Here is a 114396-nt window from a genome sequence, read left to right on the forward strand (position 1 = left end):
CAATCAATTGGTCGGCGCCATTTCCTCCAATCAGCACATCGCCAAGCGCGCCGCCGGTAATGATGTTGTCCAAGGCGTTGCCGCGGCCGACGAAACTGCTTGTACCGGTGTACGTCAAGCGCTCGACTTCTGCCGCCAGGGTCACGTTGATCTGGTCGGTACGCACCTCATCGTCACCACCACCGGCAAACTCGCGTACGACCTGGGTGGCCGTGCCTTTGATGATGTAAACGTCGTTGCCATCGCCACCGTAGAATTCGGTTGTGCCCGCGGATGCGCTGAAGACATCGGCATGGTTGGAGCCGTTGATTCTTTCGAAGCTGCTGAACGTATCGCCTTGCGCGTCACCACCCGACCCCGTCCCCGTAGTGGCCGAAGTCATCGTGATGTTGACGCCCTGCTCCGACTGCGCATAAGAGAGTGCGTCGGTGCCTGTATAACCATCGAGATTATCGGCAGTCGCGCTGGCAAAGAAGGTGTCGCTGGATACTGAACCACGGAATGCTTCAATACCGTCGAAGGTATCGCCCGCCGCAAACCCGGTGTGTACGCCGGTTTTCAGGTTCAGGGTCACACCGCTTGCGTCCTCGTAACTGACGGTGTCAATGCCGGCACCACCAATCAATTGGTCGGCGCCATTTCCTCCAATCAGCACATCGCCCAGCGCGCCGCCGGTAATGATGTTGTCCAAGGCGTTGCCGCGGCCGACGAAACTGCTTGTACCGGTGTACGTCAAGCGCTCGACGTTAGCCGCCAGCGTCAGGTCCCCGAGCGTTGTACGTACTTCATCGTTTCCGAAGCCAGCAGCCTCGTAGACCGTGACCCCCGCCCCGCCGACGATGTACACATCATCACCGGCCCCGCCTTGAAGCGAATGCCCACTGGTCTGAGCGGTCAGCGTGTCGTTGAAGGACGAGCCCACCACCGTTTCGATGGCCGTTAATGTATCGCCTTGAGCATCCCCGCCCAGGCCAGTCCCTGTGATCAGGTTGACTGTCACCCCGGCGGTCGAATTCGCGTAGGACGCCGTATCAATACCTGTCCCACCATTGAGGGTGTCCGCACCGGCCCCACCCTCCAACCAATCATTGCCGTCCCCACCGCTCAGCGAGTCATTCCCTTCCAACCCATACAACTGATCCGCACTCGCGGTACCAACCAGAGTGTCCGTACCCGATGTCCCATTAATCACTGCCATTTTTTCTTCCTTGCCCTATTGATGATTTGGTTGCGCGTCGTTGAATCAGCAGAGCCTCATCCTTCCCGGAAGGCCCGCTGGGCGTGGTCACTGATCGGTTTAAGCAAATAAGACATGACGTTCCTGGAACCGGTCTGGATCATCGACTCCACGGGCATTCCCGGCACCAGCGCAAGCCCTTGCAGCTTTGCCAATTCGCTTTGAGGAATCTTGATACCTGCCCGATAGAACCCCACTCCGGTGCGCTCGTCCTGGATCAGATCCGCTGACAACCTCACCACGGTGCCGGTCAATTCGGGCGTGGTATTGCGGTTGAACGCGCTCAAGCGCAAGGTCGCGGATTGCCCGACCGTTAGCTGGTCAATGTCCTGGGCACTGATTTTCGCCTCCACCAGCAGTTCATCGTCGGCGGGTACGATCTGCATGAGCCCCTCGGCCGGTGAGATGACGCCACCGATTGTGTGCACTGCCAATTGCTGCACGCGTCCGGCAATAGGCGAGGTGATGTCGATGCGTTTGAGCTGATCGCTGGCAGTGATTTCCCGCTCGATCAATTCGCCCTGGCGGGCTAGCAAATCCCTCAGCTCCTGGGACACTTCACTGCGGAAAGTCTGGTCAACCTGGAGTCGTTGCAACTCGGTTTCGGCGATCTTGCCCCGGGCCTCGGCAATGGAGGCCATGAGTTGTCCACGCTCTCCGCGCAGCCGAGCGATACCCCGAGCCAGGGCATTGACCCTGTCGAGGGTCATCATGCCTTTATCGAACAGTTTCTTGACGGCCTGGTATTCGCTATCGATCAGTTCGATTTCTTCCTGTTTGGTTTTCTGCTGGATGTCGTGGCCGGCAATGGTTTCGGTGAGTTGCTGGACGCGCTCGCGCAGCTGTTTCTTCTGGCCTTCGCGGGAAGCGCGTCGATCAATAAACAACTGCTGCTCGATGGCCATGACCGACTTGGCCTCCTCCAGACTCATGCGGGTCAGCAACTCTTTGGGGACCGCTACTTCGCTGGCATTGTCCCGCTCGGCCTCCAGGCGAGCCAGACGCGCCCAAGCCTGGCTCAAGGATTTACTGACGATGGCTTGGCTGGCGGCGGGCAATGTGGCGTCGAGGCGCAACAACACGTCACCCGCGGCGACTGTCTGCCCTTCCTTGACCAAAAGTTCGGCTACTACGCCGCCGGTAGGATGCTGGACGGTCTTGACGCTGCCTTCCACAGCGACCACGCCGGTGGCGATGACGGCGCCGGACAGGTTGGTGCACACCGCCCAGGTCAACCCTCCACCGAGCAACACCACCAATGAGATCGCCCCCCAGCGCAGATGACGGGACAAGGAATCGGTCAGGGTGATTTCTTGATCGCTATGCATCAGTTGGATGCTCCCAGTTCCACGACATTATTGGAGGGCCGTGGGGGCGCTACAGGAGGTCGTTTAAGGACGACATCCCTGGGGCCGTAAGCGGCTTGCACGCCGTTCTCGAGGATCAGTACCTGATCGATCACCGATAAGATATTGGTGCGATGGGCAATCACCACCACGATTGCGCCACGGGCCTTGAGCGCCAGGATGGCCTTGGCCAACGCCTGTTCGCCCTCGGCATCGAGGTTTGAATTCGGCTCATCCAGCACCACCAGGAACGGATCACCAAACAATGCCCTGGCCAGGGCTACCCGTTGGCGTTGGCCGGCCGAGAGGTTGATGCCTCCCTCGCCCACTTGAGTCTCATAACCTTGGGGCAGTTGCAGAATCAGCTCATGAACCCCAGCCAGTTGCGCAGCGCTGACAATCGCGCTGTCCTGTGCCGAAGGGTCTAGCCGGGCAATGTTCTGGGCGACGGTTCCAGTGAACAAACCAACGCTTTGCGGCAGATAACCGATCAACTTGCCTCGGGCCTGCTCGGTCAGCAGATCCAGCGGCGCGCCATCGAGCCGGACATGCCCGCGAGCCGGTGCCCAGGCGTTGACCAGCACACGCGCCAATGACGACTTGCCGGATGCGCTCGGCCCCACCACACCCACGGCGGTGCCCGCGGCGACCATGAACTTGATATTTTGCAAGGTCAGGCGCTGCGCGCCGGGCGGCGCGGCAAACACACTTTCGACCTGCAAACTGCGATGGGCAGTGGGCAGCTCGGTCTTGCTCTGGGCATCCGGAAACAGCGAGAACACTTCCAGCAGCTTCTTCCAGGCGATCTGGGCGCCCAACAGGCTGCGCCACGAGGCAATGACCTGCTCCGCCGGTGCCAGGGTCCGTGCCACAATAATCGAGGCGGCGATCATCGTGCCGCCGCTCAAGTCACCTTTGATCACCAGCCACGCCCCCAGGGCCAGGGCCGCCGATTGAACGACCTGGCGCAGGGTTTTGGAAATGCCGCCGTAAAAGCCGCCAATGTCGATCGAGCGTCGCTGCAGAGTGATGAAGATGCTGTGATTGTTCTGCCAGATATTCGACGTGTTGGCCAACATGCCCATGGCCATCAGCGCTTCGGCGTTCTGGTGAGCTTGCTGACCCAGGTGATTGCGCTTGTTCAACGCATCGGCCGAAGCCTGCATCAGTTTACGGGTTTGCCGGTCAGTGATCAGGGTCAGACCGATGAGGATGATCATCAGGCCGGCGGCCAAAAGGCCGAACAACGGATGAATGTAAAAGCAGACCGCGAGGTAAACCGGCATCCAGGGCAAATCGAAAAAAGCCACCAGGCCCGGTCCGCCAATAAAACCGCGAATCTGATCCAGTTCCTGGGCCGGCTTCAAGGCATCGCCGGTAATGGGCGTTTTCAGCGACGCACCGGCAATGACATTGAAGACCTTGGCGGACAACGCCAGATCCAGCGAAGAAGCAATTCGCACCATGACCCGGGAGCGAATGATATCCAGCAGGCCTGAAAGCGCATAAACCCCCAGCGCCAACAGCCCCAGGGCGACCAGGGTCGGGACACTCTGGCTGGGGATAACCCGGTCATAGACTTCCAGCATGAAAAGCGGGCCAATCAGCGCCAGAATATTGATCACACCGGAGAACAGCGCAGCGCCCAGCAGCCCCCGACGCAGTACCGATTTCAATGAAGGCGCGACAATAGGCGCACTGACAGCGTTATGGGGTTTCAACTGGTATCCGTCCCTTGGTTTTCGTGACATCCCTGTCGTCAGTCAATACAGACTCGATGACAGTCGTATGGAAACTTGACGCTCGTTGAGCGATTAGGACTGAAGTGCAAGTTCCGCACCAGCCAGCCGACAAACGGTCGTTATCCGTGAAGAATTTCGTGCATAAAAAAACCGACGCCTCTGGACGTCGGTTTTTTGAAAACAGCCAGCTATCAAGCCATCTGAATGATGGTCTGCATGATGGTGCTCTGGGTGGAAATGGTCTTGGCGTTCGCCTGGTAGTTGCTCTGCGCCTTGATCAGCTCGACCAGTTCGTTGGTCAGGTTGACGTTGGACTCTTCCAGGGAGTTGGAGACGATCGAACCCAGGGTGCCGGTTTCCGGGGCATCGTAGCCCGGGATGCCCGACGCGAAGGTTTCTTTCCAGCTGGTGCCGCCTACCGGCTGCAAGCCTTGCTCGTTGGTGAAGCTGGCGAGCGCGAGCTGGCCGATCGGCTTGGTCTGGTTGTTGCTGAAGTTGGCCAGCAATACACCGCTGCCGTCGATGGTCAGGTTGGTGATCTGGCCGGTGGCGTAACCGTTCTGGGCCGGAATCGAGCGGGCGGTGTCGGCGTTGAATTGTGTGGTGTTGGCCATGGAAATCGTGATGGTTGGCGCACTCGCGGCACCGTTGGCGGCCCATACGCCGTTAGTCACGGTACCAGGAACCCAGCCGGTCAGAACCAAATCGCTGCTGGTGGACGACGGAGGGGTGGTGACCGTGGTCAACTTGCCGTTCGAATCGAAGTTCATGGTCGAAGGGACCGGCGCAGTAGCGCCCGTCGTGGTCGGCAAGGTGCCGTTCAGGTTACGACCATCGATCAAGGTATAGACGTTCCAGGTGTTGCCGGCAGTCTTGACCATGTACTGGTCCATGGAATGCTGGTTGCCCTGGGTGTCATAGACCGGGGTAGTGAATTGCTTGGTGAACGTGGCCGTGTCGGTCGGATTGAACGCAACGGTGATCGGCGTCGCCGTCGAATTCAGGTTGATCGTCGAGGAAACCAGGCTGGTGGCTTGCGGCGGTAGATTCGAGGTGTCGATGCGCAGGTCGGTCAGGATACCGTTCTGGATCTTGCCGTTGGCATCCACGCCATAGCCCTGCAGGCGCGAAGTGCCGTCGCTGTTGGTAATGAAGCCTTCCTTGTCGGTCTTGAAGGTACCGGCACGGGTGTAGCTCAGGGAGCCGTCGTTGCTCAGGACAAAGAAGCCCTGGCCCTGGATACCCATGTCCAGCACGTTGCCGGTATTGTTCACGTCACCCTGGCCAAACTGCTGGGAAACGTTGGCCAGGCGCACGCCGTTGCCGACGGTCTTGCTGCCCGAACCCAGCTTGGTGGCCGAGTAGACGTCTTCGAATTCCGCGCGGGACGATTTGAAACCGGTGGTCGCCACGTTGGCGATGTTGTTGCCGGTCACGTCCAGCTGTTTGTTGGCTGCATAGAGACCGCTAAGGCCGATGTTGAAAGACATGTTGACTCCTTTTGCCGGTTAGTCGGCTCTACATACCAATAGTTTGTACTTTGGACAGGGCAATGCTGCCCAGCCCGGCCAGGTTGAGCATCAGCTCACCGCCCGTCTGGCTGATCGTCACGCTGCTGACCGTGGCCGGCAGGTTGGTGATCAGCGACGTGGCCTTGCCGTCGATGGTGGTCGAGGCCGCGAAGGTGTAAGTGCCCGATTCAACGACCGCGCCCGCATCGTTCTTGCCGTCCCAGATGAACGCGGAGTTGCCGGCGTTCTGGCTGCCCAAGTCAATGGTGCGAACGGTCTTGCCGTCCTTGTCCACGATCTTGACCGCGACGGAGGACACCGATGTTGGTACCACCACCGTGCCGTTGAGGCTCTTGGAGGTATCGACCACAGCCTTGTCGCCCGGGGCAATGACCGAGCGACCGACCAGCGACGAGGCTTGCAGGGCCTGGGACGAGTTGTAGTTGCCGGCGATGCCGCTCACGGTCTCGTTGAGGGTGGTGATGCCTTCCAGGCTGCTGAACTGCGCCAGTTGGGCAACGAACTCGCCGTTATCCTGTGGCTCCAGCGGGTTCTGGTTTTTCAGCTGGGTGACCAGCAACTGCAGGAACGCATCCTTGCCCAATTCCTTCTTGCCGGTGGCCGCACCGGTCGCCGCGCCCAGGGCATCGGTGGTGGTGCTGGTCTTGACCGAGGAGTTGGCCAGAATCTCGTTGAGGCTCAAACCACTTGTTGTACTGGTAACGCTCATGTGACTCGCCCCTTATCACTGACCGAGGGTCAGGACCTTCTGCATCATGGTTTTGGCGGTGTTCATCATTTCGGCGTTGGTCTGGAACGAACGACTGGCGGAAATCATGTCGGCCATTTCTTCGACGACGTTGACGTTCGGGTAGTAGACATACCCCTTGGCATCAGCGGCCGGATGGTTTGGCTCATAACGGGCTTCGAGGTTGCTCTGGTCTTCGACCACGCCAAGCACCTGCACGCCCTGCCCGGCCGCGTCCTGCTCCTGGAACAGCGAGTCGCTACCGCCGGACTGGCCACCCTGGAACATGGTGGCGAATACCGGGTGGCGGGCGCGGTAGGTCTGGTCGATGCTCGACGAAACGGTCTCGGCGTTGGCGATGTTACTGGCGACGGTGTTCAGGCGAGTGGTCTGGGCACTCATGGCACTGCCGGCAATGTTGAATACGCTAGCAATCGACATGGCTTACTCTCCGCGCAGGGCCGATACCAGCCCTTTGAACTTGCTGTTGAGCAGGGTGAAGCTGGCCTGGAAGTTCACGGAGTTTTCCGCGTAGTTGGACTGTTCCAGTTGAGCGTCTACGGTGTTCTGGTCGATCGAAGGCTGCATCGGCGTGCGATACATCAGCGATTCGTCGCCATTGCCCAGGCCTTCGGCTTCGATATGACGGCTGTTGGTCATGTTCAAGGCGAAGTGGCCGTTCTTGGTCTTCTCGTTCTGCTCGGCGAGCACTTTGGAAAAGTCCAGGTCACGCGCCTTGTAGTTCGGGGTGTCGGCGTTGGCGATGTTGTTGGCCAGGACTTCGGCACGCTGGGCGCGGAAGCTCAGGGCCTGTTCGTGGATACCGAGCGCTTTATCGAAGCTGATGCTCATGTCGGAAACCTTTGGGTGACCAGAATGTACGTACGATGAACTTAGCAAGCAGCGTGCCACTTTGGAAAACCCCATAAACCGGGGCTTTGCGGGCATCGGCAAAGCGGCAATGCCAGAAAAGCGGCAACTGGCTTCCGCTGGCTGCCGCTTTTCTGCCGCTTCTCAAGGGCAAATGACATTCGAACTGTGGGAGCGGGATTAGTGGTGACCGGCAGGCATAAAAAAACGGGAGCCCGTGGGGACTCCCGTTTTTTGACAGTTCAAGCCAATCACTTTGCCTGGTAGATGATCCCCGGACTGCACTGGACCATCTGGTAATGATCCGGCAAACCGTTCAACGCCTCGGAGGCACCGAGGAACAGGTAGCCGCCCGGCTTGAGCGTGCTGTGGATGCGCAGCAGGATGTCTTTCTTCACTTCGGCGGAGAAGTAGATCAGTACGTTGCGGCAGAACACGATGTCGAACTTGCCCAGGCTGGCATAGCTATCCAGCAGGTTGAACGAGCGGAACTCCACCCGGCTCTTGATCGGCGCCTTGACCACCCATTTACCCGGCCCTTTCGGATCGAAGTAACGTTGCAGGCGATCCGGCGACAGGCCCCGGCCGATAGCCAGGCTGTCGTACTCGCCGGTCTTGCAGTTATTGAGCATGGTCCCGGACAGGTCGGTGGCGACAATCTGCACGCCGCCTTTCAACTGGCCGAGGTTGGACCGCTCGAACTCATCGATGGACATCGACAGCGAATAGGGTTCCTGCCCCGACGAACAGGCCGCCGACCAGATCCGCAGACGCTGGCCCGGGCTGGCCTTGATGGCCGCCGGCAGCACTTTGTTCTTCAACACCTCGAACGGATAGGTGTCACGAAACCACAAGGTTTCGTTGGTGGTCATCGCGTCCACCACCATTTCGCGCAAGCCACTGCGCGGTTGGGTCTGGATACGCTGCACCAGTTCGCCCAATGACTTGAGGCCCTGCTGTTCCATCAATTTATTGAGACGGCTCGACACCAGGTATTGCTTGTTTTCACCAAGCAAGATGCCACAGGCTTTTTCCAGGAAGACCCGGAACTGTTCGAAATCCAAATTACCCGTAGACAAGATACCGCCTCTTTCATCGTGTTGACTTGCCGGGCGCACAACGCGCCCGACCTTTTATTCTGCTGCCTTGATCCGCTCGACGACCCGGGAAGCCAGGTCATCTGGACGGAATTTCGCCAGGAAATCGTCGGCGCCGACCTTCTTGACCATCGCCTGGTTGAAAACCCCGGACAACGAAGTATGCAAGATGATGTGCAGCTTTTGCATGCGCGGATCGCTGCGGATTTCCGACGTCAGGGTGTACCCATCCATCTCCGGCATTTCAATGTCGGAGATCATCATCAGGAACTCTTCCTCAGGCTTCTTGCCCTCGTCGACCAGCTTGCGCAGGTAATCGAGCGCCTGTCGCCCGTCGTTCAACGCCACCACCTCGACACCGACCGTTTGCAGGCAACGGGTCACCTGCTTGCGGGCCACTGAAGAGTCGTCGACGGTCAACACCCGCAGCGAAATCGCCTTGTGCTGGGTTTCGGCATCCACCACTCCCACGGAGATCGCTTCCGGCGTGGGCGCTACTTCGGCGAGGATCTTCTCCACGTCGATGATTTCCACCAACTGGTTATCGACCCGGGTCACTGCCGTGAGGTAGTGATCGCGGCCGGTGCCCTTGGGCGGTGGATGGATCTCTTCCCAGTTCATGTTGACGATGCGCTCCACCGAGCGAACCAGGAACCCCTGGGTCTTGGTGTTGTACTCGGTGATGATCACAAACGGATTGCTCTGGTCCAGCAGCCGGCCGGAACCGGTCGCCATCGCCAGGTCGAGAATCGGGATGGTCGCACCCCGGATATTGGCCACACCGCACACGACGGGGCTGGATTTGGGCATCAGGGTCAGCTTGGGGCATTGCAGCACCTCGCGGACCTTGAATACGTTGATCCCATACATTTGTTGGCCGTCGAGACGGAACAACAACAGCTCCAGGCGATTCTGACCGACCAGCTGAGTGCGCTGGTTTACCGAATCCATTACTCCCGCCATGCCCTGACTCCTACCTAACGCTAATGTGTCCGACGCGCATTCATCACTAAACGGCACGGGGCTTGCTATTGAACCGGCATGAACGCACAAACGACATTTTCTCGACGCCTGACCACTCACTGCCGCCACTGGCTCGGTGCACTGCTGGCTGTCTGCCTGTTCACTTCGGGCGGTCCTGCCCTTGCTGCTGTTCCGGTTACCTTGCCTGATCTCCTTATCGGCGTCACTCAGGGCTTTCTTGAATTCACCGTAGAAGACTATCTGGCTACCAGTCAAACGGAAGGTCGCTACGAAATCGAAGTCAACCAACTCGACCCGCGCCTGCGCATGCCGATGTGCGACAAGGAACTGACTGCTTCGCTGGAGAGCCCGGCCCGGCCCCTGGGACGCGTCACGGTGAAGGTTCGTTGCGACAGCGCCGCGCCCTGGACAGTGTTCGTGCCCGCTCAAGTGCGCCTGTTTCGGGAAATTGTCACCACCACTCGTCCGCTCAAGCGGGCCGGGATCGTCGAGCCCCAGGACGTGATGTTGCGTGAACGGGACATCAGCCAGATCACCCAGGGCTTCCTGACCTCCGTCGATCAGGCCATCGGGCAGAAACTTGTCCGACCAATGGTCGCCGATCAGGTCGTGACGCTGGTGCATCTGGAGCAGGCCGAAGTAGTCCGCAAGGGCGACCAGGTTGTGATCACCGCCCGTACCGGTTCCCTGGCCGTGCGGATGCCTGGCGAGGCCCTGTCCAACGGCGGTATGCGTGAACAGATACGGGTAAAAAACCTCAATTCCCAGCGCGTGATCAAGGCGCAGGTGATGGCCCCGGGCCAAGTGGAAGTGGCGATGTAGTGATCTGGTAGAGGAGGTAGAAAGCTGGCGCTTGATCCCGGTGTTCCCTAGACTGTGCCTTACGCAAAGGCAAGCGCAGACGTGCGCACGTTCATTTCATAAATGAGCCTAAAGTTTTTTTGGGGATGGCCGAAAACATGGCAAGCGTCCAAATACCCAGAGGTTTTTTACCATGGTCATCGATTTCAATCGTTTAAACAGCTCTTCACCGCTGACAGGCACTACGCGTACCAGCGCCACCAAGGAAACCGCCGAAGCCGGCAAATCCGCGCCGCTGCCTACACCAGCCGAACAGGTCAGCAACGGGGAGTCGGTACACCTCAGCAATGAGGCTCAGCAGTTGCAGAAGGTCACTGACAAGCTGCGCGATCAACCTGTCGTCGACAACGCCCGCGTGGCCGAGTTGAAAGCAGCAATCGCCGATGGCAGCTACAAAGTCGACAGCAACCGCGTAGCCAGCAAACTGCTCAACTTCGAAGCCCAGCGCTAGGCCGCCGCCTGCGCCAGGCTTTTGGACGCTAAGACCCAAGGCCAGCCATGCACGACACTCATTTGTTGCAATTGATCATCGACGACTTTGTTCCAGCGCAACAGCTACTGGAATTGTTGCAGGCCGAATCCGTGGCATTGCACGGTCGTGACATGCCTCTGCTGGAGAATATCCTGGCGCAGAAACAGGCCTTGATCATCCTGCTTGACCAGCATGGCCGCAAACGCAGCGAGATCCTCGCCAGCCTCAACCTGCCCGCCAGCCATGAAGGCCTCGAGCAACTGGCCAGCCAGTCGACGATCGGCGATCAGCTGCTGTCCCAGAGCAAAGTACTCAACGACCTGCTCGCTCAATGCCAGGCAACCAACGCTCGCAACGGCCAGTCGATCCTGATGCAGCAGGCCGCCACTGCCAACCAGTTACGCATTCTCAACGGTGGCGAGATCCCGACGCTGTATGACGCTAGCGGTTCAACGGCCAGAATGGTCAAGCATCGCCCGCTCAGCCAGGCATGAAACGAACAATGCCTTCGCTCTATCAACGCGCGATACATGCTGGCAAAATGCCCGCCATTCGTAGTCGTATTTTGCCTGGAGACTGACTCACCGTGTTCAATGCCTCAAACCCGGATGATGCTCCGCAGCCACCCAAGGTCCTCACCACGCCCCTGGAAATCTCCGGCAACCTGCGGATGCTGCAAGAGAGCCACGACCCACTGATCATTACCTTCCACGAACGTAGCCAGCGTTTCCAGAGCTATCTGGTCAACGTCGATCGCGAGACCAACTCCATCGCCCTGGATGAAATGATTCCCCGGGACGGCGAGCGTTTCCTGCTGGCCGGCGAGCCTTTTCGTGTCGAGGGTTTTCATGACGGCGTGCGTATCGCATGGGATGGCAAGGGCCCACTGACCATCGATGAATCCAGCGACGGTCGCTGCTATCGCGGCGCCCTGCCCGACGAAGTGGTCTACCACCAACGTCGCAATGCCTTCCGCGCCGCCCTGAAACTGGCACAACTGGTGAGCGTTGAACTGGGCGGTGACAAGCTCAAGTCCCCGGTGGACGGCAAGCTGCTGGACATCTCCGCCACCGGTTGCAAGTTGCGGTTTGACGGCGACATCACGGAGCGACTGCAATTGGGCCAGGTGTACGAGCGCTTCATTGCGGCCCTGCCGTTTGGCAACATGACCGCGCCAGTCGAGCTGCGTTACCTGCATTTCGAAGAAAGGATCAATACCACGTTCGCCGGCGTACGCTTCCACAACATCAGTGGCCTGGTGCAACGGCAGGTCGAGCGGTTCGTCTACCAGCTCCAACGAGAAGCCCGGCGCTTCGATAAAGACGACCTCTGATTTTCGAGGCAAAAAAACGGGCAGTCCCTTGCGGCGACTGCCCGTTTTTTCATGCCTGCTTCAAGGCCTGGCCTGGGTAAAACTCGGTGTCTCAGGCTCCTCAGGCCCAGTCTCGGCCTCGGTCGCGGTCTCAGTGGCCGGCTCAGGCTCCACGTCCGGATTGGCCGGCGCCTGCATCTGCTCCTGCACCACCTGCTCATCCACTCGCGGATCAAGACACGCCACCAAAGGCGAACTCGACATGCTGTCCGGCATCGCCACGTGATGCAGCGGTGCGTCATCGACCTGATGCAGGTTGGTCACCGCTTTCGGCCGGATCCGCCACACCAGCACCAAGGCGAAGAAAGCGAAAAAGCCGTAGAGCATCTGGCTGCCGAACATTTTCATCAGCACGCCGGCCACCAGCGGCCCGATACTGGCCCCCACGCCGTAGGTCACCAGCAGCATCGCGGTCAGGGACACCCTTCGATCAGCTTCGACGTGGTCGTTGGAAAACGCTACCGCCAGCGGATACAGGCAGAACTGCACCAGCGAACAGAAGAACCCCGCGACGAACAGCACCTCCAGCGGCACCGTCGGAAGAATCGCCAATGGCAGCGCACAGATCGTCAGGACCAGCGCAAAGCAGCGGATCAGCAGCGCCCGGTCATATCGATCGGACAGCCAGCCCAGGGGCCACTGCACCAGCAGTCCGGCGAAGATGCAGCTACCCATGAACAGACCGACCTGCTCGGTCGACAGGCCCTGCTGAGAGGCATACAGGGGCGCCAGGCCATAGAACGAGCCGACGATCAATCCGGAGCCCAGCACCGTACTCAATGACTGCGGCACACGCTTGATGAAGAAGCGCGGCTCCATGGGCGCCGGATGCAGCGCCGCCGGGTGAATTCGCCGGGTCAGCGTCACCGGCACCAGGCACAAGGCGAAGCACAGCGCCACCAGCATCAACAGCTCAGGCCCCAGGGCCGGATGCATGACCAGGATCAACTGACCCAGCACCAACCCCAGGTACGAGGCAATCATGTAGCCACTGAACACCACGCCACGCTGCTTGGCATCGGCTTGCTCGTTGAGCCAGCTCTCGATGACCATGTACTGGCACATCATCCCGAGGCCGACAATCATCCGCAGCACGATCCAGGCCGGCAGCCAGTTCACCAGGCCATGGCCCAGCACTGCCGCCCCGACGATCCCGGCGCAGGCCGAATAGGCGCGGATGTGGCCGACGCGGGCGATCAGCCGGTGGCCGATCTTGCCACCCAGCACCAGGCCGAAATAGTTGGCGGCCATCAGCGCACCGACCCAGAGGCTGTCCACATGGTCGGCGGCCAGGCGCAAGGCCAGGTAAGTACTCAAGAGGCCCGAGCCGATCAACATCATCAGCGAGGCGAAATAAAGCGCTCGAAAAGGTTTCCAGATTTGGCGCATCGGCGTTCCGAGCGGCTCCTTGAGGTGAGTAAGGGCTACCTGTTGAAGATAGCCCGAATGCGACGGTTCGTTAGGCCTGGGCCGCTAGGACACGCCGCTCCCAGGGCGTGATTTCATCGAAGAAGCTGGTCAGCTCCAGGGTCTTGGAGGCGATGTAGCCTTCGATGAACTCCGTACCGAACAGTTCCTTCGCCAGATGACTACGCTTCAGACGCTCCAAGGCGGCATGCAAGGTACATGGCAACGACAGATTATCCGGCACTTCGAATTCGCCCTGGATCGCCGCGCTCGGCTCCAGCCGATGCTCAATCCCATACAGTCCGGCGGCCAGGCTGGCGGCAATCGCCAGGTAGGGGTTGGCATCGGCCCCCGGCAAGCGGTTCTCGACCCGCCGGGCCACCGGCGAACTGGCAGGAATCCGCAACCCGGCCGAACGGTTGTCATGGGACCAACAGGCATTGTTCGGCGAGGCGAACGGGTGGCACAGGCGCTGGTAGGAATTCACGTTCGGCGCGAACAACGCGGTGAAGTCCGCCAGGCACGCCTGTTGCCCACCGATGAAATGCCGGAAGGTCGCCGTCGGTTCGCCCGCTTCATCGCTGAAAACGTTACGACCGCTGTCTGCCTCGACGACGCTCTGATGGATGTGCATCGAACTGCCCGGCGTGTGGGCCAGGGGCTTGGCCATGCAGACCACGGTCAGGCCGTGCTTGAGCGCCACTTCCTTGAGCAGGTGCTTGAACAGGAAGGTCTGGTCGGCCAGCAACAGCGGGTCGCCGTGCAGCAGATTGATCTCGAACTGGCTCACGCCCATTTCATGCATGAAGGTGTCGCGAGGCAGGCCCAGCGCCGCCATGCATGCATAGACTTCACTGAAGAACGGGCGCAGGCCATTGTTGGAGCTGACGCTGAACGCCGAATGGCCATCTTCGCGACGTCCATCCATGCCCATCGGCGGCTGGAACGGCTGGGTCGGGTTCGGATTGGGGGCGAACACGAAGAATTCCAGTTCGGTCGCCACCACCGGCGCCAGGCCCAAGGCTGCATAGCGAGCGACAACGGCCTTGAGCTGGCCGCGCGTCGAGAGCCGGGAGCCTTCACCGGTCAACTCGTCGGCATCGCAGATCGCCAGGGCCCGGGGCTGCTGGCTCCAGGGCAGGCGGTGGATCTGTTTCGGATCGGCCACCAGCGCCAGGTCGCCGTCGTCGCTGCCGTAGAAACGCGACGGCGGATAACCGCCCATGATGCATTGCAGCAGCACGCCCCGCGCCAGTTGCAGCCGCCGGCCTTCGAGGAAACCCTCAGCAGTCATTACCTTGCCCCGCGGCACGCCATTCAAATCCGGCGTGACACATTCAATCTCATCAATGCCCGTCAGTCGCTGCGCGAGTGAACGCTGGCCATCGGTCGTCATGACGCAATCCTTGTTATGTGCGAGCCGCGAACGGCAACCCGTACAAAATAGGCTTCGGCTGTTCGGAATATCAAGCACCCGCAGACAATTAAAATCTTGTGCAATACGAGTGTGGGAGCGAGCTTGCTCGCGATGGCGTCGGCTCAGTCAATATTGAGCTGACTGATACATCGCTATCGCGAGCAAGCTCGCTCCCACAGGGGATTTGTGCTGCTTTTTATAAAGCGCACGCTCAGGGCAGGTAAAGCCGGAACACCCCACCACCCAACACACCGCCATTGGCGATTTCGGTACGCCCGCTCACGCCGCCGCGCTGGTGCAGTCCGGCGATCCGCGCGGCGAAGTACAGGCCCAGCCCGGTGCTGCCGCTGCTGTGGTTGATGCCCTGCACGTACTCGGCCTGACGCTCGATCATCTCTGGCGGGTAACCTTCGCCGTCGTCATTGATGGTCAGCACCAGTTGCCCGGCCTCGTCGCTGACACTGATCAGCAGCGCCTGGCGCGCATGGCGAATGGCGTTGTTGATGCAGTTGTCGAGCACCGAAGCAATCAGTTCACGGTCGAAAAAGCCCAAGGGGCTGAGCGGATCGACTTCATAGGTGACCATGATCCCGCGACTGCGGAACACGTCCTGATGGCCGGCCAGTTGCGCCTCGATGAAGTCATCCAGCTCATGGTAGGCCGGGTGCAGCGGCAACTGGTTGACACCGAGCTTGTACAGCCCCAGCAGTTGCACCAGCAAACCATTGAGATGGGCAAATTCGAACTCGATGACACCTTGCTCCGAGGTCTGGCGCTCGGCGTCGGGCAAGCGCTCGAGCCATTGCGTATGCGTCTGCATGAGCAAGGTCAGGGAGTTTTTCATGTCGTGCACGGTAGACGCGATCACCGTGGAAAAATCGAGGGCCTGTTCGCTGTCATTCATCGCCAAATGCCTTGCTTCGCAGTTTTTGATAACGCGCAAAACGCGCATCGGTGTCGGGCATCATGCCCACCAGTTTCAGGCAGGCGCGGCACTCCTGCAGCAGTTCCGACTCCACGCTGGTGTCGGTGCCATGCAGCAGCGATTGCGCCATGTTCAGGGCAATACTGATGTTCTTCGGTTGCATCTTCAGGGCGCGGCGGAACAGCTCCCGCGCCTGCGGCAATGCACCGGTCTTGTAGACCCGCACGCCTTCGCGGTTCAACTCGGCGGCGGCATTGCCCTGGTTGAGAATGTTCGGGTCGTCGGTCAGCTTGGCGATGCCTTGCATCACCGTCGGGTCATCCCCGTAGATTTCCGCGCAGTTCTTGAGCATCGACTCGCCGGCGCTGGTCTGGCCAAGCATTTGCAGCTGCTTGGCCACCAGCAACGCGGCCTCGGCGCTCATGAATTGCTCCATGCCATCGAGGCGCTGCAAGGCCTGTTCTGTGAGCTTTTCGGCGGTTTCGGCATCGTTTAGCAACAGGCTGGTGGCCTTCATCAGCCGCGCCCGGACCTGCAGCCCCGGGTCGTTGAGGTTCTCCTTCGCCACGGCGCTGAGCGTCGTGTTGATCTCCAGCCGGGTGCGGGTGTCGAGGCCTTTTTCGCTGCCCTTGCTGATCAGCGCATGGGCCAGGCCGAGGTTGCTTTCCGGGTCCTTGAAGCGCGACTGCGCGCCCTGCCCTACCGCCTGGCGATAGGCCCGGGAAGCCGTGTCGTAGTCTTCGTTGGTCATCGCCAGCTTGCCCAACAACGATTGGCGGCGCACCGCCAGCGGCGACAGGCGCACCGCCTCTTCCAGCACGTGCTGCGCCTGTTTGGTGTCACCTTCGGCCACCAGCACGTCGGCCATGCCGTCGTACAAGGCCGGCATCATCGGAAAGACTTTCAGGGCCTTTTCATAGACAGCCTTGGCCTGCCCCACCTGGCCGCGCTTGAACATCAACTTGCCCAGCCCCGCATAGGCCCACGGCAACGGGCGATCCGCGATGATGGAGTTGTACAGTCGTTCAAGAGCCTCGTTCTGATTCAGGTCGCGCAACGCATCGGCCCGATAACGCAGGCACAACGGCCCGTAGCGCGGATCCTGCTTGCACAAGGCGATGCAGGCATTGAGCACTTCCATCGGCTTGCCACGATCGAGGGCTTGCAGGATCGGCTTGAGCAGGGTCTTGCGCTGCTCGAGCCGCTCCAGCCGCTGGGCCAGGCCGGAGCGGTTGAACGGTTTGGTCAGGTACGCATCCGGCTCATGCTCCAGGGCACTGAGCACCATCGCCTGGCTGGTCTCGGCGGTCACCATGAGGAAAACACTTTCATGGCTGATCAGCTTTTCAACCATCAGGTCTTCAAGCACCTGCTGGCCATTCTTGCGCCCGTCGCCCAGGTGATAATCCTGCAAGATGAAGTCATAGCGCTTCTGCGAGCACATGCGCAGCGCCACTTCACCGGTGTCGGCGGTGTCCACGTCCTTGACGCCCAGCTCACGCAGCATGGAGCGGATCGAACTGCGGAAATCCGAGAAATCATCGACGATCAGAAAACTTTTTTGGTGGTACGCCAGCATCGAGGATGTCCAGGCAAGTAAGAAAATAACCCAATGGCATAACAACGAAACACCGTGTCACCGCCCCGAGGCGCGCAGATGATAGCCACCAGCCAGCAACGTTCAAGGGATTTCAGCAATCGCTTGGCCTGGCTGTGTCGTGACGCACATCGCGAGCCGAAACGTTGGAGAGAAACGGGCTCATCGGGTTATCGGCAGGAGATGGCGTTCCGTTAAGGGGAACATGGGGAGAAACCAAGTACGGAGGACTGGTCGAACACCCGTGGCGAGGGAGCTTGCTCCCGCTGGGCCGCGCAGCGGACCTGTTTGTTTGGCGGCGGCTGCGCACCCGAGCGGGAGCAAGCTCCCTCGCCACGATCAGCAGATAACTTCACCCTCGCCATTCACACCTTCGAACAACATTCCAGAGAGGTCCGCTCGCTCCAGCCGAAGCTTCACCTCCTCGCTAACGATCAATGCCCCCGAGTGTTTCTTGACGCGGAAAATATGCTTTCCCTGAACCCTGGCAGGATCAATGACGAGACTCAGAAAGACGCTGTATTCGCCGGCTCGATCTGGTCGTACGGGATCATTGACCTCATATTTTTTGAAAGCGGAACGTGATTCGTCTACGCAATCCAATTGGGTCTCAACGATCATTACATAGTGACGATCATGAGCGTGCTCCCCCGCAACCGTCACGGGCTCAAGCACGACATTCATATAGGGTTCATCAACGTCGGGAATGCCCACCAACGCGTCCCTGGCTTTTTCGCTCAGGATCGGCACAGAGGCATATCCAGCCAAGGAAAAATCCAGACTCACACCTTCCTCACGAACCTCGAGGGCGTAGGTACACGGCTCCATGTACTCAGAAGGGGGGTCGATGAAGAGCCAGTTGTTACAGTGTTTGATATCGCCCAGGTACCAGCGCTCAGGAAACTGCACGTCTTCCCGCAATAAGTAATACTTCATTTCAGCTCACCGCATGTCATTGCTTAACTGAAAAAAGGGTCGCGCCTGCGTCTAAAGCCCGAAGAAACGCTCGTAGGCCGTTTCCACTCGGACAGCAAGTTGATCAGGAACGGTGACCAGGTTTTCTAGCGCAGCCGTCTCTGCGGACAACAACGGACTCGACACCGCTGGAGCAGTCAAACCCAGTTGCTGTCGGACCTGGAAAATCGCGTGGATCTCTAAAGGCAACAGATCGAAAGGCGCATGCTTGAACTCAGGATCCCAGGCCCCACCGTTGTCTTCAGCGTTGGATAAGTGATACCGACAAAGCGCTTCCAACGCATCAGCTAGCCCTCGCTCATTTGTCCATTCGTCTATCACGTTTTGATAAATCCCCAGATCCATCGACTTGATCTCCGGAAGCGCAGCACCTTGCGAATAGACTGAATAAAGCCAGAGCATGAAAGGTTCAAATCGACGCCGTTCAAGATAGCTCGAATCGACGGCGCCTTTGACGGACAGCATTCCGGCAAGCACATCGGCCACGGATGCAACCAGATCACGACGATCCACAGCTATCAACCCGGCCAGCAAGCACCCAGCAATGCTCAACTGGTTAGTCAGGTTGGGGACGGTTTGGATGCCCTGAAGAAAACTCGTTTTGGAGAAAGCCTTGGCCTTGAGCATCAGCGCCCAATAACGGTACATCATCGAGCGCGAGACCTGTTCCCAGCCAGTAGCCTCTCCGTCACTGATCGCGACTTCGCCCCGAATGCCGTAATAAGCCGCCAGCATCCCCAACGAGTCAGCCACATTGTCCAATCCGCTTAATGAGTCGCTGGCCAGATCCTCATCGATAAAATCAAGCTCTTGAGCCGTCAGGCCTTCCGACTGTGACAGCCAGCGCCGGTGTTGGTGAAGCCGGACGTTGATTTCATCCATTTCGATATGCTCCTTTTACACCAGTACAACGCCCTTCCGCTTACTGTGCCCACTCAGGAACGCATCTGTCGAAGGCTCGTTAAGTGAATCTCTAAATTGCACTTAACCAACTGATCCAGCGAAGCCGTCCCTCCAACAAACAATGCTGGCTCAAAACCGTAGACCTCATGCTCGTCAAGTGCACCCAACTTTTTCTAGGGCTCGCTCAAATAAAAACTCACCTTGACTATCCTCCAGATCATAACGTTCCTTATCAGACATAGCGAAAAATGTCTGAATAGCTAGATCTGGATCTTTATTAGGTACATTCAGTTTATTCATCAACGCGACGATAGACCCCGTCGGACATGAAACAACAATTTTCTGATTGTATTTCTCGCCCCAAGCATACAGCGTTCCAAAAGCACTCCGGGCAATAACGTGGTAATTATCTATTTGCGAAAATTCAGTATCGGCTAACCACGTATCGAGCAGGTGTTTGTAATCGTCCGGATCCACCGTCCAGAAAAGTCCATTGGCATACCCACACCAACCTTCTTTCTGCCAATAGGTGAGCAACACGTCCGGCAGTACCCCCCGATATTTCGCAACCTGGGAATCAAGCACCGGTCGATGTGATGTAGCGTCACCCATTACACCAATGAAGCACTCAAAATCTTCGTCTCGCACCCTGTGCCTCCCGTAGCTCAACGCCAAATTTCATTTACTGACCTGGCCGCCTTATTCCTGGTTAGCCACTAAGAAGCCGCTTTCGGTGAGAGCACACCTTCCGCCAGCCCGCCAGAATTTAAAATAGGACGCCAAATCAATATCAAACTTAAACAACGGCTGCCCAATATACCAAGCAAGATAGTAGTCCGTAGCCAACCCATAGAGCGCCTCAAACAGCGCATACACCTGCTCGCTCTCAGATACCCTACTCCCCCTGATTGCATCCCCGATCTCATCAAACAACCAGTAATGAGGAATATCTTTCTGAAACGCACCTTGCATACATTGCGCATCAACAAAAAGCACCTGGGCATTATGGCAAATTTCGAAAATTTCGGAATCACCAAGCACACCACATACCCTTTCCTGCTCCTTTAACCACTCCCGACCTAACTGAATCAACTGGTTTTTCTCCGCCCTACATTTAGGTAAGAGATAAAGAGAGTTTTCCATCTCTCCAGCGGTGAGAACGCGCCCTGTTCTAACAATCAACTCTTCCGCAAAAGGAAAGTAACTAAATATTCGCTTAAGCTCCTCAGCACTACCGTGCACCTTCAACAGACCCAGAAAATGAGACTTATCAAAAAGTGTTTCACCTTCACAGAAGGCACACCATTCCGACAACAAAGAGTTCATACCTGACCTCCTCCATTTTTTGACAGAGGCAGCAACGAGTTCCCGCAAGCATAGCTCCCACCCACTTATTGTAAATATATAAACTCGACACCAACTTTTCTTTCAACCAAGTCAATCATTACTTCGCAGCCACTCCAAGCAGACATACCTGCCGTCAGCTTATTCTGGAAATACCAATGTCTGAGCTCCACCAACAGCTTCAACATATCCGTATTTACACGCCCTCCAGCGGTAAACCATGACACATTACCTTGCTCATCTACGAAATCATATTCATGCTCGCAGCTGTCCAGTTCCGGCGCCAACTGTGCGCGCATCACAACCTTACACGCCCCCTTTGGAGCGACATCGAATAAAATCGCACCAATATCATTGTAAATATCATTATCGCCACGCACCAAACACCTCTTGGAGAATCATTAAATAAATTTCTTCAGGACAACCACCAAGCAAAAAAAAGGGGACAAATTCATTTAAGCACCGAGCCATTAAATAAATCCCTCCCCTTTCCCGCTTTTCCCAGATATGCCCGCTAGACCAGCCCCAAGATCGGCTTGATCTGTTCATTCATTTCCACAAAGGTTTCATAGGACATGTCCGGGTCATCATTGAGAACTAAATAAACCCCATCCATCATCCGAACCGCCATACGACATTTGCCTTGCAGTCGCGCAATGACTTCATCAGGGCCGTAGCCTAGAGCACGCTGACAAAGGGCTGCATCCCAGAACTGGGCAGGAAATAGCGTATAAATATTGTTACGCCCATCAACATCTATAGTTTTATCCTCACGCAACCGATTGCAAGCCAAGTTATCATCATTCAACCCTCCTTGATAATACAGACCATACAAATCATAGGACACATGAGCCTTATACCCCTTAAACGCCTCAATCACTTTTGGCAAATACTCATTCACAACAAGCTTATAATCAACAGCCTTGTTTGATATTTTAAATCCAAAACGCAAGTGCTCGTCATAGGAGGCCCTATCCTCATATATGTATCGATCACCACGATACGCATAGTCCCCCACAAACCGAAGCCCTCTGATGGGAAGCTTAACAGTATAGGTAGCAATCAACCCGTCGCCGCAACTCGGGACGGCAGGAAGCTCAAGACCTGCGAACCCTAAAGGAGCACCAATACGAGACATCCTATCCATGACTTCAGCATGCCGCTGATCTATAGATAAAGCTCTGTTAGGACACGCATAAAAACATAGCTCTATATCTGCTGCACTCATGGGATTCTTGCCCTAGCATTAGAAAAAAGGGGATGGTTTTATTTAAGAAGCGATTAAATAAATCCGTTCCCTTTTCTCCTTTCCAACAAATAAATCTATCCCCTTTCCCCAAAAATAATCACCAACTTCATCCTTGCTACAAACCCAGCCCTGCTCACTCAAGACTGAAACAATATCTTTTTCTTCCATTACTTCTCCCGAGAAAAACCCATAATCTTAAAGGAATGCCGTTAGGATACCCTTGATCCTTTCACGCCTCCTGGGAGAAAAGGGGCAGATAAACTTAAGAGCCGAGCAATTAAGTAAACCACTCCCTTTTTTTTGCGGTTCTTTCCTATCAATAAAAACCTAACACTCTAAGATCACCTACAAGCTCTGCAGCTTCATCAGGAGGCAGCTCCTCCAAAACAGAAGAAAGATCAATCTTCCTTAGCAATTCAGAGATAGCATCCTGATGATATTTCTGAACTTTCTCCGAGGATCGGCCTGCCGAAAGAATAAGAGACAGGACCTCCAGCATTAATTTTTCAATAGGCAAATCAAAGGAGTTTTCAAGCTCACTATAGGCATAGCCTACTTCACTTTCACCTTCAATCCATGGGTATTGGTGGCTGAGCTTGACTCTGCAATAGTTATAATAACTACCCAGAAACCAAGCCCGAATCTCACCATAAGTTACTCTCTCTTCCATTAGGGCGTTTTCCTCGGTGGGCGCAGCATAACACCCTGATTATCCAGAATATTAACGGTGATAATGGGGTACTTCGCCTTGAACTGCTCAGCTACATTTAGACAGCTTGTACCAGCCGCTTTCTCCGTAAGAATATTCACGGCCCCTCTGACGGAGGTATTCCCCCCAACTGGTCAGCGATATTATCTAGAATTTTGTATTCCGTCTCTGTCCCCCGGCAAACCAAATCTCCTGCCTTATTGAAAAGAAAAGCTAACACCGATAAAACAACACCGGCGCAAGGCCGGTATTGTGGATCAGCAATGATCAAGAAAACTCTATTTTGCAATCTGACAAAGGGATTGAGCGGCCATCGGAAATAACCAATTGATCACCTTTGATTTGGGCGAGTAATAGACCAAGGCCAATTGCGCCTGCCTCAATATCTTTTCTCCAACCGTCAAGATCACCATGATAGGAAATCGCATGAAAAATAGGTCCCTCGGGCGGTGTGACTCTGCACCCGCGATCATTTACCCCTCCACGAACAGCATTCGGAGGCTCAGAAAAGCAGGTAATGTTATTAAATTGTTTCCGTAGTTTGTTTTTCCCATCGTCCGAAAAATAAACAACTTGCTGCCCGTCCACAACCGTAACACCAGGTACATTTCGAGCGTTCGACTGCTCAATTTTCCCACCCAGAACTTTTTCTAACGTTTCCCGATCACTACTCATCTCACACCTCACTTTGTTGCCGGGGTAATTACAAATTTAAAATTTGTGACGCCGGCACCGGTAAATACCTTCGAATAATAACTAGCTAGCTCTCGGCTGTTCGTATGATAAATAACACCGCCATCGAAAGCAGATGAGTATTTCTTCGCCTGATCTACCATTTTCGTCTGTTCAGCTACTGACCACGGCTTCAAGCCAGCCAGGCTTTCTGGGTTCCGAATAGAACTAGCCCAGTCATCGACAAATTTTGCTTCAATAGCTGTGGGTTTCCCGCCGATCACTGCCACTTCATCAGCGACACCGTTGACACGTTGCCCATCGACAATTGCCGTGTATTTACGTTCAGCAAATGCAGTATCCCCATACATCCCACGCACACCACTTTCGTAACTCTGTGCCTTATCGATGGCCCGGCTACCACTCACAGCAACCGGATTGGTTGTTTCCAGCGTGGTACCTGCCCCTTTGGCACCGACATTGTACTCCCCCGCATTCTCGACAACCTTCCCATTAACCGTCGTCGTGCCAGGGCTATATCCCCCCTCAAGTTTCTTGCTATACGCCCCCTCCACGCTGCTCCACTGCATCGGCTTACCAGCAGCGGCTTCAGCTTTAGCAATGTTGGCCATATCGGCCATTTTTTCAAGCTCTTTGGCCCCCACCTTGATCCCGGTTTTCGCCAGCGCCACGCCGCCCTTGGCCGCCGTGCCCACGCCCGTGGCGATGGTGCCGACTTGCCAGACCAGTTCGCCAATATCCTCGCCCAGTTGCACGGCACGTTCGTCGCCGCCGTGTTCCAGCGCGTCTTCGATACGTGCGATTTTGGCTTTGGCGTCATCGACCATGGCGTTGCCTAATCTCTGGCGCGCCTCGGGATCCTCGATCAAGGCTTTGATACCTTTGATCCCTTCAACCGGATTAAGGAGGAATTGCGCCAGCCCTTCGACGTCGCTCCAACCCGCCTGCGCCAAGCCCTTGCCGATGCCGAATCGGGTCAGTACTTCTTGTTTTTGGTAAATGTACGCCCACTTGGCAACCACCTTAGCTTTGCCCACCAGGTCAGCCTCGCTGTACTCCTTCTCCGCCTGAACCAACTGCTGGGTCGCCAGCCAGTTGTTGTCCACCGCAGCGCCGGCCGCGCTGGTGGCGGTAGCCGGGTCGAGCGAGGAGCTGGTGGCGGCCAGCCCGGTGACGATGCTGACGATCAGGTTGCGCTTGGCCTCACGCTGGGCTTCGCTTTCATCGGGGCTGGCTTCGGAGAACAGGCCGGTGAGCAGGCTCGACGCCGCCGCGCCTGCGGCACCGCTGCCACAGCTCTGGCTGCTGGCGGCGGCGCCCGCGCAGGCGACGATGCCGTGCAGGGCGGCGTGCAGCGGCGAGCCTTCGGTGAGTTTGCCGTCCGCCACCAGGTCGCCGATGTAGCCGGCACCTTGCTGCTGCACGTAATTGACCACCAGCCCTTGAACGAAGGCACTGTTGTCGCCGCTGATGTTGCCGCTGGCCGCGCCCACCAGGGCGGTGGTGATTTGTCGGTAGGTACCGCCCGCGCCCCACTTGTCGGCGATGCCGCTGGCTTCGGCGTTCAGGCGCTGAGCGTTGCCGAGCAGCGCCAGGCGTTCGGTGTCGGTGAGTTTGGCGTTGGGGTCCAGGGCCGCTGTCTGAGCCGCCTCGGCCTGTTTGCGCTTGAGGTCGACTTCCTTGGCCTTGTTGGCGAGCAAGGTGCTGGCTTCGTTGGCGAACGCCCCGACGATCTCGAAACCGGCACGGATTTCGTCTTCGTCGAAGATCGGCTTGAGCGTGTTGGTGGTGTCGCGGTCGCTGGAGACATCGCGGTTGAGGCTGGCGATAGTTTGCTCGCCGTTCTTGCCGGTGCGCTTCTGTTGCTCGGCGTCGTTGCTGATGACGATGGTGCCGCCACTGATGCCGCTGCGGGTGACGCTGCTGGCGTCGTCGCTGGCACTGATGGCGATCGGCATCGTGGCGCTGAGGTCGTTGTCGTTCTTCGGCAGGTCGGTGCCAGGGGTTTGCGTGCCGCCGCTGGTGGCGTTGCCCTGCTGGTCCTTGCCGACTTCGCGATAGCCGCCGCCGACGCTGACGGTGCTGGCGTCGTACTCGGCCTTGTTCTTGATGTCGCGACTGGTGAGGCTGGCGGTGACCAGGCGATTCTTGCCGTCCTGCACGGCCTTGTCGCTGCTGGCGATGACAGCGCCGACCAGGTCGGTGTTGCCACCCACCCGAATGTCGAACCCGTCGTCCCCGGCCTTGATGCCCGATTGCTCGGTGACGCTGGCGTAATTGGAGTCGATATCGGTGGCACCGAAGCTGCCGCTGGCACCGCTGACCGAACTCATGCCTAAGCAGAACGGCGGAATGCACAGGCTGATGCCAACGCCCAGGCTCTTCTCATCGACCACGTAGGTGTTGGTGTCTTGCAGGCTTTCGATGTTCAGGTCGCCGCCGATATCGGCCAACACCTGTTTGCCGCTCGCCACCGCGCCTTTGAGGTTGGTGTCACCGCCCGAGGACAGCAACAACTGGTTGCCCGCCTGGACATGGGTATTGGTGTGGGTGAGCCCATCGCCATCCGCCTGGCCGCGGCTGCCGGAGGCACCCAGGTCCAGGGTGAAGCCGTTGCGTGCACCGAGGGAAAAGCCGATGCCGATGCTCGCGCTGCTGCCTTTGCTGTCGGTTTCCTGCTTGTCGATATTGCGCGCGGCGAGCAGGTTGATATCGCCGTCCGCCAGCAGGCTGGCGTTGCGGCCAGCCTTGATATCGCTGCCTTGCACGGTGATGTCGCTCGCGGCGCCAGCTCCCGTGGCGCGCAGGCGAACGTCGTTGCCAGCGGTCATGGTCGAGCCAGCCGCGCTGTCGCTGGTGTAGGTGGTGGTGCTTTCGTTCTTCTTGGTGCCCAGCGACAGGCTGATGTTGATCCCGCCCACCGCGCCCGGGTCCATCGCCACGGCAGTGGCGGCATTGTTGGCCGCCAGCACGGCAGTGGCGGCAGCCAGGGCCTTCATGCGCCCGTCGTCGGTTTTCTCCGACGCCCGTTTCATTTGCTGGGACGTCTGGATCGCACTGATCACCGGGTTGGTCACGGTGAGGGTGAACCCGGTCTGCTTGAACAGGGTTTCACGCTCGCGCTCGCGGGTGTTGCGCGCCTCGACGACGTCGATGGTCTGCGCCGTGACGTCGATGTTGCCTTGTGGCGCCGACACCTGGCTGCCCACCTGACGGTAGCCCTTGCCCGCTTCGATCAACACATCGCCAGCGGTCGAGCCGACGGTGCTGGCCACGGCCGTGTGCTCGGTGGTGAGGTCCTTGACGCTTTGTTGCTGGCTGCCCAGGGTGACGGCGATGCCACCGCCGCTGAACAGGCCGCTTTTCTTCACGGACTTGTCATGGCGTTCGCTGCTGCTGGCGGTGTCGGCTTCGATGTTGACGTTGTTGTCCGCCACCAGCACCGTCTGGGTCGTGGACACCACGTTGCTGCCCTTGAGGTTGATGTCGCGACCGGCCTGCACATAGCTCTGCTCGCCACTCAGGGTGGAGCCTTCGACCGAGGTCTGGCTGATGGTGTCGCGGGTGGTGGTGGTCTTGCTGGAGAACATCCCGTTGCTGCCCTTGACCTTGTGGGCTTCATCGGCGAACTGGTAGTTCTGGCCGGCGGTCAGGTTGACGTCGCGCCTGGCCTCGGCAAACACCGCGCCTTGTTCGCTGGTGACATGGGCGGCGCGGGCGTTGAGGTCTTGGCCGGCGCTCAAGCGCACGTCGCCCTGTCCTTGGACCTGTGAGCCGACTTCGGTCTGGCTGGCGTCCTTGCGCCAGTTGCTGCTGTTCCAGGTCAGCGCTTGTTCGTGCGCTTCGCCGACCGTGGCCAGGTTGATGTTCTTGCCCGCCTCCAGCAACGTACTGCCGCCTTTGCCGGCATTGACCACCTGGGCCCCGGTGAGGTTGAGGTCGTTGCCGGCGCTCACCCCCATCGTGCCCTGGGCACCGCTGACGAACAGCCCGGCCACCCGCGACAGGTTGGTGCGGGTGCCTTGGGCGCTGCTGCTGTCCCGGCTGCTGGAGATGACGTTGATGTCCTGCCCGGCCTTGACCGACAGGCTGTCCACGGCACCGATCAGGCCGCCGAGGTTGTTGAGGTTGTTGAGGTTTTCCCGCGCGGCGAGCGATACCTTGTCGGCCTGGATGCGCCCACCGAGGTTCTCGATGTTCTGCGCGGTGATCGCCATGACACTGCGCCCGGCCAGGCTGCCACTGTTGACCAGGTCGCCGGCGATGTTCAGGCTCAACTGCTGCCCGGCAATCAGGGCACCGGAGCCGTTGAGGTCGCCTTCCTGGACCCGTACGTACACCTGCGGCACCAGCACGTTGCGGGTGTCACCATTGGCGAGGGTGACTTGCTTCTGCACCAGCCAGACGATGTCACTGGTCAACTGAGCCATCTGCTCGGAGGTCAGGGCCACGCCGGGCACCAGTTGCCATTGGCTGGCGACGGTCACGGCGTTGTCGATCAGGGCACGATATTGCGCTTCGTCATTGGCGTAGCCGTCAAGGAAACGTCGGCCGGTGAGTTGCGCGATCTGTTCACGAATCAATTTCTGTTCGTAGAAGCCGTCGCCCAGACGTTGTTGCGTCAGGGCTGGGTCGACTTGCAAGCGCTGCAACATGTAGTCCGACGACAGCCAGGTGCGATAGCTGGCAAAACGCGGGTCGGTTTCGATCAGGTAGCTGCTGGTGTTCTGCGGATTGGTGGTGAACAGGCTGTTGTTCGGCAAGGCCAGGGATGGCCCGCCACTGCGAATCTGCTCGGCCACGCCCTTGTTGTTGAGGGTGGTCTGGGCCGCGACCTGAACGATAGGCGCCACTTGATAGGTTCTGCCGACCGGGGCGCTGACCGTGCCCGTGGCGGCTATCTGCTCGCCGACGCCCTGTGTGGCGCGGGCGCTGATCTGGGTGCCGGTACCGTTGCCGGCGGCGTTCTGGGCGAACACGGTCGGCTGCAGGGTGATGTCCTGGATCAAGGGGGCTGGCGTGTAGGCCGTGACGGCCGTTCCCTGACGGTCCCGGCCCTTGCGCTGGATGCGATAGAAATTGCTGACGGTGCCGCTGTCGGTAGTGGTGCGCTGGCCGGTCAGTTCGGTGTTGGTCAGGCTGGTAATGTTGGCCTGCAACAACCCACCGGCAATGATGCGGCTCTTGTCGTTGAGCACATCCCCTGCGTTGATCTGCATCGTCCCACCAGACAGGATCTGCGCCGGTGCCGAGGTGGCGATCTGGGTCTCCTGCACCACGCGGGTGTAGTCGTAGCGGTTCCAGTTGTCTTTGCGCCCCTCTGGGGTGGTCAGGTGAAGGACCTCGTCGTTGTTCACGGAGATCTGGTCGCCCTGGTAGCGGTTCGGCGAACCGCTGAGCTGGAATTCCTGCAAGGCGGTGCGGCTGACTTCCACTTGCTGGGTGCTGAAATGTTCGTTGGTGTTGCGCACGTTTTGCACATCGAGCGACAGGTTGCCGAGGGCTTCGATGGTCGCACTGGCGTTGGTCAGCAGTTGAGCACGGTCCTGGGCCTTGTCAGTCGCACTCAGCGCACCACCGATGGCGAGGTCCCCGGCACTGAAGATCAGCGCCTGCTCGCGGTTATCCAGGGTGCCGGTACCAATGTCCAGCGACTCACGGGCGGCGATGGTCGCGGCGCTGCCGTTCTCATCACGGTTGCTCAGCGCCGAAGTGGCGATCGCCAGTCGATCACCATACAGACGTCCGGTGCCCAGGTTGTTGAGCGACAGCGCTTGCACACGCACTTGCTGGCCGTCGATCAGGCCACGGTTGGTCAGGCTGTCGTTTATGCTCAGGCGAACCTGGCCGGCGCTGATCTCGCCGCTGGCGGCGTTGTCCAGCGTCTGCGAGCGCACCAGCAGGAGATTGCCTGCCAACAGTTTTCCGCTGTTGTTGAAAGCGCCCTCGGTGCTCAGGTCGATCTTGTTATTGGCCTGGATCTGTCCACTCAGGTCCAGGCCACTTTGCAGGCTGAACGTCAGGTCGCCCAGGCTCAGGGCTCGACCGGTGCCTGCGTAATAGGCCGCGTTAAGGGACAACAGGCTGCCAGCGAGCAAGGTCCCGTCGAGGTTGTGCACTGCCTGGCGACGCTGCGCCGGATCGCGATCAGTGATGGTCAGGCCGGCTCCCGCGGAAATCAGGCCGCCCTGGTTATCCAGCGTTTGGCTGACGCCGATGGACAATCCTTGGTCGGCGCGCACGGCACCGGCCTGGTTGCCGAAGGTGTCGAGCGCCAGGCTCATGGCACGCCCTTCAAGGCCCTGGTTGGCACCTTGGGTGGCGCTGTTGTCGAGCACGCCGGCAATCACGCCCAGCGTTCCCGCGCTGCGCACCAGTCCGCCCTGGTTGTTGAGCGTATCCCCCAGTACCAACTGGACATCGCCGAGGCCTTGCAATTGACCGCCGCGGTTATCCACCCGGGCACCTTCGACCCGTACGGTTTTCTCGCCAATGATCTGGCCGCCGCTGCCGTTGGTAAGGTCGGTGGCCTTGAGCACCAGCGCGCCTTTGGCGCCGAGGAAGCCGCCACTGTTGTTGAAATGGGCGCTGTGGATTTCCACCGCACCCTGGCCGCTGATGCCTTGGGTGGTGCCGGACTGAAGGTTGTTCAGCGCCTGGCTGTCGGTGTCGATGAACAGCTTGCCCTTGGCCTGGATCAGGCCCGCCGCGTTGCGCAGTTCACCGCTGCGCAGATCGAGGGTCGCACCGGCATTCAACGTGCCCTGGCTGTTGTCCATCAGCAGGCCGTGGCTGTCCAGGTCCAGGGCCTGGCCACTGATCACCCCGCCCTGGTTATTCAGGCCCTGGGCCGACAGATCGATATCGCCCAGCGCTTCAAGACGCCCGCCGCTGTTGTTCAATGCATCGGCCGAGACGCTGACCAGCAAGCCGGACTTCACCGAGCCCAGCACGCCGTTGGTGTTGTTCAACTGCCCGGCGATGATTTCCATGCGCTGGGTGGCGGCGAGCGTGCCGCCGATATTGTTCAAGCGGTCGAACGTCGCGTACAGCTCACCGCCAGCACTCACGGTGCCTTGGGTGTTATCCAGCGCCTCGCCGCTGACCTTTGTCGTCCCGCTGGCGGCCAGCGTCCCGCCGTCGTTATTGACCTCTTTGTCGGCCGTGACGGTCAACGCACCGTTATCGGTGGCGAGGACTTTGCCGTCCTGGTTGTTAAACGTCCCGACCTTCAGGACCACCGCCCCTGGACTGCTGACTTGTCCGGCCTGATTGTCGAAGCGTTCACGGGCGGTGACCTGCAAGGGCTGCGCGCCGGTCTGGAGAATGCGTCCGCACTGGTTGGACAGGGTCGTGGTGTCGAGCGTGATCTGTTGGCCTTGGGTCAGGCCATCATCGACCACCACCTCGCGGGCCTTGACGCTCAATGTGCCATTGCTCGCCAGGGTGCCTTTGCTGCCAGCCAACTGGGTGGCCTGGATGTCCAAGGTACCTTTGCCGGCGTGCTCGACCTTGCCCTTGCTGTTGTCGAGGCGATCGGCGCCAAGCTTCAGGTTGTTGCCGTTGGAGGCAATACGGCCACCGCTGTTGTCGAGCGTGGCAGTGGCTTTGATCGACGCGTCGGCGGTGCCGGTCTGCACCAGCTCACCGCCGACATTGGCAACATCCCGCGCGCCCAATTGCAGGTTGCCAGCGGTGACCTTGGCCCCATTGGTGCGCAGGGTATTGGTCGCTTTGGCAGTCAGCACCTGGGTCGCATCGACTTGACTGCCACTGAGGTTGGCATCGCCGCCGCTGGCCGTCAGGGTGACGTTTTGACCCAGGGTCTGGCTGCTGCTCAGGTCCAGGTCAGCGGCCTCGACGCTGACATCGCCGCCGGCAAGGTTCTGGCATTGCGCCTTGACCGTGGTGGCCCGTAACGCGAGGTTGCCGCTGCTGCCCAACTTGCCGTCCGCCCCGACGCCCGCCGCCAGGCTCGAGGCCGTGGTGCTGCGAATGTTCTTGGCGGTCAGTGTCGTGTGGTTCTGGCTGGCAACGGTGCCGCTGTTGTCGATGTCACCGGTACTGTCGAGGCCCAGGTCGCCCTTGGCGTAGAGTGTGCCGCTGTTTTCAACACTGGCGGCATTGATTCGGGTCGCTGTAGCACTGCTGATCGCACCCTGGTTTTGCAATTTGCCGTCGGCGCTGATCACGACCTCGCCAGCCATGGCACCGATCTGCCCGGCGTTGCGCACACCCACGCCGGATTCGGTGCCCACCAGCATGATCTTCCCGGCATACATGCCGCCGAGCTTGGCAACGTCGATGGCAACGGTGGGTTTGTCTCCCTCGGTGCCTGGCAGCAGCGTGGCCTGGGTGTTGTCGGCATTGACCTGATTACGTCCGGCGGTGACCTTCAAGTCGTTGGCTCACACCCCGGCGTTGACCTGCACCGAGCGGGCAATCAGGTCCGTGTAGTCGGTCTCGCGGGCATCCAGGCCTTTGCCTTCGATATTGATGGTGCCGCCCTGCACGGTGTAGCCGGTGATGCGACCGTTCTCCAACTGCGCCCGGCCGGTGCTGAGGGTGGCCCGGTCGGCGTTGATGAAGCCGCAACCGTTGCAGGTGATGCCGGCCGGGTTGGCGATCACCACTTCGGCGCGCTGGCCGGCGACTTCGACGTAACCGCGCAGTTGACTGGGATTGCTGGCGTTGACTTCGTTGAGGATGACCCGCGCGCCGCCATTGCCCAACATCGGGTTGCCTTCGATCCAACCGCCCAGTTTCGTCTGGCTATTGCCCGTGCCGTTGTTGAGGATCACCCCCCGGCTATCGACGTCGAACTGGTTGTAAGTGTTGCGCGAGACACCGCCGGCGCTGGGGGGCTGGATATTGACCTGCGGCGTGCCGTTGGCGCTTTGTATCACCATGGGTTGCTGGCCGGCCGGAGCGCCAGGATCGGCGACGATGGTTCCAGCCCAGGCCGGCGCCACGCTCAAGGACACCAGGCCAATCGCGGTCATCAAGGCAAAGCGCAACGCCCCGAGTGTCGCCGTGCAAGCCGCTGCGCTCGTCGTCGGCCCGGAGCGGGTCCCCGGCGCCTTGACTTGGCTGGTGACGTTCTCGGCCACGACCATCAGCAGTACGCGGGCCTTGTTGAAAACGATTCGGTACAGATGCTTGTTCATAGCAATTCCATTTGCGGAGCCAGCCCGCACGACCAGTGGTTGGAGTTACGCTTCGATTGCCAGTGGGTGGGCGGCGAACCAGGCCTGGGCCTGTTCGGGAATGACCCCGATCCCTTGGAATGTCTTGACCCGCAGGCCGCGCTCATCGCCTCGGTGATAGAGCGCACGGGCGCAGCGATCGATGAAAAGGTGACGTTGCAACAAGCGGCTCAATGCCGCCGTGTGACCAAAGGGAGCGACCCAGTCGTTGAGCCAGAGGCGCTCGCCGCTGTTCCAGTCGTCTTGGGTCAGCGCCAGCGGCGACTGGCGCAGGTAACGTTGCTCTGCCGCCTCGTCGAGGTTGAGCCAGGACAGGTAGAACACCGGCTTGCCGTGCTCGGAGCCGAGCACGAATTGGCGATGCTTGAGGGCCGGCAGCAGCAGCGTCGGCAAGGTGTGCAACGGCGCATCGCGATGGGCCTTGGAATGCATCCACAACCAAGTGGCAGAGCCGAACACCGCGGCTTCGCTCCAGGGTTCATCGATCAGGCCGGGGGCGATAATGTCTAGCGTCTCGAACAGCATGGGATCACCTCAGAATGACCAGATGACGGTGAAGGCGCTGGTCACGTTGGCCGTCTCGAAACCATCGGGTTTCTTCAACGGCGTGCCCACCGACCAGTCATAGGACAGGCCCTTGTAACCACCGCGAATGCCCACCACGGCCCCTGCCAGGCGCTAGCCGATCAGGAACTCACTGGATTGACCGCTGACTTCGCCATAGTCGATACCGGTGTAGAGCTCCTGGCCGGCCTGCCCCAAGGACAGGCCGACCTCGTTGCGCAGGGTCCAGCCACGGTCGGCGGAAAGAATGTTTTCACCATCGAAGCCCCGCACGCTGTAGCGCCCGCCAATCGAGAAACGATCCTGGGGCACCAACGGCGTCCGGTTCCATTGCGCACGCCAGCCGCCGATGTAGCGCAGTCGCTGATCGCCAAGCTGAAATGGCACCTGCAGTTGGGCGTCGGCGGTGATGATTTGCGAGCGCGACGTGCCGGCATCAAAATCTTCCTCGGGTGCCCTGAGCGAGTCGTGGGCACCGGTGCCGCGACGATAGGCGACACCCAGGTCAAGAATCGAAGCGCCAATGAACTCTCGATGATCCAACCCCAACTGCCAGCCGGCCATGCGGCGTTTCTGGTTGCCGACTTCGGTGTCGTCGATGAAGTTCTCCGACGAACGCGTCCAGAGGCTGCCCCAGGCGGTGGTCTTGCGAACAGCGTCGCGGTACAGCAGGCGGGACAGACGCAACTCGTTGTTACGACTCTCGCCCCGGTACTGATAGGTCTGGTTGGTGCCGGCGACGGACTGTTCGTAGTTGTATTCACTGCTGGTGAACCCCACCTGCCAGTAGCCGAACGGCAGCGAATAATGCAGCGTGCGGCCATCGGAGCCACGGTGCCCGGACTCGCCCCCGCCCAAGTCATGGTTGACGCTGGCGTAGAGCAAATCGTTGAGCGAGAGCAGGTTGTCCAATGACAGCGACACGTTGCCCTGGTATTTACCGGTGGTCTTGCTGCCCGAATTGTCCACCGACAGGCTCACACGGGCGGGGAACCGCTGGCTCCAGGCGATCACCACGTCGCTCTCACCGGGTTTGGCGTCGACGGCACGGGCCGGCGCGATCTTGATATCGGCTTCGGCGGTCGGCACACGTTTGAAGTTTTCCAGCGCCTGCTCGATGTCGCGCAAGTTGAGCAGATCGCCAGGATTGGCCGGCATCGCGTTCCAGGCATTGGCGCGGGAGCTGGTGCCCTCTTCGAAACGAATCTCGCGAATGCGCCCCGGCACCAGGGTCAAGACCAGAACCCCGCTGTTCAAGTCCTGGGCTTCGGCGAGCACGCGAGTGGTGACGTAGCCGGCCTCGATGATCGCGTTCTGCATGCGCTTCATCGTCAGATTGATCCCGCCACCGCCGAGGCAACGACCGATGGCAGGGTCATCCTTGGGGTTGGCAGCGCGCAACGCCCACTGGAATTTCTCCGACGCCTCGCCAATCAGACGGATGTCATTGATGGCAAAGCAGGGACTTTCCTTGGCGGGCAAGCGATCGACACCCTCAGCCACAGGGGCCGCCTGCAGGCGCACATCCGGCCGGGGTTCCAACTGCTCCCTCAACACCCGTTCGCGCTCTTGCTGGCGCAGCAGTTCTTCTTCAGGCCCAGCCGCCTGCGCAGCGCTCCACGCACCCGTCATCCACGCTGTCATCAACAGCAGCGCGAGAGACTTGGCGTTTTGTGCAGATGAACGGGTTCCGTCAACACAACGGCGAGTATTGCTCGGTTTACGCGTTCGGCAGGGTGCGGCTGGGTGCATGTCACATCCTTGTGGCCTGAATCAAAGACACGGTGGGTCACGCCCGCCGGACGCGGCATTGGCGCTGACATAGATAAAAGAGGTACGAACTCCATCGAAAACGAAGGAAAAGTCCTACAACGTACCGAGACGGTCAGATAGCCGAGGGGAAAGAAAGTTTCGCATTACCGAAATATCCTCGATACAAATGGCTAGAAATGGGGAATCGGTCACAGCATTGAGGGGTGAAATGGCCGTGCAAGGCCTGAACGGCGCGCTCAGACCGGAGTTGATCGTTCGGGGATGGGGATGGGGATGGAAGCAGGAAAAGTCAGCGGCAATTTCGCTAACCCATTGTTTATAATGGTGTCCCAGGGCAGGTTCGAACTGCCAACCTTCCCCTTAGGAGGGGGATGCTCTATCCAATTGAGCTACTGAGACACGAGTCGACCACGAGATACGCGGTGCGCGGGACGGCGTGCATGTTAACGACCTGCCCTGCGTTTGTCATGTCGCCCATGGCTTTTTAAGTGTAGGCAAATAGTACTCCCTGTAAGGCTGGCAGATCCCGGATGCCGAGTTTTGGCCGCCATTCATCCGCCCTGGTTCGCTTATCCTAGTAAATCGGCAATTTGCCACTATCCTGTACAAGACAGGGACGGCACACGTTTTTGTCCATTTCCGTTATCCGCCAGACGGTATGGCACATAGACACAATCCGACGGTCACAGATGCGAACCTGTTGTTTTTTACCAACCAGTCCGCATTTTTTGATGAAGGGTACTGGCAGAACGCCTTTACCCGGATCAGAATTTGTCACAGAATTGGCGCCAATGATCTGGCAATTTTGAGGCATGATGCGGGCCTCTTAACAATTCAGGTTGAACATTTGGCAATGGAGCTTGTCTTATCGACATCCTGCGGCCAATCCCGAGAACCGCTCCCCTGAACTAACCGGTTAAATATATGCGCCCATTGAAACAGGCAATTTATTCCAGCCGTACGGCTGACAAGTTCGTCGTACGTCTGCCAGACGGAATGCGGGAACGCATTGCCGAAGTGGCTCGCAATCATCACCGCAGCATGAACTCTGAAATCATCGCGCGTCTTGAACAAAGCCTTATTCAGGAAGGCGCGTTGGGTGAAGAGTTGAGCATGCGCCTGGACAGCCCAGAGCTGTCATTGCATGAGCGCGAACTGCTTCAACGCTTCCGACAACTCTCCCATCGCCAGCAGAACGCCCTCGTTTCGCTGATTGCCCATGACGCAGAAATGGCCGCAGACGCGACCTGATAGTCCCCAAAATACTCAAGCCAGCCTCGTGCTGGCTTTTTTTTGCCTGGCATTTGGCCCAAGCCTGCTTTTCAAGCACTCATCAGCGAACCAACACCACTGCTGCCCCATGGCAGTAATGCTAAATTGATCCGCTAAAAAGTATGGGCATGGAGGCCTGCATGACAGGTCACGCATTCAAGATCCAAAGAATCCCAGGGCTGGGCGTGGAAATCGTCGAGGCCGATTCAGATCGAACGTTCGTCCGGCATATGCACGAACATTTTGGCATTGGCTTGCTTGTGCGCGGGGCGCAACGTTCAACCAGCGGCCGAGGCCAGGTAGAAGCGACGGCCGGCGACCTTATTTCGGTCAATCCGGCCGAAGTGCATGATGGCGCGCCCATCGGAAACGGGACACGTCGTTGGCAGATGCTGTATTTCGACCCGCCACTGATTGCGCAGGCATTCAAGGATATGGCGAACGATGGGGGCATCTGTGCCCAGGAATTCGCTTATCCGGTACTGCCGCGCCCGCGCGCGGCAGAATTGTTCCGCACTTTGTACCAAGCCGTCGCTCAAGCCGAGGAGCTTGGCGATCACCTCAAGATCGAAGAAACGCTCGCGCTTTTGCTCGAACATTTGCTGGATCGCTCCATACCGGTATCGTCTTTGCCGGAGGTCGCGGCAAACCGTGCAAAAGCCCTGATCGACGACGATCCGCAGTCGTCCATGTCGCTTGCCCTGCTCGCCAGGGAGGCCGATTTAAGCCGTTTTCAACTGGTACGCGCCTTCACCCGCCTGACCGGTTTGACACCCCACGCCTATCTGCTGCAACGACGTATCCACCGGGCACGACAACTGATCGCTGCTGGCATGCCGCTGGCCGATGCGTCCCTGGCCAGCGGTTTCGCCGATCAGAGCCATATGACCCGATGCTTCGTGCGCAGCTTTGGATTCTCACCCGGCATGTACGCCCGGCAAGGGCACCCGTAGCGACCCGCAATTTCGTTCAAGATGCTCCTCCTCATCACAGGCAGGCTGGAGACTCCATAACTGCCAAGGTCGGCGTCGCATGAACCTCGAATTTTTTGTCACTTCCCTGATCGTGGCGGCTTCGCCTGGTACTGGCGTGGTCTATACGGTTGCAGCCGGCCTGGCCCGGGGCTGGCGCGCGAGTGTGGTAGCGGCATTGAGTTGTACCCTGGGGATCGTGCCGCACATGCTGGCAGCCATCACGGGCCTCGCGGCACTGCTGCACACCAGCCCACTGGCTTTCGAGATCACCAAGTACCTGGGCGTCGCTTACCTGCTGTGGATGGCATGGAGCACGCTCCAGAGCCACGGGGCATTGCATATTGATCCGCACAAGACTCCGCGCTCGAATGACGCGGTGATTTTTTCGGGCATTTTGCTCAACCTGCTGAATCCAAAGCTGTCGATTTTTTTCCTGGCCTTTCTACCGCAATTTCTCGCGCCAGGAGAAACGGATGCCATGTGGCGCATGCTGCAACTGAGCTTCATCTTCATGGCGATCACCTTTGCCGTCTTCGTCATCTATGGCGTGCTCTGCGCATCGATGCGCCGCCATGTTCTGGAACGTCCATCCGTGTTGCAGTGGTTGCGCCGCCTGTTCTCGGCAGCCTTTGTGTTACTGGCTGTACGACTGGCGTTGATGCAGTGATGCGTGGGGGATTTTGTGAAGAGCAGGGTTGGTGTGTATATCCATTGCTGCGGTAACGGGGCGCCGAAATCAACGTCCACCGCGAGGCGGCCTTGTAGCCGACCTGGCTCTTTGGTGATCGCGTTTCTCCTGTGGGAGCGAGCTTGCTCGCACGATAGCGGAGGGTCAGTTTGTGGTGATGTTGGATGTGCCGGCGTCATCGCGAGCAAGCTCGCTCCCACAGATTTTGCGGTGCACACGGATTTTGTGCCTGCCAAAGATCCAATGTGGGAGATCCAATGTGGGAGCGAGCTTGCTCGCGATAGCGGTGGTGCAGTTGCATAGAGGCTGGACCTGCCAGCTGCTCTTGTCTTTAGTCTTGACGCCCCGCAATCCAAAAGAAGCGCAAAAAAAACGGCGCTTCCCATTTCTGAAAGAAGCGCCGTTTTTTCTATGTGGACAGTATTACGCCAAACAGGCGGTTTTTTCGATGAGCGACTTCAGAGCAGGAAAATCGTCGCCAACCCCAGGAAGATGAAAAACCCACCACTGTCAGTCACGGCAGTGATCATGACACTGGCGCCCATGGCAGGGTCACGCCCCATGCGGGCCAGGGTCATGGGGATCAGGACCCCCATCAATGCCGCCAACAACAGATTGAGCGTCATCGCGGCCGTCATGACCACCCCCAGCGACCAGCTGCCATAGAGCAGATAAGCCACCACGCCAATCACACCACCCCAAATCACACCGTTGATCAAGGACACAGCCAGTTCCTTGCGCATCAATCGCGATGTATTGCCGGTACTGACCTGGTCCAGCGCCATGGCACGGACGATCATGGTGATGGTCTGGTTGCCAGAGTTGCCACCGATACCGGCGACGATGGGCATCAGCGCCGCGAGTGCCACCAGCTTCTCGATGGAGCCTTCGAACAGCCCGATGACCCGGGAAGCAACAAACGCCGTGATCAGATTGATCGCCAACCAGGCCCAGCGGTTACGCAGGGATTTCCAGACCGAGGCGAAGATGTCTTCTTCTTCGCGCAGACCGGCCATGTTGAGGACTTCGCTTTCGCTTTCCTCACGAATCAAGTCGACCATTTCATCGATGGTCAGACGACCGATCAGCTTGCCGTTCTTGTCGACCACCGGCGCCGAAATCAAGTCATAACGTTCGAACGCCTGGGCCGCATCATAGGCGTCTTCGTCCGGGTGAAAGCTCACCGGATCGCTGGCCATGACCTCGGCCACCTGTTTTTCCGGATCGTTGACGAGCAAACGCTTGATGGGCAGAACGCCCTTGAGTACGCCGTCGTAGTCGACCACGAAAAGCTTGTCGGTATGCCCCGGCAGCTCCTTGAGGCGACGCAGGTAGCGCAATACCACTTCAAGGCTGACGTCCTCTCGGATCGTCACCATCTCGAAGTCCATCAGCGCACCGACCTGCTCCTCGTCGTAGGACAACGCCGAGCGCACACGCTCACGCTGCTGGCCGTCGAGGGCTTCCATCAGTTCGTGGACAACGTCCCGCGGCAGTTCGGGCGCAAGGTCGGCGAGTTCGTCGGCGTCCATTTCCTTGGCCGCCGCCAGCAACTCGTGATCATCCATGTCGGCGATCAGGGTTTCCCGAACCGAGTCCGACACTTCGAGCAGGATGTCACCGTCGCGATCAGCCTTGACCAACTGCCAGACCGTCAGACGCTCTTCCAGTGGCAAGGCTTCAAGAATGTAGGCGACGTCGGCGGAGTGCAGATCATCGAGCTTGCGTTGCAGCTCAACGAGATTCTGCCGGTGGACCAGGTTCTCGACCCGGTCATGATGCGGACCTTCCTGGCGATGCGTCAGGTCTTCGACGACCCGCTGGCGCTGCAGCAGCTCAACAACTTGAGCGAGGCGATCCTGAAGGCTTTCCTGCGTTTTTTTTACATCTACTTGGGTCATAGGCGAACTCCACTCCCAGCAGTGGAGCACGCCGGAAGGATCAATCAGTCAATTCATGATTGGCAAAACTAAATATTGAGTAACTACTGGGTAAGTCCATGGAGATATTCCAAAGCCCCGGCGGGGCTGACGGGCGCAATCATACACCGCTTGACGCTTTAAAACGCTAAAAAATCATGGCAAGAACAAGCGCTTGCGAGACAAACCTGAACACAGGCTGAACCTGTTCCTTTACGACGACTTATCCAGAAAAGAAAACACACGCCGCGGCGCAAATGCAGCGACTACCCTTCTCTTCTGCACCGTCAAGGAGGACGATCGGATGCATCCAAACCACTGCCTGTTCCTGCTCGCCTGCTTGCCCTGCCTGCCTTTGTGGGCTGCCGGGCAGACCGTGCATCGCTGCGAAAACATCGCAGGGCACGTGACATTCACCACCCTGAGCTGCGGCCCGGGAGAAGCCCTGTCGCTACAACAGATCCATCCGTACCGCCCAGGTTCGACCGAACCGACAATCAAACCGACGACCGAGGCAATGCTGCCTGAAGCGGAGCGCGGGCAAACATCCGGCAATAAAACCACGCGCAAGGAACCGACCGTGGTTGGCCAGTTCCAGGACCGCTGCGGGAACCTAATCGACGCCAGGCAACGCCGCGACGCCATCCTGGACCGACGCATCATCACCGGCATGAGCCAACAGGACGTAGAGAGCGCCCTGGGCAAGCCAGACTCGATCAAAGTTCGGAATTCGAGCACGCGGTATACCTACAAGGCGAGGAAAGGTCGCAGCGCAGAGGTCGTGTTCGATGAGAGGGGATGCGTGAAAGGCAAATCGTAGACAGCAAAAAGCCCGCGTTAAACGCGGGCTTTTTGGTGTTTGGTGCACTCGACAGGATTCGAACCTGTGACCGCTCGGTTCGTAGCCGAGTACTCTATCCAGCTGAGCTACGAGTGCAGATTGTGGTTTTATACCAGATCACAACTGGTTGAAGCCAAGTTATTTGCATTGCTGCAAACAACTCTTAAATGGTGCACTCGACAGGATTCGAACCTGTGACCGCTCGGTTCGTAGCCGAGTACTCTATCCAGCTGAGCTACGAGTGCATTTGTTGCCGCGCATTATAGGTCGTCAATTCCTTTTGTAAAGCGCTTTTTTCAGTAATTTCAATCACTTACTGAACAAGCCAGGTTTTGACGCACTAAACGAATAATGGCGGAGAACGGGGGATTCGAACCCCCGACACCCTTTTGAGGTGTACTCCCTTAGCAGGGGAGCGCCTTCGGCCACTCGGCCAGCTCTCCGCAACACGGGGCGTATATTAACCACCTTCATCCCCGTTTGCAAACATAAAAATCGATAAAAATTAATGGCTTGGTTCGTCGTCCTTCTCTTTCTTGATACGCAGGTAAATTTCCTCGCGGTGTACAGCAACCTCTTTCGGGGCATTGACGCCGATACGCACTTGGTTTCCTTTGACGCCGAGCACGGTCACGGTGATTTCGCCATCGCCAATAATCAGGCTTTCTGCACACCGACGGGTCAGAATCAGCATACCTTTCTCCTCACGCAATTCACTTAAGGGACAACAGTCTGCAAAAAAAAGGCGTTGGACCTACAACCGAAACGGTCGAAGCCTACAGGCCTAGTATTGACCAGCGCGGGCAAAAGAACAGTTTTGGGACGCGCCATTCAGAAAAACAAAGGGCGCGGTCCAGCCGCGCCCTCCAGACAACGCTTTATTCGCCCGGCTGGGCAGGAGCGTCGAGTTCGAAAGCCGTGTGCAGGGCGCGCACGGCCAGTTCCAGGTATTTCTCTTCGATCACCACGGAAACCTTGATTTCCGAGGTAGAGATCATCTGGATGTTGATGCTTTCCTTGGCCAGGGATTCGAACATGCGGCTGGCCACGCCTGCGTGGGAGCGCATGCCGACACCGACGATCGAGACCTTGGCGATCTTGGTATCGCCCACCACTTCACGGGCACCGATCTCGCCAGCGGTTTTTTTCAGTATCGCTTCGGCAGACTGGTAGTCGTTGCGGTGCACGGTGAAGGTGAAGTCTGTGGTGTTATCGTGCGAGACGTTCTGCACGATCATGTCGACTTCGATGTTCGCGGCACTGATCGGGCCGAGAATCTTGAACGCCACGCCGGGGGTGTCTGGCACGCCACGGATGGTCAGCTTGGCTTCATCGCGGTTGAAAGCGATGCCGGAAATGATCGGCTGTTCCATGGATTCCTCTTCATCAATAGTAATGAGGGTGCCCGGACCCTCTTTGAAGCTGTGCAGAACGCGCAGCGGAACGTTGTACTTGCCGGCGAATTCGACCGCCCGGATCTGCAACACCTTCGAACCGAGGCTGGCCATTTCCAGCATCTCTTCGAACGTGATCTTGTCCAGGCGCTGGGCCACAGGCACCACGCGTGGATCAGTGGTGTAGACACCATCCACATCGGTGTAAATCTGGCATTCGTCAGCCTTGAGGGCTGCTGCCAGCGCTACGCCCGTGGTGTCGGAACCACCACGGCCGAGGGTGGTGATGTTGCCCTGCTCGTCCACACCCTGGAAACCGGCGACCACCACGACACGGCCAGCCTTCAGGTCGCCGCGAATCTTCTGGTCGTCGATCTGCAGAATACGCGCTTTGTTGTGCGCGCTGTCCGTCAGGATACGCACCTGGTTGCCGGTGTAGGACACCGCTGGCACGCCACGCTTGATCAGCGCCATGGCCAGCAAGGCGATGGTCACCTGCTCGCCGGTGGAAACGATCACGTCCAGTTCCCGCGGAACCGGTTGCTGATCGCCGCTGATTTGCTTGGCCAGATCGATCAGACGGTTGGTCTCGCCGCTCATTGCCGACAGCACAACCACCAGGTCATCGCCCGCCTCGCGGAATTTCTTAACCTTGTCGGCGACTTGTTCGATTCTCTCGACAGTGCCGACCGAGGTGCCTCCAAATTTCTGTACGATCAAAGCCATTTCAAAGCCGCCTCTGCCCATGAAGGGCGCCCAATAATCACTCAACAGCGGTCGGGCCCGTGACTAGACCACGAGCCCGCGACGCTGCCTTAAATACCCTGCTCTACAAATGCAACGGTCTGGGCCAGTGCTGCGTCCAGTGCGCCGACGTCGGTACCACCGCCTTGCGCCATGTCCGGACGACCACCGCCCTTGCCGCCCACTGCCGCAGCGGCTTGCTTCATCAAATCACCGGCTTTGAGTTGGCCAGTCAGGTCTTTGGTCACGCCTGCGACGAGAACGACCTTTTCCTCATGGACACTGCCGAGCAGGATCACTGCGCGGCCGAGTTTGTTTTTCAGTTGATCGACCAGCGCCAGCAGCGCCTTGCCATCCTGGCCGTCCAGACGCACGGCCAGCACTTTCACGCCCTTGACGTCCACGGCCTGGGCCGACAGATCGTCGCCCGCGGCGCTGGCGGCCTTGGCCTGCAACTGCTCGAGCTGCTTCTCCAGCAGGCGGTTGCGCTCCAGCACAGCCGACAGCTTGTCGATCAGGTTGTCGCGGCTGCCCTTGATCAGGGTTGCCGCTTCCTTGAGTTGTTCTTCGGCCGCGTTGAGGTAGGCCAAGGCCGCCGCGCCGGTGACCGCTTCGATCCGGCGCACGCCGGATGCCACGCCACCTTCGCTGATGATTTTCATCAGTCCGATGTCACCGGTGCGGTTGGCGTGGATGCCACCGCACAGTTCAACGGAGAAGTCGCCCATGCTCAGCACACGCACGCTGTCGCCGTATTTCTCGCCGAACAACGCCATCGCGCCCTTGCGCTTGGCAGTCTCGATGTCGGTTTCTTCGGTTTCCACCGGGGAGTTCTTGCGAATCTCGGCGTTGACGATCTCTTCCAGCGCCTTGAGCTGCTCAGGCTTGATGGCTTCGAAATGGCTGAAGTCGAAGCGCAGGCGCTGACTGTCCACCAACGAACCCTTCTGCTGGACATGCTCGCCCAGCACCTGGCGCAACGCGGCGTGCAGCAAGTGCGTGGCGGAGTGGTTCAGCGACGTGGCATGTCGAACATCGGCGTCGACATGGGCGGCCACCGGGGCGGCGATCATCAGGCTGCCCGAAGCCAGCACGCCGTGGTGCAGGAAGGCACCGCCGGTCTTGGTGGTGTCACGCACGTCGAAACGCGAACTGCCGGCCTGCAGGTAACCGCTGTCGCCGATCTGGCCGCCGGATTCGGCGTAGAACGGGGTCTTGTCCAGCACGATCACGCCTTCCTGGCCTTCGCTCAGGATGTCGACCGATTGCCCGTCCTTATAAATGGCAACGATCTTGGCCGAACCGGTGGTGCCTGCATAACCGGTGAACTCGGTGGCCACGTCAACCTTGACCAGGCTGTTGTAGTCCATGCCGAAGGAACTGGCGGAACGCGCACGCACCCGCTGGGCGTCCATCTCGCGCTCGAAACCTTCCTCGTCGAGGGTCAGGTTGCGCTCGCGGGCGATGTCGCCAGTCAGGTCCATCGGGAAACCGTAGGTGTCGTACAGCTTGAACACCACATCGCCCGGGACCACGTTGCCCTTGAGCTCGGCCAGGTCCTGCTCGAGGATCTTCAGGCCTTGCTCCAGGGTCTTGGCGAATTGTTCTTCTTCAGCCTTGAGCACGCGCTCGATGTGCGCCTGCTGGGATTTGAGCTCCGGGAAGGCTTCGCCCATCTCGGCCGCCAATGCCGCGACGATCTGATAGAAGAAGCTGCCCTTGGCGCCCAGCTTGTTGCCGTGACGGCAGGCGCGACGGATGATCCGACGTAGCACATAACCGCGACCTTCGTTGGAAGGCAGCACACCGTCGGCAATCAGGAAACCGCAGGAACGGATGTGGTCGGCCACCACTTTGAGCGACGCCTGGTTGTCGTTGGTGCAACCGATGGCCTGGGCCGACGCGCTCAGCAGGCTCTGGAACAGGTCGATTTCGTAGTTGGAGTGAACGTGCTGCAGCACCGCACTGATCCGCTCCAGGCCCATGCCGGTGTCGACCGACGGCGCTGGCAGCGGATGCAACACGCCATCGGCGGTGCGGTTGAACTGCATGAACACGTTGTTCCAGATCTCGATGTAGCGGTCGCCATCTTCTTCCGGCGAGCCGGGTGGGCCGCCCCAGATGTCGGCGCCGTGATCGTAGAAAATCTCGGTGCACGGGCCGCATGGGCCGGTGTCACCCATGGTCCAGAAGTTATCGGAGGCGTAAGGCGCGCCTTTGTTGTCGCCGATGCGCACCATGCGCTCAGCCGGGACACCGACCTCTTTGGTCCAGATGTCATAGGCTTCGTCGTCAGTGGCGTAGACCGTTACCCAGAGCTTCTCCTTGGGCAGGTTCAGCCACTTGTCGGAGGTCAGGAAGGTCCAGGCGAAGGTGATGGCGTCGCGCTTGAAATAGTCACCGAAGCTGAAGTTACCCAGCATTTCGAAGAAGGTGTGGTGACGAGCGGTATAACCGACGTTCTCCAGGTCGTTGTGCTTGCCGCCTGCACGCACGCACTTCTGGCTGCTCACCGCACGGGTGTAGGCACGTTTTTCCTGGCCCAGGAAGCAGTCCTTGAACTGGTTCATCCCCGCGTTGGTGAACAGCAGGGTCGGGTCGTTGCCCGGAATCAAAGAGCTGGAGGCTACTCGGGTGTGGCCTTGCTCTTCGAAGAAGCGAAGGAAGGCTTCACGGATTTCTGCGCTTTTCATTAGGTTCTTCCACGGAGGCTGCGGCCAAAGGCCTGTGCAAAACGTCAACAGACGAAGCAACGGCAAAGGGCCGCATTATATCGGCCCTTCGCGTGGGGTACAGCGTGTTTATGCGATAGAAACTGTCAATTGGCCCGGTTGACGGGTCAGTGGCGGGAAAATTCGACGAAAGTGGCGACCACCTGGTCGATTTGCGCCGCGCTCACGTCCATGTGCGTCACCATTCGCAGGCGTGGCGCCGCGCTGAGCTTGACGCCCCGTTCATCGGCAAATGCCTTGATCGCCTCGGCCCGCTCGCCCATTTGCACGTAGACCATGTTGGTCTGCACCGGCTCGACTTCATAACCCGCCGCACGCAAGCCCTCGGCGAGCCGCTGGGCATTGGCGTGGTCATCGGCCAGGCGCTGGACCTGATGTTCCAGGGCGTACAGCCCCGCCGCCGCGAGAATCCCCGCCTGGCGCATGCCGCCACCGACCATCTTGCGCAGCCGGCGGGCCTTGCCGATCAGTTCGGCGCTGCCACACAAGACCGAGCCCACCGGCGCGCCGAGGCCCTTGGACAAGCACACCGACACCGAATCGAAGTACTGCGTGATCTCATGGGCATCGACATTCAGCTTGACCGCAGCGTTGTACAACCGCGCCCCGTCCAAGTGCAGGGCCAGGCCATGTTCCTGGGTGAAACGCCGGGCCCGGGCCAGGTATTCCAGTGGCAGCACCTTGCCCTGCATGGTGTTTTCCAAGGCCAGCAGGCGGGTGCGGGCAAAGTGGAAATCATCGGGTTTGATCGCCGCGGCGACATGCGCCAGGTCCAGGGAACCGTCCGCCTGCACTTCAAGGGGCTGGGGCTGGATCGAACCGAGCACGGCCGCACCGCCGCCTTCGTATTTGTAGGTGTGGGCCTGCTGGCCGACGATGTATTCGTCGCCGCGCTCGCAGTGGGCCATCAAGCCCAACAGGTTGCTCATGGTCCCCGTGGGCACGAACAGCGCTGCGGCAAACCCCAGGCGCGCGGCCAGTTCGGCCTCGAGGCGATTGACGGTCGGGTCTTCCCCATACACATCGTCGCCGGTAGGCGCGCTGGCCATGGCATCCAGCATGCCGGCGGTAGGTTGGGTGACCGTATCGCTGCGAAGATCGATAACACTCATGAATCTGGCCTCGGGCTCAAGTGGAGGGAAATCCCTTTCGAAGGGCAATTACTGCGGTCATGGCGAGGAATAATCAAGCCCAGGACGACACGAACCAACAGATTATTCAAAACCCCTGTTGGAGCGAGCTTGCTCGCGATGACGGCGGCACATTCAGCAGCGATGCAAGCTGATCCACCGCCATCGCGAGCAAGCTCGCTCCCACAAGGGGTTATGTGTTAAAAATTGCCCGCCGTCACAAAGCGTGGCGGCAAAACGTTCTCAGGGCGGGGTGTAATTCCCCACCGGCGGTAATTGCACGCAACGTGCATAGCCCGCGAGCGCTTGGTGGTGCACCAGTTTTTGGGGTGTAGCGACAAGGTCAGCAGACCCGGTGTGATTCCGGGGCCGACGGTCATAGTCCGGATGAAGAGAGAACGGGATTGATACCCAAGGGCCGACTGCGACTGTCCGTGCGCGGCGTACCCTCGAATCCCCTTCGATTCATGACGCCCTGTTTTTCACACAAACAGGAACCAGAATATGCAACCCACTGCAATCGACAGCAAAAGCAAAAGTCATCCGGGCGAGCGCGTCGCGTTCATCCAGGCCTGCTGGCACAAGGAAATCGTCGACCAGAGCCGTAAAGGTTTCGTCGCCGAAATGATCATCCAGGGTTACCAGGAAAGTGATATCGACTTCTTCGAAGTCGGCGGTGCCTTCGAGATTCCGCTGCACGCCAAGCTGCTGGCCAAGTCAGGCCGCTACGCCGGCATCGTCGCCGCTGGCCTGGTGGTGGACGGTGGCATCTACCGTCACGAGTTCGTCGCCCAATCCGTGATCAGCGGCCTGATGCAGGTCCAGCTGGAAACCGAAGTGCCGGTGTTCTCGGTGGTGCTCACGCCCCATCACTTTCATGCAGGGGAAGAACATCAGAAGTTCTTCTTCGAGCATTTCGTGCACAAGGGCCAGGAAGCAGCGAAGACCTGTGCCGATACGTTGCACAAGACCCGGGCGTTGCGCCGTAGTGAGCAGCGGGCGGTAGCGGTCTAAAAGCCGCTAAAAACCTGTGGGAGCGAGCTTGCTCGCGATGGCGGTGGTTCAGCCTGCATTAATGTTGACTGATACATCGCTATCGCGAGCAAGCTCGCTCCCACAATAGTTCGGTGTGGGTTTTAGATCAGGTTTTCATCGGTCGCCGGCACGATCAGGATGCCAGCCCGCAAGCCATTCTTGACCTTGGGGTTCGGAAAGATGATCCGGGCACCCTCTTCTTCGATCACCCAGCGGGTCTGGGCGATGTCTTCGGCCAGCACGTAGCCTTTCCCCAATTCCGAGAAGTTCTCGATGTCCGCTGGCAGGTTCAGGCGGAAACTGTCGCTGTGCTTGATGATTTCCCGGGCCACGCTGAACAGCTGCAGGCCATCGAGCCCCTCATCCAGCTCCGGCTCGTTGCCCTCGATGATCTGTTGCAGGCGGGTTTCCAGCAGGCTGACGTTGACGCCGTCGTTCTGCCCGAATGGCCGGGCCTTGCCCAGTTCCAGGGTGAAGGACTCGGCACCGAGCTGGTCGTAGGTGTAGGCGCTGAACACAATGGACGGCTTGTTCTGCAGCAGCACCGCCTCCATGCCCCCGGCACGCAGGCGTGCCAGCTCACGGCGTGAATGCTGGCGACCTTCTTTCCACGGGTAGAGGGCGAATTGCTCGATCTTCGAGCCGCGGATGGCGGTGTGCAGGTCGTAATGCAAGCGACTGCGTTCTGGCCGGCTGAAGAAACTGGCGGCCAATCGCTCCAGCTCGCAGGCCCGCAGCGCCTCGGGGCCGCCGCTCAGCTCGTGGCGGCCATTGAACAGGCGGTTGACGTCCTGTTCGACGAAACGCTCACCGCGCCGGATGGCCTCGGGGTTGCCGAACAGGAACAGAATGCGTGCCCGCGGCTTCAAATGGCCACGGGCGATGTCATGCAGCAAGCGGTCGAGCAGCTCGATAGGCGCGGTTTCATTGCCGTGGATACCGGCCGACAGCAGCAGGTCCAGGCCGTTGTCCCGGGCTTCGGGCGGCTTGACCTCCAGCGCGCCCTCGCTCAACCAGCGCATCCGTACGCCTTCGACAGTCAGTTGAGTCTTCTCCGCCGGTTCACGGCCGGCGAGGGTCAGTTCAAGCAGTTTGCCGAGGGCGAGCATAGCGCGGTTTCCTTAATGGTCGTGGCCGCAATCCGGGCCATGGACATGGTCATCGTCGCCGACGTCCGCTGGTTCCATTTCCAGTTGCAGGCTGACCAGGTTGGTCGCCAATGGACGCAACAACAGGTTGGCGTATTCCTCGTCCCCTTCCTCGACATCGACGCCGATCAGCAACTGACCGCGGCCATCCTGCTGGATCCACAATTCCTTGCCTTGCCACATCACCGCGACGCGGGTGCAGGAAGTTTCCAGTTGAGTGCCGTCGGTGTCTTCAAGGATCAGCTGCAGGGTATCGCTCATGTCTTTACATTCTCGTCTGGGGATAAGGCAACGCGCCCTGCTTTGACTGTAGTCAGGTCGCGCGCGCTTTCAATTGATCTGGAAAGGATAAACCGCGCCAAGTTTAAGGATTTGTGTCAGTTCATCCAGTGCCGCACGGCATTCGAGCAGCAACTGCGGGTCTGCCAGATCGTTTTCGGTCATGCGGTCGCGGTAGTGCCGCTCGACCCATTGGGTCAGCGAATCGTACAGCGGCGCGGTCATGATAACCCCTGGGTTGACGGCCGCCAGCTCGGTTTCATTGAGCGCCACGCGCAACCTCAAGCAAGCCGGGCCACCACCGTTCTGCATGCTTTGCTTGAGGTCGAAGACCTTCACTTCGCGAATCACCCCGCCAGTGCCCGTCAGGCCCTGCAGGTATTGCCAGACACGTTCGTTGCTACGGCATTCTTCCGGCACGATCAACAGCATCGAACCGTCGGGACGCGACAGTAACTGGCTATTGAACAGGTAGGAACGTACCGCATCATCGACGGTGACCGCCGAACGCGGCACGCACACCGATTGAAATTTCCCACCGACCTTGGCGAGTTTACCGCTCAATTCGGCCAGCATCTTGTCGGTCTCGAGAAACGCGTCCTCGTGATAGAACAGCACTTCGCCATTGCCCACCGCGATCACGTCGTTGTGGAACACACCCTGGTCGATCACCGATGGGTTCTGTTGGGCGTACACCACGCCCTCCTCCCTCAGCCCGTGCAGACGGGCAACGGCCTGGGAAGCTTCGAGGGTCTGGCGCGCCGGGTATTTCTGCGGCGCGGGATAGCGGGTGTCAAAAGCACTGCGACCGAACACGAAGAATTCAACACCAGCCTCGCCGTAGGCGCGGCAGAAACGGGTGTGGTTGGCCGCGCCTTCGTCACCGAACTGCGCCACCGCCGGCAAGGCGGCGTGGTGGGCGAAGTGTTGCTGGTTGGCGAACATCGCCCCCAGCACTCGACTGGTGGTCGGATGTTCGATGCTGCGGTGGTATTTGCAGTTCAGGTTGGCGGCGGTGAAATGCACGCGGCCATCGGCCGTGTCGGCGCTCGGGCTGACTGTGGCGGCATTGGCCACCCACATGCTGGAGGCCGAGCAACTGGCAACCAGCAACGGCATCGCTTCTTTCGCGGCCTGCTGGATGACCTGGGCATCGCTACCGGCAAAGCCCAACCGACGCAGGGCCGCCACGTCCGGGCGTTCCTGTGGCGCCAGCACACCTTGCTGGAAACCCATGTCCATCAACGCTTTCATTTTCGCCAGGCCCTGCAACGCCGCTTCCTTGGGGTTGGAGGACTGCTGGCTGTTGCTCTGGGACGCGACGTTGCCGTACGAGAGCCCGCCGTAGTTATGGGTCGGCCCCACTAGACCGTCAAAGTTGACTTCATAGGATTTCATCAGCGAGGCTCCACGAGGATCTGTTTTTTTATAGGCATCAATAACAACCGAGTCGCGGCTATCGCGGGCAAGCCTTGCTCCCACAGGTTCTGCATAGTTCCTGTGGGAGCAAGGCTTGCTCTCACAGATTTGGCATAACTCCTGTGGGAGCAAGGCTTGCCCGCGATGGCGGTCTCAAGACATGCGCACGCCGGGGGTCAGGGCAGCCGGCATCACAAGGCTTGGTGTCTCCAGGGAAGCCACCGGATACGCGCAATAATCGGCCGCGTAATAAGCGCTGGCGCGATGGTTGCCCGAGGCGCCGACACCGCCGAACGGCGCGCTGCTGGCGGCACCGGTCAGCTGTTTGTTCCAGTTGACGATACCGGCGCGGCTTTGCAGCCAGAACTGCTGGTAACGCTCCAGGGAATCGGACAGCAACCCGGCGGCCAGGCCATATTGCGTATTGTTGGCCTCGGCGATTGCCGCTGCGAAATCTTTGTAGCGGATCACTTGCAGCAACGGCCCGAACAGCTCTTCATCGGGACGCTCGGCCACGGCCGTCACGTCCAGGATACCCGGCGTCAGCAATGCGGCCTGGGCCTGCGGTTGGGTCATGCTCAACAGCGGCACGGCGCCTTTGCCCAGCAAATGGTTTTGCGCATCCATCAGCGCCTTCGCCGCGGCCAGGGAAATCACCGAACCCATGAACGGCGCCGGTTGCTGGTCGAAGGCACCGACTTCAAGGGTCGAGCTGACCGCCACCAGGCGCGCCAGCAAGGCATCGCCCCAGGCGCCTTCCGGCACCAGCAGGCGGCGCGCACAGGTGCAGCGCTGCCCGGCGGAAATGAAAGCGGACTGGATAATGGTGTAGACCGCCGCATCGACGTCGGCCACCTCATCCACCACCAGCGGGTTGTTACCGCCCATTTCCAGCGCGAGGATCTTGTCCGGACGCCCGGAAAATTGTTGATGCAACAGATTGCCGGTGCGGCTGGAGCCGGTGAAGAACAGCCCGTCGATGCCTGGGTTCGCCGCCAGGGCGATACCCGTCTCCCGCGCGCCTTGCAGCAGGTTCAGTACGCCCGCCGGCAGACCGGCCTCGACCCAGCACTTGACCGTCAGCTCGGCAACTTTCGGCGTCAGTTCGCTCGGCTTGAACAATACGCTGTTGCCGGCCAGCAGGGCTGGCACGATGTGGCCGTTGGGCAAATGACCAGGGAAGTTGTAGGGGCCGAACACCGCCACCACACCGTGGGGCTTGTGGCGCAGCACAGCGGTGGCGTCGCCCAGGGGGCCGCTCTTCTCGCCAGTCCGCTCGCGGTAGCTCTGCACCGAAATGGCGACTTTGTTGACCATGCTGGTCACTTCGGTCGCCGCTTCCCACAACGGCTTGCCGGTTTCTTCACCGATGCAATGGGCCAGTTCGTCCGCGTGGCTTTTCAGGGCAGCGGCAAAGGCTTCCAGCACCTGGATGCGTTCATCCAGCGAGCGCCGAGCCCAGTCCGGGAACGCCTGGCGCGCGGCCTGCACCGCCGACTCCACTTGTGCCGCCGTGGCGCCGTTGCCCGACCACAATACCTGCTGGGTCACCGGGTTCAACGACTCAAAGAGATCACCCTGGCCTTCCAGCCAGCTTCCTGCGATGTACAGCGAGTTCATTATTTCGACTCCCGGGCAGCAGACAGCGCGACGGCACGTACCTGATCGCCGGCGTTGAGTTGAAGACGTTTGGCGGTCAGCGGATCGACCACCAGCGTGCCGGCGGCAAAGCGCGCCGGTGCAGCGGTGATGCGGCAGTCTTCGCGCTTGCGGTTATGGATGAGGAACGGCGTGGCGTCATCGCCCGGCGTACCGATGGCCAGCACCAGCGCCTGGCTGTCGCGAATCGCGCGGATCTTGCCGGTTTCGCATTCCACCGCTGGGCCGGCGTCGAAGATGTCGACGTAACCCTGGTAGCTGAAACCTTCGCTCTTGAGCATCGACAATGCAGGTTCGGTATCCGGATGAACCTGGCCGATCACGGCCCGGGCATCTTCGGACAAGAAACAGGTGTACAGCGGAAACTTGGGCATCAGCTCGGCGATGAACGCCTTGTTGCCCACCCCGGTGAGGTAATCGGCCTGGCTGAATTCCATCTTGAAGAAGTGCCGGCCCAGGCTTTCCCAGAACGGTGAACGCCCCTTGTCGTCGGACATGCCGCGCATCTCGGCGATGATCTTGTTGCCGAACAACTGTGGGAATTCGGCAATGAACAACAGCCGCGCCTTGGCCAGCATGCGGCCATTGAGACCACTGCGGAAATCGGCATGGAGGAACAGCGAGCACAGCTCGGAATTGCCGGTCAGGTCGTTGGCCAGGAACAGGGTCGGGATTTCCCGATAGATGTTCAATTCCTGGGACGCGCTGACCGTCAGGCCAACCCGGAAGTTGTACCAGGGCTCACGCAGCCCAACGGCACCGGCGATAGCGGAAATGCCCACCACGCGACCGTCGTCGTCTTCGAGCACGAACAGGTAGTCCGCGTCACCGCGCCCGGCTTCACCGCGAAAGGTCTTCTCGGCCCAGCCGACCCGATGGGCCAGGCGCTCTTCGTTGGCCGGCAGGGTGGTCAGGCCGGTGCCCGTGCTGCGGGCCAGGGCGATCAGAGCGGGTAAATCGCTGCTGCGTACGGGACGAACGATCATGCTATCTCCTCAAACGGGTCGCTCACGCCACCCGCGAAACTCAGCTGTAAAGCGTTATACGGCTACCAGACGCACGCTGGCGCCTTCGCCGACGCCCAAGGCTTCGGCCGCTTCCATGTCCAGCGTCACGGGTTTGCCCGGCGCGTAATCGAGCTCGAGCAGCACGGCGCGGTAATCCTGCAATTGGGCATTGGCCACCAGGTATTGGCGGCCGGCCCCCTTGACCGGTTCGCCGATCTTGACCGGCACCACGCGGCTCTGGGCAATCGAGCGGATGCCCGAGACACGAGCATGCAGGGTCGGACCACCGTCGAAGATGTCGATGTAGTGATCGGTCTCGAAACCCTCACGCATCAGGATGTCGAAGGTGATCTGCGCCCGCGGATGGACCTGGCCCATGGCTTCCTGGGCGGCGTCCGGCAACAGCGGCACGTAGATCGGGTAATGGGGCATCAACTCGGCGAGGAAAGTACGGCTTTTCAGCCCGCACAAGCGCTCGGCGGCGGCGTAGTTGAGGTCGAAGAAGTTGCGACCGATGGCATCCCAGAACGGCGAGTCGCCATTCTCATCGCTGTAGCCGACGATCTCGGTCACCACCGAATCGGCGAACCGTTCCGGGTGGCTGGCGACGAACAGCAGGCGCCCGCGGGAATTGAGTTCCGACCATGGCGAACCCACCAGCTCCGGCACCACGTAGAAACTGGTCAGCAGGCTGTTGCCAGTCAGGTCGTGACACTGGGAGAGCACGTGGATCTTGTTGTGGATCTTCAGCTCACGAGAGGCGTGAACGAAGGTCTCGTTGCGAAAGCTGTAGAACGGTTCGGAATAGCCGGCCGAAGCGACGATGGCCGAACAGCCCACCAGCTTGCCGGTCGCGGTGTCTTCAAGGACGAAGAAGTAGCTCTCTTCACCATTGAAGCTGACTTCGGCGGCGAACGAGGCTTCGCTTGCGGCGATCTTGTCGCTCAGGCGTTCCACGTCATCCGGCAAGGAAGTGACACCGATCGGACTGTCCGCAGCCAGACGCTGTACCTCGCCCAGATCAGCCATTTGCGCGGGGCGCATCACCAGCATGGTGTCACTCCTTAACTTGAAATAAAGGGTTCGACCGTCAGGTCGATACACAGAAAAAAACTAAACGAACACCCTGGCCCGCATTGCATCTGCGGCGGTCTTCGATTTTTCAACCGCTGCAAGACTCCTGTGGGAGCGAGCTTGCTCGCGATAGCGCAGTGTCAGCCAACATTCATTTCACTGAGGCACCGCTATCGCGAGCAAGCTCGCTCCCACAAGGGGTCCGACTCAGCCTTAGGCTTGCGTCAACTTCGCCACGGCCCGCTCGAAGCGGTCCAGGCCTTCGTCGATATCGGCGTCTTCCACCACCAGGCTCGGAGCAAAGCGAATCACGTCCGGGCCGGCTTGCAGGATCATCAGGCCTTCCTGTTCGGCGGCGTTGAAGATGTCCTTGGCCTTGCCTTTCCAAGAGTCGTTCAGCACGCAGCCGATCAGCAGGCCCAGGCCGCGCACTTGAGTGAACAGGCCATACTTCTCGCCGATCTGCTCCAGGCGCGCCTTGAACTTGGCGTGCTTGGCTTTGACACCCGCCAGCACTTCAGGGGTATTGACCACATCGATCACCGCCTCGGCCACCGCGCAGGCCAGCGGGTTACCGCCATAAGTGGTGCCGTGGGTGCCGACGACCAGGTGCTTGGCCAGCGCTTCGGTGGTGAGCATCGCCGCGATCGGGAAACCACCGCCCAGGCTCTTGGCGCTGGTGAGGATGTCCGGGACCACGCCGTAATGCATGTAGGCGAACAGGTGGCCGCTGCGGCCCATGCCGGTCTGCACTTCATCGAACACCAACAGCGCGTCGTGGGCATCGCACAGGTCGCGGGCGCCTTGCAGGTAGGCCTGCTCGGCTGGCAGTACACCGCCCTCGCCCTGGATCGGTTCCAGCACCACGGCGCAGGTCTTGTCCGAAATAGCGGCTTTCAAAGCAGCCAGGTCGTTGTAAGGAACGTGGGTGATGCCAGTAATTTTAGGACCAAAGCCGTCGGAGTACTTCGACTGCCCGCCGACGTTGACGGTGAACAGGGTACGACCGTGGAAGCTATTGAGCGCGGCGATGATTTCGTACTTTTCGCTGCCGAAACGATCGAACGCGACGCGACGGGCCAGCTTGAAGGCGGCCTCGTTGGCTTCGGCGCCGGAGTTGCAGAAAAACGCGCGCTCGGCAAAGGTCGCGTTGACCAACTTATGGGCCAGGCGCAGGGCCGGCTCGTTGGTGAATACGTTGGACACGTGCCACAGCTTGTTGGCCTGTTCGGTCAGTGCACCGACCAGTGCCGGGTGGGCATGGCCCAGTACGTTGACTGCGATACCGCCAGCAAAGTCGATCAACTCACGACCGGATTGGTCCCATACGCGGGAACCGGCGCCACGCACAGGTATGAAGGCAGCAGGTGCATAGTTGGGAACCATAACCTGGTCGAAATCGGCGCGTTGTACCGCGGCTTGCTCAACGGACATCGGAGTCTCCTGATGAGGAACACCCGCCTGGAACTGGCGGGCTTGGTAAGGATTGTAAGGACAGTTTTCAGCCCGGCCTTGCCGCCAAGCGACAACTTCTTATAGCGCCAACCCACGTTTTTCGCGGGTTTACGGCAATGCGACAAATAGCGTCGCAAAGGCGCAGTTTAAACGTTGTGGCGGGATTTGAGGTGTCGGCATCTACGTGCGGCGAGGAATATATCTGTGGGAGCAAAGCTTGCTCGCGATGCAGGCACCTCGGTTCACCAAGGACCGCGTCGCCTGTATCGCGGGCAAGCCTTGCTCCCACAAGTCCAGCCCCCCCCCCCCACAAGTCCTGTTCCCACAGATCTTGCTCCCACAATAAATCCCCTCGCCACAGAGAGGTTGTGCCTGCCCTACCCGCGCTCGGACGGCACCGAGGACAATTCGAACGGGCTGCTGCTGCGTCGCTGGTTGCGGTCTTCCCGCGGTGTGGCGCCGAAGAAGTTGCGGTAGGCGCTGGAGAAGTGTGGCCCTGAGGAGAAGCCGCAGGACAGGCCGATCTGGATGATGGATTTGCTGGTCTGCATCAGCATCTGCCGGGCCTTGTTCAGGCGCAGCTCCAGGTAATACTGGCTGGGCACGCGATTGAGGTATTGCTTGAAGATCCGCTCCAGTTGCCGACGGGATACGCAGACATGCTGGGCGATCTCGTCGGTGGTCAGCGGCTCTTCGATGTTGGCTTCCATCAGCAGCACCGCCTGGGTGAGCTTTGGATGACTGGAGCCAAGGCGGTTCTGCAACGGGATGCGTTGACGCTCGCCACCCTCGCGAATGCGCTCGACCACCAATTCTTCCGACACCGCACCGGCCAGTTCCGCGCCGTGATCGCGGGCCAGCACCGCCAGCAACAGGTCGAGTACCGACATGCCGCCGCAAGCGCTCAGGCGATCGCGATCCCAGTCAAACAGATGGCTGGTGGCGATGACCTTGGGGAAGCGCTCGGAGAAATCGTCCTGCCAGCGCCAATGCACGGCGGCACGGTAACCGTCGAGCAACCCCAGTTGGGCCAGGGGATAGACACCGGCAGACAAACCGCCGATCACACAACCGGCACGCACCAGTTGCTTGAGGGCGCTGCTCAAGGGTGAGGCCAGCGCAGCCGGCGGCTCATCGGCCAGCAGGAACAGCTTCTGGAAACCTTCGAGCTTGCCGGCCCAAGGCTCGCCCGGCAGTTGCCAGGCGCCATCGGCCGGTGGTTCGGCCTGCAAGAACGACAGTTCGTAGACCACATCCGGATGCACCCGCTGAGCAACACGCAAGGCCTCCTCGGCCAGCGCCAGCGTCAAGGCTTTAGTGCTGGGCCAAATCAGGAAACCTATTCGATGGGCAGTCATGGCGGGCGATCCGAAGCGAAAACAGTGTTAAAGCCAAAAGCGGCTGCAACCAAATTAGACCATCTGGCGCGCGGTGCGCAGCATGACCCAAATCAGGTGCGTAACGGGAGCGATTACTTGAGGCTGCCCGACAGAAATTGTTGCAAGCGCTCGGATTGCGGATTGACCAGCACTTCGCGCGGGTTGCCGCTTTCTTCGACGATGCCTTTGTGCAAGAACACCAGTTGGTTCGACACTTCACGGGCAAAGCCCATTTCGTGGGTCACCACCACCATGGTCCGGCCTTCCAGGGCCAGAGCCTGCATCACCTTGAGCACGTCGCCTACCAGTTCCGGGTCCAGAGCCGAGGTCGGCTCGTCGAACAACATCACCTCCGGCTCCATCGCCAGCGCACGGGCAATCGCCACACGCTGCTGCTCGCCGCCGGACATATGGCCCGGGTAGGCATCCTTGCGATGAGCCACGCCAACCTTGTTCAGGTAGTGCTCGGCCTTCTCCCGCGCTTCAGCCTTGGACACGCCCAGCACATGCACCGGCGCTTCCATGATGTTTTCCAGCGCAGTCATGTGGGACCACAGGTTGAAATGCTGGAACACCATCGACAGCCGCGAACGCATGCGCTGCAGTTGCTTGGGGTCCGCGGCCTTCAACGCGCCGTCCTTGCCGGCCACCAGCTTCAACTCTTCGTTGTTGAGCAGGATCTTGCCGGCGTGGGGCTGCTCAAGCAGGTTGATGCAACGCAGGAAAGTACTCTTGCCGGAGCCACTGGAGCCGATGATGCTGATCACATCGCCAGCGGCGGCTTTCAGGGACACGCCCTTGAGCACTTCGTGACTGCCATAGCGTTTATGCAGGTCTTGGACTTCAAGCTTGTACATGCGGTCGGTTCTCACAAAACGTCAGTCGTTGAGCAGTCGATCGGATCGATGCGTTATCAGTGCTTGCGCGGGGCCAGGTAACCCAGCCAGCGGCGCTCGGCCAGTTTGAACAGGCGCACCAGGATGAAGGTCAGGCACAGGTAGAAAACGCCGGCCGTGATGTAGGCCTCGAACGGCAAGTAGTACTGCGCGTTCACCGTGCGCGCGGCACCGGTGATGTCGATCAGGGTCACGATGGATGCCAGGCTGGTGGTCTGCAACATCATGATCACTTCGTTGCTGTATTGCGGCAGCGCCCGACGCAAGGCCGATGGCAGCAGGATCCGGCGATACAGCTTGTAGCGCGACATGCCCATGGCCTTGGCCGCTTCGATCTCACCGTTGGGCGTGGCCCGCAGGCTGCCGGCGATGATTTCGGCGGTGTAGGCGCTAGTGTTGATGGCGAACGCCAGGCAGGCGCAGAAGGTTGCGCTGGACAGCCACGGCCAGAGGAAGCTTTCACGCACGATCGCGAATTGCGCCAACCCGTAGTAGATCAGGAACAGCTGGACCAGCATCGGCGTGCCGCGGATCACGTAGGTGTAGAGCCACGCCGTCATGTTGACGACCGGCTGCTTGGACACCCGCATCAGCCCCAGGGGCAACGCCGCCAACAGACCGAAGAACAGCGACAGGGCCAACAGCTTCAGGGTGGTCAACAAGCCACTGAAATACAGCGGCAAGGCTTCATAGATGACGTTGTAGTCGAAGATCATAGATCAGCCGCCCTTACGCCTACCGAGTAGCGCTTCTCAAGGTGACGCAATGCCAGCAACGAGACGCTGGTGATCACCAGGTACATCGCCGCCACTGCGAGGAAGAAGGTGAAAGGCTCGCGCGTGGCATCTGCCGCCTGCTTGGCCTTGAACATCATGTCTTGCAGGCCCACCACCGAAATCAGCGCGGTCGCCTTGGTCAGCACCAGCCAGTTGTTGGTGAAGCCCGGGATCGCCAGGCGAATCATCTGCGGCACCAGCACTCGGAAAAACACCTGGAAGCCGTTCATGCCGTACGCCATGCCCGCCTCGGCCTGCCCCTTGGGGATCGCCATGAAGGCACCGCGGAAGGTTTCCGACAGGTAGGCACCGAAGATGAAGCCCAGGGTACCGATACCGGCCGCCAGCGGGTTCAGGTCGAGGTAGTCGTCGTAACCGAGCATCGGCGCCACGCGGTTGAGCAGGTCCTGGCCGCCGTAGAAAATCAGCAGGATCAGCACCAGGTCGGGAATGCCGCGAATGACCGTGGCATACAGGTCGCCCAGCCACGCCAGCCAGCGCACCGGAGAGAGGCGCAACGCAACGCCGATCAACCCCAGGACGATGGCCAGGGCCATGGACGACAAGGCGAGCTCAAGCGTCAACCATGCGCCATCGAGGATGACAGCCCCGTAGCCTTTCAACATGATTCAGGTCCTCGAAAGTGGGATGAAAAAATGGCGCAAACCGCAGAGATCCTGTTGCTTGCGCCATTTCGCACGAGTGGCGGGACGTCGTTACTTGCCGTAGATGTCGAAAGCGAAGTATTTGTCCTGGATTTGCTTGTACTTGCCGTTCTCGCGAATGGCCGCGATCGCGCCGCTGATCTTGTCCTTCAACGCGTCGCCCTTGCGCACCGCGATGCCGACGCCGTCGCCGAAGTACTTGACGTCGGTAAAGGCCGGGCCGACGAACGCGAAGCCCTTGCCGGCATCGGTCTTGAGAAAGCCGTCATCCAACAGCGTAGCGTCTGCCACGGTGCCGTCGAGACGACCAGCGGACACGTCCAGGTAGATCTCGTTCTGCGAACCGTATGGCTTGATCTCGGCACCCAGCGGGGCCAGGACTTCACGGGCGAAACGCTCGTGGATCGAACCACGCTGCACGCCGATGTTCTTGCCCTTGAGCTCGGCCAGGCCGTCGCTGACCTGGGTACCGGCCTTCATCACCAGACGGGCCGGGGTGTTGTAGTACTTGTTGGTGAAATCAACCGACTTCTTGCGATCTTCGGTGATCGACATGGACGACAGGATCGCGTCGATCTTGCGGACCTTGAGCGCCGGGATCAGGCCGTCGAACTCTTGCTCGACCCACACGCACTTGACCTTCATCTCTTCGCACAGCGCATTGCCGATGTCGTAGTCGAAACCGACGATGCTGCCATCCGGAGCTTTCGAGGCGAACGGAGGGTAAGCCGCTTCGATACCAATCTTCAGGGGCTTCTCATCAGCGAAGGTCGGCAGGGACAGCACGGACAGTGCCAGGGCGCCAAGCAGCACAAGTTTCTTCATCTTGGGACTCCATCGGTAAAGGGCAAAAACGGCAGAGTGAGCAACAGCCCAATATGCGAATGGGTGAAACGAACTTTGGTGCTGCGTCCTAGGAAGCTCACGTTTTATTCAACACGAGCCACGACGAGCGAGTGATCGGCATTCTAACGACAGGCCCGAAGCCGATATTTCTTCAATGCGACAACAAATTACAGAAGCACCGAGAAAGCTGTTCGAGCGCATTGACAGCCCCGCAAATTCATGCAAGAGCAAAAGAAGGGAAACCGATCTATGCTGCAAATAGCGGGCCCATTATTCGCAAACCCTTCTAATCCGGCAAGCACAGCGTGTCGGCTTATTTTGGGAGACGCCTGGAACCGCCCTGTAATGGGGCTTGGCGTTTCACATCGCCCCGCTGTGGCGCCTTTGGTTACACATTTCGAAACACCGGTAACGTTCAGACACCTCCTACTTTGAAGGTCGATATTTATTCATCCATTCGCACGAGCCAGGCCTGATCGTTCCCACGCTCTGCGTGGGCACGCCTCTACGGACGCTCCGCGTTCGACTTCTGGAGAGGAACGCGGAGCATCCCGGGCTGCATTCCCACGCGGAGCGGGGAACGATTATTCGAAATAAAAAAGCCCCGCTCGGTACTACCGGGCGGGGCTTTTCGGTTTTACACGCTACCGTCAGGCAACGTTCATGGTCTTGTGCGTCTCGATCAGATGTGCCACCACACCCGGATCAGCCAGGGTGGAGATATCACCCAACCCGTCGTACTCCGCCGTGGCGATCTTGCGCAGGATGCGGCGCATGATCTTGCCGGAGCGGGTTTTCGGCAGCCCCGGCGCCCACTGGATCACATCCGGCGAAGCAATCGGACCGATCTCCTTGCGCACCCAGTTCTTCAGTTCCAGGCGCAGGGCCTCGCTGGTTTCTTCGCCGGCATTGAGGGTGACATAGACGTAGATGCCCTGCCCCTTGATGTCGTGCGGCACACCGACCACCGCCGCTTCGGCGACTTTCGGGTGGGCGACCATGGCGCTCTCGATCTCGGCAGTACCCATGCGGTGGCCGGACACGTTGAGCACGTCATCCACCCGACCGGTGATCCAGTAGTAGCCATCCTCGTCGCGACGCGCACCGTCACCGGTGAAGTACATGCCGCTGAAGGTCTTGAAGTAGGTGTCGACAAAACGGTCATGGTCGCCGTACAGCGTACGCGCCTGGCCTGGCCACGAATCGAGGATCACCAGGTTGCCTTCGGCCGCGCCTTCGATCAGGTTGCCAAGGTTGTCCACCAACGCCGGCACCACGCCGAAGAACGGACGCGTGGCCGAACCTGGCTTCAACGCCGTGGCGCCTGGCAGCGGGCTGATCAGCACGCCACCGGTTTCGGTCTGCCACCAGGTATCGACGATCGGGCAACGCTCCTTGCCGACATTCTTGTAGTACCAGTCCCAGGCTTCCGGGTTGATCGGCTCGCCCACCGAACCCAACAGGCGCAGGCTGCTGCCGTCAGCACCTTCGACGGCGGCGGTGCCCGAGGCCATCATCGCGCGGATGGCGGTCGGCGCGGTGTAGAGAATGCTGACCTTGTGCTTGTCGATGACCTTGGCCACCCGGGTGATGTCCGGGTAGTTCGGCACGCCTTCGAACAGCAGCGTGGTCGCGCCATTGGCCAGCGGGCCGTAGACGATATAGCTGTGGCCGGTGACCCAACCCACGTCGGCGGTGCACCAGTAGACCTCGCCTGGCTTGTAGTCGAACACCCGCTCATGGGTCAGCGCCGCGTACAGCAAGTAGCCGGCCGTGGTGTGCTGCACGCCCTTGGGCTTGCCAGTGGAACCGGAGGTGTAGAGGATGAACAGCGCTTCCTCGGCACCCATTTCCTTCGGCGCGCAAACGGTACCTGCCACTTTCATCAGGTCTTCGTACCAGATGTCGCGGTGCTGGTTCCACTTGATGCCGCCACCGGTGCGCTTGCACACGATGACCTTCTGGATGCTGCTGGTTTCCGGGTTGGTCAACGCGTCATCGACGTTGGCCTTGAGCGGGATCTTCTTGCCGGCGCGAACGCCTTCGTCGGCGGTGATCACCACTTTGGATTTGCAGTCGATGATCCGGCCTGCCAGCGCTTCAGGCGAGAAACCGCCGAACACCACCGAGTGAATCGCACCGATCCGGGCACAGGCCAGCATCGCGACCACGGCTTCAGGGATCATCGGCATGTAGATGGTCACCACGTCGCCGCGGTGCACGTCCTGGCCGCGCAGGGCGTTGGCGAACTTGCAGACTTCTTCATGCAGCTCGCGATAGGTGATGTTGCGGCTCTCGGCAGGGTCATCGCCCTCCCAGATAATCGCAATCTGATCGCCGCGCTCGGCCAGGTGACGGTCGAGGCAGTTGTAGGAAACGTTCAGGGTGCCGTCGGCGAACCACTTGATGTCGACATGGTGATCGTCGAAGGACGTCTGCTTCACCGTGGTGAAAGGCTTGATCCAATCGAGGCGCTTGGCCTGCTCGCGCCAGAAGCCGTCCGGGTTGACGACCGACTGCTGGTACATGGCCTTGTAGGTCGCCTCGTCAGTCAGCGTATTGGCCGCAACCTCGGGACGAACGGGATACACAGAAGCCGCACTCATCTTTCTTACCTCGGTGAATAGTTGTTTTTGTATGACCCCGTTGTAGCCCGGGGCGGGCCTATAGAACCATTCGACGATGGTAGTAACAAGTCCCTACAAAATGTCGGTACTAACGTGCAATCCCACCAAATCCCCTGTGGGAGCGCGCTTGCTCGCGATAGCGCCTGCCCATCCAATATCAATTCACCAGACAGCCACCGACTCCCAGTCGATTATTACCAGATCAACCAACAGTGTTTATCAAAACCGAGTCTGTTTACCCCCACCCTCACCTTCTAAAATCCACCTCGCCAACCGGCAAACACGATTAGCGCAACACAGCCCCCACGAAGGCCGTTAATCAAACTTCCAAAATCAGCTCCACACGCAACCCTAAAAAGGTTGCGTGACCCCACTCGACTTCAAGAAAGGTGAATTAGATGAAAGCTTTATGGGTTCTGGTCCTCGGCAGCCTTTGCGCCACCGCGATGGCAGACGAGCTCCCGACCGATGCTGCACAGCAAAAACCGGCCATCGAGGAGTACACCTACTCCACCCACCTGGACATCGCCAAAGTCATCTCCATGAGCGAAATCCCGAACGTCTGCGAAGTGGTCCCGGCGAAGATGGAATACGACGATTCCAAGGGCCAACGCCACATCCTGCGCTACAGCGTCATGGGCAATGGCTGCTCCAACGGCTGATCAACGTCATCGAACCAGGAACAACTACCAAATGAAAAGCAGATTGATCTTCGCCCTTGCCCTGTCCGTGCTGGCCACCAATACTTTCGCCGCCGACGGTTTTGATCGCACCGGTTCCGCAGCCGCGATCAAGGGTTACGACCAGACGGATTCCGCCACGATCGCCAGTGACGATCACGCCAACACTGACCCCACCGCGGTGGCTAGCGACGGCAGCGATCACACCGGTTCGGCCCATATCGATTGATCATTACTGACATTTTCCACGGCCCGGTTTCGATCGGGCCTGGTTGTGTCTAGAACCGCTTAAACCCCTCCGCAAACACAACATGTAGTGCAAACACGCAAAAAACGCTCGTTTTTTGATCAAAAAAAACTGCAATACGATCCATGCAAAAAAAATCTTCAGCGGCCAAAGCCTTGTAAACCCTCGCTCCCATGCGGATATGCCGCCCACTACCCCTTCTGTGAGCTATTTCGTCGCAGCACGTAGGCAAAAAAGTCCTTATAATGCCGCGTTAAACGGGCCTGCAATATTCCCTTACAGGGGATCACGCCTACCTGGAGCCCACGCAGAGGCCAATCGCCTCCTCGCGTTCACAGCCGCTCCGGAATGACCCGTACATTTTTCTGTTTATTGCCTGCGTCAGCTGCTGCAACAAACGATTTTTCAAGATCCACCGCGGCCAGTAGGCCTTCATCGGGCATCTGGCCCTCACGCAGGAGACGACACGTCATGCTGAGCTGGGACGAATTCGACAAAGAAGACGGCGAAGTTGCTGTAAAAGGCGCAAACGCCGGCCACGCTTCTGAAGCCAACATGGACCGCCTCGACAGCGCCGGCGGTGCCGCCGCCCTGGAAGCCCGGGCCGTGACAGCCAGCGACTCGGCCGCGATCATTCGCGCCAAGGCCGCCCTCGACAAACTCGACGTCGCCGAAGGCCTCGCCGAACTCGAAGGCGCCTCCGCCCGTGTCGCCGTCGATGAAAAGCGCATGATCAACTGCCGCGCCGACCTCAACCAGCTCGTGCCATTCAAATACGACTGGGCCTGGCAGAAGTACCTGGACGGCTGCGCAAACCACTGGATGCCGCAAGAAGTCAACATGACCGCCGACATCGCCCTCTGGAAAAACCCGGAAGGCCTGACCGACGACGAGCGCCGCATCGTGATGCGCAACCTGGGCTTCTTCTCCACCGCCGACTCCCTGGTTGCCAACAACCTGGTCCTGGCCGTGTACCGCCTGATCACCAACCCGGAATGCCGCCAGTACATCCTGCGCCAGGCGTTCGAAGAGGCGATCCACACCCACGCTTACCAGTACTGCATCGAATCGCTGGCCATGGATGAAGGCGAGATCTTCAACATGTACCACGAGATCCCATCGGTCGCGAAAAAAGCCGCCTGGGGCCTGAAATACACCCGTTCGATCTCCGATCCGAAGTTCGAAACCGGCACCCCGGACACCGACAAAGAACTGCTGCGCAACCTGATCGCTTACTACTGCGTCCTGGAAGGCATCTTCTTCTACTGCGGCTTCACCCAGATCCTCTCCATGGGCCGCCGCAACAAAATGACCGGCGTCGCCGAGCAGTTCCAGTACATCCTGCGCGACGAATCCATGCACCTGAACTTCGGCATCGACGTGATCAACCAGATCAAAATCGAAAACCCACACCTGTGGGATGCCGAGATGAAGGAAGAAGCGACCCAGATGATCCTGCAAGGGACCCAGCTGGAGATCGAATACGCCCGCGACACCATGCCTCGCGGCGTGCTGGGCATGAACGCGGCGATGATGGAGGACTACCTCAAGTTCATCGCTAACCGTCGCCTGTCGCAGATTGGCCTTAAAGAAGAGTACCCAGGGACGACTAACCCGTTCCCTTGGATGAGCGAAATCATGGACTTGAAGAAAGAGAAGAATTTCTTTGAGACTCGGGTGATTGAGTATCAGACCGGTGGGGCTTTGAGCTGGGATTGATTTGAAAGAAAAATCCTAGGCTGCACACGTAACTAAAACCCCGTGAAAACGGGGTTTTTGTATTCAACGGAACCAAAGCCGCGTTTAACTTCAGGACAGGCACGCCACCTCTGCCCTACGAAAAACTCAGAATCTTTCCGCATTGACGCCGTATCGCCTCGTTACTTATCTTAGTCGCAGGTGCCTAAGAAACGCCCAACGTAGTAGCTAATCGCCGAACATAGAACCGCGTACTGTCTAAGGACATTTGCAACTCTATGTGGAGAAATAGCTAGTTGGGATTTTTCTTACATCCTCTACGTCGGGCTCGCGCCGCTAACCTTTGAACGTAGAGGTCGTTATGCCCACAAAAATTTCACCCTGCTCTCCGTATACCTCGGAGACCCATCTGCCTGATGCTTATATTCCGATCGCTTTCACCCGTCACAACCTCCATCTGCATACCCTCTTGGTTGAAAACCAAGCTTGGTTCAGCGCCTCGGATTTGGGGCGGTTGATGAGCAAGCACCTTGATGAACGCATGACGCGCAAGCTTGACCCTGACCAGCGCCGGATGATGCCCGTGCATGTCCACGGTTTGACTGAAGAGCGTCTGATGTTGAGCGAGTCAGGCGTCTATGCATTGCTGGTTTATCACTACTGCCCTGAATATCGATTGCTGCGTGAGTGGATCACGCATCAGGTAGTGCCAACCCTGCGGGATGAGCGCTATTCGCATAAGGTGGAACGGCCTACGTTGAGCGTGTTGGATTGGCCGAAGATGTCGCTCTGCATGCTGCACTGGCAGGATGAGCCATGGATTCGCCTGCGGGATATGCCCGCGGTGCTGGTGGATGATCCGTTTAGCCAGCATGAATCCTGGTGGCGGAAAGCTTCTCGGATTTTGCGAGGGTTTTGAGAATCAATCAGAAGCCGTCGTCCGTGTTCGGGCGGCGGTTTTTGTTGGGAATATTGAATTGGGGCTGCTGCGCAGCCCAGCGGGAGCAAGCTCCCTCGCCACGAATGTCAGGCCATAGGTTGTAGGACTTGATTGCTGCGGTGCTTTTGAGGATCGCGGGCGGATTCCCACGGCTTTGGCGGTGTGGAATAGTGATTTCGGGAAACGTCCAGTTTCTGTTGGACGAAAAAGAACATATGGGGATATGTAATGACGAATAAAATAAAAAGTGAGGCCTTCGAGTCGATTCACTGCTCGGCCGAAGCGCTGCTGAAAATCGGCGCTATCAACAAGGCCACTATGCGAGAGTTCGACGAGGCCTGCATGGCCGAGGTGCCTGCCGAAATTTCAGATCAAGAAGATTCGTCCATGCTCATTGCCGGCCCTCGAAATCCTCGATGATGTTTTCCGGGGTGCGGTCAAAATCCGCCGACATCCGAATCTTCCCCTTCAACCGCCCGGGCTTGCGCGCCTGCGGCGTATCGATATGGGGCAGCAAATCCAGATAAGGCTTGCCGGCCTTGGTGATCACCACCCTGTCGCCCTGCCATACACGCGCCGCCAGTTGTAAGAGCTGGGACTTTGCTTCCTGCAGGGTTACTTGCACCTGCTCACTCATACATCGCCTCCATGGATTTAGCTGACCAAGCTTGAGCGTTCGATAGACTCGATCTGACGCATCTAGTCTCTGTCTTGAGGATTTTGCCTCATCGCTTATTCAGTCCGCCCCATGTCGCTATTCTTACTCTTCGCAATAACACTACGGAGCGGTCCTCCGTTTTTGCGTTTTGGATTGGCACCGCGAACGGGCATTTTGGAAACCAGATTTGGCTGCCTGAGCGGCGGGGTGTAAAGGGTTGTGGCAGCCAGGGTCAGCCCCAGGCGAAGCCCGAATTTCCTGAGAATTTCGTCGATGGTGCTAATGGTTGGATTACCCTTGTCCTTCTCGATTTGGTATAGGGCCTTGGTCGACATGTTGCACATGACCGCAAAGGTTTCCTGATCCAGGCCGGTCACCTCAAGCCGTAGCCGGCGAATAGCGGTTCCCAGGGTTTCGATCCCCGTCACATGCTGCATGACGATGTCGTCAATGAGCTCCCTGCGCCGTTCGTTGGTGTTCTCTTTCATCGTAGCCCCCATTCAACCAGGCGCTTATCCAAATTGTTCAGCGGAATAGACTGAGCGCGCCTCACTTCCTCTGGAAGATCGACCAGCAGATCCGGTAAAGCTCTGAATGCCTCGGCGGCTCCAAGCAAGCGCTCGAAAAGCACGTCAGGGCTGACCAAGTCCTGGAAGTTACTGCAGATCACTTTCCAGTCTGGATTTCCCATGTGCTCGGGCTGCCATTTGGTTGCCCGAGTAACGCCTTCAGGATCGAGCACCATCGGTGCAAGGTCGTAGATCGGCGCCAGCTCGAATTTTTCCCGATATCTGAAAATGGCCGTATTGCGTCCATGGTTGTCCGAGTTTCCGAGGATACGGTTGAGCAGGTCACGACGCAGGTACTCGAATACCAATTCCTCAAGCTCACCTTCCTGCCCATTTGTACGCCACAGATGGATCAGGCGGCTGAGCACATCCTCATGATTCATTCTCGAACCAGGCTCAGTGTTCTCACACACAGAATAAATCGACTCGACCGGAATCCTTTCCACGACGCCGTCGGCGACTCGCCGATCAAAGCGAGGCATCCACAGGCTTGGCTTATCTGCCTCCTCAAGCACGAGTTCATTTGTGGATATCGTGTTCAAACCGAGTTGGGAGATCGCTTTGTAATAGTGGTACTCGGCCCGTAGGATGTTCTTGTCGCGCTCAGTCGCTTGGTTGCGAGCAAACTTCACCAACCAATGACGACGCGCAAGTTCGTCAGAAAGCATCGCATCGGCATAAAGCGCGCCATCCCCATCCTCAACCATAATCAGCTTCGGAGCTTCCCCCTGAGCGCCCGTAGCACCGCCCAGCGCAGCGCCAGATTCATAGGCGTATTCGAGGAAGTCATTTGTTCTGTCTACGATTTCTTTGCGTGCAAAGGCCTCCTTGCGAGTCTGGTCGATATGCTCGAAAGATTCCTTCACGCGCAAGTGCCCAATGGGTGAAGGTGTGCAGCGACTCAGGAGGAAAAAGCCCATGTCCATGCCATCAGGCTTTTCCCCACCGAATCGCTTTTGCAGAGATTTACGAGCAGCACCGGCCGGTATGATGTCGTAGACAAATGGGGGATAACCTTTGCTATCGACAGGGTTCCAACTCAGCGGAAGGTTTACGCTGATGGCGGGTTCGAATGGGGTCTCCAGCTTATGGATGAAATGGACCAAGTAATGTTGGTCATAAGATACGCTGCATCGCGACTCATCAACCTTCTGGGCGTTCGACACAGTGAGGACCACAGCGTCGCGCCAATGGCCTTCAACGTAAGTCTGGATAGTGAGATGCTCTGACATTTTCACCTCAACCGGAACTATGATGCTGGTTAGTCTCGCTCAAAGCCCCTATATCAGCAATATAATTCCGATTATCTGCAGAACCTAGCGATTAATCGGCATTATGATACCGATTACCCTGAGCCTGATACTGCGGAACGGGGGCCGCTTCGCAGCCCAGCGGGAGCAAGCTCCCTCGCCACAGGTTGGTGTCAGGGCGCAGGTGGGTGGCAGGCTTGATGGTTGGGTTGGGTTTGGGAATCGCGAGCAAGCTCGCTCCCACAGGGGGTTTGTGGTGTGTTGAAACTTTGGGTGCAGCCCGCCGCGTCCTTCGGTATTAATACACTTCCTCTCATGGACCCGAGCCCCGATGAAATTCGATACCGCCTACTGCCTCAGCCTCGATGCCAAGCTTTCGATCTATGACGTTCGGGATCTGAATTTCGACGAGACCATGGCCTTCGATTCGGCCAAGGAGCGCTTTCAGTGCCCCAACGATGCCTGTCGGGCGGCGTTTGATGAGGACAATCGGCTGACGACGTTCAACGCCAAGAACATCAATTACATCCGCACGCCACATTTCAAGAATCAACCGACTACCCAGCATATCGAGGGCTGTCCTTACGTCAGTCCGAAAACGCCGGGGTTGGGTGCGGAGAGTGTTGAGGCACAAACGGATGACGACCGTGAGGAGCATTTCCCGTCGGAGCTGTTGCTGACTCGGCGTCAGTACGTACGCAAGCCGTCCGATCCGTCGAAGGACGTTGAAGCAGCGACTCGGCCTACGTCGCCCACCCTATCGTCCCACGGTGATGACGTTCATTGCGCCCAGGATTCGACACCCGACAAGACCAGTGTCTTTGCCCACCCGGTGGAGTGTTTTGTGTCGAACTTCGCGGACAAGGACCTGCTCAAGCGCAAGCTGTTGAAGATTGGCGAGCACACGGCGCCCTATGGATCGTTCTTCAAGAAAATCGAGTATTTGCAGGACAACAAGGGCTTGATTTACTGGGGCAAGATCAAGGAGATCAAGGATTACACACAAAGCTTTCGCATCGATTTCGAAGCAAAGGTCTGGTTCAAGCAACCGGACGAGGCGAAGAAGAAGCCTTACTCGGTCAACGTTTACCTGAGCAAGAAGCTGATCGATAACTACCGCAAGCGCAAAGCGTTCCTGGAAGAGATCAAGCATGCCGTCGACAGTGACGCTCCGTTGTATTGCTTCTTTTATGGCGTGACGCCGGAGTTGAAACAGGTACCGAGCAAGAAGAACCCCGAACAGACGTTCGGGGTGTTCAGTGCCAATATCGAGAACCTGGATCACTTCGTTATTCGGAAAGCGCCCGGGTTGGCTGAGGGTTAGTCACCAGTCCCGGGCAATTGAAGTTTGACCGCACCGGGGTGTTGTTTTACGACTGCGTACGGCAGCACCGACCAGCCGGGGTCATCACAAACGCGTTGCGCGCGGACGAAGAACGGTCCCAAGTACAAACCTTTTTCGGTGAAGTACCAATTGGAATATCCCCAGACGCCTTCATCGGTGTAGTCGCAGCTGTCTTCATCCGTTGGTTTCAGCATCTCGTCGGGGTACAGCGTGGTGAGTTGCTTGATCAGCCATGGCGCGAATACCTCGCGTTGGTAAGTGTATCGCGCCTGGCTCTCTCCATCGGTCAACGGAGCATCACCCGCATCGTTGTGGCCGGCGTACAGCGGTGGCTTGCCTGTGCCAACCCAGAGCACATCTTCCAGCGACAAACTGTGGCCGGTGTGAGCATCGAGATTGAGCGGCGAATTGCCAAAATCCGGATGCACGCCGCCGCAGTAGTAACTTGTGGAAATGTTCAGGCTGATCACATCGGGCGATAGGAATTTGGGCGCGACACCTTGGTCGAACTCGGCATTATCCGCGCCCTGCAACAGACAGCCGTGGTAGCTGATGACTTCGGTCCAGAGCCGCCCCAACAATTGCCGATTGACCCGTTGTAGTTCGTCTTTCGAGTAGCCGGACTCGACGCTGAACATGGAAATACCGGATTGTGGCTCCGTCCACCATTGCAAGTCATGGCCCATGAAAGATTCTTTCTTGCCCGGTTTGAGTTTCAAGCCCAGCAGACGGAGATACTCATAAGGGTCACTTTTTCGCAGCTCGGCGATAACGGGGGGAAGATCAGCTCCGGGTGCAGGGAGCGTGGCTTCGGTCAACTGCACGGGCAGAACTTTGCCCTTGAGACTTTTCCATTCACCCTGCCAGCCGTTGGCCGTTTTTTGCAGCGTCAGGGTTGGCAGCGATTGGCCGTCGTCGTAACGGGTACCGCCCTCGACCAGCGTCAGGGTCTTTCCTTGCAGCGAGCCGCTCAATCCCAAGTCACGATGGTATTTCTCATAGAAATAACGACCGATGACCTCGTCCTCTTGAGCAGTGTTGAGTCCCAGCACAATCGGCATCTTGCCCAAGGTGCCGGTAAAGACGCCACTACCACCATCGGCACTGGCTGTCGAACAGAACGCGATCAGGCACACGGCGCTGGATGCGAGGAGCAGCAGTCCTTTGAACATGGAATCTTCCTGGAAAAAGCGAGCGTCAGCTCACGAAATGAGTGGAGCGAAGTATGACGAATCAGCCTCATAGAATCGATATGCCACCCTCTCCCACAAAATTTTGAGCAATGCCATGCAGCAACTTACTGCACCGATATGCCCAACATCACGACGATCAACAATCCGATATAAACCCCGGCGTGAAATCGATCCGGTATCCGCCCGATCCATGGCGTAGCTAATCGAATCCCCACTAACGAGCCCAGTGTCAAAACCGCAAACGCCTGCAAATCCACATACCCAACAAACCACGGCCCCAAATCAAACTCGGTAAACCCGGCCGTGGCCATGTAAGTCAGCGTCCCGGCCACCGCAACCGGCAAACTCAGCGGGTTAGCCATGGACGTCGCGCGCGACATGTTCAGCCCGCAACGACGCAATAACGGCACGGTCATGACACTGCCACCCACGCCCAGAAAAGTAGCGATAACGCCGATGCTGATACCGCCTGCCGAGACCTCCGCCCTACCCAATCGCCGTGGGATTACAGCGTCAGCCCGTGTCAGAAAACCGCGTCTGAACAAGCAGTCCAGAATGGTTACACCCAGATAAGCGATGAAGGCATAGCGAATGACTTCGCTACTCGCCCACATCGCGGCAACGGCGCCAACGATAGCGCCCAGGCCGATGAAGCCGCCCAACGGCCACACGTAGTGGCGAATGAGGTTACCGGCGCGGTGATGCTTGGCGGTGGCGATCAGCGCGTTGACGATCATCACGCAGGTCGAGGTGGCCACGGCGATGTGCATCGCCGATTGGCCGATAGGGTCGTCAGCGCCGTGGCTGGCGGTGAGCATGCGGTATAGCAAGGGCACCACGACGAATCCGCCGCCGAAGCCGAACAACACAGCGGTGACGCCAGTCATGCAGCCGAAGAGTGCCAACAAGAGGTAGGACATCGCGCAGCTTCCGTTAATTGAGAGAGGCCGACGATAGAGCGATGGGGCTTGGCCTGCTTCAGCAAGTAAGCCAATAATGTTTGCGTTTACGCCAATCGTTGGATACCGCTCGATGCGCAATGTTTCGATTGACCTGCTGGAGGACACGCCACGGCCAGTAGTGGCTATCGGCACGGATTACCCCGACGGTCATCGGTTGCCGCGCCATACCCATCGGCGCGCGCAGTTGCTCTACGGCGCCACCGGAGTCATGCAGGTCAGCACGGCAGACGGCAACTGGGTGGTGCCGCCGCAACGGGCGGTGTGGATCCCGCCCGGGGTTGCCCATGAGGTGCTGATGCTGGGCGTCAGCACGCGAAGTTTGTATATCGAACCGGCTGCGGTAACGGCCATGGACGCCCGTTGCCAGGTCATCAGCGTGTCGCCGCTGATGCGCCAGTTGCTGATGGAAGCCGTGGAGCTTGCGCCGGATTACGATGAGGCTGGACGCGATGGTGCACTGATCGATCTGCTGCTGCACGAACTGCTGCGCAGCGCCCATCTGCCACTGCACCTTCCACTGCCTCAAGACCCGCGCCTGCTGGGCCTGTGCCAGGCATTTCTGAAACGCCCGGACGCCCACGTCTCGCCCGCGCAATGGGCGGCGCAATTGCATATCAGCCTGCGCTCGTTCAACCGCCTGTTCAGCCAGCAAACTGGGTTAAGTTTCAGCCAATGGCGACAACAAGCCTGCGTGATGTCGGCATTGTCCCGATTGGCCGTAGGCAATTCAGTGACCCGAATCGCCCTGGGCCTGGGCTACGACAGCCCTGCGGCATTCTCCACGATGTTTCGTCGCGTACTGGGTCACGCCCCGAGCGCCTGGCTGGAGAAGACCGCCGGTCATTGATCAAAAAAATGAGATTGATCGGGATTCAAAACAACTGTACAAAAACACAGTATTTTTTAATCCCACAGCTTTGGAGCCCCCCATGGCCTCTCTCGCAATCAAAACCACCCTGGAACGCATCGCTGTCTATCAATTCACCCCTGCTCACAGTGCACAGGCGCGAGTCATGCTGGGCTGGAGTGTCGAGGAACTGTCCCGCCAATCCGGCGTCTCGGTCCAGGCCATCCGCCGCTTCGAGGCCGGTGGCGAGTTGCTCGATGTGACTCGCCTGGCCCTGGCCTTTCGCCTGGAGGCCGAGGGCCTGGTGTTCTTCCCCGGCTTCGCACCGGGGCGCGGCATGAACATCAAGGGTGCGACGCCGGACCCGATGGGGCGCTCCGATTACGCAATGATTGAATAACGCCAATCCTGTGAGTGCTATGCGATACCGGCCTGGTCCTGGTACGCCGAGGGCTCCACGTCCAGCCACCAGGCGCGGCCACGTTGCGGATGCGTCAGGGTGAATGCTTCGCCCATTTGCGGCGTGGCAATGTAAACACTGCGCTCCCAGGCCAGGGCCAGGATGCGATCGAAGGGTTCATACCAGGCATGCATCGCCAGGTCGAACGTACCGTTGTGGATCGGCAGCAGCCAACGGCCCTTGAGATCTATATGAGCCTGCAGGGTCTGCTCCGGCTGCATGTGGACGTGGGGCCAATCGACGTTATAGGCGCCGGTTTCCATCAGCGTCAGGTCAAAGGGACCATATCGCTCGCCGATGCGTTTGAAACCCTCGAAGTAGCCGGTGTCGCCGCTGAAGAAGATTCGCGTGGCGTCGTCGATCATCACCCACGAGGCCCACAAGGTGCTGTTGCTGTCGAACAGGCCTCGCCCGGAAAAGTGCTGGGAGGGCGTGGCAACGAATTCGATACCGTCCACCTCGGTACCTTGCCACCAGTCCAGCTGACGCACCTTGCTGGCGTCGACCCCCCATTTGATCAGGGTGTCGCCCACGCCAAGGGGCGCCAGGAAGTGGCGAGTCTTGGCCGCCAGCTGGAGGATGGCCTGATGATCGAGGTGGTCGTAATGGTCGTGGGAAAGAATCACCGCTTCGATCGGCGGCAATTCTTCCAGGCTGATGGGCGGCTGATGAAAACGCTTAGGGCCGGCCCATTGCACAGGTGAGGCACGCTCGGAGAACACCGGGTCTGTCAGCCAGAATTTATCCCGCAGCTTGAGCAATAGGGTGGAATGGCCCAGGCGGAAGACGCTGGTGTTCGGCGCCGCCAGCAGCGCAGCGCGCGTCAGCGCTTGAACCTCGATGGCGCCCGAAGGCCGAGTGGTGCGCGGCTTGTGGAAGATCAGGTTCCAGATGATGCGCAGGGTGGTGCCAAAACCTTCCCGAGGCGTGAAGGCATGATTGCGATACTTGCCCTGTTCATGCCGGGATGCGTCATGGGCGGACGGATTGTCGGTCGAAAGAGAGGGAATGGTCATGGTGCGATAACTCCAAGGGCGTCGGCGCAATTGCGCTTCGCCGTTGTGGGACGCTGGATGGCCGTTGCATGCACGCTCAGCCGCTTGACTCTAGAAACTACACCACTCGGTGTAGTTTCTAGATTGCATGAATCCCGGGAGCAAGTAAACTGCCGAGTGTAAGCTCTCTCATCTCAACCGACGAATTGCCCATGACCGTACCGCAGCGCCTTACCGAGCGAAAACGCGAAGCCATCCTCCAGGCCGCGATTGCTGAATTCCGTAGCAGCGGTTTCGAGATCACCAGCATGGACAAGATCGCGGCGACTGCCGGCGTATCGAAGCGCACGGTGTATAACCATTTTCCGAGCAAGGAAGAATTGTTTGCCGAAATTCTGAATCGGTTATGGAACAGCATTACCGCAGAACAGGACATGCCCTACAGCCCGCAAAAGCCGCTACGGGAACAGCTTCAAACGTTGCTGCAAGCCAAACTGCATATGCTGGCGGACGAGAACTTCCTCGACCTGGCACGCATCGCCATCGCCGCAACCATTCATTCCCCGGAGCGTGCCCAGGACATGGTTTCGCGCATGGGCCAGCGTGAAGAAGGCCTGACGGCCTGGATTCGCCAAGCCCAGGCCGATGGTCGGTTGAAACCCGCGGAGCCGGCATTTGCCGCCCAGCAAATGCATGGGCTGCTCAAGACGTTCGCCTTCTGGCCGCAGGTTTCGATGGGGCAACCCAGCCTGACCCAGGATGAGCAGGCCCAGGTGATCGAATCGGCCCTCGACATGTTCCTGAGCCGTTACCAGGCTTGATCAGAAAGTCCTGGAATGTAGGGCTACTGCACCGATGGGTTGTGCACGACCTTCTGGTGCATTTCAGTGGTCAAGTTGTCGATACGCTCGGTCAATGCCTTGGTCATTTCCGTCAGGCGGGTGTTCTGCTCCAACAACTCAAGCAACTGCGCCGTATTCTGCGCGGCCTGGGCTTGGCGCTCGCTGTTGGCGATGGCCAAGGCTTCACGATGCTGAGCGTCGGCTTCCGCCTGGGCTTTGTCCCGAGCGGCCTGGCGGGTTTGCGCCAGCAAAATCAGCGGCGCGGCATAGGCCGACTGCAGGCTGAACGCCAGGTTCAGCAAAATGAACGGGTAGGCATCAAAATGAAAGACCCCCACCAGGTTCAGGCTGACCCATATCAGCACGATCAGGGTTTGCGCCCCGAGGAACATCGGCGTCCCGAAAAAACGCGCGAACGCCTCCGCTCTCAGCGCAAAGCGGTCATTGCCAAAGGTCGGCGCCAGATGCGCGTGAGGGCGATGAAAGCGCAAGTGGTCAACGGGTGCGGCGGGAGTGGGTTGGGAAGACTTCGTCATCGTGATGTTCTCTGCCAAGGGCTGGTGCTCAAGGCACTATAACCGTTGGGGAACCGTCATCCATTGCGTCATGCACACCCTACCCGTTAAAAGTCAGCGCCAGCGCAGATTGCGCCCCAGCTCATCGAACAAGGTCACCACCGAGCGCAAGGCCCGGCAGTCGGGGCGGGTCAGGAGCCACAGGGCTGTGTCATACCCCTCCAGCGGTTCCCCAAGGGGCATCAGCCCCTGGTGTTCATCGATCAGAAAGTCCGGCAGCGCCGCCACACCCAAGCCGGTTCGCACCAGTTCGGTGACCGAGAGCATGCTGTTGCAGCGATAGGCGGGCACCACGCCGGGTAGATGCTGGCGGCGCCAGGCCACGGTGGGGTGATCCGGGAGAAAATCGTCCGGCGCGATCCAAGTCATGGAAGCCAGGTCATCCGTATTCGCCGAGCGCAGGTAGGTGGCGCTGGCGCATACCCGGTAAGCCACATTGCCCAGATTTCGACCGACCAGGTGTTCCGGCGGCGTACGGGTCAGGCGTAACGCAATATCGGCATCGCGGCGGCTCAGGTTGGCGAAGTCGTTCGAGGTGCTCAGCTCAAGGGTCAACGCCGGATAAGCGGGCATGAAGCGCGCCAGCGCAGGTAGCAGCAACGCTTGCAGGACCGAGTCGCTGCACGTCAGGCGTACCGTCCCGCTGATGACCTCGCCGCCCTGCTCCACCCCCACCCGCGCCGCCTCCAAGGCCTGTTCGGCGCGCTCGGCTTGTTCGGCCAGTGCCTGGGCCAGGCCCGTGGGCAAGTAACCGGCACGGCTTTTTTCGAACAAGGGCTGGCCCAGGGCCGCCTCCAGCCGACGTACCGAACGAAACACCGTGGACACGTCCACCTGCAGCAGCCGCGCGGCCCGGGCCAGTGTGCCGCCACGGACCAGTGCGAGGATCAGGGACAGGTCGGGATAGTCCAGACGATAGTGCGCTGCTGCATTGATCACTTGGATAAACGCCAATATTGATTGCGTGAACGCCAATTTATAGTGGCGACCAGGAATCAACAAGCGGCGAGTCTCTCATGGAAAAACAGCGTCCTTTACACATCGCCCTGGTCGGCGACCACGACCCACATATCACCGCTCACCGGGCGATCCCCATCGCACTTGAGCTGGCCGGCGGACAAACCGGTCATGACATCCGCGTCCAATGGCTGGCAACGCCGCTCATCGCCGACAACGCAGTGCTGGAGGATTTCGACGGTATCTGGTGCGTGCCGGGCAGCCCCTACCAAAACGAAGCCGGCGCCTTGCAGGCGATTCGTTTTGCCCGCGAACAGCGTCGCCCTTTCCTGGGCACCTGCGGTGGTTTTCAACATGCCGTGCTGGAATTCGCCCGTAACGTGATGGGTTGGGCCGACGCCGCCCATGGCGAAACCGATCCCGAGGCTGAACGGGCGCTGTTGACGCCGTTGAGCTGCGCGCTGGTCGAAACCATCGACAGCCTGCAACTCGAGGCGGACTCGTTGATTGCCAAGGCCTATGGCCGCCTGATGGTATTCGAGGGCTACCATTGTCGCTTCGGGGTCAACCCGGACTTTGAAGAGGATTTGCTCAAGCAGCGCCTGCACCCCGTGGCCCGGGACTCGGCCGGCGGCCTGCGAGCGGTGGAGCTGCGGGATCATCCGTTCTTTGTCGCCACGCTGTTCCAGCCAGAACGTGCCGCATTGGAAGGGCGCTTGCCGCCGCTGGTCAGCGCGTTTGTCGAAGCCTGCGCCAGGACAACACCATGAGCGCCCACTACTACGCGGTGATTTTCACCTCCCTGCGCACCGAGGGGGACCAAGGCTACGCCGAAGCCGCCGAGCGTATGCTGGCCTTGGTTCAAGAGCAGCCGGGGTTTCTCGGTGTCGAATCGGCGCGTGGCGAAGATGGTCTGGGGATTACCGTGTCCTATTGGAGCGATGAAGCGGCGATCCTGGCCTGGAAGCAGCATCCCGAACACAGCGCGATCCGTGAGCGCGGCCGCTCCACCTGGTATACCCATTGCCATACGAGGGTGTGCAAGGTCGAACGCGACTATGCCTTCCAACGCCCAATCTGATGCCAGGAAAAAAACCTGTGGGAGCGAGCTTGCTCGCGATGGCGGTATGTCAGTCACGATAATGTTGGCTGATCCACCGCTATCGCGAGCAAGCTCGCTCCCACAGGATCTCTGTTCAACGCAAGATTGAGGGCTTCAGCCTTCCACCAACTGCCGCACCGCCACGATTTCCGGCAGGTCGCTGCGGGCCATGTACACCCGTAAAGGTTCGGAGAGGTTGATCCGGTCGTCGATGTGCTGGTCCAGCAGCAACTGGATGCGCTCGCGCTTGAGGGCCATGGTGCCCTCCGCCACGGGGGCCCAGACAAATTCGCAGGTGGGGATGATGCCGTCGTCGGCCACGTCCATGCCGAAGGCGTCTTCGCTGAACCGCACGATGTACTGGCCAGTCTTGCGGTTCAGGCCGACAAAACCCTTGAGCTGGTCGGCGGCCTGGCAGATGGATGTCGAAGTGGTGCGCATGGTAAACCTCATGGATACGTCCCTCGGGACGTCTGATCAATGGTTTACACGCAGGGCAAGCGGACACAGGATTTAAGGTTTCCCTCTGCTGGGGAAACTGATGTGGCAAGGGTACTGCAAAGCGGTCTGGAAATGCGTGGGAAAAATCTTCTTTGCACAGGTTTATGTCGGTATGGCGATAGCGCCGACAGCGTTCAGTTGTTAAAAGATAGTTTTTTGCACACACCCACGAAAGGATTTCGAGCATGCCTGTTACCTTCACCCGCACCGCCTTGATGCTGAGCCTGTTGCTCGGCTTCGGCCAGACCCAAGCGTCCGAGGCCCCGAGCCCCAAGGCCCTGGCAGCCCTCCAGGGTATTCCACATCCGGCGGTCATCGCCCACCGCGGCGCCTCGTTCGACGCGCCGGAATCCACCGCTGCTGCCTACAAGCTGGCCCGCGACCTGGGCGCCGACTACCTGGAACTGGACCTGCAACGCAGCAAGGACGGCGTGTTGTTCGTCCTGCATGACGACAGCCTGCTGCGCACAACGGATGTCGCGGTCAAATTCCCTGAGCGCAAGGACAGCACCGCCAACGAATTCACCATGGCGGAGCTCAAAACCCTCGATGCCGGCAGTTGGTTCAACACCGCTTACCCGGACCGCGCGCGACCTTCGTTCGCCGGCCTGAAAATCCTGACCCTCGATGAAGTGATCAATATCGCCGAGGGCAACCCGCAGCAAAAACCCGGGCTGTACATCGAGACCAAGGCGCCGAAGCTGTTCCCCGGCATCGAGCGCGACCTGAAGGACAAACTGCAGGACCGCGGTTGGCTGAGCCCGGCCGGGTCGAAACTGGCCAAGCGCGCCACGGGTGTCGGCCAGGGCAAAGGCAAAGTGGTCTTGCAGACCTTTGAAAAGAGCAGTCTCGAACTGCTGCACAAAGAGATGCCGAAGGTGCCGAAGATCCTGCTGTTGTGGGTGGGCGAAGGCAACATCGAGCCCAAGTCCAAGGTGCCTTTTGCCGAGTCCGGCGAAACGGACAAGGCCGCCTATTACGCCAAGCAGGAACCCAAGGACAAGGCTGAATTCGAAAAATGGATTCAGTATGCCAAGGCCCAGGGCGCCATTGGTACTGGGCCATCCGCGGCGTTGACCCATGGCGGCAGCCAGAGTTACGCGGACCTGGTGCAGCCATGGATGAACCAGTACACCCATGACCAGGGCCTGCTGGTGCATGTCTACACTGTTGATGAGCCGGTGGACTTCAAGAAAGTGATGAACGCCGGCGTGGATGGCATTTTCACCAATCGGGCCAGTGAGTTGCTCAAGTACTTCAAGCGTCCCGAAACAGGCAGTGTGGCGCAACTATTGGAGAAGAACGGTTACTGAGGAATCAGGGCCGGATCGGTGCAGTCGCTGCAAGTTTTCCGAATTAAGGGTGAATTAAGTTGCCACAGATAATCTGAGCCCACTTAAACGAATCACCCTTTAACGACAAAGGAAAGACCTATGAAAACTTTGACTGCCCTGTTTACCGCTGCCGCCCTGACCCTCACCGCTGGCCTGGCCCAGGCGAAGGATGTTCCGGCCACCCAGATTCCCCAACTGGTCAAGGAAGGCAAGATCAAATCTATGGACGAACTTAAGCAGATCGTCGAGAAGCTGCACCCGGGAGCGACCATCGGACTTGCTGACTTGGATGAGCGTTTCAACGGTTATGAATACGAAGTTGAAGTACGTTACCCAGATGGCAGAGAGTTTGACGTTGAACTCAATGCCGCTACCGGAGAGGTCTTGGAAAACAAACAAGACCGAGATGACTGATTTAATCCATGTAGAGCCGCGCAACTTTCAAGTTGCGCGGCTCTTTTGCGTGCGTATGTAAACGGCTAACGGTCCAAGTGACACAGCCACCTGTCACAAAACCTTCAAAAAACCCTGCAATGATGCCGCTCAAGTGACCCTGTTGTCGCCGCGACAGGCACTCCCCGCCAGCGAGCCCTCATGAACCACAGCATCGACCAAAGCCATCGCGATCCGGACCTGTTCGGCCTGCTTTACGGATTTCGTTTCCGCCCCGGCGAGCGTGGCAGGGAGATCGATTCGGCCCAGGCCCTGCAAAGCCTGCAACAACCGCAAGACGCCGACGAATTCCTCTGGCTGCACCTGAACCTGGCCCACGCTGCCTGCGAGCGCTGGATGAAAAGCCACCTGGCCTTGCCCCAGGAATTCTTCGAAGCCCTGCACGAAGGCTCGCGCTCGACCCGCATCGAACATGTGGACTCGGCATTGCTGGCGGTGGTGAACGATGTGGTGTTCAACCTCAGCAACCTGGTGTCCTCGGATGTATCGACGTTGTGGGTTTGCGTGCACAGTCGGCTGATCATCAGCGCGCGGCTGCAACCTTTGCACTCGGTCGACAAGCTGCGCTCATCGGTCAAGGCCGGCGAGTGCTTTCGCTCACCGCTGGAACTGCTCGTGCATCTGCTGCGCGACCAAGGCGAAGTGCTGACCCAGATCGTGCGCAAGACCAGCCTCAACGTCGATCAGATCGAAGACCAACTGCTCTCTTCGCGACTGTCCACCAACCGCTCCGAGTTGGGCGCCCAGCGCCGAGTGCTGGTACGCCTGCAACGCCTGCTGGCCCTGGAGCCAGGCTCGTTGCTGCGCCTGCTCAACCGCCCACCGCAATGGCTGCAGAAGGAAGACGTCAAGGAGTTGCGCAAGTCCACCGAGGAGTTCGCCCTGATCATCAACGACCTCACCGCCCTGGGCGAGCGGATCAAGCTGCTGCAGGAAGAGATCGCCGCCAACCTCAACGAACAAAGCAACCGCACGCTGTTCACCCTGACGGTGGTCACGGTCCTGGCATTGCCCATCAACATCATTGCCGGTTTCTTCGGCATGAACGTCGGCGGCGTGCCGCTGGCCGGTGATCCGGAGGGCTTCTGGATCCTGGTGGCGCTGGTGGCAACCTTCACCGTGATTGCAGGCCGATGGGCATTTCGCAAGCGGCGCGATTATTGAGATTGATCCACCTCAGGTTCGCACAAGCTTTTGTGGCGAGGGAGCTCGCTCCCTCGCCACTGGGGTTAGGCACTCAACCGCGCCGTCACTTCATTCAACTGCCCCGACAACCCATGCAAATCCCGACTGGCCGCTTCGGTGCGCTGCACATTGTCGAGGTTGGTGCTGGCGATGCAGGTGATTTCGGTGAGGTTGCGCGAGATGTCTTCGGCCACGGAGGTCTGCTCTTCCGCGGCGGTGGCGATCTGGCGGTTCATGTCGCGAATCGCTTCCACCGCCTGGGTGATGCGTTCCAGCATGGCGCCGGCCTGGGTCACCTGCTCGACACTTTCTTCACTGCGCGACTGCCCGCTTTCGATGGCCTGGGCCGCGTCCACTGCGCCAGTCTGCACGGTCTGGATAATCTGATTGATCTCGATGATCGATGACGCCGTGCGCTGGGCCAAGTTGCGAACCTCATCGGCGACCACCGCGAAACCACGTCCGGCCTCCCCCGCCCGGGCCGCTTCGATGGCAGCGTTGAGGGCCAGCAGGTTGGTCTGCTCGGCAATCCCGCGAATCACTTCAAGCACTTTACCGATGCGCCCGCTGTCGGTTTCCAGACGACGGATCACCGTGGCCGTGTTGGCAATCTCGCCGCGCATCTGGGTGATGGTGTGGATAGTGCCCTGCATCACTTTCTCGCCCTGCTGCGCCGAGTGATCGGCATCATCGGCAGCCCGCGCCGCATCGGCGGCATGGCGGGCAACTTCCTGGGCGGTGGCGGACATCTCGTTCATTGCCGTTGCCACCTGATCGGTGCGTTCGAATTGTTCGCTGGTGCCTTGGCTCATCAGGCTGGCGATGGCATTGAGTTCACCGCTGGCACTGTCCAGCTCCGTGGCACTGCGTTGCAGGCGCGTGAAGGTTTCGGCGAGGAAATCGCGCAAGGTATTGGCCGCCAGGGCGAGATCGCCCAGTTCGTCCTGGCGATTGCTGACGACCCGCTCGGCGAAACGACCGTGACTCAATTGGGTCACGTATGCGATCAGGTTGCGGATAGGCTGCACCAGATTGCGGTTGACCATCCACAGGCTGAACACCCCAATCAGCAGGCCTGAGACCAGCATCACCACAGTACCCAGCAGAATGGTCCGGTCGGCCCCGGTACTGATCGACACCGATTGCTCGCTGCCCATCTTGTGCAACTCAGCGACCAGCTCACTCATCTGCTCACTGGCAGCACGGTCGACGCCCTTGACGGCTGCATCACCAGCCGTCGCGTCAGCACCTGCCGCCACAAACGCGTCCCGGCCCTTCTGGTACGCCGAACCCAACTGACGGTGTTCGTCCCGCAGGCGTTCAATGCGCGCCTTGATTTGGGCTGGGAGGTCCTTGTGCCCGATCAACTCCCCCAGAATGCCCTGGACATCGTGCTGGCGTTCCTCGAATTGCTTCCAGTACTTATCCAGGTCCGCAGGCTGCTTGCCGCGCAACAGGACGTTTTTCCATTCCTGGACCTGCACCTTGAATTGCAGGTTGGCCTCGTCGATCAATTGTGAGGCGCGCAACGGGCCATCAATCAGCTGGCGATAATTCTGGACACCCTCGGACAGGAAATGAAAGGACGCCAGGGCGATCAGCAGCATCGCCAACAGACTGCCGCTGAGCAGGGCAAGGATCTGGGCTCTCAAGGATTTTTGTAGAAACATGGAAAGAATCTCGTGGGGGTAAAAAGAGCTAACGACGCCCCGACTTCCATGTCCGGTGTCGAAACCGAATGCCAAAGGATTTGTACAGACCATCGGCCTTGCAGAGGCATTCTTGAGCCTTGCCGACCACTGGTAACGGCCGGTAGCCGGGGCTGAAAAAGTTGCGCCAGGACGCCGCACGGAGGGATTGGTCATGACTTGTCCAGACAATCCCTTTTGTCGGCCCGACGGGATTTAAAAGTCTTTTTGTCATTTCTCCTGCTGTATCCTGCCCAGGCTTTGTAAAAGCGCGGATCTACCAGATCTATCCACAGACTTTGCGAGGAGCGCGATATGCACGAGATCCCTAATCTCCCCTTCCCAAGCCTGCACGACACTGAGCAGACGACCACGCTACAAGCCGGGGGGCAAGCAGACGCCCAGCAACCCGAGCCTAAAGAAGCCACTGAACGCCGCCAGGCCGACAGCGAAGACTGATTGACCCGCACCACCAGACCGTGTGGAAAGCGCTAAGATGCGCTTTCCACACTGCCTGAATCCCGAGCCCTCCATGACCGATGACACCCCTCCATTCAGCGAAGCCCAGGCCAGCGTGCTGATCGGCACTGCCGAAAAAATGGTCGAGATCTGGACCCGCCTTCCTGCCGAGAAACAAGCAGCCCTGCTGGCGCGCTTTGGCAGCGAAGAAAACGCCATCGCCGCACTGGTGACCACACGCCTGGTCAGCGGTGAGAACGGCAGCTGAACCACCATTGGGCAAATAGTTTTACTTTTCCCCGCCCTGACCCCACGGTCGCCGTTATCATAAGCAGCCTACCTATCCTGCTGCTCCGTGGACCTTTACCCCATGTCAGATTCCCAGCGCCCCCTGGCGGTCACGCTGCAAGTCGTTTCCATCGTCCTGTTCACATTCATCGGCTACCTGAATATCGGCATTCCCCTGGCCGTACTGCCCGGGTTCGTCCACGGCGAACTGGGCTTCGGCGCGGTGATCGCCGGGTTGGTGATCAGCGTGCAATACCTGGCCACTCTGCTCAGTCGTCCTTATGCAGGGCGAATCATCGATAACCTGGGAAGCAAGCGCGCGGTGATGTTCGGCCTCGCCGGCTGCGGGCTGAGTGGTGTGTTCATGCTGGTGTCTACCTGGACGCCCCACCTGCCAACGTTCAGCCTGATCAGCCTGCTGATCGGTCGCCTGGTGCTCGGTAGCGCGGAAAGCCTGGTGGGCTCCGGTTCGATTGGCTGGGGCATCGGCCGAGTCGGCGCGGCGAATACCGCCAAGGTGATTTCCTGGAACGGTATCGCCAGTTACGGCGCGCTGGCGATTGGCGCACCGCTGGGGGTGTGGCTGGTCAATGCGCTAGGGCTGTGGAGCATGGGCGTGAGCATTATCTTGCTCGGCTTGCTGGGGTTGGCATTGGCCTGGCGCAAAACCGCCGCGCCCATCGTCACTGGCGAACGCCTGCCGTTCATGCACGTGCTGGGGCGTGTGCTGCCACACGGCTGCGGCCTGGCCCTGGGTTCCATCGGGTTTGGCACCATCGCGACCTTCATCACCCTGTACTACGCCACCCAGCACTGGGACAACGCCGTGCTGTGCCTGAGCCTGTTCGGCGCCAGCTTCATCGGCGCCCGCCTGCTGTTCGGCAACCTGATCAACCGTCTGGGCGGCTTTCGTGTGGCGATTGCCTGCCTGTCGGTGGAAACCCTGGGCCTGTTGCTGTTGTGGCTCGCACCGGATGCCCACTGGGCCCTGGCGGGCGCGGCGTTGAGCGGCTTCGGCTTTTCCCTGGTGTTTCCGGCGCTGGGCGTGGAAGCGGTCAACCTGGTGCCGGCCTCCAGCCGCGGGGCGGCGGTGGGTGCTTATTCACTGTTCATTGATTTGTCGCTGGGGATCACCGGACCGCTGGCCGGTGCGATTGCTGCGGGCTTCGGCTTTGCCTCGATCTTTCTATTCGCCGCACTGGCGGCCCTGGGCGGGTTGGCATTGAGCGTCTACCTGTACCGACAGGCGCCGAGGCATCGCCAGGAACGGGAGAAAAGCTAGAAGTCCACCTTGCCGCGCCCGGCCTTGATCGAGCCGCGCTTGGTCTTGGATTCCAGGCGACGCTTTTTCGAACCCAGGGTCGGTTTGGTCGGACGGCGCTTCTTTTCGACCTTGGTGGCGCTGAGGATCAGCTCGGTCAGGCGTTCCAGGGCATCGGCCCGGTTCTGTTCCTGAGTGCGGTATTGCTGGGCCTTGATGATCAATACACCATCGCTGGTAATGCGACTGTCGCGCAGGGCCAGCAGCCGCTCCTTGTAGAACTCGGGCAGCGACGAGGCCGGAATGTCGAAGCGCAAATGCACGGCGCTGGAAACCTTGTTGACGTTCTGCCCCCCTGCCCCTTGGGCGCGGATGGCCGTCAGCTCGATCTCGGCGTCCGGGATGTGCACGGTGTTGGAAATCGCCAGCATGGAAAGTATCCGGTATCAGGACCCACAGGATACTCGAAACCGCTGGAATGAGGCTTGTGAGAGCCTGGCCTGTGGAGAGGTCTGTGGGAGCAAGGCCTTGCTTCCACAGACCTTGTTCCCACAGATTTTGTACCTTCCTTGAACGACAAACCCGGCACTTGGCCGGGTTTGTTGTATTTCAGGCTTGCTTACTTGGTGGCAGCCGCTACAGCCAGTTCATGCCGGGCACTGCGCTTGTTCTTGATCACGTAGCACACCCACATGAACACCACCCACACCGGAATCGCATAGACCGATACCTGGATGCCGGGGATCAGCAACATCACGCCCAGGATGAACACCACGAACGCCAGGCAGATGTAGTTGCCGTACGGGTACCACAGCGCCTTGAACAGCGGCGTCTGGCGGGTCTGGTTCATGTGCTGGCGGAACTTGAAGTGCGAGTAGCTGATCATCGCCCAGTTGATCACCAGGGTCGCGACCACCAGCGACATCAGCAGCTCCAGCGCATGCTGCGGGATCAGGTAGTTCAACAGCACCGCCACCAGCGTGACAGCCGCCGACGCGAGGATCGAACGCACCGGCACGCCGCGCTTGTCGATCTTGGACAAGGCCTTGGGCGCATCGCCCTGCTCGGCCATGCCCAGCAACATGCGGCTGTTGCAATAGGTGCCGCTGTTGTACACCGACAGCGCGGCGGTGAGCACCACGAAGTTGAGGATATGCGCCGCAGTGTTGCTGCCCAGCATCGAGAACACCTGCACGAACGGGCTGCCGCTGTAGGCATCGCCGGAAGCGTTGAGCGTGGTCAGCAGGCTGTCCCAAGGGGTCAGGGACAACAGCACCACGAGCGCACCGATGTAGAAAATCAGGATCCGGTAGATCACCTGGTTGATGGCCTTGGGGATCACGGTTTTCGGTTTGTCGGCCTCAGCGGCGGTGAAACCGAGCATTTCCAGGCCACCGAAAGAGAACATGATGATCGCCATGGCCATCACCAGCCCGCTCACACCGTTGGGGAAGAACCCGCCGTGGGACCACAGGTTGGTCACCGACGCCTGCGGCCCGCCATGGCCACTGACCAGCAAATAGCTGCCCAGGGCAATCATGCCGACAATCGCCACGACCTTGATGATCGCGAACCAGAACTCGGCCTCGCCGAAGACTTTGACGTTGGCCAGGTTGATGGCGTTGATCAGGATGAAAAATGCCGCCGCCGAGACCCAGGTCGGAATGTCCGGGGCCCAGTAATGGATGTACTTGCCGACTGCAGTCAGTTCGGACATGCCCACCAGGATGTAGAGAATCCAGCAGTTCCAACCCGAGAGGAACCCGGCGAAACCGCCCCAGTACTTATGGGCAAAGTGGCTGAAGGAACCGGCCACCGGCTCTTCGACGATCATTTCACCCAACTGGCGCATGATCATGAAGGCGATGAAGCCGCAGATGGCGTAGCCAAGGATCATCGACGGGCCGGCTGATTTCAGCACCCCCGCCGAGCCGAGGAACAGGCCGGTGCCGATCGCGCCACCGAGGGCGATCAGTTGAATGTGGCGATTTTTCAGGCTGCGCTTCAGCTCGCCCGAATGCGTATTTTCTACAACGGTCATGCGTCACCTATTTGTTTTTATCTGTGACGAAATCGAACCCGACACGCTTATGACGTGGCGGAGTGAACAAGGCGGATAACCTTGAAAATGCGTGGGTACGCTAAGGGTCACAGTAAAACGCCGCGCATTGTACACTGCGGCCCTCCTGCTGCCAGACACCACCGGATCAGCGTCTTACCCCGCACTTCAGGTATGGCGCGCATCTGACCCTTCCCCTTGGCCTGAAACAAGCGCTGCGAAGTATCAGAAAACTCGTCAAACCGGGGCCCTCGGCAGCTTTTTCTTACAGCCATCCGAAACGCCGATAGAGGCCCGTTCACAAGGCAAAAATCGTCAGCATTCCTTTACGGTGCGTAACGCAAACTTTCCAAGCAGGAAATTTCCGGGGGCTGACTGCAAATTGACGGTAGGTAGCTACCTATTTAAAAAAACACCCAGGCGGCTGTTTTTGAATGACTAATGCCGTCGCTGAAAATGGAACAAAAAGTTCAAACAAAAAAAATAAAATTATTTTTTTGCAATCCAAAAATCCCTCGACTAGGTTTTCAGCGACTTGCCCAGGCATCGTGCCGACAAGTTCTGCGGTGCCGTTGCCGGCCTGTTTCCATTCGCCGAATCGAGCCGCTTATTTCCGTAAAAGTCATCTAGGAGATTCACTATGCAAGCACTGGACAAAGACTTGGAAACCGAACTGCAACTGGACGAATGGTTTGAAGCCCCAACCCATGAAGCCGCCGTTGAAATGATGCAGGCCGATGCCGTCGTTCCATTCGGCACGGCGATGTGGCCTCTGTAGGCACCGCCCGGCGGAGGCGATCCGGCCGGTCGACTCCGCCACTTTTGCCGGTTGTCAGGGACGTTTAATGAACTTGTCAGGGAAGAATAAGCATGGACACACAACGAGCCATCTCACATTTCCTTTACTACCTCGAACACCATCCCGCCCTGGCCGGCATCCAGCCCGCCAAGGTGTTGCTCGGCCATACCGCTGACTACGAAGCGCTGACCGGCGCCATCGCCGAACAGGCCGGCAGCGGCTCGCCCTTCCGGTTCAGCGCCATGCGCCTGGACCTTGAACCCACGGAACGCCTGTCCAAGGCCATTGCCGACAGCGATCTGTATATTTTCTTCTACGACTCCTCCACCCTGCCCAACCCTCGCCCCGACGGCCCGGACTTTGTCCGCGCACTGCAAGGCGTGATGGCCGACAACTGGAAGAAATCGCTGCTGTTCAAGGACTACGGCGACTACTTCTATGACACTTTCAGCGTGATTCCCCAGCGTATCGCCGGGCTCAACAGTCACCTGATCCGGCGCATGTCCCAGGCGACGACCCTGAGTTTCCAGGATGACCACGGTTCGTATTTCGACACCGCCCTGGGCGGCGTGAAGAAATGGACCGACATCAACGGCCTCGGCAACTACGATCTGGCCCCCGGCGAAATCGCTACTCACAGCGACACCATCAATGGCCGAGTGAATTTTGTCGGCACCTTCCTGAGCACCATCCCGTTCGCGCGCAAATACGGCGTCCTGCAATCGCCGCTGGAGCTGTGGATCGAAGACTCCACCATCCAGAAAATCGCCACCGAGGTGCCGGGTCTGGAGCACGACTTCAACAAATACCTGGACGCCAACCCGTCCAACCGCCGCATCGAGGAACTGGGGATCGGCACCAACGAAGGGGTCAAGAGCCTGTACGCCCGCAATGCCGGTTTCGAGGAGCGCCATTGCGGCCTGCACCTGGGGCTCGGCGGCGGGGCCAAGGGCAGCCATCACCTGGATCTGATTTTCGAGAAGGGGATGTTGGCGCTAGATAATGAGCCGATGTTTGATGGGCGGTTTGTGCTTTAGGTTGGGATTTCTGCAAGGCTGATGCCTCCATCGCGAGCAAGCTCGCTCCCACACTGGAACGGTGTCGAACACCTATCTCCATCCACCGAAGATCAACTGTGGGAGCGAGCTTGCTCGCGATAGCGAACTCACCTGCGCCCCATCACTAAAGTCTGCTCAAAAAAAAAGCCAACTCGAAAGTTGGCTTTTTTTCATGGGCGCTCGCCGATCACTCCGGCTTACGACGCCCAAACCCCGGACGCTGTCCCGAACCTGCCGGTGCACCACGGCGTTTACCCGATGGCGCATCGCGATCGGCCAGGACGATACCCGGGCGCTTTTTCGGCGCGGGCTTGGCCGGGCGCTTGGTGTCGGCCGGGCGATCGGCGACTGGCGTACCGCGGCCAGCCGGAGCACCGCGCCCTTCACCACGTTCAGTCCGACCGTTGGCCGGACGCGGCGTGCGTGGACCACGCTCACCGTCCTGACGCGGAGCAGGCTTGCGGGCCGGGCGTTCGCCTTCGATCTGCGGCTCGCGCGAAGGACGCGGACCGGTCGGTGCGCCTTCGGCAGCCGGACGCAGCGTACGCACGCGCTCGGTCTTGCCCATCGGGCGCGAGGATTTACGCTGCATCCGCTCCAGCTTGTCCTTGCTCTTGGCGGTCATCTGCGGCATTGCCACGGGCTTGAGGCCCACTTCGGCTGCCAGGATGTCGACTTCGTACTGGCTCATTTCGCGCCAGCGGCCCATCGGCAGGTCGGAATTGAGGAACACCGGACCGAAACGCACGCGCTTGAGGCGGCTGACCACCAGCCCCTGGGATTCCCACAGGCGACGTACTTCACGGTTACGACCTTCCATCACCACGCAGTGGTACCAGTGGTTGAAGCCTTCACCGCCGGGCGCCTGCTTGATGTCGGTGAAACGCGCCGGGCCGTCTTCCAGCACGACGCCGGCCTTGAGGCGCTCGATCATCTCGTCGTCGACTTCGCCACGCACACGCACGGCGTATTCGCGGTCCATCTCGTAGGACGGGTGCATCAAGCGGTTGGCCAGTTCACCGTCGGTGGTGAACATCAGCAAACCGGTGGTGTTGATGTCCAGGCGACCGATGTTGATCCAACGGCCTTCTTTGGGACGCGGCATCTTGTCGAACACGGTCGGACGGCCTTCCGGGTCGTCACGGGTGCAGATCTCGCCGTCGGGCTTGTTGTACATGATCACGCGACGCACCGTTTCGGCGGCCTCTTCGCGCTTGATCACCTTGCCATCGATGGTGATGGCGTCGTGCATGTCGACACGCAGGCCCAAGGTGGCATCTTTGCCATTGACCTTGATCCGGCCCTGGGTGATCCAGGCTTCCACGTCACGGCGCGAGCCGACGCCGATACGGGCGAGGACTTTTTGCAGCTTTTCGCCTGCTGGGCCGATTTCCTGGCTGTCGTTCTGGTCTTGGTCTTTCATTCTGGGCACCTCCCGGTGTGGTCGAGCCAGGCTTGGCCTGACGCTTTGAAAACGGGTCTTCGACGAAGGGATCGCCAAAGGGTCGCGAATCATACGCTCGTTGAGGCGATTGCGCATCAGAGACTAGCTGATCAACGCGCGCCCGGCGCTTTTTCCGCCGACCGGTGCGGCGCACGAATCATGTGGGAGCGAGCCTGCTCGCGATTGCCGGTGTTGACTGTCAGACCGCTATCGCGAGCAAGCTCGCTCCCACAGGGATTGGGATGCACCGGGTTCCTGTGACCGCCGCAGATCCACTGTGGGAGCGAGCTTGCTCGCGATAGCGGAGGTCCAATCACCAAAAAATCGGATCAGTCGTCGAACTGTCGCCGTTCGTTCTCGATCGCTTCGGCCAAGGCCCGGGCTTCGGCTTCTTCATCACTCAGTTCGGGTTCCGGCAGCTGGAGGGCGGCGACGGCGACCAGCAGCTTTTCCCGGGCTTGGGCAACGCCGAGGATGTCTTCTTCCGGCTCCGGTTCCGCTTCTGGCTCTGGCTCTGGTTCCGCCTCGCTGTCAGGCTCCGGCAACTCATCTGTCTCGCTTTCTGGCCTCGGCCCCTCACGCAGCAGGTCGTCGAAATCGGTCTTCAAGCCCTCCTCCATGGTGTCCAGCTCCAGCAACAACGAGTGGAAACTGGTCTCTTCCTTCGGCTCCTCGGGCTCGGCACTGGCGTCGGCCAGTTCCTGCAGGCCCTGGGGCACCGGGGCGTCGTCGAACTCCAGCATAGGCTCGGGTTCCAGCTCCCGCAGTTCGGCCAGCGGCGGCAGGTCATCGAGGTTCTTCAGGTTGAAGTGATCGAGAAAGGCCTTGGTGGTGGCGAACATCGCCGGTTTGCCGGGCACATCGCGATAGCCAACGACACGGATCCACTCGCGCTCCAGCAACGTCTTGACGATATGGCTGTTGACCGCCACGCCACGCACATCTTCGATCTCGCCACGGGTGATCGGTTGGCGGTAGGCAATCAACGCCATGGTTTCGAGCATGGCGCGGGAATAGCGCTGCGGCCGCTCCTCCCACAAGCGCCCGACCCATGGCGCGAACTTCTCGCGGATCTGCAGGCGATAACCGGACGCCACTTCCTTGAGTTCGAAGGCCCGCCCCTCGCAGGATTTGCCCAACAGCGTCAGGGCTTTCTTGAATACGGCCGGCTCAGGTCGCTCGCCTTCTTCAAAGAGTTCGAACAGGCGCTCCATCGATTGCGGCTTTCCCGAGGCCAACAGGAAAGCTTCAAGCAAGGGGGCCAGCTCGCGGGGTTCAGTCAGATTCATTGATTTGCTCGTTATTCGGCTCGTGCCCGCACGTGGATCGCTGCGAACGGCTCATTCTGCACCAGCTCGACCAAGGATTCCTTGACCAATTCCAGGACCGCCATAAACGTCACGACGACACCCAAGCGCCCCTCCTCGGCGGTGAACAGCTCGACGAACGGCACGAAGCCGCCGCCCTTGAGCCGCTCCAGCACATCGCTCATGCGCTCGCGGGTGGACAGCGCTTCGCGGCTGACCTGGTGACTTTCAAACATATCGCCCCGTCGCAGGACCTCGGCCATGGACATCAGCAACTCTTCCAGGCTCACATCCGGCAGCAACTTGCGCGCCCGCGCCTCGGGGGCATCGAGCTTGGGCACCACCACGTCGCGCCCGACCCGGTTCAATCCATCGAGGCCTTCGGCTGCGACCTTGAAGCGTTCGTACTCCTGCAAGCGGCGGATCAGTTCGGCCCGCGGGTCGTCTTCTTCCGCTTCGACCTCTGCCGAGCGCGGCAGCAGCATCCGCGACTTGATCTCGGCCAGCATGGCCGCCATCACCAGGTACTCGGCCGCCAGTTCCAGGCGCACCGACTGCATCAACTCGACGTAGCCCATGTACTGGCGGGTGATTTCCGCCACCGGGATGTCGAGGATGTTGATGTTCTGTTTGCGGATCAGGTACAGCAGCAGGTCAAGCGGCCCCTCGAAGGCCTCGAGGAACACTTCCAGCGCATCTGGCGGAATGTACAGGTCCAGAGGCATTTCCATGACCGCCTGGCCATAGACCATGGCGAACGGCAGCTCCTGCTGCGCGCCGGCCTGGCTGTCTGTACGGTCCACGGCGGTTTCCACGGCGGACATTCAGGCCTCGACCATGAACGGCGTCGGATCGCCACAACCGACACGCACCACCTGGGGCTCGCCATCGGCCAGGTTGATCACCGTGGACGCCGACATGCCGCCGAAACCGCCGTCGATGATCAGGTCCACCTGATGCTCGAGGATCTGGCGCATTTCATAGGGATCGGTCAACGGCTCGCTCTCGCCGGGCATGATCAGCGTCACGCTCATCAGCGGCTCACCCAGTTCCGCCAGCAGCGCCAGGGCAATGGGATGGCTCGGCACCCGCAGGCCGATGGTGCGTTTTTTCGGGTGCAGCAACAGCCGCGGGACTTCCCGCGTGGCATTGAGAATAAAGGTGTATGGCCCCGGCAAATGCGCCTTGAGCAGGCGGAAGGTGCCGGTGTCGATCTTGGCGAACAGGCCCAACTGCGACAGGTCGCTGCAGATGAGCGCGAAGTTGTGCTTGTCGTCCAGTTGACGCAGGCGTCGTACCCGCTCCACGGCATTCTTGTCGCCGATCTGGCAACCGATGGCGTAGGACGAGTCGGTGGGATAGACCACCACGCCACCGCCACGAATGATTTCCACGGCCTGTTTGATCAGGCGCGCTTGCGGGTTTTCCGGATGAATCTGGAAAAATTGACTCACGTGTTCTACCTGTTCAGACGGCGGCGGTAACGGGATCATGTTTGAATCTACACCATAGTGGTGGCAGATCTTCCGGCAACGGGCGGTATTCGCCAATCTCGGACCAGCCCCCAGGGCCATGGAAATCACTGCCGGCGGTAACCAGCAGGCCGAACTCACGGGCCAGTATCGCCAGGCTGCCGACCTGCTCGGCAGGCTGATGGCCGTTGACCACCTCAATGGCATGGCCCCCCGCTTGAATATAGTCGGCGACCAGGCGACGGCGCTTGCTGCGAGTGAAGTCATAATGCCATGGATGTGCCAGGCTGACCCATGCGCCAGCGGCCCGCAGGGTCTCGACGGTTTCTTCCAGCGTCGGCCAGTGCTGCTTGACGTCCCCCAGCTTGCCGGCCCCCAGCCATTTGCGAAACGCTTCGGCCCGGTCCTTGACGAACCCTTCGCGCACCATCCAATCGGCAAAATGTGGGCGGGCCGGTGCGTTGCCGCTGTCGCCCAGTTCCTGCTGGATCTGCCGGGCGCCGTCCAGCGCACCGGGCATGCCCTTGAGGGCCAGCTTGCGGCTGATCTCTTCGGAACGCAGCCAGCGCCCGTCGCGCAGCTGTGCGATGGCCTGGACCAAAGCGGGCGCATTCACATCGAAACCATAGCCCAGCACATGAATGGTCGCCCCGCCCCAGGTACACGACAACTCGACCCCATTGACCAGCTGCATGCCCAGCGCCGTGGCGGCGCTGCGGGCCTCGTCGAGGCCCTCGAGGGTGTCGTGATCGGTCAGGGCCAGGACTCGCACGCCGTGCTCGAACGCCCGCGCCACCAGAACCGCAGGCGCCAGGGCGCCATCGGAGGCCGTGCTATGGCAGTGCAAATCAACATTCACGAGAGTTTGTTACCTCAAATCAGCTGGCCCTATCGCGGCCAAGGATGTTTGTTATTATGCCGCCACATCCTGCTTCTGGCTGCCACTGTGAAACAATTCATCGACTTCATCCCGCTCCTGCTGTTTTTCATCGTCTACAAACTTGATCCCCGGGCCGTCGACTTCGCCGGTCATTCCTTGACTGTAGGCGGTATTTACAGCGCCACCGCAGTGCTGATCATCAGCTCCCTGGTGGTCTACGGCGCACTCTTCGTGTCCCAGCGCAAGCTGGAGAAGAGCCAGTGGCTGACCCTGATCGCCTGCCTCGTGTTCGGCAGCCTGACCCTGGCCTTCCACAGCGAAACCTTCCTCAAGTGGAAGGCCCCGGTGGTCAACTGGCTGTTCGCCCTGGCCTTCATAGGCAGCCACTTCATCGGTGACCGCTTGCTGATCAAGCGCATCATGGGCCATGCCATCAACCTGCCGGAACTGATCTGGACCCGGTTGAACATCGCCTGGATCGCCTTCTTCCTGTTCTGCGGTGCCGCCAACCTGTTCGTTGCGTTCACGTTCCAGGAGTACTGGGTCGACTTCAAGGTCTTCGGTAGCCTGGGCATGACGCTGTTGTTCCTGATTGGCCAGGGTATCTACCTGTCCCGTCATCTGCATGATGCCGACCCCACCACGCCAAAAACCGAGGACTGACATGCTCTACGCAATCATTGCTACCGACGTCGCCAACTCCCTGGAAAAACGCCAGGCCGCTCGTCCCGCGCACCTGGAGCGCCTGCAAAAACTCCAGAACGAAGGCCGCGTAGTGCTGGCCGGCCCGCATCCGGCGGTGGACAGCAACGACCCGGGCGCCGCAGGTTTCAGCGGCAGCCTGATGGTGGTCGAATTCGACTCCCTGTCCGCTGCGCAGCAATGGGCCGAGGCCGACCCGTTCGTTGCGGCCGGCGTCTATGCCAATGTCGTGGTCAAGCCATTCAAGCAAGTCATGCCGTAAATGCCCCTGGCGCGATGAGCCTTCACGGCTCATTGCCCCCAGTTGCTCATCTTTCTCATTTGCCTGCCGACAACCTGTCTAATCTCGATTGGAATTCAGGAGTTGCAATGCGCAAAGGTCCGTTGTGCCTGTTATTGGTCACGTTGGCGATCGGGGCACCCGCCCATGGCGAGGAGAACGCCGAGGGCAGTCATTCGACGCCTTTGTCCCTGAGTGCCGGCGGCCAGATCGCCGAACTGCAGCAACGCTTGAAAGACAGCGAACGCCAGCGCGAAGAACTGAGCAAGCAATTGCAAAGCGCCGACACCGAGCGCGAGAGCGCATTGCTGGGCCGGTTGCGCCAGGAGAACCAACGCCTGAAGCTGCAACTCAAGGAAGCCCAGGCCAGCCCCCTGCCACGCCTGTTGACCGATCAACAGCAATGGTTTGTCATCGGTGCCGGGGTAGCGCTATTGGCCCTGCTGTGCGGTATCTTTGCCAGCGGTGGACGTAGACAACGTCGGCAATGGCTAAATTGAGTGAGTCATGAGCGAGCTGTTACTGATAGACGATGACCAGGAGCTGTGCGAGCTCCTTGTAAGCTGGTTGAGCCAGGAAGGTTTTCAGGTCCGGGCCTGTCACGATGGCCAAAGTGCCCGCAAGGCCCTGGCCGAAACCGCCCCGGCAGCCGTGGTACTGGACGTGATGCTGCCCGACGGCAGTGGCCTGGAACTGCTCAAGCAATTGCGCAACGATCACCCGGAGCTGCCGGTGCTGATGCTGTCGGCCCGGGGTGAACCGCTGGACCGTATCCTCGGCCTGGAACTGGGCGCCGATGACTACCTGGCCAAGCCCTGCGACCCACGTGAACTGACCGCCCGCCTGCGCGCCGTGCTGCGCCGCAGCCACCCGACGGCCGTGTCCAGCCAGATCGAACTGGGTGACCTGACTTTCAGCCCGGTGCGCGGCGTGGTCAGCATCGATGAACAGGAACAAACCCTCACCGTTTCCGAAAGCCGCCTGCTCGAAGCGTTGCTCAAGCAGCCGGGCGAGCCGCTGGACAAGCAGGAACTGGCGCAGATCGCCCTGGGCCGCAAGCTGACCCTGTACGACCGCAGCCTCGACATGCACGTGAGCAACCTGCGCAAGAAAATCGGCCCCCACCCCGACGGCCGCCCGCGCATCGTGGCGCTGCGTAGCCGTGGTTACTACTACAGCCTCTGAACACTGCGCCGCGGGGCTGTGGGAGCAAAGCTTGCTCGCGATGCAGGCGCCTGGGTTCCCTCGGAGACCGCGTTATTTTCATCGCGGGCAAGCCTAGCTCCCACAGGGCTTTGTGTCCGGCCCTGCAGATTTGTCAGGTCCGCACCAAACCGTCTTTACCCAAGCTTTACCCACCCCTGACCGCCGCTGACCTTGATCTCCGTAATCTGCACTCATCCGGAACTGACCGGGAACGAGACAAGGAGACACACCATGCGCAAGACCCTTATCGCTCTGATGTTCGCTGCTGCCCTGCCGACCGTCGCCATGGCCATGCCTGGAGACGCCGGCCCGATGGGTCCGATGGATGGCCCGCGCCACGGCGGCATGATGCATGACAAAGGTCCCTTCAGCGACCTGGACCTGAGCCGCGAACAGCGCCAGCAGATTCGCCGGATCATGGGCGAACAGCGCCACGAACAACGCGAACTGGTAGACAAGTACCTGGCCAAGCTGTCGCCAGTCGACCAGAAAGCCATGCAGGACGAAATGGAGGCCCGGCATCAGAAGGTCGATGCCCAGATCCGCGGGCTGTTGAAGCCTGAGCAGCAGAAAGAGTTCGACGCGATCCAGAAGAAACAGGCCGAGCGTCGCGCCGAGTGGGCTGAGTTCAAGGCCTGGAAAGCGCAACAGCCGCAAAAAGCGCAATAATGCATTGACGCCCCCAGCCCAACGGCAAATCGCCGTTGGGCTTTCTTTGTTTTCGAGGATTTACCGTGCGTTCATTGTTCTGGCGCATCCTGGCCAGTTTCTGGCTGGCCATCGCCCTGGTTGCAGGGCTTTCGATCCTGATGGGCCACATGCTCAATCAGGACGCCTGGATCCTCAGCCGCCACCCGGGTCTCAATACCCTGCCCGAAGAGTGGACGCAAACCTACGAAAGCCAGGGCGAGGACGCCGCCCAGGACATCCTGCAACAGCGCAAGCGCCAGTATCACATCGACGTCCAGGTGTTCAACGAAAGCGGCGACCCGGTGGTGCGCGGCACCTTCCCCCATCGCGCCGCGGCCTTCGAAGCTCGGCAGAACAACAACGAGCGACGCCTGCCCTGGCGGCGACTGACCGACGAATTCACCAGCGCCAAAACCGGTGACACGTATCTGTTCATTTACCGCATTCCCCATCCCGAACTGGATGCCTGGCACCGCGACAGCCTGCTCTGGCCCCTCAGTGCGCTGGGGATCGCGCTGGTGGTGCTGACGTTGTTCAGCCTGTTGGTGACGCTTTCCATCACCCGTCCGCTGAGTCGCCTGCGTGGTGCGGTGCATGACCTGGGCCAGGCCGCCTATCAGCAGAACAGCCTCGCCAAGCTGGCCAACCGGCGGGATGAGTTCGGCGTACTGGCCACTGATTTCAACCGCATGGGCGCGCGCCTGCAAAGCTTGATCACCAGCCAGCGACAACTACTGCGCGACGTGTCCCACGAATTGCGCTCGCCCCTGGCCCGGCTGCGCATTGCCTTGGCATTGGCTGAACGGGCCAGCCCCGAGGAACGTGAAAGGCTCTGGCCACGCCTGACCCGCGAATGCGATCGCCTGGAAGCGCTGATCAGTGAAATCCTGGTGCTGGCCCGGGTCGATGCCGACAACGCCAGCGCCGAAGAGGTGGAACTCAACGGCTTGCTGGTCACCCTGCAAAAAGATGCGCAACTGGCCTCACCGGAACAAACCGTGCAACTCGAAACCGAGGCGGACCTGACCCTCAAGGGCTGGCCGACCATGATCGAGCGAGCAGTGGACAACCTGCTGCGCAACGCCCAGCGCTTCAATCCGGCCGGGCAACCCATCGAGATGCGCGCGGCGCGCCAGGGCGACCGGATCCTGATCAGCGTGCGCGACCACGGGCCGGGCGTGGAGGCCGAACACCTGGGGCAATTGGGCGAGCCGTTCTACCGTGCGCCAGGCCAGACCGCCGCCGGCCATGGCCTGGGCCTGGCCATCGCACGCCGCGCCGCCGAACGCCATGGCGGCACGCTGGTGCTGGGCAATCATCCTGGCGGCGGGTTCATCGCAACGCTGGAGCTGCCGTTGGTGCCGGGGGCTGTCGTCCAGCCTTAACCCCCCCCGTGGAAAGGGAGATTGCTTGCTCCCGCTCGGCTGCGCAGCAGCCGCAAACTGGCTGGCAGGGTTTACCTGTTGCACAGCGTTGCCAGTCTCGTCGCATCAATGCCAAGGAAAGGTCATACCTCTTTGATCATCCATCCCCTTGCATAGTCGCTATCCTGGGACAGTAACTCTCGGAGTCCTGTCTTGGGGTTGATTGTATAAACAGTCCTTTCACCAGGACCTTGGTCCGAAGTCCATGCACGCGAGTCACCCAAACCTGGGTCGCCGTCATGGATGGTTCGAAGTGCTCCCCAAGTCACCAGGTCAGGGATGCCCCCTCCGGCGGTCCACGCAGCCCCCGAGCAATTCCAATATGTCTGCCAATCATTGTCTTTGCCTAAGTCAAACAGCAGCCAAACCTTGGAAGTAATGACTCGGTAAGACACGCGTGCACCCATTTGATCTCCAACGGTTATCGTAGCGGTCCCTGAGCGCTTCGATACAACCCGCGGTTCTGATGATGAAAAAAGCTCTGCCACCTCTGGGTCGCTGGAAGTATAGATATAGGGAGGCACACCTCCCGACGGTATCCGCTCTACGAACGCCCCTACTGGCGGACGATCAGGAAACTTATCGGCTCTAAACATTAACTGGTCGAGAATGGCGTCGCTGGTATCGATGCTTAGGGGTTCAGGCATCACGGTCAGGGTGCGTACGTTCGAATATATGTTCGTAGGGTGGTAGAGCGACTTTGCATACAGGCGGCGAGCACCGACCGGGACGGTAATTTCTTTGGTCCATAGGCCAGTTGTCGCATCGGTAAGCGCTTTGCCCTTAGGGACGGCACTGGCTCCGCTGCCGTCGTAGACCTCGATTTCCTTGCCATTACTTGCCTGACCCGACAGCGCCAAGGTGGTGCTGGTTGTTTCGCCTCTGTCAGGAATCTCCTGGCCGGTGGAATCCTTGACATTGGTAAGAGTAGGAGCAATCAGCACGCGGTCCAAATGGATATCCAAGTACTTGATCGACGACTGGTTGGAGTTGCCCAACTGGTCAGTCACCGTGAACTGGAGCGCTGTATTGGGGTTGTCCCCTGCCTGTCTGAATGTGTCGATAAACAGCGTATGCGTCACCGGTCTGGAGGCATCAAATCCGTCAACTGGAACGGTCACATCGCCCACTAAAAACCTGATGCTGTCGTAATCTCGCGGATTGGAATAGGTAAAACCAAACGCCACACCCTGCGCCGTCCGCTCGGCGCTGACCCCATCACGGAGCACATCCGACGGGATCACCAGATCCAGGCCTTGGGGCGCCGGCTCACCCGGTGCCCGTAAGTGATAAAGCACGTGCAGGTCCCTGGATGATTCACCGTTTTGACTGGGACGGGTTACCTTGTAATGCAACCGGTTGATGCCATGCAACAACCGCCCATGGGGTACATACAACTCCATGCGCAGCTGTTCTTCTCCGGGCCCTACATCTTTGCCAGACACCGGAAAGGGATCGTCATTGACGTATAAATCAGCTCGATCATCCACAGCCATTGTCCAGGAAACTCGCTGGAGTTCGCTCCACGGGTCGATCAGACATCTCAGTCCTCTGGGCTGATCGTCGTAAAGGCTCTTGGGGATACCGCCATCCGCAATGCCGGCCGGTTTAACTGGCGTCACCCACCCCATGATGATCACGGGAATCAGATCGAATAGTTCGTTCAAGGCAGGGGATTGAATGTCCATGACGGTTCCTGACAAACGGAGGGCGCGCGGCTTTTCGGCATGGAGCCATGAGACTTCAGGTAGGGGACGCTGGCTACTGTCAGGATTGACAGGTCAGAGCCGATCGCCGACGAACGGTTAGGGAGAGAATGACTGGACGCTGGAGCCAAGCCTTAGAAAAGCGCCCTGGTAATCTGGATAAAGTGCTGCTCAAAAACCAAACGATAATCCCTCTTATTCAAACCGCCCCGCCCTGTTAGACTTTGCGCCCTCGTTTTCACTCATCTCCCAGGACGCCCGATGCCATCGTTGCCTCTTCGTTTATGTGCGCTGTTCATGGCCCTGGGCCTGGGCGCCTGCGATGATGCCCCGCGTTTTACCCAGGCCGAACCGGGTGAAGCCCGTTCCGGTGGCGCCGCGACGGTACGCAAGACGGATCAGAACGCCTTTTCCCTGCCCTCGGCCAACCTGTCGCCCTCGCGGCGTGTGGATTTCAGCGTCGGCAACAGTTTCTTCCGCAGCCCCTGGGTGATCGCCCCCTCGACCACCACTGCCCGCGACGGCCTCGGGCCCTTGTTCAACACCAACGCCTGCCAGAACTGCCACATCAAGGACGGTCGCGGCCACCCGCCAACGCCGGACGCGACCAGCGCGGTATCGATGCTGGTGCGCCTGTCGATCCCCGACGCGCCGCCTTACGCCAAGGTCATCGAGCAACTCGGGGTGGTACCGGAACCGGTTTACGGTGGGCAATTGCAGGACATGTCCGTGCCCGGCGTCGCTCCCGAAGGCAAGGTGCGGGTCGATTACACGCCGGTTCCGCTACGCTTCCAGGACGGCACCATCGTGGAACTGCGCAAGCCGGACCTGCAGATCACCCAACTGGCCTATGGACCGATGCACCCGGACACGCGTTTTTCCGCCCGCGTCGCCCCGCCGATGATCGGCCTGGGGCTGCTCGAGGCCATCCCCGACGAAGCCATCCTGGCGAACGCCGAAGCCCAGGCCCGGGAGAAAAACGGCATCGCCGGGCGTCCCAACCAGGTTTGGGACGATGCCCAGCAAAAAACCGTCCTGGGACGGTTCGGCTGGAAGGCCGGACAGCCCAACCTCAACCAGCAGAACGTCCACGCGTTCTCCGGCGACATGGGCCTGACCACAAGCCTGCGGCCCTTCGACGATTGCACCCAGACCCAGGTCGACTGCAAGCGCGCGCCCAGCGGAAATGGCCCCGATGGCGAACCGGAAGTCAGCGACAACATCCTGCGACTGGTGCTGTTCTATAGCCGCAACCTCGCCGTACCGGCCCGGCGCGAGGTGAATTCGCCCCAGGTGTTGGCGGGCAAGAATCTGTTTTTCCAGGCCGGTTGCCAGTCTTGCCACACACCGAAATACACCACCGCCGCCAACGCTGCCGAACCGGAGTTGGCGAACCAGGTCATCCGCCCCTACACCGACCTGCTGTTGCACGACATGGGCGAAGGCCTGGCGGACAACCGCAGCGAATTCAAGGCCAGCGGCCGTGACTGGCGAACCCCGCCGCTGTGGGGCATCGGCCTGACCGAAACCGTCAACGGCCACACCCAGTTCCTGCATGACGGTCGGGCCCGCAACCTGCTCGAAGCCGTGCTGTGGCATGGCGGCGAAGCACAAGCAGCGCAGCGCCAGGTTTTAGCGTTCAATGCCGAGCAGCGCGCTGCGTTGCTGGCCTTCCTGAATTCCCTTTAAACGCCTTTTCCAGAAGTGGGAGCACGACATGTTCCGTCCCAAGCTGTTGTTCACCAGCCTCGCCGCCATCGCCCTCGGTGCCTGTTCGCCCCAGGACCCGCAAGCGGTCACCTCGGCCGCCATCGCCAAGCAAGTGATCCTGCCGACCTACAGCCGCTGGGTCGATGCCGACCGGCAACTGGCAACCAGCGCCCTGGCGTTCTGCCAAGGCAAGGAAAACCTGGAAACCGCCCGCGCCGATTTCCTCAAGGCGCAAAAAGCCTGGGCCGAACTGCAACCGCTGCTGATCGGTCCGCTGGCCGAGGGCAACCGCGCCTGGCAGGTGCAGTTCTGGCCGGACAAGAAAAACCTGGTGGGCCGTCAGGTCGAGCAATTGGTCAACAGCGAGCCACAGATCGACGCCGCCGGCCTGGCCAAGTCCAGCGTCGTGGTCCAGGGCCTCTCGGCCTATGAATACCTGCTGTTCGACGCCAAGATCGACATGGCCGACAGCGCGCAAAAAGCCAAGTATTGCCCGCTGCTCACCGCCATTGGTGAACGCCAGAAACAACTGGCCGAAGAGATCCTGTCGCGCTGGAACACCAACGACGGCATGCTCGCCCAGATGAGCAAATTCCCCAACCAGCGCTACGCTGATTCCCACGAGGCCATCGCCGACCTGCTGCGGGTCCAGGTCACCGCCCTGGATACGCTGAAGAAAAAACTCGGCACTCCGATGGGCCGCCAGAGCAAAGGCGTGCCACAGCCGTTCCAGGCCGATGCCTGGCGCAGCCAGTCGTCGTTGCAAGGCCTGGAGGCCAGCCTGAGTGCGGCCAGGACCGTCTGGGCAGGCGTGGACAACAAGGGCCTGCGCGGGCTGTTGCCAAGCGACCAGAAGCCCCTGGCCGACAAGATCGATGCCGCCTACGATGCCTCGTTGAAACTGTTCGCCAGCAGCCAGCGCTCGTTGACCGAAATGCTCAACGACGATGCCGGGCGCCAGCAACTCAACGATTTGTATGACAGCCTCAACGTCGTCCATCGCCTGCACGAAGGCGAACTGGCCAAGGCGCTGGGCATTCAACTGGGCTTCAATGCCAACGACGGTGACTGATCATGTTTCGACGTCAGGTTCTGGCACTGGGCAGCTTGCTGCTCGGCGCCGTCACCCTGGGCGGCTGGACGCTGTTCAAGCAAAAGGACAAGCACCCACTCTTGCTTTCGGCACGGGACGATGGCGACGGCAAGCACTACGCCGTCGGCTATCGACTGGACGGCACCCGGGTGTTCGCCACCCAGGTCGCCCAGCGTTGCCATGACATCATCAATCATCCGACGCAGCCGATTGCGCTGTTCGTCGCCCGTCGTCCAGGTACCGAAAGCTACCTGATCGACCTGCGCGACGGGACGCTGCTGCAAACCATCACTTCGTTGCCGAACCGGCATTTCTACGGCCATGCGGTGATTCACAAAAGCGGCGAATGGCTGTATGCCACCGAGAACGACACCACCGACCCGGGACGCGGCCTGTTGGGCGTGTACCGTTTCGAAGGCGAGCGACTGGTGCACAGCGGTGAGATGTCCACCCATGGCATCGGGCCGCACCAGGTGTCATGGATGCCTGATGGCGAAACGCTGGTGGTGGCCAATGGCGGCATTCGCACCGAGGCCGAAAGCCGGGTCGAAATGAACCTCGACGCCATGGAGCCAAGCCTGGTGCTGATGCAACGCGATGGCACCCTGCTGAGCAAGGAAACCCTCGCCCAGTCGATGAACAGCGTGCGCCACCTGGGCATCGCCAGCGACGGCACCATCGTCTCCGGCCAGCAGTTCATGGGCGCTGCCCAGGAGTCCTCGGAACTTCTGGCGATCAAGCGGCCGGGCCAGCCATTCCAGGCGTTCCCGGTGCCCGAAGAGCAATTGCAGGCCATGGGGCACTACACCGCCAGCGTCGCCGTGCACAGCGACCTGCGCCTGGTGGCCCTGACCGCTCCTCGTGGCAACCGCTTCTTCATCTGGGACCTGGACAGTGGCGAAGTACGCCTGGATGCGCCGCTGGCGGACTGTGCCGGCGTGGGCGCGGTGGCCGACGGGTTTGTCGTGACGTCGGGCCAAGGGCGTTGCCGCTATTACGATTGCCGGCAGACACAACTGGTTGCAAAACCACTGGATCTGCCGGCAGGGCTCTGGGACAACCATTTGCATCTGGCCTGAGCCAGGGAGCGAAGCACCTCGGTGCCGAGCTCCCTGATTTTTCGGAAAAATCCCACGCATCACCGGCCCGCCAACATCTGGAATAGCCCGCACACTCAGAGTAATGTGCCCGCCTATCTGTATTTTCTCTCAGCTCTTTTCCAAGGAAGTGGAACATGCTGCGTCGCCGCATGCTGATCATGTTGGGTGTTGTCCTGCTGGTGGTGCTGTTGCTCGCCGGCTACAAGGCCTTCTCCGTCTACCAGCAGATCCAGATGTTTTCTGCACCCAAACCGCCGGTCAGCGTGGCCGTGGCCACGGCAGCCCAGCAACCCTGGCAAGCTCGCCTGCCCACCGTTGGCAGCCTCAAGGCGCTGCAAGGCGTGGACCTGAGCCTGGAAATCGCCGGGACCGTGCAGAAGGTGCAATTCCAGTCAGGGCAGAAGGTCAAGGCCGGCCAGCCGCTCCTGCAACTGGACAGTGAAGTCGAAAGCGCCCTGCTGGAAACCGCCGAGGCCGACCTTGGCCTGGCGCAACTGGATTTCGGGCGCGGCCGACAACTGGTGGGCAGCCAGGCGATCTCCAAGGGTGAATTCGACCGGCTCTCGGCGCAATTGAAGAAGAACCAGGCCACGGTCAACCAGCTCAAGGCTTCGCTGGCCAAAAAACAGATTCTGGCGCCATTCAGCGGCACCATCGGCATTCGCCAGGTGGACGTTGGCGATTACCTGGCCAGCGGCACGGTGATCGCCACCCTGCAGGACCTCAGCAGCCTTTACGTAGACTTCTACGTCCCCGAGCAAACCGTGCCCAGGCTCGCCGTTACCCAGTCGGTCAACGTCAGTGTCTCGGCCTATCCCGGGCAAAACTTCGTCGCCACCATCAGCGCGATCAACCCCAAGGTCGAGGACAGCACCCGCAACGTGCTGGTGCGTGCCACCTTGGCCAACCCCGACGGCAAGCTGCTGCCCGGCATGTTCGCCAACCTGCAGGTAATCCTGCCGGAAGTGGCCGCCGGAATCGTCGTGCCGGAAAGCGCCGTGACCTACACCCTCTACGGCAACTCCATGTACGTGGTGAGCCAAAAGAAAACCGCCGACGGCAATGTCGAGAAAGACGACAAGGGCCAGCCGCTCCTGATCGCTGAACGGCGTTCCGTAGAAACCGGCGAGCGACGCGACGGGCAGGTGCTGGTTACCAAAGGCGTGCAGCGCGGCGAGCAAGTCGTGATCGCCGGCCAGCTCAAACTCGACAATGGCACGCCGATCGCCATCAGCGACGACAAGACCCTGACCGAACAGAACAGCCCACCGCGCGTGGACTGATCAAGGAACCCCCATGGCTTTTACCGATCCATTCATCCGCCGTCCGGTGCTCGCCACCGTGGTCAGCCTGTTGATCGTGCTGCTGGGCTTCCAGGCCTGGAGCAAGTTGCCCCTGCGTCAGTATCCACAAATGGAGAACGCCCTGATCACGGTGACCACCGCCTACCCCGGGGCCAACGCCGAAACCATCCAGGGCTACATTACCCAGCCGATGCAGCAGAGCCTGGCCAGTGCCGAGGGCATCGACTACATGACCTCGGTCAGCCGCCAGAATTTCTCGGTGATTTCGGTCTATGCCCGCATCGGCTCCAACAGCGACCGGCTCTTTACCGAACTGCTGGCCAAGGCCAACGAGGTCAAGAACCAACTGCCCCAGGATGCCGAGGACCCAGTCCTCAGCCGCGAGGCCGCCGATGCCTCGGCACTGATGTACATCAGTTTCTTCAGCAAGGAACTGAACAACCCGCAGATCACCGACTACCTGTCACGGGTGATCCAGCCCAAACTGGCGACCCTGCCAGGCATGGCTGAGGCGGAGATCCTCGGCAACCAGGTCTTCGCCATGCGCCTGTGGCTGGACCCGGTCAAGCTCGCCGGCTTCGGCCTGACTGCCGCCGACGTGACCAATGCCGTGCGCCAGCACAACTTCCTCTCCGCCGCCGGTGAAGTGAAAGGCGAGTATGTGGTCACCAGCATCAACGCCAACACCGAACTCAAGTCCGCCGAGGCCTTCGGCGCGATCCCGCTCAAGACCGACGGCGACAGCCGCGTGTTGCTGCGGGATGTGGCCCGCGTGGAAATGGGCGCCGAGAACTACGACTCCATCAGTTCCTTTGGTGGCACGCCCTCGGTGTACATCGGGATCAAGGCCACACCCGGTGCGAACCCGCTGGATGTGATCAAGGAAGTGCGCAAGATCATGCCGGACGTGGAGGCCCAGCTCCCGGCCAACCTCAAGGCCGAGATCGCCTACGACGCCACCCTGTTCATCCAGGCCTCCATCGACGAAGTGGTGAAAACCCTGTTCGAGGCAGTGCTGATCGTCATTGTCGTGGTGTTCCTGTTCCTCGGTGCCCTGCGTTCGGTGGTCATCCCGGTGGTGACCATCCCGCTGTCGATGATCGGCGTGATGTTCTTCATGCAGTTGATGGGCTACTCGATGAACCTCCTGACCCTGCTGGCCATGGTGCTCGCCATCGGTCTGGTGGTGGACGACGCCATCGTGGTGGTGGAGAACATCCACCGGCACATCGAGGAAGGCAAGACCCCACTCGACGCCGCGATAGAAGGCGCCCGGGAAATCGCCATGCCGGTGGTCTCGATGACCATCACCCTGGCGGCGGTGTACGCGCCGATCGGCCTGCTCCAGGGCCTGACGGGCGCTTTGTTCAAGGAGTTCGCATTGACCCTGGCCGGGGCGGTGGTGATCTCCGGCATCGTCGCCCTGACCTTGTCACCGATGATGTGCGCCATGCTGCTGCGCCACGATGAGAACCCCTCGGGCCTGGCCCATAGGCTGGACATGGTTTTCGAGCGCTTGAAGAGCCGTTACCAGCGCATGCTTCACGGCACGCTCAACACCCGGCCGGTGGTACTGGTGTTCGCCGTGATCGTCCTGCTGCTGATCCCGGTGCTGATCATGTTCACCAAGTCCGAACTGGCCCCCGACGAGGACCAGGGCATCATCTTCATGATGGCCAGCGCCCCGCAGCCAACCAACCTCGACTACCTGAACACGTACACCGATCACTTCATTACCATCTTCAAGGAGTTCCCGGAGTACTACTCCTCGTTCCAGATCAACGGCTACAACGGCGTACAGTCGGGTATCGGCGGCTTCCTGCTCAAGCCCTGGAACGAACGCAGCCGAACCCAGATGGAAATCCTGCCAGAGGTCCAGGCCAAGCTGGAAAGCGTGCCTGGCTTGCAGATCTTCGGTTTCAACCTGCCCTCGCTGCCGGGCACCGGTGAAGGCTTGCCATTTGCGTTCGTCATCAACTCGCCGAAGGATTATGCGACGCTGCTGGAGATCGCCGACCGGGTCAAAAAGCGCGCATTGGAATCCGGTAAGTTCGCCTTCATGGACATTGACCTGGCGTTCGACAAGCCCGAAGTCGTGGTGGATATCGATCGCGCCAAGGCCGCCCAGATGGGCGTTTCGATGCAGGACCTGGGCGGTACCCTGGCGACACTGCTGGGTGAAGCCGAGATCAACCGCTTCACGCTCGAGGGACGCAGCTACAAGGTCATTGCCCAGGTCGAACGCCCCTTCCGGGACAACCCGGACTGGTTGAACAATTACTACGTGAAAAATGCCAAGGGTGAATCACTCCCGCTCTCGACCCTGATCAAGGTCAGCGACCGGGCGCGACCGCGACAACTGAACCAGTTCCAGCAGCTCAATGCGGTGACCATTTCGGGCTTTCCCATCGTGAGCATGGGCGAGGCGATCGAGACCGTCCGCCAGATCGCCCGGGAGGAAGCCCCGGTGGGGTTCGCCTTCGATTACGCCGGGGCTTCGCGCCAATTCGTACAGGAAGGCAGCGCGTTGTGGGTGACCTTTGCCCTGGCACTGGCGATCATCTTCCTCGTACTGGCCGCGCAGTTCGAAAGCTTCCGGGACCCTCTGGTGATCCTGGTGACCGTGCCGCTGTCGATTTGCGGCGCCTTGATTCCGCTGTTCCTCGGCTGGTCGAGCATGAACATCTACACCCAGGTGGGCCTGGTGACGCTGATTGGACTGATCAGCAAACACGGGATCCTGATTGTCGAATTCGCCAACCAGCTGCGCAGGGAACAGAACCTGACACCGCGCGAAGCCGTGGAACAAGCCGCGTCGACTCGTCTGCGGCCGGTACTGATGACCACCGCAGCAATGGTGTTCGGCATGGTGCCGCTCATCTTCGCCACAGGCGCCGGGGCGGTGAGCCGCTTCGACATTGGCACGGTGATCGCCACCGGGATGTCGATTGGTACCTTGTTCACGCTGTTCGTGTTGCCTTGCGTCTACACGCTGCTGGCCAAGCCAGACAAGGCTTGAAGTGGACATCTGTGGCGAGGTTTTTTTGGGAGCAAGGCTAGCCCGCGATAAAGGCGGTGCGGTCTTCCAGTAATCGAGGCGGCTATTTCGCGAGCAAGCTTTGATCCCACAATCCAACAGGGATAAATCCCCTCGCCACAATGGGTTTTCTGCAGTCAAAAAATAAAGGCCTCGCACAAGCGAGGCCTTTATTTTGGCTTCATGTCTCTCAACTTTGCGGCCTCATCCCCTGGGACAGGCTGAACATGAACAGCAGCAGGTCATTGTCCGGTCGGATCGTCTCGCTGACCTTTGCCACGCGCGGCAAAGGACAATGCGCATCAGCATTGGAAGCACTGAGGATCTGCGAGCGTGGCTGTTCCCACACAGCCACCGCCATCGATGCAACTGCCAGGGCTCCGACTAAAAACAAACCTCTAGCAATTTCTAATTTCATCGCTATAAACCTTTGATAGCGCTGCCAAACGCCGCCTCGTAAAAGTAGACGAGTTTTTTCCAGTCAGCGTCGCTAAACGACGAGTGGCGCCGCAACTGCTTCAGGTCATGGGATGCCGCACGTTGGGCGGTCAGACGCTGGCGACACTTCTCAAAATCGAGCAAAGCCACCTCAGCCTTGGCCGCCTCGCCCTCTCCGGTCACTCGCACAAAGACGTGCTTGATGTAGATACAGCCATGTTGCCAACGCCCCATGTGCATGCGCGCAAGATTCTCAGCCAGACCCAGGAGGATTTGATCGTGCACCGCTTCGCCATGGCGCTCGCGGCCACCTGCGGCATACCAGTGCTCGATCTCTTCAAAGCCTTCCAGCGCCTGGGTCACCAGCAGCGCACGCCACTTGTGAACCGGGTCCCGCTGGGCGCCACAGAAAATGAGCTGGGGGACGCGAACACCCAATCGGGTCAACGCCAGAAGTGCGTCTTGCTCGCGCAGCACGGTCGGTCGACCGAACGGGTGCAACCAGCTGCGATAAATATGTCCGGTCTGACGCTTGGCATAAAGCAGCTTGCCGTCCTTGCTCTTGATCCGTTGCACGCCGCTTTCACCGCCGCGACGCACATTGGGTTCTTCCACCCACTCACCCTGCTGACTCCAGAAATGTTCAAAGTCGTCGTGAAGAATCGTTGATGGTTCTGCTGCCTGTACACCCATGCCTTTACCTCTTGCGTAATACATAAACTCGCCACATGGCATAGAGCGGTAGAAAATCCAGTCGTTCCTGAATACGAAACCCTGCCTGCCGAAACTCCTCCTCTACTGTAGCAACCGGTAACACAAATCGATTCTGGTAGTCTTTTTGCCCACGAGTGCGTTCCTGGCGCTTGCGTTTCCAGGCCTTGAAATTGCCATCAACCCATAACGAAACGATCACGCTGTCGCGGCTGACACGCTGGAATTCCCTAAGGATCGCCAGTCGATGCGCGGGTTCACCGATGTGGTGCAACAGGCGCATGCAAAAAATGCTATCGACGGCGTTATCAGGCAAGGCGATGTCGAACGCAGAAGTCTGCAAGGGTTGTACCCGTTTCACCACTTCGGCCGGTTGAGACTCCATTGCGGTCTTGAGCATGGCCTCGGAATTGTCCGCGCCGATGATGACCCGGTTCGGTTTTTCGGCCAACAAGGACCAGAATCGCCCGGCACCGCACGGCAAATCCAATACCAGGCCTGGATCACCCACGAGTGCCAATGCGCGCCGGGCCAGTTGCTGGTCTCGTAGGTTGGAAAGACGGCGACTCAAGCTGCCTCGATGCTTATGAAAATACTTCTTGGCGTGCTGCTCGTCGTATTTCTCGGAAAAATCGAGTTTGATAGGGTCGGGCATTGATGGGGGCCTCCATGTCTGAATAGCCCCCACCTTATGAATTGATATGTCAGGGTCAGGTCGTCACTTTGTGAAAAGTTTGTCATGTACATGACCGAATCATTACAGGATTTTTCCAACCTAAGCGATCATACCTTCGGATTCAACTCCACCTCGAAACGGCAACCGTTGGGTTCCATCGTGCTGAGACTCACCGTCCAGCCCTGGTTCTCGCAAATCCGTTGCACCAGTGACAGCCCCAACCCCAGCCCCTCGCCGCGCTTTTCGTTGCCACGCACGAATGGCTCGAACATCGCCTCGCGCTTCTCCTCCGGGATGCCCACGCCACTGTCCTCGACCATGAAGCCGGTCACAGACAACGAGAGACGGATGAACCCCTGGTCGGTGTAGTGCAAGGCATTTCGCAGCAGGTTGCCCATGACGGCAGTCAGGAAAGTGGCGTTATACAAGGTGTCGAGTGTTTGTCCCGGTTCGAAGATCAGCGTCAGGCCTTTGGATTCGATAGGGTCGCGCCACACTCCGAGGAGATTTTCGGCCACCTGTGCAAGGTTCGACCGAGGCGACATGCCGTTGTCGTCGCGCTGTGCCCTGGCGAGCATCAGGAAGGTCTGCACCAGTTCGCGCATCTCTTCACTGGCCCTGTTGATGCGCTCGACCTGGGTGCGACCACGCAGATCCAGTGCCGGGTTTTCCAGAAGCAATTCGCAGGAGGTCGCCAAGACCATCAACGGTGTGCGCAATTCGTGGCTTACGTCGCTGGTGAACAATCGTTCGCGGGTCAGGGCCTGGCGCAAGCGTCCCAGTGTTGCGTCGAACGCCACGGCCAGTTCACCCACTTCATCGGCGGCATAATCCGGGGCCAGCGGCGGAGCCAGGCCCAGGAGCTGGTCGCGATGGCGCACTTGCCGGGCCAGGCGAACCACCGGCGCCATCACCCGGCGTGCCAGGACCCAGCCCAAAAATACCGCCAGCGCCAGGCTGAGCACAAAGCCCACCAGCACCACGGCGAACAGCACCCGCTCGCGCTCCTCGAAGTCGCTCTGGTCCTGCAGCAACACGTAATGCCGGCCATCAACGATCTCGACCATGGCGTGATATGACAACTGCTCGCGAAACACCTCATGAAAACCACGTTCCAGATGGCGCAGGTCCTTGGGCAACTCGAAGTCACCTGGGCCACCGCTGAAATAAAACAACTGGTCGGGTTCCGGGCGATGGTTCCAGTCCGAGACACTGTCCATCAACAGCAAGCGCTGCAGATCGCCGCCAAGCCCGGCGGAGATCAGTTTTTCTTCGACCAGGTGGACCGTTGCCACGATGCCCATGGCGAAAGCGCCAGCCACCAATGCGCTCATCAGCGCAAAGGCGATGATGATCCGTTGGGCGAGGCTCTGCTTAAACTCCATCGCGGCCCTCGGCCAAGCGATAGCCGACGCCGTGTACCGTGTGCAACAACGGCTTGTCGAACGGCTTGTCGATCACTTGGCGCAGTTGATGGACGTGGCTGCGCAGGCTGTCGCTGTCCGGACAATCATCGCCCCACAACGCTTCTTCGAGGATTTCGCGGCGCAGCACGTGAGGGCTTTTCTGCATCAGTACCGCCAGCAGCTTGAGGCCTACGGGGTTGAGCTTGAGCAGCTTGCCTTCACGCGTCACTTCCAGGGTATCGAGGTCGTAGCTCAGGTCGCCGACCTGCAAGGCACGGCGGCCACCACCCTGGGACCGACGCATGACGGCTTCGATCCGCGCCGCCAGTTCCGAAAGGGCAAACGGTTTGATCAAGTAGTCATCGGCCCCGGACTTGAAACCCTGCAGCCGGTCGTCCAACTGGTCCCGAGCGGTCAGCATGATCACTGGCGTATCGAGCCGGGCGTCTTCGCGCAGGCGCTTGCACAAGGTGTAGCCGTCGATGCCCGGCAGCATGATGTCGAGCACGATCAGGTCGTAGTGTTCGGTCGCGGCCAGGTGCAACCCCGACAAACCGTCCTGGGCACAATCGACGGTGTAGCCCTTGAGCCCCAGGTAATCGGCCAGGTTGGCCAGGATATCGCGGTTGTCTTCGACCAATAGAATTCGCATGGGCACCTCTGTGTACACAGTTAACGGCCATCTTGGCCCGCGCAGCTTACGGCCAATGCCGATTCAGGGCTAGGGCTGGAGGCTGCGGAAAATCGACGCCTACCGTACATCAGCTTTTAATGGTTTTTTCACTATCGGTTCACAACCTGACTACAGTGAGGTAGCAAGACTCTCGCGCTATCGGATTGATATATAAGGAAAGTAGTAAATGGACTTTATCAAAGCAGCGCCCATGCGCTTTCTGCTGCTGATCACCAGCATCTGGCTGGCAGTGTTTTTCCTGACCCGAACCGTTCTGCTGCTCACTCACCTGGATGAGGCCGGAGGCATCGCGCTTTCCGTGTTTGGCACCGGGCTGCTGTATGACCTGGGGTTCCTCGCCTATGCAATCTTGCCGATGGGGCTGTATCTGCTGCTTTGCCCTCCAGCCCTATGGCACCGTCGCGGTCACCGCTGGTTTCTTCGGGGGCTGCTGACGGTCAGCGTATTCGTCATGCTGTTCACCTCGGTCGCCGAATGGCTGTTCTGGGATGAGTTCGGCGTGCGTTTCAACTTCATCGCCGTCGACTACCTGGTCTATTCCGATGAAGTGCTGAACAACGTGCTGGAATCGTATCCAATCGGCCCCCTGTTGACGACTCTTGCGGTACTGGCCGTGGGCTTGAGCCTGGCGTTGGGTAAACCGTTCAATGCCGCGCTGGCCGCCCCATTGCCCCCCTTGCGCGGACGCCTGCTCAATGCATTCGGCCTGTTGGCTATCGCTGGCCTGAGCCTGCAATGGCTCAGCCAGGATGCGCCCCGCGCCCAGGGTGGCAATGCCTACCAGAACGAACTGGCGAGCAACGGTCCGTATCAGTTTTTCGCGGCGTTTCGTAATAACGAATTGGACTACGGACAGTTCTACAGCAGCCTGCCCCCGGCGACCGTCGCCCAGCAGATACGTGCAGAACTGAGCGGGCCCAATGCACGCTTCATCGGTGAGGATCCACAAGATATCCGTCGAATGATCGACAGCCCCGGCACCGCCCGTAAACCGAACATCGTGCTGGTGACCATCGAAAGCCTCAGCGCCAAATACCTGGGCAGCAACGGTGATCAACGCAACTTGACGCCCAACCTGGACGCCCTGCGCAAACAGAGCCTGTATTTCAATAACTTCTACGCCACAGGCACCCGCACCGATCGAGGCCTGGAAGCCATCACCCTGGCTATTCCGCCTACCCCGGGGCGCTCGATCGTCAAGCGCATTGGCCGGGAAAGCGGCTTCGCCAGCCTTGGCCAGCAGTTGAACTCGGTCGGCTACGACAGCGTGTTTGTCTATGGTGGGCGCGGTTACTTCGATAACATGAACGCGTTTTTCAGCGGCAATGGCTATCGGGTCGTCGATCAAACCAGCGTCGATGAATCCGAGATCCACTTCAAGAATGCTTGGGGCATGGCCGATGAGGACCTGTACAAACAGACGTTGAAGTTGGCCGATGTCAATTACGCCAAACAGCAACCATTTTTATTGCAGTTGATGACGACCTCCAACCACCGCCCCTACACCTATCCAGATGACCGGATCGACATCAAGTCCGGCAACGGCCGGGATGGGGCAGTAAAATATACCGACTACGCCATTGGTCAGTTTCTGGAGCAAGCACGGCAGAAACCGTGGTTCGATAACACCCTCTTCGTTTTCGTCGCTGACCACACCGCCGGCAGCGCTGGCAAGGAAGACCTGCCGATCAGCAATTACCAGATCCCGTTGTTCATCTACTCGCCGAAGCTGATCGAACCACGAGAAAGC

General features: G+C 59.6%; 108 protein-coding genes, 4 tRNA genes, 1 pseudogene and 1 riboswitch (1 of these 114 only partly in view). Of the genes and pseudogenes, 40 read left to right on the forward strand and 73 right to left on the reverse strand.

Annotated features, from left to right (window positions below; genetic code table 11):
- From KGA89_RS23395 to KGA89_RS23435, 9 genes are all read right to left on the reverse strand, one after another.
- A partial coding sequence (locus KGA89_RS23395; RefSeq protein WP_317851101.1) for a calcium-binding protein occupies window positions 1–1198 on the reverse strand: 1198 nt, incomplete at its 3' end.
- A gap of 56 nt (window positions 1199–1254) precedes the next feature.
- Complete coding sequence (locus KGA89_RS23400; RefSeq protein WP_223472652.1) at window positions 1255–2565, reverse strand: HlyD family type I secretion periplasmic adaptor subunit; 1311 nt, start codon at window positions 2563–2565, stop codon at window positions 1255–1257.
- Window positions 2565–4304, reverse strand: coding sequence for a type I secretion system permease/ATPase (locus KGA89_RS23405; protein WP_223472653.1), 1740 nt, complete (start codon window positions 4302–4304; stop codon window positions 2565–2567). Before KGA89_RS23405 ends, KGA89_RS23400 begins: the two co-directional genes overlap by 1 nt.
- A gap of 212 nt (window positions 4305–4516) precedes the next feature.
- The gene (gene flgE, locus KGA89_RS23410; protein WP_223472654.1) at window positions 4517–5815 is read right to left on the reverse strand and encodes a flagellar hook protein FlgE; all 1299 of its coding nucleotides are present in this window, start codon (window positions 5813–5815) and stop codon (window positions 4517–4519) included.
- A gap of 28 nt (window positions 5816–5843) precedes the next feature.
- Window positions 5844–6566 (reverse strand): flagellar hook assembly protein FlgD, encoded by a 723-nt coding sequence (flgD, locus tag KGA89_RS23415; protein ID WP_003204727.1) that lies wholly within the window; start codon window positions 6564–6566, stop codon window positions 5844–5846.
- 15 nt (window positions 6567–6581) lie between these two features.
- Complete coding sequence (gene flgC / locus KGA89_RS23420) at window positions 6582–7025, reverse strand: flagellar basal body rod protein FlgC (protein ID WP_003204730.1); 444 nt, start codon at window positions 7023–7025, stop codon at window positions 6582–6584.
- A 3-nt stretch (window positions 7026–7028) separates the two neighbouring features.
- Window positions 7029–7436 (reverse strand): flagellar basal body rod protein FlgB, encoded by a 408-nt coding sequence (gene flgB, locus KGA89_RS23425; protein WP_003204732.1) that lies wholly within the window; start codon window positions 7434–7436, stop codon window positions 7029–7031.
- 269 nt (window positions 7437–7705) lie between these two features.
- Window positions 7706–8533, reverse strand: a complete 828-nt coding sequence (gene cheR / locus KGA89_RS23430; RefSeq protein WP_003204735.1) for a protein-glutamate O-methyltransferase CheR — start codon at window positions 8531–8533, stop codon at window positions 7706–7708.
- A gap of 54 nt (window positions 8534–8587) precedes the next feature.
- A complete protein-coding gene (locus tag KGA89_RS23435; protein ID WP_003204737.1) occupies window positions 8588–9514 on the reverse strand; it encodes a chemotaxis protein CheV in 927 nt (308 codons plus the stop codon).
- A gap of 78 nt (window positions 9515–9592) precedes the next feature.
- Between KGA89_RS23435 and flgA the strand changes: the two genes are divergently transcribed.
- The 4 genes from flgA to KGA89_RS23455 all read left to right on the forward strand — a co-directional run bounded on the left by flgA (window position 9593) and on the right by KGA89_RS23455 (window position 12201).
- Window positions 9593–10357 (forward strand): flagellar basal body P-ring formation chaperone FlgA, encoded by a 765-nt coding sequence (gene flgA / locus KGA89_RS23440; protein WP_003204739.1) that lies wholly within the window; start codon window positions 9593–9595, stop codon window positions 10355–10357.
- A 172-nt stretch (window positions 10358–10529) separates the two neighbouring features.
- Window positions 10530–10847, forward strand: coding sequence for a flagellar biosynthesis anti-sigma factor FlgM (gene flgM / locus KGA89_RS23445; protein ID WP_223472655.1), 318 nt, complete (start codon window positions 10530–10532; stop codon window positions 10845–10847).
- A gap of 47 nt (window positions 10848–10894) precedes the next feature.
- On the forward strand, window positions 10895–11362 hold the full coding sequence (locus KGA89_RS23450) for a flagella synthesis protein FlgN (protein WP_223472656.1): 468 nt from the start codon (window positions 10895–10897) through the stop codon (window positions 11360–11362).
- A 92-nt stretch (window positions 11363–11454) separates the two neighbouring features.
- Window positions 11455–12201: a flagellar brake protein gene (locus tag KGA89_RS23455; protein WP_223472657.1), complete on the forward strand. Its 747-nt coding sequence runs from the start codon at window positions 11455–11457 to the stop codon at window positions 12199–12201.
- 60 nt (window positions 12202–12261) lie between these two features.
- On the opposite strand, the gene KGA89_RS23460 is transcribed toward KGA89_RS23455, so the two are convergent.
- The 20 genes and pseudogenes from KGA89_RS23460 to KGA89_RS23555 form a co-directional block, all read right to left on the reverse strand.
- A complete protein-coding gene (locus KGA89_RS23460; protein WP_003204747.1) occupies window positions 12262–13629 on the reverse strand; it encodes an MFS transporter in 1368 nt (455 codons plus the stop codon).
- 70 nt (window positions 13630–13699) lie between these two features.
- Window positions 13700–14941, reverse strand: coding sequence for a glutamine synthetase family protein (locus KGA89_RS23465; protein WP_223472725.1), 1242 nt, complete (start codon window positions 14939–14941; stop codon window positions 13700–13702).
- Window positions 14942–15275: 334 nt separating this feature from the next.
- The gene (locus KGA89_RS23470; RefSeq protein WP_003204750.1) at window positions 15276–15968 is read right to left on the reverse strand and encodes a sensor histidine kinase; all 693 of its coding nucleotides are present in this window, start codon (window positions 15966–15968) and stop codon (window positions 15276–15278) included.
- On the reverse strand, window positions 15961–17568 hold the full coding sequence (locus KGA89_RS23475) for a tetratricopeptide repeat-containing response regulator (RefSeq protein WP_003204752.1): 1608 nt from the start codon (window positions 17566–17568) through the stop codon (window positions 15961–15963). The genes KGA89_RS23470 and KGA89_RS23475 overlap by 8 nt, the downstream gene beginning before the upstream one ends.
- Window positions 17569–17925: 357 nt before the next feature.
- Window positions 17926–18522 carry an imm11 family protein gene (locus tag KGA89_RS23480; protein ID WP_053163142.1) on the reverse strand — a complete coding sequence of 199 codons (597 nt, stop codon included), beginning with the start codon at window positions 18520–18522 and terminating at the stop codon, window positions 17926–17928.
- 51 nt (window positions 18523–18573) lie between these two features.
- On the reverse strand, window positions 18574–19443 hold the full coding sequence (locus tag KGA89_RS23485; RefSeq protein WP_053163144.1) for a hypothetical protein: 870 nt from the start codon (window positions 19441–19443) through the stop codon (window positions 18574–18576).
- Between the two features lie 53 nt (window positions 19444–19496).
- Window positions 19497–19631 (reverse strand): T6SS immunity protein Tdi1 domain-containing protein, encoded by a 135-nt coding sequence (locus tag KGA89_RS23490; RefSeq protein ID WP_223472658.1) that lies wholly within the window; start codon window positions 19629–19631, stop codon window positions 19497–19499.
- The gene (locus KGA89_RS23495) at window positions 19618–20112 is read right to left on the reverse strand and encodes a GAD-like domain-containing protein (RefSeq protein WP_223472659.1); all 495 of its coding nucleotides are present in this window, start codon (window positions 20110–20112) and stop codon (window positions 19618–19620) included. Before KGA89_RS23495 ends, KGA89_RS23490 begins: the two co-directional genes overlap by 14 nt.
- A gap of 51 nt (window positions 20113–20163) precedes the next feature.
- Window positions 20164–20790: a hypothetical protein gene (locus KGA89_RS23500; protein WP_053163146.1), complete on the reverse strand. Its 627-nt coding sequence runs from the start codon at window positions 20788–20790 to the stop codon at window positions 20164–20166.
- Between the two features lie 65 nt (window positions 20791–20855).
- Window positions 20856–21188: a hypothetical protein gene (locus KGA89_RS23505; RefSeq protein WP_053163147.1), complete on the reverse strand. Its 333-nt coding sequence runs from the start codon at window positions 21186–21188 to the stop codon at window positions 20856–20858.
- Between the two features lie 134 nt (window positions 21189–21322).
- Complete coding sequence (locus tag KGA89_RS23510) at window positions 21323–22036, reverse strand: hypothetical protein (protein WP_223472660.1); 714 nt, start codon at window positions 22034–22036, stop codon at window positions 21323–21325.
- A gap of 42 nt (window positions 22037–22078) precedes the next feature.
- Entirely contained in the window at window positions 22079–22225 is a 147-nt protein-coding gene (locus KGA89_RS23515; RefSeq protein ID WP_223472661.1) for a hypothetical protein, read from the reverse strand.
- A 148-nt stretch (window positions 22226–22373) separates the two neighbouring features.
- Entirely contained in the window at window positions 22374–22727 is a 354-nt protein-coding gene (gene imm2, locus KGA89_RS23520) for an Imm2 family immunity protein (protein WP_053163153.1), read from the reverse strand.
- The gene (locus KGA89_RS30885; protein ID WP_172681415.1) at window positions 22727–22867 is read right to left on the reverse strand and encodes a hypothetical protein; all 141 of its coding nucleotides are present in this window, start codon (window positions 22865–22867) and stop codon (window positions 22727–22729) included. Before KGA89_RS30885 ends, imm2 begins: the two co-directional genes overlap by 1 nt.
- A gap of 166 nt (window positions 22868–23033) precedes the next feature.
- Window positions 23034–23441 (reverse strand): hypothetical protein, encoded by a 408-nt coding sequence (locus KGA89_RS23530; RefSeq protein ID WP_080570004.1) that lies wholly within the window; start codon window positions 23439–23441, stop codon window positions 23034–23036.
- A gap of 8 nt (window positions 23442–23449) precedes the next feature.
- Window positions 23450–32626 (reverse strand): annotated as a pseudogene (locus tag KGA89_RS23535) (hemagglutinin repeat-containing protein).
- Between the two features lie 45 nt (window positions 32627–32671).
- A complete protein-coding gene (locus KGA89_RS23545; protein WP_223472664.1) occupies window positions 32672–33190 on the reverse strand; it encodes a toxin-activating lysine-acyltransferase in 519 nt (172 codons plus the stop codon).
- Window positions 33191–33199: 9 nt separating this feature from the next.
- Window positions 33200–33325, reverse strand: a complete 126-nt coding sequence (locus KGA89_RS30535; RefSeq protein ID WP_263292910.1) for a hypothetical protein — start codon at window positions 33323–33325, stop codon at window positions 33200–33202.
- 18 nt (window positions 33326–33343) lie between these two features.
- Entirely contained in the window at window positions 33344–34861 is a 1518-nt protein-coding gene (locus tag KGA89_RS23550; RefSeq protein WP_223472665.1) for a ShlB/FhaC/HecB family hemolysin secretion/activation protein, read from the reverse strand.
- Between the two features lie 463 nt (window positions 34862–35324).
- Window positions 35325–35401: transfer RNA gene (locus KGA89_RS23555), tRNA-Arg, on the reverse strand.
- Window positions 35402–35926: 525 nt separating this feature from the next.
- Between KGA89_RS23555 and KGA89_RS23560 the strand changes: the two genes are divergently transcribed.
- The 3 genes from KGA89_RS23560 to KGA89_RS23570 all read left to right on the forward strand — a co-directional run bounded on the left by KGA89_RS23560 (window position 35927) and on the right by KGA89_RS23570 (window position 37915).
- A complete protein-coding gene (locus KGA89_RS23560; protein ID WP_003204761.1) occupies window positions 35927–36253 on the forward strand; it encodes an Arc family DNA-binding protein in 327 nt (108 codons plus the stop codon).
- 161 nt (window positions 36254–36414) lie between these two features.
- Window positions 36415–37227 (forward strand): AraC family transcriptional regulator, encoded by an 813-nt coding sequence (locus KGA89_RS23565; protein WP_080587852.1) that lies wholly within the window; start codon window positions 36415–36417, stop codon window positions 37225–37227.
- A 79-nt stretch (window positions 37228–37306) separates the two neighbouring features.
- The gene (locus tag KGA89_RS23570; protein ID WP_223472666.1) at window positions 37307–37915 is read left to right on the forward strand and encodes a LysE family translocator; all 609 of its coding nucleotides are present in this window, start codon (window positions 37307–37309) and stop codon (window positions 37913–37915) included.
- Window positions 37916–38394: 479 nt separating this feature from the next.
- Here the strand turns inward: KGA89_RS23570 and mgtE are convergent, their stop codons facing one another.
- Window positions 38395–39837 (reverse strand): magnesium transporter, encoded by a 1443-nt coding sequence (gene mgtE, locus KGA89_RS23575; RefSeq protein ID WP_003204768.1) that lies wholly within the window; start codon window positions 39835–39837, stop codon window positions 38395–38397.
- A 322-nt stretch (window positions 39838–40159) separates the two neighbouring features.
- Here mgtE and KGA89_RS23580 point away from each other — a divergent pair, with 322 nt between their 5' ends.
- A complete protein-coding gene (locus tag KGA89_RS23580; protein ID WP_223472726.1) occupies window positions 40160–40675 on the forward strand; it encodes a cell envelope protein SmpA in 516 nt (171 codons plus the stop codon).
- A 40-nt stretch (window positions 40676–40715) separates the two neighbouring features.
- On the opposite strand, the gene KGA89_RS23585 is transcribed toward KGA89_RS23580, so the two are convergent.
- The 7 genes from KGA89_RS23585 to ltaE all read right to left on the reverse strand — a co-directional run bounded on the left by KGA89_RS23585 (window position 40716) and on the right by ltaE (window position 46678).
- A tRNA-Arg gene (locus KGA89_RS23585) sits at window positions 40716–40792 on the reverse strand.
- 72 nt (window positions 40793–40864) lie between these two features.
- Window positions 40865–40941, reverse strand: a tRNA-Arg gene (locus KGA89_RS23590).
- Window positions 40942–41048: 107 nt separating this feature from the next.
- Window positions 41049–41139: transfer RNA gene (locus KGA89_RS23595), tRNA-Ser, on the reverse strand.
- 62 nt (window positions 41140–41201) lie between these two features.
- The gene (gene csrA, locus KGA89_RS23600; protein WP_003178872.1) at window positions 41202–41390 is read right to left on the reverse strand and encodes a carbon storage regulator CsrA; all 189 of its coding nucleotides are present in this window, start codon (window positions 41388–41390) and stop codon (window positions 41202–41204) included.
- Window positions 41391–41574: 184 nt separating this feature from the next.
- Window positions 41575–42816 carry an aspartate kinase gene (locus KGA89_RS23605; RefSeq protein ID WP_003204774.1) on the reverse strand — a complete coding sequence of 414 codons (1242 nt, stop codon included), beginning with the start codon at window positions 42814–42816 and terminating at the stop codon, window positions 41575–41577.
- A gap of 89 nt (window positions 42817–42905) precedes the next feature.
- Complete coding sequence (alaS, locus tag KGA89_RS23610) at window positions 42906–45527, reverse strand: alanine--tRNA ligase (RefSeq protein WP_003204776.1); 2622 nt, start codon at window positions 45525–45527, stop codon at window positions 42906–42908.
- A gap of 146 nt (window positions 45528–45673) precedes the next feature.
- Window positions 45674–46678, reverse strand: a complete 1005-nt coding sequence (gene ltaE, locus KGA89_RS23615) for a low-specificity L-threonine aldolase (protein WP_223472667.1) — start codon at window positions 46676–46678, stop codon at window positions 45674–45676.
- 253 nt (window positions 46679–46931) lie between these two features.
- A riboswitch (FMN riboswitch) is annotated at window positions 46932–47100 on the forward strand.
- 100 nt (window positions 47101–47200) lie between these two features.
- On the opposite strand from ltaE, the gene KGA89_RS23620 reads away from it, so the two are divergent.
- Window positions 47201–47710, forward strand: a complete 510-nt coding sequence (locus KGA89_RS23620) for a 6,7-dimethyl-8-ribityllumazine synthase (RefSeq protein ID WP_024618891.1) — start codon at window positions 47201–47203, stop codon at window positions 47708–47710.
- Between the two features lie 122 nt (window positions 47711–47832).
- Here KGA89_RS23620 and astE read toward each other — a convergent pair whose 3' ends face one another.
- The 13 genes from astE to acs all read right to left on the reverse strand — a co-directional run bounded on the left by astE (window position 47833) and on the right by acs (window position 62940).
- The gene (astE, locus tag KGA89_RS23625; protein ID WP_003204782.1) at window positions 47833–48840 is read right to left on the reverse strand and encodes a succinylglutamate desuccinylase; all 1008 of its coding nucleotides are present in this window, start codon (window positions 48838–48840) and stop codon (window positions 47833–47835) included.
- A gap of 12 nt (window positions 48841–48852) precedes the next feature.
- Window positions 48853–49140 carry a hypothetical protein gene (locus tag KGA89_RS23630; RefSeq protein WP_003178862.1) on the reverse strand — a complete coding sequence of 96 codons (288 nt, stop codon included), beginning with the start codon at window positions 49138–49140 and terminating at the stop codon, window positions 48853–48855.
- 69 nt (window positions 49141–49209) lie between these two features.
- Window positions 49210–50556, reverse strand: a complete 1347-nt coding sequence (gene astB / locus KGA89_RS23635) for an N-succinylarginine dihydrolase (RefSeq protein ID WP_003204784.1) — start codon at window positions 50554–50556, stop codon at window positions 49210–49212.
- Between the two features lie 174 nt (window positions 50557–50730).
- Window positions 50731–52200 carry a succinylglutamate-semialdehyde dehydrogenase gene (astD, locus tag KGA89_RS23640; protein WP_223472727.1) on the reverse strand — a complete coding sequence of 490 codons (1470 nt, stop codon included), beginning with the start codon at window positions 52198–52200 and terminating at the stop codon, window positions 50731–50733.
- Window positions 52197–53222 carry an arginine N-succinyltransferase gene (gene astA, locus KGA89_RS23645; protein WP_003204788.1) on the reverse strand — a complete coding sequence of 342 codons (1026 nt, stop codon included), beginning with the start codon at window positions 53220–53222 and terminating at the stop codon, window positions 52197–52199. The genes astD and astA overlap by 4 nt, the downstream gene beginning before the upstream one ends.
- Window positions 53223–53276: 54 nt before the next feature.
- A complete protein-coding gene (gene aruF / locus KGA89_RS23650) occupies window positions 53277–54296 on the reverse strand; it encodes an arginine/ornithine succinyltransferase subunit alpha (RefSeq protein ID WP_003204790.1) in 1020 nt (339 codons plus the stop codon).
- A gap of 234 nt (window positions 54297–54530) precedes the next feature.
- A complete protein-coding gene (locus KGA89_RS23655) occupies window positions 54531–55751 on the reverse strand; it encodes an aspartate aminotransferase family protein (protein ID WP_223472668.1) in 1221 nt (406 codons plus the stop codon).
- A 398-nt stretch (window positions 55752–56149) separates the two neighbouring features.
- Window positions 56150–57130, reverse strand: a complete 981-nt coding sequence (argR, locus tag KGA89_RS23660) for a transcriptional regulator ArgR (protein ID WP_003204794.1) — start codon at window positions 57128–57130, stop codon at window positions 56150–56152.
- 113 nt (window positions 57131–57243) lie between these two features.
- Entirely contained in the window at window positions 57244–58008 is a 765-nt protein-coding gene (locus KGA89_RS23665; protein WP_003204797.1) for an ABC transporter ATP-binding protein, read from the reverse strand.
- A 56-nt stretch (window positions 58009–58064) separates the two neighbouring features.
- Entirely contained in the window at window positions 58065–58763 is a 699-nt protein-coding gene (locus tag KGA89_RS23670; protein WP_003204798.1) for an ABC transporter permease, read from the reverse strand.
- Window positions 58760–59449 carry an ABC transporter permease gene (locus KGA89_RS23675; protein ID WP_223472669.1) on the reverse strand — a complete coding sequence of 230 codons (690 nt, stop codon included), beginning with the start codon at window positions 59447–59449 and terminating at the stop codon, window positions 58760–58762. The genes KGA89_RS23670 and KGA89_RS23675 overlap by 4 nt, the downstream gene beginning before the upstream one ends.
- A gap of 90 nt (window positions 59450–59539) precedes the next feature.
- On the reverse strand, window positions 59540–60313 hold the full coding sequence (locus KGA89_RS23680) for an ABC transporter substrate-binding protein (RefSeq protein ID WP_223472670.1): 774 nt from the start codon (window positions 60311–60313) through the stop codon (window positions 59540–59542).
- Window positions 60314–60984: 671 nt separating this feature from the next.
- Window positions 60985–62940: an acetate--CoA ligase gene (acs, locus tag KGA89_RS23685; protein ID WP_003204805.1), complete on the reverse strand. Its 1956-nt coding sequence runs from the start codon at window positions 62938–62940 to the stop codon at window positions 60985–60987.
- Window positions 62941–63359: 419 nt separating this feature from the next.
- Here acs and KGA89_RS23690 point away from each other — a divergent pair, with 419 nt between their 5' ends.
- The 5 genes from KGA89_RS23690 to KGA89_RS23710 all read left to right on the forward strand — a co-directional run bounded on the left by KGA89_RS23690 (window position 63360) and on the right by KGA89_RS23710 (window position 66946).
- Window positions 63360–63623: a DUF2790 domain-containing protein gene (locus KGA89_RS23690; protein WP_003204807.1), complete on the forward strand. Its 264-nt coding sequence runs from the start codon at window positions 63360–63362 to the stop codon at window positions 63621–63623.
- A 31-nt stretch (window positions 63624–63654) separates the two neighbouring features.
- Window positions 63655–63870, forward strand: coding sequence for a hypothetical protein (locus KGA89_RS23695; RefSeq protein WP_003204810.1), 216 nt, complete (start codon window positions 63655–63657; stop codon window positions 63868–63870).
- 489 nt (window positions 63871–64359) lie between these two features.
- Window positions 64360–65607 (forward strand): ribonucleotide-diphosphate reductase subunit beta, encoded by a 1248-nt coding sequence (locus KGA89_RS23700; protein ID WP_003204812.1) that lies wholly within the window; start codon window positions 64360–64362, stop codon window positions 65605–65607.
- 340 nt (window positions 65608–65947) lie between these two features.
- Window positions 65948–66505, forward strand: coding sequence for a Bro-N domain-containing protein (locus KGA89_RS23705; protein ID WP_371916762.1), 558 nt, complete (start codon window positions 65948–65950; stop codon window positions 66503–66505).
- Between the two features lie 249 nt (window positions 66506–66754).
- Window positions 66755–66946: a DNA-binding protein gene (locus tag KGA89_RS23710; protein WP_223472671.1), complete on the forward strand. Its 192-nt coding sequence runs from the start codon at window positions 66755–66757 to the stop codon at window positions 66944–66946.
- On the opposite strand, the gene KGA89_RS23715 is transcribed toward KGA89_RS23710, so the two are convergent.
- The 3 genes from KGA89_RS23715 to KGA89_RS23725 form a co-directional block, all read right to left on the reverse strand.
- The gene (locus KGA89_RS23715; RefSeq protein ID WP_223472672.1) at window positions 66918–67163 is read right to left on the reverse strand and encodes a type II toxin-antitoxin system Phd/YefM family antitoxin; all 246 of its coding nucleotides are present in this window, start codon (window positions 67161–67163) and stop codon (window positions 66918–66920) included. The two genes, KGA89_RS23710 and KGA89_RS23715, sit on opposite strands and share 29 nt — an antisense overlap.
- A 95-nt stretch (window positions 67164–67258) precedes the next feature.
- Window positions 67259–67672: a helix-turn-helix domain-containing protein gene (locus tag KGA89_RS23720; protein ID WP_223472673.1), complete on the reverse strand. Its 414-nt coding sequence runs from the start codon at window positions 67670–67672 to the stop codon at window positions 67259–67261.
- A complete protein-coding gene (locus KGA89_RS23725) occupies window positions 67669–68985 on the reverse strand; it encodes a type II toxin-antitoxin system HipA family toxin (RefSeq protein WP_223472674.1) in 1317 nt (438 codons plus the stop codon). Before KGA89_RS23725 ends, KGA89_RS23720 begins: the two co-directional genes overlap by 4 nt.
- 349 nt (window positions 68986–69334) lie before the next feature.
- Between KGA89_RS23725 and KGA89_RS23730 the strand changes: the two genes are divergently transcribed.
- Window positions 69335–70327 carry a hypothetical protein gene (locus KGA89_RS23730; protein WP_223472675.1) on the forward strand — a complete coding sequence of 331 codons (993 nt, stop codon included), beginning with the start codon at window positions 69335–69337 and terminating at the stop codon, window positions 70325–70327.
- Here KGA89_RS23730 and KGA89_RS23735 read toward each other — a convergent pair.
- Together KGA89_RS23735 and KGA89_RS23740 are read right to left on the reverse strand one after the other, a co-directional pair.
- The gene (locus KGA89_RS23735) at window positions 70324–71520 is read right to left on the reverse strand and encodes an RsiV family protein (RefSeq protein ID WP_223472676.1); all 1197 of its coding nucleotides are present in this window, start codon (window positions 71518–71520) and stop codon (window positions 70324–70326) included. The two genes, KGA89_RS23730 and KGA89_RS23735, sit on opposite strands and share 4 nt — an antisense overlap.
- Before the next feature lie 125 nt (window positions 71521–71645).
- Window positions 71646–72461 carry a sulfite exporter TauE/SafE family protein gene (locus tag KGA89_RS23740; RefSeq protein WP_223472677.1) on the reverse strand — a complete coding sequence of 272 codons (816 nt, stop codon included), beginning with the start codon at window positions 72459–72461 and terminating at the stop codon, window positions 71646–71648.
- Window positions 72462–72573: 112 nt separating this feature from the next.
- On the opposite strand from KGA89_RS23740, the gene KGA89_RS23745 reads away from it, so the two are divergent.
- Window positions 72574–73350 (forward strand): AraC family transcriptional regulator, encoded by a 777-nt coding sequence (locus KGA89_RS23745; RefSeq protein WP_223472678.1) that lies wholly within the window; start codon window positions 72574–72576, stop codon window positions 73348–73350.
- Between the two features lie 82 nt (window positions 73351–73432).
- Window positions 73433–73750 carry a helix-turn-helix domain-containing protein gene (locus tag KGA89_RS23750; protein ID WP_028237368.1) on the forward strand — a complete coding sequence of 106 codons (318 nt, stop codon included), beginning with the start codon at window positions 73433–73435 and terminating at the stop codon, window positions 73748–73750.
- Between the two features lie 17 nt (window positions 73751–73767).
- Here KGA89_RS23750 and KGA89_RS23755 read toward each other — a convergent pair whose 3' ends face one another.
- Window positions 73768–74826: an MBL fold metallo-hydrolase gene (locus KGA89_RS23755; RefSeq protein WP_038856745.1), complete on the reverse strand. Its 1059-nt coding sequence runs from the start codon at window positions 74824–74826 to the stop codon at window positions 73768–73770.
- A gap of 191 nt (window positions 74827–75017) precedes the next feature.
- Here KGA89_RS23755 and KGA89_RS23760 point away from each other — a divergent pair, with 191 nt between their 5' ends.
- A complete protein-coding gene (locus KGA89_RS23760; protein ID WP_003204829.1) occupies window positions 75018–75626 on the forward strand; it encodes a TetR/AcrR family transcriptional regulator in 609 nt (202 codons plus the stop codon).
- A 23-nt stretch (window positions 75627–75649) separates the two neighbouring features.
- Here KGA89_RS23760 and KGA89_RS23765 read toward each other — a convergent pair whose 3' ends face one another.
- Window positions 75650–76183, reverse strand: coding sequence for a DUF1003 domain-containing protein (locus tag KGA89_RS23765; RefSeq protein ID WP_003204831.1), 534 nt, complete (start codon window positions 76181–76183; stop codon window positions 75650–75652).
- Window positions 76184–76276: 93 nt separating this feature from the next.
- Window positions 76277–77224, reverse strand: coding sequence for a LysR family transcriptional regulator (locus KGA89_RS23770; RefSeq protein WP_027912232.1), 948 nt, complete (start codon window positions 77222–77224; stop codon window positions 76277–76279).
- A 14-nt stretch (window positions 77225–77238) separates the two neighbouring features.
- Here KGA89_RS23770 and KGA89_RS23775 point away from each other — a divergent pair, with 14 nt between their 5' ends.
- Both KGA89_RS23775 and KGA89_RS23780 read left to right on the forward strand, forming a co-directional pair.
- On the forward strand, window positions 77239–77949 hold the full coding sequence (locus tag KGA89_RS23775) for a CTP synthase (protein ID WP_223472679.1): 711 nt from the start codon (window positions 77239–77241) through the stop codon (window positions 77947–77949).
- Window positions 77946–78260, forward strand: a complete 315-nt coding sequence (locus KGA89_RS23780) for an antibiotic biosynthesis monooxygenase family protein (protein ID WP_223472680.1) — start codon at window positions 77946–77948, stop codon at window positions 78258–78260. The genes KGA89_RS23775 and KGA89_RS23780 overlap by 4 nt, the downstream gene beginning before the upstream one ends.
- Before the next feature lie 135 nt (window positions 78261–78395).
- Here the strand turns inward: KGA89_RS23780 and KGA89_RS23785 are convergent, their stop codons facing one another.
- Entirely contained in the window at window positions 78396–78722 is a 327-nt protein-coding gene (locus KGA89_RS23785; RefSeq protein ID WP_223472681.1) for a DUF2025 family protein, read from the reverse strand.
- Between the two features lie 245 nt (window positions 78723–78967).
- Between KGA89_RS23785 and KGA89_RS23790 the strand changes: the two genes are divergently transcribed.
- From KGA89_RS23790 to KGA89_RS23800, 3 genes are all read left to right on the forward strand, one after another.
- Window positions 78968–80095, forward strand: coding sequence for a glycerophosphodiester phosphodiesterase (locus KGA89_RS23790; protein ID WP_223472682.1), 1128 nt, complete (start codon window positions 78968–78970; stop codon window positions 80093–80095).
- A 120-nt stretch (window positions 80096–80215) separates the two neighbouring features.
- Window positions 80216–80530: a PepSY domain-containing protein gene (locus KGA89_RS23795; protein WP_013694086.1), complete on the forward strand. Its 315-nt coding sequence runs from the start codon at window positions 80216–80218 to the stop codon at window positions 80528–80530.
- 180 nt (window positions 80531–80710) lie between these two features.
- Window positions 80711–81733, forward strand: coding sequence for a transporter (locus KGA89_RS23800; protein WP_003204846.1), 1023 nt, complete (start codon window positions 80711–80713; stop codon window positions 81731–81733).
- 65 nt (window positions 81734–81798) lie between these two features.
- Here KGA89_RS23800 and KGA89_RS23805 read toward each other — a convergent pair whose 3' ends face one another.
- Window positions 81799–83424, reverse strand: coding sequence for a methyl-accepting chemotaxis protein (locus KGA89_RS23805; RefSeq protein WP_013694087.1), 1626 nt, complete (start codon window positions 83422–83424; stop codon window positions 81799–81801).
- Between the two features lie 333 nt (window positions 83425–83757).
- Here KGA89_RS23805 and KGA89_RS23810 point away from each other — a divergent pair, with 333 nt between their 5' ends.
- The 3 genes from KGA89_RS23810 (at window position 83758) to KGA89_RS23820 (ending at window position 85471) form a co-directional block, all read left to right on the forward strand.
- Window positions 83758–83901 carry a hypothetical protein gene (locus tag KGA89_RS23810; RefSeq protein ID WP_003204853.1) on the forward strand — a complete coding sequence of 48 codons (144 nt, stop codon included), beginning with the start codon at window positions 83758–83760 and terminating at the stop codon, window positions 83899–83901.
- A gap of 37 nt (window positions 83902–83938) precedes the next feature.
- Complete coding sequence (locus KGA89_RS23815) at window positions 83939–84169, forward strand: hypothetical protein (RefSeq protein ID WP_003204855.1); 231 nt, start codon at window positions 83939–83941, stop codon at window positions 84167–84169.
- Between the two features lie 102 nt (window positions 84170–84271).
- Window positions 84272–85471, forward strand: a complete 1200-nt coding sequence (locus KGA89_RS23820; RefSeq protein ID WP_053163158.1) for an MFS transporter — start codon at window positions 84272–84274, stop codon at window positions 85469–85471.
- On the opposite strand, the gene arfB is transcribed toward KGA89_RS23820, so the two are convergent.
- Window positions 85468–85881: an alternative ribosome rescue aminoacyl-tRNA hydrolase ArfB gene (gene arfB, locus KGA89_RS23825; RefSeq protein WP_013694088.1), complete on the reverse strand. Its 414-nt coding sequence runs from the start codon at window positions 85879–85881 to the stop codon at window positions 85468–85470. The genes KGA89_RS23820 and arfB overlap by 4 nt on opposite strands.
- A 188-nt stretch (window positions 85882–86069) precedes the next feature.
- Window positions 86070–87491: an amino acid permease gene (locus tag KGA89_RS23830; RefSeq protein ID WP_223472683.1), complete on the reverse strand. Its 1422-nt coding sequence runs from the start codon at window positions 87489–87491 to the stop codon at window positions 86070–86072.
- A gap of 658 nt (window positions 87492–88149) precedes the next feature.
- Here KGA89_RS23830 and KGA89_RS23835 point away from each other — a divergent pair.
- Together KGA89_RS23835 and KGA89_RS23840 are read left to right on the forward strand one after the other, a co-directional pair.
- Window positions 88150–88287 carry a hypothetical protein gene (locus KGA89_RS23835; RefSeq protein ID WP_003178782.1) on the forward strand — a complete coding sequence of 46 codons (138 nt, stop codon included), beginning with the start codon at window positions 88150–88152 and terminating at the stop codon, window positions 88285–88287.
- Between the two features lie 92 nt (window positions 88288–88379).
- Window positions 88380–89345, forward strand: a complete 966-nt coding sequence (locus tag KGA89_RS23840) for a hypothetical protein (protein ID WP_003204863.1) — start codon at window positions 88380–88382, stop codon at window positions 89343–89345.
- A gap of 208 nt (window positions 89346–89553) precedes the next feature.
- Here KGA89_RS23840 and rluB read toward each other — a convergent pair whose 3' ends face one another.
- The 5 genes from rluB to KGA89_RS23865 all read right to left on the reverse strand — a co-directional run bounded on the left by rluB (window position 89554) and on the right by KGA89_RS23865 (window position 94448).
- On the reverse strand, window positions 89554–90789 hold the full coding sequence (rluB, locus tag KGA89_RS23845) for a 23S rRNA pseudouridine(2605) synthase RluB (protein ID WP_003204865.1): 1236 nt from the start codon (window positions 90787–90789) through the stop codon (window positions 89554–89556).
- Between the two features lie 350 nt (window positions 90790–91139).
- Complete coding sequence (gene scpB / locus KGA89_RS23850) at window positions 91140–92099, reverse strand: SMC-Scp complex subunit ScpB (protein WP_223472684.1); 960 nt, start codon at window positions 92097–92099, stop codon at window positions 91140–91142.
- 11 nt (window positions 92100–92110) lie between these two features.
- On the reverse strand, window positions 92111–92809 hold the full coding sequence (locus tag KGA89_RS23855) for a segregation and condensation protein A (RefSeq protein ID WP_165826070.1): 699 nt from the start codon (window positions 92807–92809) through the stop codon (window positions 92111–92113).
- A 132-nt stretch (window positions 92810–92941) separates the two neighbouring features.
- Complete coding sequence (locus KGA89_RS23860) at window positions 92942–93571, reverse strand: L-threonylcarbamoyladenylate synthase (protein WP_003204870.1); 630 nt, start codon at window positions 93569–93571, stop codon at window positions 92942–92944.
- Between the two features lie 13 nt (window positions 93572–93584).
- A complete protein-coding gene (locus tag KGA89_RS23865; protein ID WP_003204872.1) occupies window positions 93585–94448 on the reverse strand; it encodes a PHP domain-containing protein in 864 nt (287 codons plus the stop codon).
- A gap of 87 nt (window positions 94449–94535) precedes the next feature.
- Here KGA89_RS23865 and KGA89_RS23870 point away from each other — a divergent pair, with 87 nt between their 5' ends.
- From KGA89_RS23870 to KGA89_RS23895, 6 genes are all read left to right on the forward strand, one after another.
- Window positions 94536–95132, forward strand: coding sequence for a septation protein A (locus tag KGA89_RS23870; protein WP_003204874.1), 597 nt, complete (start codon window positions 94536–94538; stop codon window positions 95130–95132).
- 1 nt (window position 95133) lies between these two features.
- Window positions 95134–95433, forward strand: a complete 300-nt coding sequence (locus KGA89_RS23875; protein ID WP_003204875.1) for a YciI family protein — start codon at window positions 95134–95136, stop codon at window positions 95431–95433.
- A gap of 107 nt (window positions 95434–95540) precedes the next feature.
- Complete coding sequence (locus KGA89_RS23880) at window positions 95541–95951, forward strand: hypothetical protein (protein WP_003204877.1); 411 nt, start codon at window positions 95541–95543, stop codon at window positions 95949–95951.
- Window positions 95952–95958: 7 nt separating this feature from the next.
- Window positions 95959–96636 (forward strand): response regulator transcription factor, encoded by a 678-nt coding sequence (locus KGA89_RS23885; RefSeq protein WP_100264195.1) that lies wholly within the window; start codon window positions 95959–95961, stop codon window positions 96634–96636.
- A 252-nt stretch (window positions 96637–96888) separates the two neighbouring features.
- Window positions 96889–97326, forward strand: a complete 438-nt coding sequence (locus KGA89_RS23890) for a Spy/CpxP family protein refolding chaperone (RefSeq protein ID WP_100264196.1) — start codon at window positions 96889–96891, stop codon at window positions 97324–97326.
- Between the two features lie 65 nt (window positions 97327–97391).
- Window positions 97392–98732: a sensor histidine kinase gene (locus KGA89_RS23895; protein ID WP_003204884.1), complete on the forward strand. Its 1341-nt coding sequence runs from the start codon at window positions 97392–97394 to the stop codon at window positions 98730–98732.
- A 122-nt stretch (window positions 98733–98854) separates the two neighbouring features.
- Here KGA89_RS23895 and KGA89_RS23900 read toward each other — a convergent pair whose 3' ends face one another.
- Complete coding sequence (locus KGA89_RS23900) at window positions 98855–100459, reverse strand: hypothetical protein (protein ID WP_223472685.1); 1605 nt, start codon at window positions 100457–100459, stop codon at window positions 98855–98857.
- Window positions 100460–100738: 279 nt separating this feature from the next.
- Between KGA89_RS23900 and KGA89_RS23905 the strand changes: the two genes are divergently transcribed.
- The 5 genes from KGA89_RS23905 to KGA89_RS23925 all read left to right on the forward strand — a co-directional run bounded on the left by KGA89_RS23905 (window position 100739) and on the right by KGA89_RS23925 (window position 108703).
- Window positions 100739–102166 carry a di-heme oxidoredictase family protein gene (locus tag KGA89_RS23905; protein WP_223472686.1) on the forward strand — a complete coding sequence of 476 codons (1428 nt, stop codon included), beginning with the start codon at window positions 100739–100741 and terminating at the stop codon, window positions 102164–102166.
- A 28-nt stretch (window positions 102167–102194) separates the two neighbouring features.
- Window positions 102195–103259, forward strand: coding sequence for an imelysin family protein (locus tag KGA89_RS23910; protein ID WP_003204891.1), 1065 nt, complete (start codon window positions 102195–102197; stop codon window positions 103257–103259).
- Window positions 103260–103261: 2 nt separating this feature from the next.
- On the forward strand, window positions 103262–104359 hold the full coding sequence (locus KGA89_RS23915) for a DUF1513 domain-containing protein (protein WP_223472687.1): 1098 nt from the start codon (window positions 103262–103264) through the stop codon (window positions 104357–104359).
- 155 nt (window positions 104360–104514) lie between these two features.
- Window positions 104515–105663, forward strand: a complete 1149-nt coding sequence (locus tag KGA89_RS23920) for an efflux RND transporter periplasmic adaptor subunit (RefSeq protein ID WP_043042805.1) — start codon at window positions 104515–104517, stop codon at window positions 105661–105663.
- A 13-nt stretch (window positions 105664–105676) separates the two neighbouring features.
- Entirely contained in the window at window positions 105677–108703 is a 3027-nt protein-coding gene (locus tag KGA89_RS23925) for a multidrug efflux RND transporter permease subunit (protein ID WP_223472688.1), read from the forward strand.
- Between the two features lie 208 nt (window positions 108704–108911).
- Here KGA89_RS23925 and KGA89_RS23930 read toward each other — a convergent pair whose 3' ends face one another.
- The 5 genes from KGA89_RS23930 to colR form a co-directional block, all read right to left on the reverse strand.
- A complete protein-coding gene (locus KGA89_RS23930; RefSeq protein WP_013694093.1) occupies window positions 108912–109139 on the reverse strand; it encodes a hypothetical protein in 228 nt (75 codons plus the stop codon).
- A 2-nt stretch (window positions 109140–109141) separates the two neighbouring features.
- Window positions 109142–109852: a lipopolysaccharide kinase InaA family protein gene (locus tag KGA89_RS23935; RefSeq protein WP_223472689.1), complete on the reverse strand. Its 711-nt coding sequence runs from the start codon at window positions 109850–109852 to the stop codon at window positions 109142–109144.
- 4 nt (window positions 109853–109856) lie between these two features.
- Window positions 109857–110525: a class I SAM-dependent methyltransferase gene (locus KGA89_RS23940; RefSeq protein ID WP_223472690.1), complete on the reverse strand. Its 669-nt coding sequence runs from the start codon at window positions 110523–110525 to the stop codon at window positions 109857–109859.
- A gap of 128 nt (window positions 110526–110653) precedes the next feature.
- A complete protein-coding gene (locus KGA89_RS23945; RefSeq protein WP_223472691.1) occupies window positions 110654–111931 on the reverse strand; it encodes a sensor histidine kinase in 1278 nt (425 codons plus the stop codon).
- Window positions 111921–112604, reverse strand: coding sequence for a two-component system response regulator ColR (gene colR / locus KGA89_RS23950; RefSeq protein ID WP_003204909.1), 684 nt, complete (start codon window positions 112602–112604; stop codon window positions 111921–111923). The genes KGA89_RS23945 and colR overlap by 11 nt, the downstream gene beginning before the upstream one ends.
- Window positions 112605–112812: 208 nt before the next feature.
- On the opposite strand from colR, the gene KGA89_RS23955 reads away from it, so the two are divergent.
- A protein-coding gene (locus tag KGA89_RS23955; RefSeq protein ID WP_223472692.1) for an LTA synthase family protein crosses the window boundary here: on the forward strand, window positions 112813–114396 show its 5' portion. It continues 366 nt past the right edge of the window; only the first 1584 of its 1950 coding nucleotides appear in the window; the start codon lies at window positions 112813–112815; its stop codon lies off the right edge, out of view.

This window comes from Pseudomonas sp. A-RE-22 (genome assembly GCF_019956035.1).
GTDB classification, from domain to species: Bacteria; Pseudomonadota; Gammaproteobacteria; order Pseudomonadales; family Pseudomonadaceae; genus Aquipseudomonas; species Aquipseudomonas brassicacearum.

What these genes read in the sequence shown, in the direction of transcription:
- arfB (WP_013694088.1), bottom strand. Translation starts at nt 85,881, where the DNA reads ATGCTGGCGATTTCCAACACCGTGCACATCCCGGACGCCGAGATCGAG.
- KGA89_RS23580 (WP_223472726.1), top strand. Translation starts at nt 40,160, where the DNA reads ATGCATCCAAACCACTGCCTGTTCCTGCTCGCCTGCTTGCCCTGCCTG.
- ltaE (WP_223472667.1), bottom strand. Translation starts at nt 46,678, where the DNA reads ATGAGTGTTATCGATCTTCGCAGCGATACGGTCACCCAACCTACCGCC.
- KGA89_RS23930 (WP_013694093.1), bottom strand. Translation starts at nt 109,139, where the DNA reads ATGAAATTAGAAATTGCTAGAGGTTTGTTTTTAGTCGGAGCCCTGGCA.
- mgtE (WP_003204768.1), bottom strand. Translation starts at nt 39,837, where the DNA reads ATGACCCAAGTAGATGTAAAAAAAACGCAGGAAAGCCTTCAGGATCGC.
- KGA89_RS23715 (WP_223472672.1), bottom strand. Translation starts at nt 67,163, where the DNA reads ATGAGTGAGCAGGTGCAAGTAACCCTGCAGGAAGCAAAGTCCCAGCTC.
- KGA89_RS23940 (WP_223472690.1), bottom strand. Translation starts at nt 110,525, where the DNA reads ATGCCCGACCCTATCAAACTCGATTTTTCCGAGAAATACGACGAGCAG.
- KGA89_RS23920 (WP_043042805.1), top strand. Translation starts at nt 104,515, where the DNA reads ATGCTGCGTCGCCGCATGCTGATCATGTTGGGTGTTGTCCTGCTGGTG.
- KGA89_RS23465 (WP_223472725.1), bottom strand. Translation starts at nt 14,941, where the DNA reads ATGACTGCTGAGGGTTTCCTCGAAGGCCGGCGGCTGCAACTGGCGCGG.
- KGA89_RS23605 (WP_003204774.1), bottom strand. Translation starts at nt 42,816, where the DNA reads ATGGCTTTGATCGTACAGAAATTTGGAGGCACCTCGGTCGGCACTGTC.
- KGA89_RS23730 (WP_223472675.1), top strand. Translation starts at nt 69,335, where the DNA reads ATGAAATTCGATACCGCCTACTGCCTCAGCCTCGATGCCAAGCTTTCG.
- KGA89_RS23545 (WP_223472664.1), bottom strand. Translation starts at nt 33,190, where the DNA reads ATGCTGTTCGAGACGCTAGACATTATCGCCCCCGGCCTGATCGATGAA.
- KGA89_RS23815 (WP_003204855.1), top strand. Translation starts at nt 83,939, where the DNA reads ATGCGCTTTCCACACTGCCTGAATCCCGAGCCCTCCATGACCGATGAC.
- imm2 (WP_053163153.1), bottom strand. Translation starts at nt 22,727, where the DNA reads ATGGAAGAGAGAGTAACTTATGGTGAGATTCGGGCTTGGTTTCTGGGT.
- KGA89_RS23740 (WP_223472677.1), bottom strand. Translation starts at nt 72,461, where the DNA reads ATGTCCTACCTCTTGTTGGCACTCTTCGGCTGCATGACTGGCGTCACC.
- KGA89_RS23450 (WP_223472656.1), top strand. Translation starts at nt 10,895, where the DNA reads ATGCACGACACTCATTTGTTGCAATTGATCATCGACGACTTTGTTCCA.
- KGA89_RS23890 (WP_100264196.1), top strand. Translation starts at nt 96,889, where the DNA reads ATGCGCAAGACCCTTATCGCTCTGATGTTCGCTGCTGCCCTGCCGACC.
- flgB (WP_003204732.1), bottom strand. Translation starts at nt 7,436, where the DNA reads ATGAGCATCAGCTTCGATAAAGCGCTCGGTATCCACGAACAGGCCCTG.
- KGA89_RS23885 (WP_100264195.1), top strand. Translation starts at nt 95,959, where the DNA reads ATGAGCGAGCTGTTACTGATAGACGATGACCAGGAGCTGTGCGAGCTC.
- KGA89_RS23830 (WP_223472683.1), bottom strand. Translation starts at nt 87,491, where the DNA reads ATGACCGTTGTAGAAAATACGCATTCGGGCGAGCTGAAGCGCAGCCTG.
- KGA89_RS23835 (WP_003178782.1), top strand. Translation starts at nt 88,150, where the DNA reads ATGCAAGCACTGGACAAAGACTTGGAAACCGAACTGCAACTGGACGAA.
- KGA89_RS23785 (WP_223472681.1), bottom strand. Translation starts at nt 78,722, where the DNA reads ATGCGCACCACTTCGACATCCATCTGCCAGGCCGCCGACCAGCTCAAG.
- KGA89_RS23470 (WP_003204750.1), bottom strand. Translation starts at nt 15,968, where the DNA reads ATGAATGACAGCGAACAGGCCCTCGATTTTTCCACGGTGATCGCGTCT.
- KGA89_RS23475 (WP_003204752.1), bottom strand. Translation starts at nt 17,568, where the DNA reads ATGCTGGCGTACCACCAAAAAAGTTTTCTGATCGTCGATGATTTCTCG.
- KGA89_RS23780 (WP_223472680.1), top strand. Translation starts at nt 77,946, where the DNA reads ATGAGCGCCCACTACTACGCGGTGATTTTCACCTCCCTGCGCACCGAG.
- KGA89_RS23485 (WP_053163144.1), bottom strand. Translation starts at nt 19,443, where the DNA reads ATGGATGAAATCAACGTCCGGCTTCACCAACACCGGCGCTGGCTGTCA.
- astB (WP_003204784.1), bottom strand. Translation starts at nt 50,556, where the DNA reads ATGAAATCCTATGAAGTCAACTTTGACGGTCTAGTGGGGCCGACCCAT.
- KGA89_RS23880 (WP_003204877.1), top strand. Translation starts at nt 95,541, where the DNA reads ATGCGCAAAGGTCCGTTGTGCCTGTTATTGGTCACGTTGGCGATCGGG.
- KGA89_RS23745 (WP_223472678.1), top strand. Translation starts at nt 72,574, where the DNA reads ATGCGCAATGTTTCGATTGACCTGCTGGAGGACACGCCACGGCCAGTA.
- flgD (WP_003204727.1), bottom strand. Translation starts at nt 6,566, where the DNA reads ATGAGCGTTACCAGTACAACAAGTGGTTTGAGCCTCAACGAGATTCTG.
- KGA89_RS23400 (WP_223472652.1), bottom strand. Translation starts at nt 2,565, where the DNA reads ATGCATAGCGATCAAGAAATCACCCTGACCGATTCCTTGTCCCGTCAT.
- KGA89_RS23800 (WP_003204846.1), top strand. Translation starts at nt 80,711, where the DNA reads ATGAACCACAGCATCGACCAAAGCCATCGCGATCCGGACCTGTTCGGC.
- KGA89_RS23935 (WP_223472689.1), bottom strand. Translation starts at nt 109,852, where the DNA reads ATGGGTGTACAGGCAGCAGAACCATCAACGATTCTTCACGACGACTTT.
- KGA89_RS23705 (WP_371916762.1), top strand. Translation starts at nt 65,948, where the DNA reads ATGCCCACAAAAATTTCACCCTGCTCTCCGTATACCTCGGAGACCCAT.
- KGA89_RS23630 (WP_003178862.1), bottom strand. Translation starts at nt 49,140, where the DNA reads ATGAGCGATACCCTGCAGCTGATCCTTGAAGACACCGACGGCACTCAA.
- KGA89_RS23550 (WP_223472665.1), bottom strand. Translation starts at nt 34,861, where the DNA reads ATGACGGGTGCGTGGAGCGCTGCGCAGGCGGCTGGGCCTGAAGAAGAA.
- KGA89_RS23690 (WP_003204807.1), top strand. Translation starts at nt 63,360, where the DNA reads ATGAAAGCTTTATGGGTTCTGGTCCTCGGCAGCCTTTGCGCCACCGCG.
- flgA (WP_003204739.1), top strand. Translation starts at nt 9,593, where the DNA reads ATGAACGCACAAACGACATTTTCTCGACGCCTGACCACTCACTGCCGC.
- KGA89_RS23765 (WP_003204831.1), bottom strand. Translation starts at nt 76,183, where the DNA reads ATGACGAAGTCTTCCCAACCCACTCCCGCCGCACCCGTTGACCACTTG.
- KGA89_RS23480 (WP_053163142.1), bottom strand. Translation starts at nt 18,522, where the DNA reads ATGAAGTATTACTTATTGCGGGAAGACGTGCAGTTTCCTGAGCGCTGG.
- KGA89_RS23820 (WP_053163158.1), top strand. Translation starts at nt 84,272, where the DNA reads ATGTCAGATTCCCAGCGCCCCCTGGCGGTCACGCTGCAAGTCGTTTCC.
- KGA89_RS23900 (WP_223472685.1), bottom strand. Translation starts at nt 100,459, where the DNA reads ATGGACATTCAATCCCCTGCCTTGAACGAACTATTCGATCTGATTCCC.
- aruF (WP_003204790.1), bottom strand. Translation starts at nt 54,296, where the DNA reads ATGCTGGTGATGCGCCCCGCGCAAATGGCTGATCTGGGCGAGGTACAG.
- KGA89_RS23670 (WP_003204798.1), bottom strand. Translation starts at nt 58,763, where the DNA reads ATGATCTTCGACTACAACGTCATCTATGAAGCCTTGCCGCTGTATTTC.
- KGA89_RS23695 (WP_003204810.1), top strand. Translation starts at nt 63,655, where the DNA reads ATGAAAAGCAGATTGATCTTCGCCCTTGCCCTGTCCGTGCTGGCCACC.
- KGA89_RS23570 (WP_223472666.1), top strand. Translation starts at nt 37,307, where the DNA reads ATGAACCTCGAATTTTTTGTCACTTCCCTGATCGTGGCGGCTTCGCCT.
- KGA89_RS23530 (WP_080570004.1), bottom strand. Translation starts at nt 23,441, where the DNA reads ATGAGTAGTGATCGGGAAACGTTAGAAAAAGTTCTGGGTGGGAAAATT.
- KGA89_RS23435 (WP_003204737.1), bottom strand. Translation starts at nt 9,514, where the DNA reads ATGGCGGGAGTAATGGATTCGGTAAACCAGCGCACTCAGCTGGTCGGT.
- KGA89_RS23700 (WP_003204812.1), top strand. Translation starts at nt 64,360, where the DNA reads ATGCTGAGCTGGGACGAATTCGACAAAGAAGACGGCGAAGTTGCTGTA.
- KGA89_RS23720 (WP_223472673.1), bottom strand. Translation starts at nt 67,672, where the DNA reads ATGAAAGAGAACACCAACGAACGGCGCAGGGAGCTCATTGACGACATC.
- acs (WP_003204805.1), bottom strand. Translation starts at nt 62,940, where the DNA reads ATGAGTGCGGCTTCTGTGTATCCCGTTCGTCCCGAGGTTGCGGCCAAT.
- KGA89_RS23680 (WP_223472670.1), bottom strand. Translation starts at nt 60,313, where the DNA reads ATGAAGAAACTTGTGCTGCTTGGCGCCCTGGCACTGTCCGTGCTGTCC.
- KGA89_RS23560 (WP_003204761.1), top strand. Translation starts at nt 35,927, where the DNA reads ATGCGCCCATTGAAACAGGCAATTTATTCCAGCCGTACGGCTGACAAG.
- KGA89_RS23675 (WP_223472669.1), bottom strand. Translation starts at nt 59,449, where the DNA reads ATGTTGAAAGGCTACGGGGCTGTCATCCTCGATGGCGCATGGTTGACG.
- KGA89_RS23915 (WP_223472687.1), top strand. Translation starts at nt 103,262, where the DNA reads ATGTTTCGACGTCAGGTTCTGGCACTGGGCAGCTTGCTGCTCGGCGCC.
- KGA89_RS23750 (WP_028237368.1), top strand. Translation starts at nt 73,433, where the DNA reads ATGGCCTCTCTCGCAATCAAAACCACCCTGGAACGCATCGCTGTCTAT.
- rluB (WP_003204865.1), bottom strand. Translation starts at nt 90,789, where the DNA reads ATGAAAGACCAAGACCAGAACGACAGCCAGGAAATCGGCCCAGCAGGC.
- KGA89_RS23875 (WP_003204875.1), top strand. Translation starts at nt 95,134, where the DNA reads ATGCTCTACGCAATCATTGCTACCGACGTCGCCAACTCCCTGGAAAAA.
- KGA89_RS23945 (WP_223472691.1), bottom strand. Translation starts at nt 111,931, where the DNA reads ATGGAGTTTAAGCAGAGCCTCGCCCAACGGATCATCATCGCCTTTGCG.
- colR (WP_003204909.1), bottom strand. Translation starts at nt 112,604, where the DNA reads ATGCGAATTCTATTGGTCGAAGACAACCGCGATATCCTGGCCAACCTG.
- KGA89_RS23735 (WP_223472676.1), bottom strand. Translation starts at nt 71,520, where the DNA reads ATGTTCAAAGGACTGCTGCTCCTCGCATCCAGCGCCGTGTGCCTGATC.
- KGA89_RS23500 (WP_053163146.1), bottom strand. Translation starts at nt 20,790, where the DNA reads ATGAACTCTTTGTTGTCGGAATGGTGTGCCTTCTGTGAAGGTGAAACA.
- alaS (WP_003204776.1), bottom strand. Translation starts at nt 45,527, where the DNA reads ATGAAAAGCGCAGAAATCCGTGAAGCCTTCCTTCGCTTCTTCGAAGAG.
- KGA89_RS23665 (WP_003204797.1), bottom strand. Translation starts at nt 58,008, where the DNA reads ATGTACAAGCTTGAAGTCCAAGACCTGCATAAACGCTATGGCAGTCAC.
- flgE (WP_223472654.1), bottom strand. Translation starts at nt 5,815, where the DNA reads ATGTCTTTCAACATCGGCCTTAGCGGTCTCTATGCAGCCAACAAACAG.
- argR (WP_003204794.1), bottom strand. Translation starts at nt 57,130, where the DNA reads ATGACTGCCCATCGAATAGGTTTCCTGATTTGGCCCAGCACTAAAGCC.
- KGA89_RS23790 (WP_223472682.1), top strand. Translation starts at nt 78,968, where the DNA reads ATGCCTGTTACCTTCACCCGCACCGCCTTGATGCTGAGCCTGTTGCTC.
- KGA89_RS23775 (WP_223472679.1), top strand. Translation starts at nt 77,239, where the DNA reads ATGGAAAAACAGCGTCCTTTACACATCGCCCTGGTCGGCGACCACGAC.
- csrA (WP_003178872.1), bottom strand. Translation starts at nt 41,390, where the DNA reads ATGCTGATTCTGACCCGTCGGTGTGCAGAAAGCCTGATTATTGGCGAT.
- KGA89_RS23795 (WP_013694086.1), top strand. Translation starts at nt 80,216, where the DNA reads ATGAAAACTTTGACTGCCCTGTTTACCGCTGCCGCCCTGACCCTCACC.
- flgM (WP_223472655.1), top strand. Translation starts at nt 10,530, where the DNA reads ATGGTCATCGATTTCAATCGTTTAAACAGCTCTTCACCGCTGACAGGC.
- KGA89_RS23810 (WP_003204853.1), top strand. Translation starts at nt 83,758, where the DNA reads ATGCACGAGATCCCTAATCTCCCCTTCCCAAGCCTGCACGACACTGAG.
- KGA89_RS23510 (WP_223472660.1), bottom strand. Translation starts at nt 22,036, where the DNA reads ATGAGTGCAGCAGATATAGAGCTATGTTTTTATGCGTGTCCTAACAGA.
- KGA89_RS23755 (WP_038856745.1), bottom strand. Translation starts at nt 74,826, where the DNA reads ATGACCATTCCCTCTCTTTCGACCGACAATCCGTCCGCCCATGACGCA.
- KGA89_RS23725 (WP_223472674.1), bottom strand. Translation starts at nt 68,985, where the DNA reads ATGTCAGAGCATCTCACTATCCAGACTTACGTTGAAGGCCATTGGCGC.
- KGA89_RS23515 (WP_223472661.1), bottom strand. Translation starts at nt 22,225, where the DNA reads ATGGAAGAAAAAGATATTGTTTCAGTCTTGAGTGAGCAGGGCTGGGTT.
- KGA89_RS23655 (WP_223472668.1), bottom strand. Translation starts at nt 55,751, where the DNA reads ATGTCCGTTGAGCAAGCCGCGGTACAACGCGCCGATTTCGACCAGGTT.
- KGA89_RS23910 (WP_003204891.1), top strand. Translation starts at nt 102,195, where the DNA reads ATGTTCCGTCCCAAGCTGTTGTTCACCAGCCTCGCCGCCATCGCCCTC.
- astE (WP_003204782.1), bottom strand. Translation starts at nt 48,840, where the DNA reads ATGCTCGCCCTCGGCAAACTGCTTGAACTGACCCTCGCCGGCCGTGAA.
- KGA89_RS23565 (WP_080587852.1), top strand. Translation starts at nt 36,415, where the DNA reads ATGACAGGTCACGCATTCAAGATCCAAAGAATCCCAGGGCTGGGCGTG.
- KGA89_RS23760 (WP_003204829.1), top strand. Translation starts at nt 75,018, where the DNA reads ATGACCGTACCGCAGCGCCTTACCGAGCGAAAACGCGAAGCCATCCTC.
- KGA89_RS23840 (WP_003204863.1), top strand. Translation starts at nt 88,380, where the DNA reads ATGGACACACAACGAGCCATCTCACATTTCCTTTACTACCTCGAACAC.
- KGA89_RS23620 (WP_024618891.1), top strand. Translation starts at nt 47,201, where the DNA reads ATGCAACCCACTGCAATCGACAGCAAAAGCAAAAGTCATCCGGGCGAG.
- flgC (WP_003204730.1), bottom strand. Translation starts at nt 7,025, where the DNA reads ATGTCGATTGCTAGCGTATTCAACATTGCCGGCAGTGCCATGAGTGCC.
- scpB (WP_223472684.1), bottom strand. Translation starts at nt 92,099, where the DNA reads ATGAATCTGACTGAACCCCGCGAGCTGGCCCCCTTGCTTGAAGCTTTC.
- KGA89_RS23460 (WP_003204747.1), bottom strand. Translation starts at nt 13,629, where the DNA reads ATGCGCCAAATCTGGAAACCTTTTCGAGCGCTTTATTTCGCCTCGCTG.
- KGA89_RS23710 (WP_223472671.1), top strand. Translation starts at nt 66,755, where the DNA reads ATGACGAATAAAATAAAAAGTGAGGCCTTCGAGTCGATTCACTGCTCG.
- KGA89_RS23925 (WP_223472688.1), top strand. Translation starts at nt 105,677, where the DNA reads ATGGCTTTTACCGATCCATTCATCCGCCGTCCGGTGCTCGCCACCGTG.
- KGA89_RS23905 (WP_223472686.1), top strand. Translation starts at nt 100,739, where the DNA reads ATGCCATCGTTGCCTCTTCGTTTATGTGCGCTGTTCATGGCCCTGGGC.
- KGA89_RS23805 (WP_013694087.1), bottom strand. Translation starts at nt 83,424, where the DNA reads ATGTTTCTACAAAAATCCTTGAGAGCCCAGATCCTTGCCCTGCTCAGC.
- astA (WP_003204788.1), bottom strand. Translation starts at nt 53,222, where the DNA reads ATGATCGTTCGTCCCGTACGCAGCAGCGATTTACCCGCTCTGATCGCC.